The sequence below is a fragment of the Achromobacter animicus genome (assembly GCF_040775605.1).
GTDB lineage: Bacteria > Pseudomonadota > Gammaproteobacteria > Burkholderiales > Burkholderiaceae_B > Achromobacter > Achromobacter animicus.
Map to the genome: position 1 here is coordinate 4,247,021 of NZ_JAYGJK010000001.1, position 114,510 is coordinate 4,361,530.

The following is a 114,510-nucleotide window of genomic DNA, read 5'->3' on the forward strand; positions in this document are numbered from 1 at the left end:
GTTCTACCAGAACCAGATGCAGATCAACGGCGGCAAGAACGACAAGTTCGTCGCGTGGGCTGATTCCGGCGCGCTCGTCATGGGGCACTACAGCGATTCGGCGTACAACCTGCGGCTGTGGAAGCTGGCGCAGGAATTCGTGCTGTGCGACAACTTCTTCCAGGGCGCTTTTGGCGGTTCGTTCCTGAACCATCAGTACCTGGTCGCGGCGCGTCCGCCTTTCTATCCCGACGCCGCCACGTCGGTCGCCAAGACGCAGATCGCACAACTGCAAAGCGCGGACCCCACCGATCCGCGCCTGGAACCCAAGGCCACGTCACCCGCCAGCGCGCTGACCGGCATCCCGCAGTTCGGCGCCAGCGCGCTCACGCCCGACGGCTATGGCGTCAATACGATGGCCCCGCCATACTGGCCGTCGTTCAGCCGCGATGCCACCGATCCGACACTGGCGGATCCGGCCAGCCCGCAAACGATGGTTCCGCAAACGCACGCCAACATCGGTGATCTGATGAGCGCCAAAGGCCTGGACTGGGCCTGGTACGCCGGCGGTTGGAAAGCCGCCGTCGATTCGACGGCCAGCACGGGCTTTCCGTCGTCGCCGAACTTCCAGGCGCATCACCAGCCGTTCAACTATTTCAAGAGCACGGGGCCGGGCACGGCGGCCCGCACGGCGCACATCCGCGACGGCGGCCTGGGTGATCTCAATTCCACCAACAAATTCCTGGCCGACGCCGAAGCGGGCACGCTACCGCCGCTGACCTTTTACAAGCCGCAGGGCAACCTGAACATGCACGCGGGATACGCGGACGTGGACTCGGGTGATCGCCACATCGCGCACATCGTGGACAGCCTGAGGAAGAGCAAGCAGTGGGAGAACATGGTGGTGGTGATCACCGTGGACGAGAACGGCGGCTGGTGGGATCACGTTGCGCCGCCGCAAGGCGACCGTTGGGGCCCGGGCACGCGTATCCCGGCGGTGATCGTGTCACCCTTTGCCAAGAAGGGCACGGTGGACCACACGATCTACGACACGGGCTCCATCCTGCGTCTTGCCACGCGGCTCTTCGACCTGCCGATGCTTGATGGCTTGAAGGCGCGCGATGACGCCATGACGGCGCGAGGACAAGCGGCGATGGGCGATCTGACGAATGCGCTGACGTTCGGCGCCTGACACGGGCTGGCGGGGCGGCGATCCGTCGGGCGGCGATCCGTCGGGCGAATCGCCCTCTCTACGCCGCGCCCGTCTGCCCGTGCACCAGCAGCGCATAGATCTCCGCAACGCGGCCGGTCGTGATCCCCTCGCGCTGATCCACCGCCAACGGATGGCTCGTCGGCTCCAGTTCGATGTACGGCCGGATGCCGTCGTCCCGAAGATGCACGTGCGTCTTCAGTCCGATCGTGTCGGGATACGGATCGAGCCGCGTCGTAAGCCAGCCAAACAACGGCGGCGTGTGCGAACGCTTTGCCTCGTCCGACATCCGCACCCACGTCTCGTAGCTTTGCAGACTGAGCGAGACCCACACGCCCCACACGAAGGGTTCTGGATGGCCCGCGATCGGCAGCTCGATGCAGCCGCGCACATAGAAGTGCTGCTCGTCGATTACGCAATCGTCACTGCCCAGATCGCAACGATGGTCGCGTTCTTCGGGCGGTACGGCGTAGTACGTCGCGGGAGCATCGGCGCCGAAGCTCGGCAGGCCGTGGTGGAACTCGTCGCAGGTGGTGCACTTGAAGGAAAAGTCCATTGCTACTTTTTCGGTGTGGGTTCTTGAGGCGTCCGGCACGGTGGCGTCCCGGGGTGCGCGGGGCCACGATTGCGGTCCGGAGCCTTCGCTCCGGACTTCCCCTTTGTCATCCTCGTCCTCGCCTTCGGCGACTCCTACGGATTCCCTCGGGCTTATCGACGCCCCGCGCACCCCGGGCCGCCACCGCACCGGACTCTAGCATTTGAAACCTGTCGGGCGCTGGGGCGGTCTGTGTGCTTGGCGTTTTTGCGCAGAGGTTCTTGGGCCAGAAGCATCTTGCGTTGCCCGTCCCCGTTCGGCCGCGCGGGCGGCCTGCGGTGACTTACGCAGTGTCTTGCGTTGGGGTGATGACGCTTCGCGATTAGGTGGCCTCGGTGTCTGGCATCCGCATCGATGGACTACATGCTTGTAGCGACTTACGCAGTGCCTTGCGTTAAGGTGATGACGCTTCGCGAATAGGTGGGACCTCGGTGTGTGACACCCGCATCGATGGACTACATGCATGAAACTGCGCCCTTCCAGGGTGTCAGACACCCATCCTGGCGAGGGCTGCCATTCTATCCATCCTCAATAGGATCCAGCTCGACACCGCAGCGCAGCGTGCGAGAATTGCAGATCGACTTACCGAGGGGCGGTCCGCGTGAAACACCTGCTTGTCAGTCTGGACAGACTGGATGATTTCGATGAAATCATCGACGTGCGCACCCCGCTGGAATACGCCGACGATCACATTCCGGGCGCCCGCAACGCGCCAGTGCTCGACAACGAAGAACGCGCCCTGATCGGCACGATGTACAAGCAGGTATCTCCCTTCGAAGCATCCCGCGCGGGTGCGGCCATCGTCGCTCGCAACATCGCCCGCCATCTGGAAACCACCTTCGCCGACCGCCCGCAAGGCTGGCGTCCGCTGATCTACTGCTGGCGAGGCGGCAAGCGGTCGGGCTCGATGACGTTGATGTTCAACATGATCGGCTGGCGCGCCCGGCAACTCGACGGCGGCTACAAGACTTACCGGCGCGCCACCCTCGACGGCCTGCAAACGCTCCCACAACCGCTGCGCTTCGTCGTACTGACCGGCCCCACCGGCAGCGGCAAGACGCGCTTGCTGCACGCGCTGCGGGACGCAGGCGCGCAGCCGCTGGACCTGGAAGACCTTGCCTCCCATCGGGGTTCGCTGCTGGGCGCATTGCCCGGCGCGGAACAGCCCACGCAGAAGCGCTTCGACACGTTGCTCGCGGTCAGGCTGCGCGAACTCGACGCCAGCCAACCGGTGTTCGTCGAAGCAGAAAGCCGCAAGATCGGCGCGGTGGAACTGCCCGCATCCTTGCTGCATGCCATGCATCAGGGTGACTGTGTCGAAGTCCGCGCCAGCCGCGACGACCGCACGCGCTTCCTGCAGCAGGATTACGCGCGGCTGTTCGACACGCCGGATTGGCTCAAGGCGCAGTTGCAGCGCATGGTGGGACTGCACAGCCGAGAAACCATCAAGGGCTGGATAACGCTGGTGGACGAAGGCCGCCGTGAAGACCTGGCGCGCGAACTGATCGACAGGCACTACGACCCGGCGTACGCGCGCAGTTCGCAATCGCACTTCGTGCGCCTTGCGCAAGCCGTGCAGGTGGATTTCCGGCCGAACGACGCCGATGTGGTTGAACAGGCACGGGCGTTGATCGGCAGAAAGACGTAGATCACTCCCGCAACGCGACTAGGACTCCGACTACGACTACGACTACGACTACGACTACGCGTGGTCAAACGCGCACCATCACCGCGCAGAAAACAAAAAACCCGCAGAGCAATAAGCTATGCGGGTCTTGAGGCAACCTTGGTTCACTGGTGCAAGTGTCTTTGGCGGAGACGGTGGGATTCGAACCCACGATGCAGTTTTTAGCCACATACTCCCTTAGCAGGGGAGCCCCTTCAGCCTCTCGGGCACGTCTCCGAAAAGAGAACGAGATTCTAGCACGATTTTTTTGGCTCTTGCCTGCGATCGGGGCGTTCACGCAAAAAAATCGTGCCGGACCTGATTCATCAGACCTTGGTGGCCGGCGCCTGGTCCAGACCGAAGGCCTTGTGCAGTGCGCGCACGCCCAGTTCCATGTACTTGTCGTCGATGATGACCGAGGTCTTGATTTCGCTGGTGCTGATCATCTGGATGTTGATGCCCTCTTGCGAGAGCGTCTGGAACATCAGGCTGGCGACGCCGACGTGCGAGCGCATGCCGATGCCGACGATGGAGACCTTGGCGACCTTTTCGTCGGTGGACAGTTCACGGGCACCGACGGCGGGGATGACTTCGCGCTTGAGCAGGTCGACGGCGCGCGTGAATTCGTTGCGGTTCACGGTGAACGAGAAGTCGGTCGTGCCGGCCACGGACTGGTTCTGCACGATCATGTCGACGTCGATGTTGGCGGCGGCGACGGGACCCAGGATGGAGAATGCGATGCCGGGTTTGTCGGGAACGCCCAGCAGGGTGATTTTGGCTTCGTCGCGGCTGAAGGCGATGCCGGAGACAACGGCGGCTTCCATTTTTTCGTCTTCCTCAAAAGTAATCAGCGTGCCCGAGACCATTTCTTCGTCGAGCGGGATAAGGGGGTCGGTCAGCGAGGACAGGACCCGGACCGGAACACGATATTTGCCGGCGAATTCGACCGAGCGGATCTGCAGGACCTTGGAGCCCAGCGAGGCCATTTCCAGCATTTCCTCGAAGGAAACGACGGACATGCGGCGCGCTTCGGGCACGACGCGCGGATCGGTCGTGTAGACGCCGTCCACGTCGGTGTAGATCAGGCATTCGTCGGCCTTGATGGCGGCCGCCACGGCTACAGCCGAGGTGTCGGAGCCGCCGCGGCCCAGCGTGGTGATGTGGCCGTCAGGGTCGATGCCCTGGAAGCCCGTCACGATGACCACGCGGCCGGCGTCCAGATCAGCGCGCACGCGGGCGTCGTCGATGGACGTGATGCGGGCTTTCGTGAACGACGAATCGGTGCGCACGGGCACTTGCCAACCGGCATAGCTGCGTGCGGACACGCCTTCGGCCTGCAAGGCAATGGCCAGAAGGCCGCTGCTGGCTTGCTCGCCGGTGGCGGCGATCATGTCGAGTTCGCGGCCGTCGGGCTGGGGCGAGAGCTCGCGCGCCAAGCCCAGCAGACGATTCGTCTCGCCCGCCATGGCGGACGGAACAACAACAACCTGGTGGCCGGCGGCGTGCCACTTTGCGACGCGACGCGCCACGTTTCTGATGCGCTCGACCGAGCCCATCGAAGTACCGCCATATTTGTGAACGATCAGGGACATCTCGTACTCTGGCTGGACACCCGCCGCAAGTGTTGACGGGCAAAACCATATATTCTAGCGCGACGGTAAAAATTTGCGCAGTTTGCGCAGATTTATGTCCATTTTCGGGGTGAATACGGTGTTGGGCTTGTCGATACCGCCCCAAATCGGAGTAGCTGACTTCCTACCGCAAACCGGCGTCGGAACCCGCTTCCGATCCGGCTTACGTACCGGCCTGCATACCGCCTTACATCCTGATCTACAAACCGGCCTGGCCCCGGCGCTCCACCCACACGCGGCCGCGGTGACATCGAATCACGTGGCCCGCCTGCTCCACTCGCAATTGCCGGTCATGGCCCAGGCTGTGCAGGCCACGCAACTGCCTCAGCAGGTCCGCCATGCGCGCGTCGGTGGGCATCCGCGCCCCATTTCGCTCCAGCCAATACCGCAACACCTGCGACTGACGGGCGGGCGATAGTCCGCGCCACGCCTGCAACGAAAAACTGGCGTCATCGGCACCGGGATCCAGCCGCGCAAAATCTTCACGGGCGACTTCGTCCAGAATCTCTGCCGCCTCTGCCATGTGCCGCGCATGGCGCGCGACGATGCCGCGCCAGCCGGGCCAGCGTGCATCCAGCACGGGCGCCAGCAATTCACGCAGTGCGGCACGGGTGTAGCGCGGATCGGCATTGGTGGGGTCCTGCACGGCGCGCCAGCCGATGGCTGCCTCTACGTCATCGGCCGCCTGAAGAATCGCGCTGCGATCCTGCTCAAGCCACGGGCGCACGTACGACACGCTATCGCGCTGCATTACCGGCGCCATGGCCGCCATGCCCGCCAGCCCGGTCCCGCGCAGCAGGCGCAGCAACACGGTTTCCGCCTGATCGTTGCGATGGTGGGCGAGCAGGATGTGGTGGACGGCGTGCTCCTGCGCCAACCGGGCGAGCGCGGCATACCGCGCATCGCGCGCAGCGGCTTCGATGCCCTTGCCGCTGGCCGGCTCGACCTGCACGCGCGCCTCGATAAGCGGGACCGACAGTCTTGCGGCCAGGGCTTGGCCGTGTCGCGCCCACTCGTCGGCCTGCGCCTGCAAACCGTGGTGCACATGGAAAAGCATCACCTCGATGCCCAGCAGCGGCGCAACGGCGGCCGCATGTACAGCCAGCATGGCCGAGTCCGCGCCGCCGCTGAACGCCACGGCAATGCGGCGCGGACGCTCGGGCAGTGCCTGGAGCATCTGGCGCAACGCCGCGGCAAGCGCGGTGGAGATTGGCAGGGAGGGAATGGCGCCCGCGTCGGCCCGGGGATGGCTGCCGGGCGGCGGGACGTCAGTCATGAGCGTGCAAGGGCGCGGGGGCCGCGGCGCCGGCAAAGGGCCGGCGCCCTGCCCGCTTTACGCGCGCACTTCCTGGAAGGCGCCGTACGAGCGCACGCGCTCAAGGCGCTGCTCGACGAGCTGTTCGGGGGTCATGCCCTGAAGCTGGCGCAGGGCGTCGCCGAGCGCGCGGCGCAAGAGGCGGGCCATGACGCGGGGGTCGCGATGAGCGCCGCCCACGGGTTCGTTGACCACGCGGTCCACCAGACCCAGATCCTTGAGGCGGGGCGCGATGATGGCCAGCGCGTCGGCGGCCTCGGGGGCCTTGTCGGCGCTGCGCCAGAGGATCGAGGCGCAGCCTTCCGGCGAAATCACGGCGTAGGTGGCGTATTGCAGCATCAGCACGGCGTTGCCGACGGCAATGGCCAGCGCGCCGCCCGAACCGCCTTCGCCGATGATCGTGCAGATCAACGGGACTTTCAGTTCGGCCATGGCGTAAAGATTGTGGCCGATGGCTTCGGACTGGCCGCGCTCTTCGGCGCCAATGCCGGGATAAGCGCCCGGGGTGTCCACGAAGGTGAAGACGGGAATGCCGAATTTTTCAGCCAGGCGCATCAGGCGCAGGGCCTTGCGATAACCCTCGGGGCGCGGCATGCCGAAGTTGCGCGCGGCGCGCTCCTTGGTGTCACGGCCCTTCTGGTGGCCGATGACCATGCACGGCGTGCCGTTGAAGCGCGCCAGGCCGCCCACGATGGACTGGTCGTCGGCGTACATGCGGTCGCCGTGCAGTTCATGGAAGTCGGTGAACATTTCGCGCACGTAGTCCAGCGTGTAGGGACGCTGGGGGTGACGCGCGACAAGCGCCGTTTGCCAGGGCGTGAGCTTGGCGTAGATCTCCTTGGCGAGCGTCTGGCTCTTCTGCTGCAGACGTCCGATTTCATCGGAGATGTCTACCGCCGAATCGGCCTGCACATAGCGCAGCTGCTCGATCTTGTTCTCAAGCTCGGCGAGCGGCTGTTCAAATTCCAGAAATGTATTGCGCATGTAGTGTGGTTCCGTAGATGGGCTGCCTGGTTTGCGTCAGTATTGGACCGGCGTCGGTTCCAGACTGCGCCACAGATACCAGGTCGCCACGGTACGCCAGGGCTGCCACGCCAACGAGACTTCGCGAGCCTCGAAGCGAGAGACAGGCTCGCCGCTGAAATAGTGTAGCGAGATTGCCTTGAGCAACCCGGGATCATCCAGCGGCAGGACATCAGGCCGCTGTAGATTGAAAATCAAAAACATCTCCGCCGTCCAGCGTCCGATGCCGCGGATGGCGACCAGTTCCGAAATGACGGCCTCGTCGTCCATGGCCGCCCATTTCTCGGGATGGACCCGGCGCTCGCCGAAATGCACGGCCAGGTCGAGCACATATTCGGCCTTGCGTTGCGACAGTCCGGCCTTGCGCAGGCCGTCCAGGCCAACGCGCAGCACGGCGACGGGCGTGGGGCGTTTGCCCACGGCGTCGATGAACTTGGTCCAGACGGCATCGGCCGCCTTCGGGGAAATCTGTTGCCCGATGATCGCCCGCGCCAGCGTGATGAACGGCGTGCCGCGCGAGGTCAGCCAGACCTCCGGGTGCTGGGGGATGATCTTTTTCAGAATGCGGTCGCGGCGCATCAGGTGCGCCACGGCGGCCTCCCAGTATTCAGGCTTGGGAATCTCGAGATCTGCGGTGGACATGTCCGGCGTATCCTGCGGGGTCACGCGCGGCGCCATTGCGTCAGGCCGCCCGGTTTGTCGTCCAGCTCGATGCCGGATTCGCGCAGCTCGGCGCGGATGCGGTCGGCTTCGACAAAGTTGCGGGCAGCCTTGGCGGCCGCGCGCGCGTCGATCAGGGACTGGATGGCGTCGGCATCCAGCGTGCTGCGCGCGCCTTGCTCGATAGCGGCCGCGGAATAGCGGGTGGCGGATTGGAAGTACGTGGCGGGCGCCTGCTGCAGCAGGCCCAGCAGCGAAGCCAGGGCCTTCATCTGACCGGCGCTGCGCGCGCTTTTGGTGCGGTTGGCCTCGGAGGCCAGTTCGAACAACGCGGCCACGGCGCCCGAGCTGTTGAAGTCGTCGTCCATCGCGGCCTTGAAGGCCTGTGCCTGCGGCTCGTTCCAGTCAATGCCCTGATCGTCGGCCGGCACGTTTTGCAGGGCCTGGTACAGGCGATCCAGCGCGTTCTGCGCGTCGATCAGGTTGTCCGGCGTGTAGTTCTGCGGGCTGCGGTAATGGTTGCGCACAATGAAGAAGCGCACCATTTCCGCTTCGCGCGGGTTCACCTGGTACTCGGACTGGTCAGCCGCCGGGTCATTCTGCGCGACGGTCTGGCGGATGGTGCGGAAGTTGCCCAGGGACTTGGACATCTTGTCCGAATCGACCATGAGCGGGCCGCAGTGCATCCAGATGTTGGCCAGCGTGCCGCCGAACGCGCCCTCGGTCTGGGCGATCTCGTTTTCATGGTGCGGGAATTTCAGGTCCGGACCGCCACCGTGGATGTCCAGCGGCAGACCCAGCAGCGACTTGCTCATGGCCGAGCACTCGATGTGCCAGCCCGGGCGGCCCAGGCCGTACGGCGATTCCCACTTGGTGTCGGCGGGTTCCTCGGCCTTGGCGGACTTCCAGAGGACGAAATCGAGCGGATCGCGCTTGCTGGATCCCACCGCCACGCGCTCGCCGGCGCGCAGGTCATCGAGCGTCTTGCCGGACAGCTTGCCGTAGCCGGGGAAACCGCGCACGGCGTAATTCACGTCGCCGTCTTCGGCCTGGTAGGCCAGCCCGTTGGTTTCGAGCTTGCCGATGATGTCGAGCATCTCGCCCACGTACTGCGTGGCGCGGGGTTCGCGATCAGGCGATTCGACGCCCAGCGCGCGCTCGTCGGCATGCATGGCGTCGATGTAGAACTCGGTGACTTCGCCGATGCGGCGGCCCGTTTCCACGGCGCGGCGGATGATCTTGTCGTCGATGTCCGTGATGTTGCGCACGTAGTCCACCGACAAGCCGCTGGCGCGCAGCCAGCGCTGCACGACGTCGAACGACACCAGCATGCGGGCGTGGCCCAGATGGCAGAAGTCGTACACGGTCATGCCACACACGTACATGCGCACCTGGCCGGCCTGGGCCGGTTTGAACGGTTCTTTGGTACGCGATAACGTGTTGTAGATTTGCAGCATGGCGCGATAGGTTTCGTTTAATGTTCCGTGGCGGTTTCGGAAAGTTGCTGTCGACGGAACATACCGTCAACGCGTGCCGCCCAATTCGCCGCCCCATTTACATTGCCGCCCCGATGGCAGTGCAGTTCCATTGGCAGCGCTGTCCATTGGCAGTGCAGTCCTGGCAGTCTGTCCCGGCAGTGCTGTCCCGGCAGTGCTGTCCCGGCAGTGCTGTCGGTGCAGTGCTGTCGGTGCGGGATCGATGGCCCGTATTCTTCCGGTGGCCCCTATTCCCTACTGCCTTGAACGCGATGGTCGAGCCAAAAACGCAACCGGGGCTAAAATGGCGGTCGTCAAGTATAGCAAGCGGCCCGGTCGCGCGCGTAAGCGCCAGCCGGCCAAGACTTTTAACGGAAAGCCCACGTGACTATCAAGCCGCGTTTTTGCGTTGCCCTGCTCGCCCTGGCCTTGGCCGGCGCGCCGGCGGGCGTCGCCCTCGCCCAGTCGATGAGCGGCGGCGCGGGAGAAAACCCCAACGCCACCCGCACCACCCTGGACCCGATTCCGCCTGAGGGCGGCTGGGACGCTCTGGCCAATCTGCTGGAAGCCGCCAAGCCCAGCGTGGACACCCGGCTGATCCCCTCCGCGTCGCAGATCACGACGCACATCGAGCGCATGCTGAACCGTGGCGAAAACGCGGAAGCGCTGGCGATGATCGAAAAGCGCCAGGCCGAGATCAAGGACCAGCGCGGCACCGACGTGCAGCTCATGTTCCAGCATGCGCGCGCCCTCGCCGCCCTGGACCGCACGAACGAAGCCATCGACATCTACAACGATATGACCACGCGGTTCCCGGAATTGCCGGAACCCTGGAACAATCTGGCAGCTCTATATGCTGGACGCGGCGAACTCGACCGTGCGCAGGATGCCCTCCAGATGGCATTGCGCGCAGACCCGAACTACGCTGCCGCCCGCGCCAACCTCGGCGACCTGCAATTGCTGCAGGCCTTGCGGACCTACAAGGAGGCCGCCGGCGACGGCGTGCCTGGCATGCGGGAAAAGGTCCGCGAAGTTGAAACAATGTTGAAGGATAAACAAGGCAAATGATGTCCCGTTACTCCCCTCTTCACCTGCTGCGCCTGACGGCGTGCTCGTTCGCACTGGCTGCATTCGCTCCGGCGTTCGTCAGCGCCGCGCCCGCAGCCTCTTCTTCTCCCTCCACCTCCGAAGGCACCAAAACCATGAGCACCAATCCCCGCGTCAAGCTTCAAACGAACCAAGGCGACATGGTCATCACCCTGGACGCCGCCAAGGCGCCCAAGTCCGTTGAAAACTTCCTGACTTACGTCAAGGAAGGCTTCTACAACGGCACCGTGTTCCATCGCGTGATCGACGGCTTCATGGTCCAGGGCGGCGGCTTCGAACCCGGCATGAAGCAGAAGCAGACCCACGCCCCGATCGAAAACGAGGCCAACAACGGCCTGAAGAACGACAAGTACACCCTGGCCATGGCCCGCACCAGCGATCCGCACTCGGCCACCGCCCAGTTCTTCATCAACGTGTCCAATAACGACTTCCTGAACTTCACGTCGCCCACGCCGAACGGCTGGGGCTACGCCGTGTTCGGCGCCGTCACCGAAGGCCAGGACGTGGTCGACAAGATCAAGGGCGTGAAGACCGGCAACAAGGGCTTCCACCAGAACGTGCCGAACGAAGACGTCATCATCGAGAAGGCCGAAGTTCTTGAATAAGATCTCCCTGCCCGGCCCGGTCTGGCTGGCATCCGACCTGCACCTGGGGCCGGCCACGCCGGCCACCTCGGAGGCCTTCCTGGCCTTTCTGCAGGCGGCAGAGGAAGAGGCGGCAGCCCTGCTGCTGCCCGGCGACATCTTCGACGCCTGGATTGGCGACGACGTGATCCGCGCCGCCCCGCCGTGGCTTGCCACGGTGCTGGTGGCGCTGCGCAATACGGCCGCCCGCATCCCGGTCTGGCTGGGGCGCGGCAACCGCGATTTCCTCATCGGCGAGGAACTGGCAAAGGCCGTGGGCGCCAGCCTGCTGCCCGAGCCGGCACTGCTGGAAACCGATTTCGGCCAGGTCCTGCTGACGCACGGCGACGAGTTCTGTACGGACGACGCCGCCTACCAGCAGTTCCGCAAGATGGTCCGCAACCCGCAATGGCAGGCCGAATTCCTGGCCAAGACCATTCCCGAGCGGCTGGCCATGGCGCAGCAGGCACGGGGCGAGAGCCAGGCGGCCAACCAGACGAAGTCCATGGAAATCATGGACGTCAACGCGGACGCCATCGAATCGATCTTCCGCGAGACGGGCGTTCGCGTGCTGGTGCATGGCCACACGCATCGCCCCAACCGCCACGTGCTCGATGTCGACGGCCAAAAGCGCGAGCGCTGGGTGCTGCCCGACTGGGACTGCGATCACGTGTCGCCGCCGCGCGGCGGCTGGCTGGTCATTGACCGCGACGGGCTGCAGTTCTACGACCTGGAAACGGAAGCGTAGACGCCACCCGTCCCATGCCGGACAAAACAAGGGCCGCTTGAGAAAGCGGCCCTTTTTCTTTCTGCGATCGCCGTGTGGCGGGAGGAATCAGCGCGTGAAGATCCAGGCCGCCACGATGCCGCCGAAGATGATCCGGTACCACGCGAACACGCGGTACGTGTGGTTGGCCACGAAGCGCAGCACGGCCCGCACCACCACCATGGCGCTCAGGAACGCCGCGATGAAGCCCACGGCGATGCCCGACAGGTCGTGCTGGGTCAGCAGGCCGAAGTTCTTGTACATGTCGTAGGCCGCTGCGCCCAGCATGGTCGGCATGGCCAGGAAGAACGAGAATTCGGTGGCCGTCTTGCGCTGGATGCCGGCGATCATGCCGCCGATGATGGTGGCGCCCGACCGCGAGGTGCCGGGAATCATCGCAAAGCACTGCGCCACGCCCACGCCCAGCGCCTGCTTCCAGGTGATCTGTTCCAGCGTGTGCGCCGACGCGCGCTCGTCCGAGGCGGTGTCGTCAGCGGCGCCCGGCGCATCACCCGGCGTGTGGCGCGTGCGGCGTTCGACGTACAGCATGATCAGCCCGCCCAGCACCAGCGTCACCACGACCACCGCCGGGTGGTAGAACACCGATTTGATGGTCTTGATGAAGATCGCGCCGATCACCGCCGCCGGCAGGAAAGCCAGGATCAGGTTGCGGGTGAAGGCCACCTCGCTGGGCACTCCCGTCAGCGTGCCGCGGATCAGCTTGAGCAGCCGGGCTCGGAAGACCCACATCACGGCAAGGATGGATCCAAGTTGGATGACCACCTCGAACACCTTGCCGTCGCCCGAATCGAAATTGAGCCAGTCGCCGACCAGGATGAGGTGGCCCGTGCTGGACACGGGGATGAATTCCGTCAGGCCTTCCAGGATGCCCAGGATGAATGCTTTGATCAGATAGAGCGAGTTCTCGGTCACGGGCTGGGGTCTCTCTCTGTTAGTCGTTGGCTAGGGTTGCTTCGTCAGGAAAATGCTCTTCGGGGCGCTTCTCGACCCGCACCAGCGCGATGCGGCGGCCATCCATTTCCAGGACTTCGAAGCGGAAATGCTGGTGATGGATCTGGTATTCGCACACGTCGCCCGGCTTGGGCAGGTGTCCGAAGCGCGAGAGCAGATAGCCCGCAAGCGTGGAAAAGTCCTGGGCGTCGTCGACCAGCCCTTCGGTTTCAAGCACCTGCTCGACGTGGTGCAGGTCGGCCGCCCCGTCGATCTTCCAGGTGTTGTCGCCGTCCGCCACGATGTCGGGCAGCTCGTCTTCGTCGGGGAATTCGCCGGCGATGGCCTCGAAAACGTCGATCGGCGTCACCAGCCCCTCGATGGCGCCGAACTCGTCAGCCACCAGCACGAGCTGGCCGCGCGAGCGCTTGAGGGTGTCCATGAGGCGCAGGATGCCGATCGACTCGTGCACGATGATGGGATCGCGCAGGCGGTTGCGGCGCACACGGCCCTCGGTGATCAGGTCCGCGATCAGATCCTTGGCGCGGCCGATGCCGAGCACCTCGTCCAGCGAGCCGCGGCACACCGGGAAGAAGCTGTGCGGCGCCTCGGTGAGCTGGCGGCGGATGTTGTCGGGATCGTCGTCGATATTGATCCAGGAAACGTCCGTGCGCGGCGTCATGATGGAACGGATGGAGCGCTCGGCCAGCGTCAGCACCCCGCTGACCATGTTGCGTTCTTCGACTCCGAAGGCCTGTACTGCCGGGCTGCCGGCATTGGGCAGGTCGGGTTCGTCGCTGGCCGGCGGCCGCTTGCCCAGCATGCGCAGCACGGCCGAGGCGGTGCGTTCGCGCATGGGAAAACGGGCGTCGAGCTTGAGCAGGTTGCGGCGCGCCACCTGGTTGAGCGCCTCGATGGCCACCGAGAACCCGATGGCGGCGTACAGATAGCCCTTGGGCACCTTGAAGCCGAAGGCTTCGGCCAGGAGCGAAAAGCCGATCATCAGCAAGAAGCCCAGGCACAGCACCACCACCGTCGGGTGGGCGTTGACGAAGCGCGTCAGCGGCTTGGACGCAATCAGCATGATGCCGATGGCAATGATGACCGCGATCATCATGATGGCCAGGTGATCCACCATGCCGACGGCGGTAATGACCGAGTCCAGCGAGAACACCGCATCCAGCACCACGATCTGCGTGACGATCACCCAGAAGCTGGCATAGACGCGCGGGCCGGACGAGCCGGTGTGCATGCTGCCTTCCAGGCGCTCGTGCAGTTCCATGGTGCCTTTGAACAGCAGAAACAGGCCGCCCACCATCAGGATCAGGTCGCGCCCCGACGGCGATAGCGGACCGATATTGAACAGGGGGGTAGTCAGCGTGACCAGCCATGACATGACGGACAACAGGCCCAGGCGCATGATCAGCGCGAGGCTCAGGCCCATGATGCGCGCGCGATCGCGCTGCGCGGGCGGCAGCTTGTCCGCCAGGATGGCGATGAAAATCAGGTTATCAATGCCCAGGACGATCTCAAGGACGACCAGGGTAAGCAAGCCGACCCACGCAGCGGGGTCCAGCAGCCACTCCATCAGGAGCTCCAGAAGTTACACGACCGGTAATCGTACATGGAAAATCCATGACATGCCGGTGACGCATCCCCTCCGTAAGCCTGATGGACAGAGGCTTTGGGCCGTATGGACTAAGGCTTGCAAGCGCCTGAAACGGGCCGTGTGTCCCGGTTTACACGCGCCGCGCGTCAAACGTTGCGGGCATGAAAAAGCCGGCCCCCCGGCCGGCTCTTGCTTGTCTCAACAGACCCGTCGGGACATCAGCCGCCGACTTTGAGCGTGCCCTTCATCATGGCCCAGTGGCCGGGGAAGGAGCAGAAGAATGCGTAGTTTTCGCCAGCGGCGAGCTTGGAGACGTCGATCTTGACGGAGTCGGATTCGCCGCCGCCGATGACCTTGGTGTGGGCGATGACGCGGGTGTCGCCCGCCTTGACGTAGTCTTGTGCCAGCCCGGCGCCCATGCCGTCCGTGGCGACGGCCTGCTTGTCGGCTTCCTTGGTGAGGACCCAGTTGTGGCCCATTGCGACCTTGGCCATTTTGCCGACGTGCTTGAGGTTGACCGTGAATTCCTTGCAGCTCTTGTCGACCACGATTTCCTTGACGTTGAACTGCATGGCGTCGTTGCTTTCGACGGTGGCTTCACATTGCGCGGCCAGCACGGGCAGGCTGGAGGCGGAAAGAAGGATGGCGAGGGTGGCTTTTGCCAGCATGAAATTCTCCGATGACACAGCGGTCGATGCACGTACGCCAGCCAGATGCAGACGCCGTTGCCGCCGCGGATCAGTGTAGGACTGCCTTCCCCTCGCTCTCTTGACATCCATCAACACCCCCTGCGGATACCCCTCAAAACTCAGGAACTTCCCCTACATTTCGTAGGGCTATTAGGCCTTCGACTCTGGCAGATTGACAAACCGCAATCCGGTCCTGGGTGCATGTTCGTAGGATGCCCGTAAGCAAACACGACGAACAGAGTTCAGCATGCGCGGCAGTACCGAAGTACCCCACCGGTTCACCAAACACATTCAGGCCGCGTTCTTTGTTTTATGGCTTCCCTGTCTGTTCCTGGCGCAAACCGCGCAGGCGCAGCGCCTGCCTGACTTTCTTGCCAGCACACCCATCACAGACGTGTTCCCCGGCGCCGACCGCACCGGTCCCGTCGAAGGCAAGCCCGCAATTGCCCGCGTGTTTGCAGGCAACAAGCCACTGGGCCTTGTCTACCTGACCACCGACGTCGTCAACACCCGCGGCTACTCCAGCAAACCCATCGACGTGCTGGTGGGGCTTTCCGACAGCGGCCGCATCATGGGCGCAAAGCTGGTCGAACACCACGAGCCCATCGTGCTGATCGGCATCCCGCAAGCCAAGGTCGATCACTTCATCCAGGGCTACGTCGGCCTGAACTTCGTCGACTCCCCGCCCCGGCACGGCGCGCCGCCGCCCGTCGATATCGTCAGCGGCGCCACGGTCACACTGATGGTGATCGGCGACACGATCACCCGGTCCGCCATCGCGGTGGCGCGCGCCCACGGCATCGACAAGTCGGGCGCGCCGCGCCAGGCCGCGCAACCAGTGGCAACCCGCGTCATCGACGAAAGCAAAGACACCGTGCAGACCTGGCAGGAAATGCTTGACGCCGGCGCCGTGAAGAACCTGCGCCTGACGCCCGACGACGTCAATCAGGCGTTTCTGCGCTCCGGCCGCAAGGACGCCGCCGAACACGGCGAAGGCGGCCCCGACGACACCTTCATCGACCTGTACGCCGCGCTGGTCAGCGCCCCGTCCATCGGCCGCAGCCTGCTGGGCGACATCGGCTGGCAGCGCCTGAAAGAACGCCTCAAGCCCGGCCAGCAGGCCGTGCTGGTCGCCGGCAACGGTCTCTATTCGTTCAAGGGTTCGGGCTACGTGCGCGGCGGCATCTTCGACCGCATCGAGGTCATCCAGGACGAAAGCGCCTTCCGGTTCCGCGACCGCAACCACCAGCGGCTGGCCGACGTCAACGCCAAGGGCGCGCCGGCGCTGCGCGAAGTCGCCCTCTTTGTCGTGCCCGAGGATGCCTCGCTCGACCCGGTCAAACCCTGGCGCCTGCAACTGATGGTGCAGCGCGTGCTCAGCGTGTCGGACAAGGCGTTCGTCACGTTCGACCTGCCGTATGACCTGCCCACTGCCTACACCCGCGCCGTCGCGCCGCCGACCGCATCCGCACCAGCAGGCCAACCCGCCACTGCACCCGCGCTTTCGCCCGACGTCGAAACCGCCCCGCCCGCGTTGTGGAAGCAAATCTGGCAAGGCAAGGCCGGCCAGATCGCCATCCTGACCGTCGCCCTGACGGTGCTGGTCGGCATCTTCTTCTTCCAGGATCAACTGACGTCGCGCCCGTTGCTGCACGACCGCCTGCGCCTCGCGTTCCTGGCCTTCGCGCTGTTCTGGATCGGCTGGTACGGGCAGGCGCAGTTGTCCATCGTGAACGTACTGACGTTCTTCTCGGCCCTGCGCACCGACTTCCGCTGGGAATACTTCCTGATGGACCCGCTGGTGTTCATCCTGTGGTGCGCCACCGCCATCTCCATGGTGTTCTGGAACCGCGGCGCGTTCTGCGGCTGGCTGTGCCCGTTCGGCGCGCTGCAGGAACTGACCAACCGCATCGCCCGGCGGCTTGGCGTGCGCCAGCTCAAGATCCGCCACGGCGTGGCGCAGCGCCTGTCCACGTTCAAGTACGTGATCTTCCTGCTGCTCTTCGGCTTCTCGCTGTACGACCTGGCGGTCGCCGAACAACTGGCCGAAGTCGAACCCTTCAAGACCGCGATCATCCTGCACTTCGTGCGCCACTGGCCCTTCGTGCTGTTCGCCGTGGCGCTGCTGGCCGCGGGCCTCTTCATCGAACGCTTCTTCTGCCGCTACCTCTGCCCGCTGGGCGCCGCGCTGGCCATCCCCGCCCGCCTGCGCATCTTCAATTGGCTCAAGCGCTACCGCGACTGCGGCAACCCCTGTCAGCGCTGCAACATCGAATGCCCCGTTCAGGCGATCGACCCCTCCGGCGAAATCAACCCGAACGAGTGCATCCAGTGCCTGCACTGCCAAATGCTTTACCACCACAAACAGAAGTGCCCTCACCTGATCCAGAAGCAGGCTAAGCGTGAGCGGCGCCCGGCTCCGCCCCCTGAGCCGTCGGTGCAGGAAGTCGTTCTGCACCGCATGCCGACGCCCAACTCGGCAAATCGCCCCAACCGGGAATCGTGAAACACGGTTTTCGTACCGCGGCGCACTGCGCCGTCCCTACCTAGGAGTTATCCATGTCCGACAAGACCCCCGAAAAAGCCGGCCTCACACGCCGAAGCTTCCTGGGCACCGCAGCCATCACCGGCGCGGCCGGCCTCGTAGCCGGGGCGCAGATGTCCACCGCGCACGGCAAAGAGGGCAAATCAGGCAACGGCGCCGTGCTCGGGCATGTCGCGCCGGGCGAGCTCGACGAATACTACGCGTTCAACTCCAGCGGCCAGTCCGGCGAAGTCCGCGTGCTGGGCCTGCCGTCCATGCGCGAACTCGTGCGCATCCCCGTGTTCAACCATTGCAGCGCCACCGGCTGGGGCCGCACCAACGAAAGCCGCAAGGTGCTGACCGAAGGCCTCACGCCTGAAACCCGCGAGTACCTGAAGGACAAGGGCGGCGTATTCCCCAACGGCGACGCCCACCACCCCCACCTGTCGTTCACCGACCAGACCTACGACGGCCGCTACCTCTTCATCAACGACAAGGCCAACAACCGCGTGGCCCGCATCCGTCTGGACGTGATGAAGACGGACAAGATCGTTGAACTGCCCAACGTGTCGGGCGTGCACGGCCTGCGTCCGCAGCGCTATCCGCGCACCGGCTACGTGTTTGCCAACGGCGAGCACATCATCCCGCTGCCCAACGACGGCAAGGTGCTGGACGATCCCAAGAAGAACTTCTTCTCGGTGTACTCGGCCATTGATGGCGACACCATGAAGGTGGCGTGGCAAGTGCTGGTCGACGGCAACCTGGACAACGGCGACGCCGACTACCAGGGCAAGTATTCGTTCGCCACCTGCTACAACTCCGAGAAAGGCGTCACGGTCGAGGAAATGTCCGCCAACGAGCAGGACTGGGTCGTGGTCTTCGACCTCAAGCGCATCGAGAAGGCGGTCAAGGACGGCGACTTCAAGACGATGGGCGGCGTGCCGGTGGTCGACGGCCGCCACGGGTCCAAGTACACGCGCTACATCCCGGTGCCGAATTCGCCGCACGGCTGCAATGCCGCGCCCGACGGCATCCACCTCATGCTGAACGGCAAGCTCTCGCCCACGGTCACCGTGATCGACGTGCGCAAGCTGGACGACCTGTTCGCCGACAAGATCAAGCCGCGCGACTGCGTCGTGGCCGAACCGCAACTGGGCCTGGGCCCGCTGCACACCGCGTTCGACGGCCGCGGCAACGCCTACACCACGCTGTTCATCGACAGCCAGATGGTCAAGTGGAACATCGACAAGGCCAAGCGCGCGTACAAGGGCGAAAAGGTTGATCCCATCCTGCAGAAGCTGGACGTGCACTACCAGCCGGGCCACAACCACTCGACCATGGGCGAAACCAAGGAAGCCGACGGCAAGTGGCTGGTGTCGCTGAACAAGTTCTCGAAAGACCGCTTCCTGAACGTGGGTCCGCTCAAACCCGAAAACGACCAGCTCATCGACATCTCCGGCGACGAGATGAAGCTCGTGCATGACGGCCCCAGCTTTGCCGAGCCGCACGACATGTGCCTGGTGCACCGTTCCAAGATCAACCCGATCAGCGTCTGGAAGCGCGACGACCCCATGTGGGAAGACGCCCGCCAGATCGCCAAGAAGGACGGCGTGTCGCTGGAAGACGCGGCCAAGGTCGTGCGCGACGGCAACAAGGTCCGCGTGTACATGATGGCCGTCGCGCCGATGTTCAGCTTGAAGCAGTTCGAGGTGAACCAGGGCGACGAGGTCACCGTGTTCGTGACCAACATGGAAGTGATCGAAGACCTGACGCACGGCTTCACGCTCGAAGGCCACGGCATCGCCATGGAAATCGGACCGCAGGCCACGTCGTCCATCACGTTCAAGGCGGATCGCCCCGGCATCTACTGGTACTACTGCCAGTGGTTCTGCCACGCGCTGCACATGGAAATGTCCGGCCAGATGATCGTGCACCCCAAGAAGTCTGCGTAACGATCCATGGCTGCCATCGCAACCTTGCGAAACGCGGCGTGGGCCGCGGCCGGCTTCGTGCTGGCCGGCTTCGGCCCGGCCCTGCACGGGGCGGCCGCGGCCGCCACCCTGGAGGTCGCCGCAGGCGCCGACCTGGCGCAGGCCGTGGCCGCGGCGCAGCCCGGCGACACGCTGCGGCTGGCGCCCGGCACCTACCCCGGCGCCATCGTCATCGACAAACCCCTCGTCATCGAAGGACCGCAGGACCGCTCCGCCATCATCGCCGGCACCCGCGAAGGACGCACGCTGTGGGTCAAGGCCGCGGACGTGTCGCTGCGCAACCTGACCGTCACGCGCTCCGGGCTGGACCTGCCCGCCATGGACGCGGGCATCTTTCTGGACCGCACCGCGCACCGCGCGGTGGTCGAACACAACGACATCCTGGATAACCTGTTCGGCGTTTATGTATGGGGCCCGCAGGACGCGATGGTGCGCGGCAACCGCATCGTCGGCAACCAGGAACTGCGCGTGGCCGAGCGCGGCAACGGCGTGTCGCTATGGAACACGCCGGGCAGCGCGGTGGTGGACAACGACATCTCCGCCGGCCGCGACGGCGTTTTCGTGAACACCAGCAAGCAGAACCGGTTCACCGGCAACCGTTTCCATGACCTGCGCTATGGCGTGCACTACATGTACACGAACGACAGCGAGATCAGCGGCAACGTGTCCACCGGCAACGACATAGGCTACGCCATCATGTACTCGCACCGCCTGGTCGTTACCGGCAACGTGGCGGTGAACAACGTGGAGCAGGGGCTGATGATGAACTACGCCAACAACTCCGACATCTCCGGCAACACCGTCGATGGCGCGGGCAAGTGCGTGTTCATCTACAACGCCAACAAAAACCGCTTTGCGGACAACCATTTCTCCAACTGCGACATCGGCATCCACTTCACCGCCGGCTCCGAGGGCAACCGGATCTCAGGCAACGCCTTCATCAACAACCGCAACCAGGTCAAGTACGTGGGCACGCGGGTGATGGAATGGTCGGACAACGGCCGCGGCAACTACTGGAGCGACAACACGGCCTTCGACCTGGACGGCGACGGCATCGCCGACACGGCCTACCGCCCGAACGACGTGGTGGACCAGTTGCTGTGGCGCGCGCCCGCCGCGCGGATTCTGCTCAATAGCCCCGCCATCTCGGTGGTGCGCTGGGCGCAATCGCAGTTCCCCGCGATCCTGCCAGGCGGCGTGATCGACAGTAAGCCGCTGATGAAGCCTGTGCGGGAACGGATCGATTATGGCGGTGCGGTGGCCAACGGGAAGCCCGGTGCATCGCCTGATGCAAAAAGCGCCGCCAACCCCGTCGCAATAAACGGCGCGAAGCGCGCCGAGGACAATCAATGAGCAACCCACTGGTGACGCTTGCGGGCGTCAGCAAACACTATGGCGGCCACAGGGCGATCAGCGTCCTGGACCTGGACCTGCGCGAAGGCGAATGCGTGGCGCTGGCCGGGCACAACGGCGCGGGCAAAAGCACCCTCATCAAGCTGATCCTCGGACTCATCCGACCCACGCACGGGCGCGTCACGCTCTTCGGCCAGGACGCGCACAGTCCGGCCGCCGCGCGCCTGCGTGACCGGATCGGCTACCTGCCCGAAACCGTGGCGCTGCATCCCGCGATGACGGGCGCCGAGACCCTGGCCTTTTACGCGCGCCTGAAGCGCCAACCCGTGTCGCGCAACGCGGATCTGCTCGAGAAAGTGGGGATCTCCGGCGCGGCGCACCGCCGCGTGGGCGGTTATTCAAAAGGCATGCGCCAACGGCTGGCGCTGGCGCAGGCGCTGCTGGGCGCCCCCCGCATCCTGCTGTTCGACGAGCCCACCACCGGCCTTGATCCGGCGTCGCGTCTCAAGTTCTACGAGATCGTGCACGAACTGCGCGCAAGCGGCGCCACCATTCTCCTCAGCACGCACGCCTTGTCGGAGCTGGCCGGCCACGCCGACCGCATCGTCGTCATGAAGGCGGGCGTGAAGATCGCCGACGGCGGCATGTCGGCGCTGCGCCGCGACACCGGGCTGCCCATCCGCATCAGCGTCACGCTCGGGCCGGACAACGCATCCGCCCCGCCCTCCTCGGCCTGGCGCCAGGTCGACGCCAACCGCTACGAACGCCTGTGCCACGAATCGGACAAGGTCGAGGCCATCCGTAGCATCGGCGCCATCGGGGCGCCCATCAGCGACCTGGACATCCAGGTCCCGGGGCTGGACGACATCTACGCCCATCTGCTTGAACGGGAAGACGCATGAACGCCGTAAGCACAATCATCGGCAAGGAAATCCGCGACGGCCTGCGCAATCGCTGGGTCCTTGCCACATCGCTCCTGTTGGCCGCTCTGGCGCTCGCGCTCGGCCTCTTGGGCAGCGCCCCCACCGGAGCAGTCAAGGTCGATCCGCTGACCGTCACGGTGGTCAGCCTGTCCAGCCTCTCCATCTTCCTGGTGCCACTCATTGCGATGCTGCTGGCGTATGACGCCATCGTCGGCGAGGTCGACCGCGGCACCATGGCCTTGCTGCTCAGTTATCCGGTGTCGCGCTGGCAGGTCATCATGGGCAAGTTCATCGGGCACCTGGCCATCCTGGCCATTGCGACCGGTGCGGGGTATGGGTCGGCAGGGCTGGCTTTGCAATGGGTCTACGGGGGCATGGACGCAGGCGCCTGGCGGCCCTTCGCCATGCTGATCGGGGCCAGCGTCCTGCTGGGCGCCAGCTTTCTGGCAATGGGCTACCTCATCAGCACGCTGGTGCGAGAACGCGCCACGGCGGCGGGCATCGCGCTGGGCGTCTGGCTGTTCTTTGTCGTCATCTACGACATGGGCCTCCTGGGCGTGCTGGCGGCGGACCAGGGTCGCCACGTCACGCCGGGCATGCTCAATGCCCTGCTGCTGGCCAATCCGTCCGACGTGTACCGCCTGCTGAACCTGACCGGGTTCGAGAACATTTCCATGTATGCGGGCATGGCCGGCGTCAGCGATCAGGCCCACATGCCCGTGCCGCTGCTGGTGGCGGCGCAATTGCTGTGGATCGCGGTGCCGTTTCTGCTGGCCGCCTTCTGCTTCCGGAGGAAACAGCTATGACGCTGAAACGTTGGGCCGCAATGGCGGCCTTCTCGGCCATCGTGCTGGCGGTCTCGGCCTGCGGCGGCGACGAACCCGCCGCGCCGCCACCCGCGCCGCAGGCCGTCTCCGCCGACGCCGTCGGCCACTACTGCGGCATGATGCTGCTGGACCATGCAGGGCCGAAGGGCCAGATATTCGTAAAGGGCCGCGCCGCGCCGGTGTGGTTCTCGTCCATCAAGCAGGTCTTCGCCTACACGCTGCTGCCCGAAGAACCCAAAGGCCTGGCCGCTATCTACGTCAACGACATGGCAGCCGCCGGCCCCGATGGCGCGGCGGACCTGAAAGCATGGGTCGACGCACGGCAAGCCTTCTACGTCATCAACTCCAGCTTCATCGGCGGCATGGGCGCCGAAGACGCCATTCCGTTCTCGGATCAGACGCGCGCGCTGGCCTTCGCTCAGACCCACGGCGGGCGTGTCGTGCGTTTTGCCGACGTGCCCGAGGACTATGTGTTTGCTCAATAGAGCCAAGCCCTCCGACCTGCCTCATGAGCCCGCGCCAATCGCGCCTTAATCAGTCGATATCGCCATGAACCCTCCCGCCCGCCGCCGCTTCCTCGGCATCATCGCCGCGTCTTCCGCGCTGGCCCTCGCTCCCAGCTTCCTGCGCCGCGCGCACGCGGCCATCTCGCCGACGCGTTGGCAAGGCGTGGCGCTGGGCGCGGACGCGGAATTGCGGCTGTACCATCCCGACCGCCAGGCCGCCGAACAGCTCATCGAGCGGGCGTTGCAGGAACTGCGTCGCCTCGAGGGCGTGTTCAGCCTGTACCGCGACGACAGTGCGCTGTCGATCCTGAACCGCCAGGGATTTCTGGTCGATCCCCCCTCCGACCTCGTCCGCCTGCTTAGCGAAAGCCGGCACTACGCGGACCTGACGGGAGGTCTCTTTGATCCGTCCGTGCAGCCGCTGTGGCGCGTGTACGCAGATCACTTCGCGCGGCCTGACGCGTCCCAGGATGGTCCGGCCCAGGCGGACATCGCCCGGGCGCTGCGATGCGTGTCGTACCAGGACATCAAGATCGACCCGCAGCGCATCGACCTGCAGCCGGGCATGGCGCTGACGCTCAACGGCATCGCGCAGGGCTACATCACCGACCGCGTGACGGACCTGTTTCGCAACGCCGGGCTGGAACGCGCACTGGTCGACATGGGCGAGATACGCGGACTGGATGCGACGGCCAATGCAACGGGCTGGCGCGTCGGGCTGGCCGACCCCATGTCGCCGGACCAGATCCTGGCGCAGGTGCCGATCAGCAACCAGGCGCTTGCCACTTCCGGCGGCTACGGCACGCCGCTGGATGCCGCGGGACAGTATTCGCACCTGTTCGATCCGCACTCCGGTCGGGCGCGGCCGCTCTATCGCAGCGTGTCGGTCATGGCATCCACCGCCACAACTGCCGATGCCCTGTCCACGGCGTTCTCGAACATGCCGTTGGAACGCACCGCCGCGCTGGTGCACAGCCTGGGCGTGCAGGCGTGGATGGTGTTGCCAGATGGACAACTGGTAGCGCAGACCGGCGTAGCCTGATTGCGCGCCGCATGAAAAAACCGGCCGCCAGGGCCGGTTTGCTTTGACCATGAAAAACCGGCCTTCACGGCCGGTTTGCATTGACCACGAAAAACCGGCCTTCATGGCCGGTTTTTATTGCCCGCCGCGCCGATCAGGCCGCCGAGGGCGGGTTCAGCGTCGAGAGCATCTGCGTGAAGATCTTGGGGCTGGCAGCCAGGACGTTGCCGCTGTCCATCCAGCCTTGTTCGCCGTCGAAGTCAGCGACCAGACCGCCCGCTTCCAGCACCATCAGGCTGCCCGCCGCCACATCCCAGGGCTTCAGGCCCACGCCGCAGAACCCATCCAGGCGACCGGTGGCCACGTAGGCGAGATCCAGCACGGTCGAGCCCAGGCGGCGCACGCCGGTGGCGCCTTCGGCCATCTGGCGGAACCGCTGCGAGCCCTGTTCGGGATCGCCGGCGTTGGGCCAGTGCGCGCCCAGCAGCGCGTCGTGGTAGCGGGTGCGGCCCGAGACGCGCACGCGGCGGTCGTTCAGGAACGTGCCGCTGCCACGGCTGGCGGTGAAGAGTTCGTTGCGCGAGGGATCATAGATGACCGCTTGCGTGACCTGGCCGCGCTGCGTCAGCGCGATCGACACGGCATAGTTGGGCAGGCCGTGGATGAAGTTCGTGGTGCCGTCCAGCGGGTCGATGATCCACTGGAATTCCGCCTGGTCCGGACCCTGCAGACCGAACTCCTCGCCCAGGACGGCGTGGTCCGGGTAGGCAGCGCGCAGCGTTTCGACGATGGACTCTTCGGCGGCCCGATCGACTTCCGTGACATAATCGCGCGGCCCCTTGCGAGCCACGCTGAGTCGTTCCAAATCCATGCTGGCACGGTTGATAATGGTGCCGGCACGCCGGGCCGCCTTGATGGCGATGTTGAGCATCGGGTGCATAAAATTCCGTACGTATGCGATGAGTTGGCTTGATGATAGGCCGCTTGCCGCCCCCCGGCACGCCGTCGCCCCCGCGGGGAAATCGACTCAAAAAACCAGGAAGGCACGAAGCCAAACGTGCCATTTTAAATGACTCAAGCATTTTCACGTGTTCGCTTCGTAATGGTGAACCCCAGCCACCCCGGAAACGTCGGTTCCGCGGCCCGTGCGATCAAGACGATGGGCTTCTCGGAACTGGTCCTGGTGGACCCCAAATTCCCGGATGTAACAAGCCAGCCGGAGGCCGTGGCGCTGGCCAGCGGCGCGCTGGACGTGCTTGAGAACGCCCGCATCTATCCGTCGCTGGAAGAAGCCCTGGCGCCCGTCACGCTGGCATTCGCGTTAACCGCGCGGGTTCGCGACCTGGGTCCCCCGCCCTGCGACATCCGGCAGGCAGCCGACCTGGCCTGCGCCCACCTGGCGGACACGGCCGAGGGCGTGACCGCCGTTGTGCTGGGCACTGAGCGCGCCGGTCTGACGAACGCGCAGATCGCGCTGTGCCACCGCATCTGCCACATCCCTGCCAATCCCGAGTACAGCTCGCTGAACGTCGCCCAGGCGCTGCAATTGGCCGCCTGGGAGTTGCGTTATGCGCTGCTGGTGGACCAGGGCGCCGAACTCCTGCCGCGTTCCACCGCGCAGGAGCCTTCGCGGGGCGCGGAGCCGGCTTCCAGCGAGGCGGTCCAGGCGTTTCTGGCGCACTGGGAGGAAGCGCTGGTCGGCGTGCAGTTCCTCGACCCGGCCCATCCCAAAAAACTGATGCCGCGCATGCGCCATCTGTACTCCCGCCTGGCGCTGACCCGCGACGAGGTCGACATGATGCGCGGGGTCTGCACGGCGATGCTGAACGCGGCCAAGAAGAAATAGCGGGTCCGAAGCACCGGCTGGATGCCCTTCTCGGGCAACGCATGAAAAAGGGACGGTCAATGACCGTCCCTTTTTACTGTGCCAACTGCCGGCTTGTGACCGGCACAGTCGCCGATCAGTCCACCGTGGCGCCCGAGGCCTTGATCACGGGTGCCCAGCCTTCGACTTCCGACTTGATGAATTGGCCGAATTCGGCCGGCGTGGTCTTCACGCCCACGGCGCCCAGCTTTTCAAAGCTGGTCTGCACGGAGGGCTTGTCCAGCGCCTGCTGCATGGCGGCGTTGAGCTTGTTGATGACTTCCGGCGGCGTGCCGGCCGGGGCCAGCAGGCCGAACCACGACGACACGTCGAAGTCCGTGAAGCCCGATTCCTTCATGGTCGGCAGATCCGGCGCGCTCTTGGAGCGGTCGGCGGTGGTCACGGCCAGCGCCTTCAGCTTGCCCGATTGCGCGTGCGGCCAGGCCGACGGCATGTTGTCGAACATGAACTGCACCTGGCCGCCGATCAGGTCGGTCATGGCCGGGGCGCTGCCCTTGTACGGCACGTGCAGGACGTCGATGCCCGCCTTCATCTTGAAGAGCTCACCCGCCATATGGATGGAGGTGCCGCTGCCGGACGAGGCGAAAGCCAGCTTGCCCGGGTTCTTCTTGGCGTAGTCGACCAGCTCTTGCACGGACTTGACCGGCACCTGGGGATTGACCACCAGGATGTTCGGGACCTTGGCGCCCAGGGCGACCGGAGCAAAGTCCTTCGTCAGGTCGAACGAAACGTTCTTGTACAGGGTCTGGTTGATCGCGCTGGTGACTGCGACGAACAGCAGCGTGTAGCCGTCCGGCGTGGCGCGCTGGACCTGGTCGGTCGCGATGTTGCTGCCGGCGCCCGGCTTGTTTTCAACCACGAAGGACTGGCCGAGCGACTCGGTCAGTTCCTTGGCCATGATGCGGGCGATCACGTCGGTGGTGCCGCCGGCCGAGAAACCGACCACGATGCGGACGGGCTTGTCCGGATAGGCGGCGTGGGCGGAACCCATTGCAAATGCGCTTGCGGCGGTGGCCAGAAGGGTGGCGGCCAAACGCCGCATGCCAGGCTTGTGACCTGTAGTCATAGTGTCTCCGTGCAGGTACTGTCCATTAGATGGACGATTTGAATTATTGGATGAACGCATTCTGCGCTATACATGCGCTGGCCATCAAGGTAGAGTCCACCCTACGGACGATGGTTTTCCCTCGTCCATACGTTGATAACCCTTAGTTTTCAGAGATCTGCATGCAAGACAGCGATGCCGCGGCCGCCGGCCCACGTACTCTGCGACGCGGCCTCGCCGTTCTGGCCGCCCTGCGCGACCAGGGACCGGACGGCCTGAGCGTCACCGATATCGCCCGGTTGACCGGCATACAGCGGCCCACCATCTACCGACTGCTGGCCGCCCTGCTCGACGCGGGTCTCGTGCTGCCGGTCGCGGGCACCAAGAAGTACCGTGCCCAGCTTGCCGTCGATCCGGACACGCGTTCCCGCGATCCGCGGGTGCGCCAACTGCTCCCCGTGCTGCGCCGCCTGGCCGACCGCACCGGCGACGCCGTGTTCCTGGTGGTGCGCGAGGAAGACGATTCGATCAGCCTGCATCGCGAAATCGGCAGTTATCCCGTGCAGATCCTTGCCACCTATGCGGGCAAGCGCCAGCCGCTGGGTGTGGGTTCGGGCGGGATGGCGCTGCTGGCTGCCCTGCCCGACGACATCGCGCGCGGCATCGTCGAACGTAATTCGGGCAGGCTGGACGAGTACGGCGGCATGACGCCCCAGGAAATGTTCCGCCTCATCGAAAACACGCGCGCGCGCGGTTATTCGGTGGTGGGCAACCACGCGGTGCGTGGCGCGCTGGGCGTGGGTTGCGCGCTGCTGGACGCGCAGGGCGCGCCTCTGCTGGCCGTCAGCGTCACCGCCATCATCGACCGCATGCCCGCGCAGCGACAGCGCGAGATCGCGGGCTGGATCAAGACGGAACTGGCGCGGCTTGCGATGCCGGCCTGATTGGCAAGGTGCCGGGGCGCGGCTGAGTCGTGGTCACGCATCCAGGCCGTTAAGCCGGGAAGCCGAAGGATCGAGAAGCGGTCATGCCGTCACGCTTTGCTGGTTCACGCCATCTCGCCGTCGAATAAAAATGGGCGCCTCCAACGAGGCGCCCATTTTCATGGCTGACAAAACAAGGCCCGCACTCAGGTAGCGGCTGCGCCCGTCTTGGGGTTCTGGATCTCGCGCAGCGGGATCGGGGCCTGGAAACCGGCCTCTTCGAGCGAGCGGCGGATCTCCTGGTACAGGCTCCAGCGCAGCTCCCAATACTTGCTCGACTCGGCCCACACGCGCACGTTCACCGTGACGCCGTTTTCCTTGTAGTCGAACACCTTCACCTGCGGGGCCGGGTCCTTCAACGCATCGGGACGCGCGTCCACGATCTGTTGCAGTTTGGCGACCACCGCATCCAGGTCATCGCCATAGCGAACCGGCACCGGGATGTCCAGGCGGCGCGTCTTGTTGCGGCTGTAGTTGGTGATCGTGGCGTTCCAGACCGTGCTGTTGGGCAGCGTCATGTGGATGCCGTCACCCTGCACGAGGCGCGTCAGAAACAGGCCCACTTCCTCGACCGTGCCGTCCGCGCCAGAGCTGAGCGCGATGTACTCGCCGGCGCGGATCGGACGCAGGATCAGCAGCATGATGCCGGCCGCAATGTTCTGCAGCGTGCCCTGCAAGGCCAGACCGACGGCAAGACCCGCGGCGCCCAGCACTGCGATCAGACTGGCCGTCTGCACGCCAAAGCGCGCCAGCACCGCGATCACCGTAAAGATGCGCACCGCCCACATCACGGTCGTGGAGAACATGGGCACGATCGTGGGATCGATCTTCGGCGACCGCGTAGCGGCCCGGCGAACCCAGTTGCCCAGCAACGACGACACCCACCAGCCAATACCGAGAATGAGCAAGGCGACGAGCAGATTGATGCCCATATCCATCAGCCTCGGGGCCCAGATATAGAACTCTTTTACGGCCTCATCCATGGAACCTCCTGCGAAAAAAATCGACGGCAGAATGTATCAGAAGCGGCTGGCACAAAGCGGCGCAGCGCCCGACGGGAGTGTCAGGCTTTGTAAAGCGGAGCAGCGCGTGCCGCCGTAGCGTACGGCGTAAGACTGATTCCGGTGTCTGACACCCGAATCGGTCAGACATGCAGCATAGGTCTTGCCGCGCCGCCAGGCAAAGCGGCGTTACGCCGGCACGATGCGGAAATGGTTGTCCCAGGACATGTCACGCGATGGCGGCAGGACCGGCCTTTCCTTGCCTTGCGCGTCAACGCGGATCATCGCGCCCAGTCCGCTACTGACCAGAAAGCCCCCTTGCACGGCAGGCGCGACGCCGCAGCCGTCGGCGAGTGCAGTGACGCCCAGGCATTTGCCGCTGGCGGCGTCCCAGTAGATGACCTGTCCGCCAACCGGGCTGGACGTGGCCACAATGCCACCGGCGGCGTCGACCGTGACGGAGCCGACGTAGTTGCGCATGTTGCGCAGCGTCTCGGCCGGGCCGTCGAACAGTTCCAGCGCCGCGCCGCGTCGATGGCGGCCGACCAGCGCGGGACGATCGGCGGCCGGGCCCATGTATTGGCAGCCGAACCACACCGCGCCATCGGCCGCCAGGGCCAGGTGCCGGATCGACAGCCGGTGCAGCGCCGGCGCAAGCTCCACCTTCTCCAGCAGTTGTCCCGAGGCCGCGTCGATATAGGCGAGCGACGGCCGCATGGTGTCCAGGTTCAGTTCCAGCTTGCCGTAGTCAGGGTGCGTCAGGATGCCGCCGTTGGCCACGCACAGCGTCTTGCCATCGGGCATCAGCACGACCTCGTGCGGTCCGATGCCGCCCGAATCGAACTCGCCCACGCGCCGGTAGCCGCCGCCAGGCGTGGCGTCGTACAGACCCAGCACGCCGCGTCCGCCTTCGAAGTCGTTTTCCGTGGCGGCCAGCAGGCGGCCGCCTTGCACGAAGGCGCCGTGACCGAAAAAATGCCGGTCATCGGGCAGCGGCAAGGCCGCGGGTTCGCCGCCTTCCAGCGAAAAGCCCAGCGCAAAAAAGCCGGGTTGGCGGCCGAACACCACGGCGCGCTGCGCGCTGGCGTCGATCGCAAAGCTGTGGCCGCGCGCGGGCATGGGGATCGTGAGGCGATCGCGGCCCGTCCCGTCCAGCACCACGGCTTCGTCGCGGCCGCCGCGCTTGCGCGCGGTCAGGTACAGCGGCCCGCCATCAGCCGGCAGCGCGGCGCGCGCCGCAGAAGGCGACAGGCCCAGCGCCGCGGCCAGCGCCAGGAAGCGGCGCCGGTCAATCTCCATCGAGCGCGTTGAAGCCGATGGTGACGCCCAGGGCAGGCGCCAGGTTCTCGTCAACGATGGCCTTGGCGTTCTTGAGCGTCAGCGACGCCAGGACCAGCAGGCGGCGCCCTTCCTCGCCCGCCAGCGCCTCGTCCAGCGGCGCAGGCACCGCACGCAGCGTCTCTGCGGCACTGGACAATTCGCCGCGCACCGACGCATCCATCCATTCCTCGCCCGCGGGCAAGGGATAGCCGCCCGCCACATAGAACGCCTTCAGCGCATCCAGGTTGGCCGCCAGCAGGCTCATCGACAGGCCGCTGCGCCAGAACGCCGCGCGCTTCGGACGGGCGGCCTGCGGCGAATCGCCCAGCACCGGCTCGATCTTCACGTCGCGCGCGAACTGCAGGCCGGTGGACAGGGCCTTCATGGCCTCGGCCGCGACTTCCTGCGAACTGCGATAGAGGTCATTGCCCGGTTGGGGCTTGGCAAACTGCCGCCCGAATTCGCCCTGCGCATCCCAGGCCTCGCCCAGGTCGCGCGAGATCGTGGCGACATTGGCGGATACGGCCGTGGCGTAGCCGCAGGCATACGCAAAGCTGGGCTCGCCGGTCTGCTTGAGCAGGTCGGGCTCGCCGTACAGCACGTACTCAAGCGCGGGCAGGCCCTGCACCGCGACGCTGCGGCCAGCCAGCGCGCCGGGCTTGAGCAGCGCGTCATCCTTGGCCGCGATCAGCGCCTGCACCTGGCGGGGCATCACGCCGCGCGTGTCGGGCCAGAAGGCCAAACGTTCAAAGCGGTTGGCCTGCACCAGCGGGCCGAAGCGCAGGATCTCGACGCCCGACCATGCGTGCGCCAGCGTCTTGAACGCATCGCCGACGCGCCCGGCGCCGGCCGCATCTGGCTTGGCGCACCAGCCGCCCAGCGCGCTTTCCAGCGCGGCAGCGGCGTCCGTCATCTTCGCGACCGCCGGCCGGGCGTAGTCGCGCGCCAGGCGTTCGCCCAGGTCGGCGGGCAGCGCGGCCTGTGCCGCAACCACGGCAATCGGCGCCGTCAGCATCAATGCCGCAGCCGCAGCGCGCATGAACAAATGGCGGGCCATCACAGGGACTCCAGGAAGCGGATCAGGTCCGCGCGTTCTTCGGGCGTCATGTCGACGACGCGGTCGCGCGCGGGCTTGGCCGCGCCGCCATGCCACAGCACGGCTTCCAGCAGCGTGCGGGCGCGCCCGTCGTGCAGCCAGGTCGCATTGGGATTGACGGTCTTGGTCAGGCCAATGCCCCACAACGGCGGGGTGCGCCATTCGCGGCCGGTGGCCATGCCGTCGCTCACGCCGTCGGCCAGGTCGTCGCCCATGTCGTGCACCAGCATGTCGGTGTACGGCCAGATCAGCTGGAAACGGTGTTCCGGCTGCTTGGCGTTGCGGCTGGTCACGTACTTGGGCACGTGGCAGGCCACGCAATTGGCTTCGTAGAACAGCTTCTTGCCCGCCAGCACGCGCGCGTCATCTGCATCGCGCCGCATGGGCACGGCGAGGTTGGTCGAATAGATGGTGACGAAGTCCATCAGCTTGCCCGGCACTTCCTCTGGCCCAAAGCGCGGCTGCGCGCCGTGCGGCATGTCCAGGCATTGCGTCTGCGCGGGCGTGCATTCGCCGGAATGCTTGGGGAACAGCGGCGTGGACAGGCCCATGTCGTTGGAGAACGCGGCAGCGCTCTGCTGCTCGACCGTCGGCTGTCCCGCCTTCAGGTTGAAGCGGCCCAGCACGCGCGCGCCGGTGCGCGCATCGGTGACCCAGTTGGCCTTGCCGACGATGCCGTCGCGCTTGTCCGCGCCAACGTTCGCCAGGATGTCGGACTCGTGAATCGATTCCAGCAGGCCCAGCCCGATCATCGGCGGCGCCAGCCGCGGCGAGATCTGCGTGTCCGCGCGCATCGGCCCGTAACCCAGGTTCTCGATGCGATACGTGGGCTTCATCAGCGTGGCGGTCTCGCCGCCGCGCAGCGCCACGGGCACGGCTTCGTATTCGATTTCCATGCGGCCTTCGGCCGGCAGGCCCGCGACCGCGAAATTCTGCAACTGCACGCCGTAGACGGGTTCCGGCAAGGCCGCGATCTCGTCGGCGCCCAGCTTGGGATGCCCGCGATCGGCGCCTTCCGGCACGGCCAGGCGCAGCAGCAGCGCGACCGCATCCGTGCGTTCCAGCGGATCGAAGCCCGGCACCGTGCCGCGGCCGTCCTTGGTGTGACAGGCCTGACAGGAGCGCGCGTTGAACAGCGGGCCCAGGCCGTCGGACGCCTGCGTGGACGAAGGCGCGGACACCCAATCCTTGCGGAACAGGCCGTTGCCGACGATGAACTCCTGGCGGCCTTCAAAGCTCATGTTGGCCGACGGCTGCGAAAAGATGTCGGCGTTGATGAGCTTGTTGGTCGTCGTGGCGCCGGCCTGCATGGTCTCGAAGGATTCGACCTTCGAGAAATCGCTGGTGGGCGCCGTGATGGCGGTGACGCGTTTCTGGTCTTCGGGCGTCAGATCGTCACGCCCGCCGGGAGCGGCGGGCGCGGCGGCGGCGACGGCATGAACCGACGCCGCCAGTACGGCGGCTAATGCGAGTTTCACTTGAATACGGCGTCAGGTTTATCCAGGCTGTCGGACCCTTCGATGGCGACCTTGCCCAGGTCCAGCAGCGCGATCACGCGTTCCAGGCTGCGCGTCTGCGCGACGAGGCTGTCGATGGCAGCCTGCACCACCGCGTTGCCCTCCTTGTTGCCTTCCGCGATCATCTGGTCATAGGTCTCGACCGTTTCGGCGCGCGTCTTCATGGCCTGCATGGCGGCGACGGTGGCGTCCAGCTTGGCGCGCACTTCGGCGTCCAGCTTGGAATCCTTGGCCTTGACCAGTTCGGACAGGCTGGCGCCAGTCACCTTCTTGCCGTCGATGCGCGTGTACGAACCCAGATAGACGTTGCGGATGCCGATCTGGTCGTAATAGTGCGAATTGTGCGTGTTGTCCGAGAAGCAATCGTGCTCTTCCTCGGGATCGTGCAGCATCAGGCCCAGCTTCATGCGTTCGCCCGCCAGTTCGCCGTACGACAGGCTGCCCAGCCCGGTCAGCATGGCGATGAGGCCGGCCTTCGGATCCTCTTCGACCGCCTTGCGCGCCGCGCCGTCCTTCTTCCAGTTGCCCACCATTTCTTCGAGATCAGTCACCAGCAAATCCGTTACCGCCTTCAAAAACTCAATACGGCGTTCGCAATTGCCGCCGGTGCACTGTTTCGGATCGAAATCCGTATGCGGGCGATTGCCGGAGTGACGCTCCTGCGGCGTGCCCTTGCGGTCCGCGGGCGCGGCGCCGGTGCCGTTCAGGTCCTGGCCCCACAGCAGGAACTCGATCGCGTGATAGCCCGTGGCCACGTTGGCCTCGTTGCCGTCGGCCTCGTGCAGCACGTCGGACAGCAGCTCGGGCGTGATCTTGCTGACGTCGACCGTCTTGCCGCCCACCGAGATCTTGGAATTGGCGATGACGTTCACGGCGTAGAACGCGTTCTGGTCGTTTTCCGTGCCGTAGGAGGCGTCGACATAGTCGATCAGGCCTTCATCCAGCGGCCACGCGTTCACGCGGCCTTCCCAGTCGTCGACGATGGGGTTGCCGAAGCGGTAGGCCTCGGTCTGCTGATACGGCACGCGCGCCACGATCCATGCCTCGCGCGCGGCCTTCAGGGTTTCCGCGCTGGGCTTGGCGACCAGCGCGTCGATGGCGTCGCGCAGCTTCTTGGCGGCCGTCAGCGAATCCTCGTAGCCGGCCAGCGCCAGGTCGGAGTACGTGGCGACCACGGCCTTGGGTTCGACGGCGGCCTGCGCCACTCCGCCATACACCGCGGCGGCCAGCACCGCACCCAAAAGCAACTTGCGCATCGTCTTTCTCCCGTAATTCGGACGGCCCGCCCCCGCGGCGGCCCGTTCCGGCTTGAATTTTGTGGATGCGAGTGTAAACAATTTTCGTTTGATATTCAGGCGTTGTTCAGATAGCTGACATATTTTTGAACGAAAAAAGTATGCTCCGGCAGGTCACCCGGGGCCCCGCCGGCCCCGTTTTCTTCAGCCTGGAAACCGCCTCATGGAACTGCGCCAACTCCGTTACTTCGTCCGCGTCGCCGAGCTGGGCAGCATCGGCCGCGCCGCGCGCGACCTCGGGGTGGTCGCGTCGGCGCTCAGCCAGCAGATCAGCCGGTTGGAGAGCGAGCTGGCGACGCGGCTGCTGACGCGCAGCCCCACCGGCGTGACCACCACGCCGGCCGGCGCCGCTTTCCTGCGCCAGGCCCAACTGACCCTGCGCCACGCGGAAAGCGCCGTGGCGGCCGCGCGCGAGGCGCGATTGGCCGGCACCGTCAGCATCGGCTTTGCGCCCACCACTGCGTCGCTACTGGCCCGCCCGTTCTACGCCGCCATGACCGAGCGCTATCCCAACGTGCGCCTGCATCTGGTCGAGGGGCTTTCGGGCAATCTGGGCGACCTGCTCAACGCCCGGCGGCTGGACCTGGCCGTGCTGTTCCAGAACGACACCGCGCAGGGCCGCAGCGTGGTGCCCGTGCTGGACGAGCGTCTGTTCCTGCTGGCGCCGCGCGGCATGGTGGAGCGCCCCGATGGCGAGCCAGTCCGTATGACCGATCTGGCCGGGTTGCCGCTCGCCGTCACCAGCAAGGCGCATGGGCTGCGCGCCTGGGTCGAAGCGGCCTTCGAGCGGGCCGGCATCGAACCCTGGATCGGCGTCGAGGTCGACGGCCTGACGACGCTGATGGACCTGGTGCAGGCCCATCCGATCGCGACCATCCAGCCCGGCGCGGCCGTGGCCCGCGTCGAGACCGGCCTGCTCAGCATGCATCCCATCGACGATCCCTATCTGTTCCGCCGCAACCACATCTACTGCATCAGTGACGACGAGCTGTCGCCCGCCGCGCTGGCCGCGCGGGTGGTGCTGCTGGACGCCATGCGCGGACTGGTCCGGCACGGCGGCTGGCCGGGGGCAACCCTTCTGGATTCGTGATGCCCCCATAGCCTCGGGATGCCTAGGCGGTCGGATTTTCTGAAGATAAATTGATCCACATCAAGTCGCAGCGCGGTGCATGCGACGATCAACCTTCACGAAATCCGATGACCACTTCCCCTTCTCGTCCCGGCCGGCTGGGCATTTCCTCCATGCGGGCGCACTGCTCCGAAGCGGAATGGCAGGCCCGGGTGGACCTTGCCGCCTGTTATCGCCTGGTCGAGCTCTACGGCATGGCCGACATGATGGCCAACCATATCTCGTCCCGCGTGCCCGGCGAGGACAACGCCTTCCTCATCAACCCCTACGGGATGATGTACGAGGAGATCACCGCGTCCAGCCTCATCAAGGTCGACGTGGACGGCACCATTCTGTCCAAGCCCGATTTCGGCGATCTGGACTACGGCATCAACAAGGCCGGCTACGTGATCCACAGCGCGGTCCACGCCCACCGGCACGAGGTGGACTGCGTCATCCACACGCACAGCTGGGCGTCGATGGCCGTGTCGTCGCTGGAGTGCGGCCTGCTGCCGCTGACGCAAACGGCCATGCGCTTCCTGAAGATCGGTTATCACGACTACCAGGGCGTGGTGCTGGGCACCGAGGAACAGGCGTCGCTGCTCGAGGACCTGGGCCAGGGCGAGGCGCTGATCCTGCGCAATCACGGCGCGCTGACCGTGGGACGCACCGTGGGCGAGGCCTTCAACTGGATGCACCGTCTGGAACTGGCCTGCCGCTCGCAGTTGGCGGCGATGGCGACGGGCGCCCCGCTGCAAGCCGTGCCGCCACCCGTCCTGGAGGCCACCTGGAACAACTACCAGCCCGGCACGCGCCGCCCCTATGGCGTCATGGAGTGGCCCGCGCTGCTGCGCAAGCTGGACCGCATCGACCCCGGCTACCGGGACTGAGGCCGCGCCCGGAATCCCCTGAACATTTCCAGCGCCGGCCGGCGTGGCGGCACGGCGCGATATCCCACACGACAACGACCACGCGAGGAGACATTCATGAACACTGCCCAAGCCCTGCTGGCTTGCGCGGCGCTGGCGGGCGCCTGTATCGCGCCCGCCGCCAGCGCCGCCGGCTACCCCGACAAGCCGGTCAAGGTCATCGTGGCGTTCTCGCCCGGCGGCACCACCGACACGCTTACGCGCAGCGTCACGAACACGCTGACGCAGAAGCTGGGCCAGCCCTTCGTCGTGGAAAACAAGCCCGGCGCGGGCGGCAACATCGGCACCGAATACGTGGTGCGCGCCGCGCCCGACGGGCACACGCTGATCGTGAACTCGGTCGGCCCCATCGCCGTCAATCCCACGCTGAACAAGCTGAACTACGACCCGCTGACCGACCTGGTCCCGATGGTGCAGATCGCCACAGTGCCCAACGTGCTGGTTGTGCCGCCCTCCTCGCCCGCCAAGGACATCCAGGGCTTCCTGAAATACGTCAAGGGCGCGCGCGAACTGAACTACAGCTCGACCGGCGTGGGCACGTCTTCGCACCTGTCCAGCTACATGCTGATGGACGAACTGAAGGTGAACGCCACGCACGTGCCCTACAAGGGCGCGGACGCGGTCAACGATCTGCTGGCCGGCCGCATCGACTTCATGTTCGCCACCATTCCGTCCGTGATCGGCCACATCCGTTCGGGCAAGCTGCGCGCGCTGGCGGTCAGCACGCTGCAGCGGTCCGCCACCCTGCCCGAACTGCCGACCATCGCCGAGTCGGGGTATCCAGGCTTTGACGCGGGCTCGTGGTTTGGTTTCTTTGCGCCCAAGGGCACGCCGCAGCAGGTGGTGGAATTGGTCAACCGCGAAGTCAACGCGTCGTTGCCCGCATTGAACGAGCAGATGATTCGCGAAGGCGCCGAGCCTGTCGGCGGCACGCCAGCGCAATTCGCCACGTTCATCAAGGGCGAGCACGACAAGTGGGCCGTGCTGGTACGCAAGTTCGACCCGCAGGCGCATTGACGCTCGGTTAATGGGCTGATCCCATACCCGGGGCCACGACGGCGGCCGTGAACTGATCCGAGGCGCGGCACGCCAGTTCCGCCACCAGCCGGATTGCGTCCGAGCCGCCGCTTTCCAGATAGCTCACCACCAGTAGCTGCGGCGGCACCGGCAGATCGGTGCGGATGACCTGGATCTCGCCGCGCGCAACGTACTCGTACATGGGCGGCAAAGGCACAAGCGCACGGCCGAAGCCGCTGCGCACCAGCCGCGCCAGCGCCGAGATCGAACTGACGAAATGCACCTTGCCCTGCGGCATGCCGACCTCGCGGTACAGGGCCTTCAGCGCCTCGTGCGGCTGCGATCCCGGGCTCATCGTCAGCACCGGCTCGCCGAGCAGGTCGTGCGCCGTCATTGTGTCCTCGCTGCCTGGCGGCCCGACCCAGCCCATCTCCATCGGCAAACAGGGCATGCTGATGATGCCCGTGTCGTTCAGCACGTCGGTCTGGAACGCGATATCCAGCGTGCCTTCGCGCAACCCGCGATGCAGGGCGCGCACCGTCTCGGACGTCAGCTGGACCTCGATGCCGGGATACGTGGACCGCAGGTTCGTCAGAAAGCCGATCAGCCACGTATGCACCACGGTCTCGATGGCGCCGATCCGCACCAGACCGGCGACCTCGTCGCCGCGCTTGCCCAGCGACAGGATCTGCTGGCGGATCTCGAGCAGGCGCTCGCCATAATCCAGCAGCCGCGCACCGACCGCCGTGAGCTTCAGTTCCTTGGCATCACGTTCGAACAGGCGCGCGCCGATGTCCTCTTCCAGCGATGCGATGCGGTTGGCCACGGCCGCCTGCGTGATATGCAGGCGGTCGCTCGCGGCGCGAAAACTTCCCAACCGCGCGGACCACAGAAAGGCTTCGACAAAACGCGTGTTCATGCGCCGATGCTACTGCCAACGCAGCCGGGGCGGGACGCGTCGTTGCCGGCGAGCGGACACGGCAAGAGGACACGTTATGTCCCCTTATGTGGTGCGCCCTGCACCAACTTGGTTCATGCCGGGCACCAGCCTGAGGCGGCGTGACCCGGCGTCATGGGAGAAGCCGCCCCGTGCAAAACCTGGCACGGCTATTGCTTGATGACTGGTATGCAAGCTTGTCTACAAGCGCCCCCAATCAAGCAGCCCAGGAGCCTTACATGATCCATCGCAATGCACCCTACGCCTTCAACGCCACCCGCCGCCGCCTGATCCAGGGCGCCGCCATGGGCGCGGCGGCGCTCGCCGCCCCGGCGCTGGTGCGCGCGCAATCGGGTCCGGTCATCCGCATCGGCTTCTGGCCCGTGGCCGCTGGCCTGCCGTTCTATGCCGCGATCGAGAAAGGCTATTTCAAGGAAGCCGGCCTGAACGTCGAGGCGCTGAAGTTCGCGGGCGCGCAGCAGGTCATGGAAGCCATGCTTGCGGGCCGCGCCGATGGCAGCGCCAACGGCACGGGCTCGGCCAACCTGGCCATCGGCGAGATCGCTTCGCCTGGCCTGTTCAAGATTTTTGCGTCCAATCCCAGCAACGCCAAGAACGTGCTGGATGAGTTCATCGTCGCAAAAGACAGTCCCATCAAATCCATCGCAGACCTCAAGGGGAAAAAGGTCGGTTCTGGTCCCGGCATCCAGAATTCCACGCTGGCCAAAGCAGTCCTGGAGCGCGCCGGCGCAACGGGGGCAACCGTGGTCGAGTTGGCGATCAGCCAGCACGTCGCCGCGGTTGCCGCCGGCCAGTTGGACGCGTGCTACACGCTGGAACCCACGGGCACGGTGGGCCGCCTGAACGGCACGACCCGCGTCCTGGAAACCGGCGTCATCGCCAAATACGTCCTGGGCGATCCGATGGCGCCGTGGTTCGGCGGCTCGGCTTCGCTGACCACCGCCTTCCTGAAGAAGCATCCCGAGGAAAGCAAGAAATTCATCGCCGCGTATGCGCGCGGCATCGAACTGATCCGCACCAAGCCTGAAGAGGCGCGCCCCTTCCTGAAGGGCTACACCGCCATCGAAGGCCCGATGACCGAGGAAGTGCCGCTGGCCGCCTACACGCTGCACAACGAGTTCACGCCCAGCGACGTGCAGTACTTCCAGAAGTTCTTCGACCTGTTCACCGACAAGGGCGTCTTCGCGCAGAAGGTCGACGTCTCGACCATGCTTTACAAGGGTTGATCCATGACCGCAACCACGGCTACGGGCGCCACGCCCGCCCCCTCCCAGGCCTCTGCCACCGCGCCGGCGAAGACGCAGCCCGCCAAGGCGCAACCGGCCATGTCCAAGCCGCCGCGCAAGTTCGACACCTCGCGCCTGCTGCCGCTGATCGGCCCGCTCGCGCTCTTTGTGGTGTGGGACCTGGTGGTCCGCCTGCAGCTTGTCAGTCCGGTGTTGCTGCCCACGCCCAGCGCGACCATCGTGGCGCTGGTCAAGGGCATGGCGGGCGGCCCGCTGCTGGCTGACTTTCTGTCGTCGCTGAACCGCACCGTCCAGGCCTTCCTGATGGCCGGCGTGATCGGCGTGCCGCTGGGCGTGCTGCTCGGCAGCAATGAAAAGGCCTACCGCAGCGTCGAGTTCCTGGTGGACTTCTTCCGGTCCACGCCGTCCTCCGCCCTGATCCCGCTGTTCCTGATGATCTTCGGCGTGACCGACATGAACAAGATCGCCATCGCTGCCTTCGCGGCCGTGCTGGTGATCCTGTTCAACAGCGCGTACGGCGTCATCAACGCCCGCAAGCAGCGCGTGATGGCGGCGCGCGTGATGGGCGCGTCGCGCTGGCAGATCTTCAAGGACGTGCTGATCTGGGAAAGCCTGCAGCCCACGTTTGTCGGCCTGCGCAGCGGCGTGTCGATGGCGCTGGTCATCGTGATCGTGGCCGAGATGTTCATCGGTTCGGACAGCGGCCTGGGCAATCGCATCATCAATGCGCAGCAAGTGCTGAACGTGCGCGAAATGTACGCCGCAATCCTGGCGGCCGGCGCGCTCGGCTATGTGCTCAACATTCTCTTTCTCGTGCTGGAAAAGCGCGTGGTTCATTGGAGCGGCCGATAAATGTCCACCGTCATCAACCCCGTCATCGCCCCCGCGCCGCCCGCCGCGCCCTTCCAGCCCGGCCCGCTGGGCACGCACATCACCATCCGCGGCCTGACCAAGTATTTCGCCGGCTGGCCGCTCTATGAAGACTTCAACCTCGACATCCCCAAGGGCAAGATCGTCTCGGTCTTCGGCCCCAACGGCTGCGGCAAGTCCACGCTGATCAACATGATCGCCGGCCTGATCCCCATCGATTCGGGCGAGATCCTGTTTGACGGCAAGTCGCTGGCGCAGACCAAGATCGGCTACGTGTTCCAGAACTACCGCGAAGCCATGTTCCCGTGGCTGCGCACCATCGACAACATCGCCTACCCGCTGCGCCTGGAAGGCCGCAGCAAGGCCCAGGTCGATGCGCGGGTCGAGGAACTGGTGGCGTCGTTCGACGTGAAGTTCGACCTGAACCGCTATCCGTACGAGCTGTCGGGCGGACAGCAGCAGACCGCGTCCATCATGCGCGCGCTGGCCCCCGGACCCGAGGTGCTGTTCCTGGACGAGCCGTTTTCCGCGCTGGATTTCGAGATGACGCTGTTCATTCGCGAAAAGCTCCAGGAAGTCTTCCTGCAGACCGGCACGACCATGCTGCTTGTCTCGCATGACCTGGAGGAAGCGGTGTACCTGGCGGATCAGGTACTGCTCTTGACCAAGCGCCCCACGCGCGTCGCGGAGATCCTGGACTACACGGACGCGCGCCCTCGCACGGTCGAGACGCTGTCCGAGCCAAGCTTCATCCAGATGAAGAAACTGAGCCTGGAAATCTTCCAGCGCGAAGTGCGCAAGTGATTCCACGCTATTAATCCCAAGCCAATACCGGGAGCATTCGCCATGACACAGGAAACCATCGACCAATACGTGCGCAGCGCGCTGGCGCTGTCGGGATATGCGTTGCGTGAGTCCGCCACCGAGCAGGTCGTGCAGCAGTTCTCGCGCATCCACGACATCGCGTCGACCTTCGCCGACGAGCCGCTGCCCGTGGAACTGGAATCCGCTTCGGTGTTCCGTCCGTGACCGGCCCCGCTCACGACATCGCCCGCCAGGTCCGCAGCGGCGAACGCAGCGCCGCCGCCGTGCTGGACGCCACGCTTGCCCGCGTGCGCGAGCGCGATCCCCGCTACAACTGCTTCACGGCCGTCACGGAAAGCCGCGCGCGGCAGGAAGCCCTGGCCATCGACGCGCGCCGCGCACGCGGCGAAACGCTGCCGCCCCTGGCGGGCGTGCCGTACGCCGTGAAGAATCTCTTCGATATCGCCGACGAGGTCACGCTGGCCGGCGGGCGCGTCAACGCCTCCAACCCGCCCGCTCGGCGCGACGCGCTGCTGGTCGAACGCATGCGTGAGGCGGGCGCCGTGCTGATCGGCGCGCTCAACATGGACGAGCACGCCTACGGCTTCACCACGGAAAACACCCATTACGGCGCCTGCCGCAATCCGCACGACACCTCGCGCATCGCGGGCGGCTCGTCCGGCGGCAGCGCCGCCGCCGTCGCCGGCGGTTTGGTGCCGCTGACCCTGGGATCGGACACCAACGGTTCGATCCGCGTGCCTGCCTCGCTGTGCGGCGTCTTTGGCTTGAAGCCCACCTTTGGCCGCCTGCCGCGCACGGGTTCCTTCCCGTTCGTGGGCAGCCTGGATCATCTAGGTCCGTTTGCGAACAGCGCCAGCGACCTGGCCGCCGCCTACGACGCACTGCAAGGCCCCGATGCCGCGGACGTCGCCTGCGCGCAGCGCCCGGCGGCGCCCACGTTGCCGGCCATCGCAGAAGGCAATGGACGGCTGCGCGTCGCGGTGCTGGGCGGCTACTTTTCGGAATGGGCGGGTCCGCAGGCGCGCCGCGCCGTGGAAATCGCCGCGCGCGCCCTGGGCGCGACCGACGTGGTCGACATGCCGGCCGCCGTGCAGGCGCGCTCCGCCGCCTTCATCATCACTGCGGCGGAAGGCGGCGCGCTGCACCGCCGCCGGCTCGTCACGCATTACGACTACTACGAACCGCACTCGCGCGACCGCCTGGTCGCCGGCAGCCTCGTCCCAGCAGCCTGGGTGCAGCAGGCGCAGCGCGTGCGCCATCGCGCCTACCTCGAGGCGCTGGCCCTTTTCGACCAATACGATGTGCTGATCGCGCCCGCCACGCCCGTCAGCGCCACGCCCATCGGCGCGGACTGGCTGACACTCGCGGGCAAGCAACTGCCCGCTCGCGCCAGCATGGGGCTATTGACGCAACCCATTTCCGCCATCGGGCTGCCGGTCTGCACGGCGCCCACGTGGCCGGAACTGGACGAAGACGGCCACCTGCCGCTGGGCGTGCAACTGATCGCCGCGCCCTGGCGCGAAGCCGATTGCCTGCGTGCGGCCCACACGCTGGAGCAGGCTGGCGCGGCACGCACACGGCCGGTTTGACGTTTCCTACACCGCAACGCCTGGAGCTTCGACATGGAATCCGCATTCGCCGCCATCGACATGCCGCGCACGCTGGCCGACTCCGCTTACACCACGCTCAAGCGTGACATCCTGGAGTTCCGGCTGGCGCCGGGCGACCGCTTCACCGAAACGGAGATCGCGGACCGGCTTCAGGTCAGCCGGACGCCGGTCCGTGAGGCGCTGTTCCGGCTAGAGCGCGAAGGCTATCTGGAGGTGCGGCAACGCAATGGATGGCTGGTCAAGCCGCTGGATTTTGAAACGCTGGATCATTTCTATGAGCTGCGCAGCGTGCTGGAAGCGGCAGCGGTTCATGCGCTGTGCACGCCCGGGCAATCGCCCGATCCGCTGCTGGCGCTGCGCGCGCTCGTGGAGACGTGGCTGGTCGATGAGAGCGAGCGGTCCAGCGATTGCGAATGGCTGGCCGACCTGGACGAGCGCTTTCACATCGAATTGGTGGCGGCCGCCGGCAACCCAGAGATCGCACGGGTGCATCGGGCGGCAACCGAGCGGATCCGCATCGTGCGCCGGCTCGACTTCACCCAGCCCGATCGAATCGGCACCACGTACCGGGAACACGCCGCGATCCTGTCCGCCGTACTGGCGCGCGACGGCGCGAGCGCCGCGGCGCTGCTGCGCGCGCATATCAAGGACAGTCAGGAGGCCGTGCGCAAGATTACGTTGCACCGGCTGTACGCGACACGCCGCGCGAAGGCGGCGTGAAGGCGGGCGGGCGGGGGGCCTGCGGGGGTTGCCAAAATTCGGGCTTGGGGGCGCGCGGGCTTTCGAGCTTTGGGGGCCTTAACGCTTTTGGGCTTTGGGGCTCTCGGGCTCTCGAGCTTTTGGGCTTTCGGGCTTTTGGGCTTTCGGGCTTTCAGGCCGCTCCTCGGGCGGCCGCCATGCCGGCCCGGTTCAGCTGGCGCGCAACCAGCGGTGCAGCACGCGCGTGATGACGGGAATGCAGACAAACACCATGATGGGCGTCAATATCACGCTCGTGATCAACACACGCCAGAACACCGGCAGGATGCTCAAGTGCTCGCTCACCAACACCGAGAACACCAGCAGCACCGGAAAGTAGGCCAGCCAAATGCTGACCGCCTGCTTCCAGCGCGGCGGCGTGCTGGCCTTCGGCGCAAACCACCCAGCCGTGCCGCTCACCCGATGCTCGTGACTCGCGCGCACCAGCGTTGCACCGCGCTCCAGCCACATGCGGCGTGGCAAGGACTTTTCCCACCGGTTCAGGCTGGCCTCGTCGGTGAAGCGCAGCACGATCTGATACTCATCGCCGCCTTCCGGCGGCTGCAGCACGCCAGATCCGAGAAACCCCGGAAAACCCGCCGCCAGGATTTCGCCCTGACGCATCCAGGACAGGAAATCGCTATAGCGCTCGGGCGCGATGTGGCGCGTCACCAGCATGGTGACCGGACCGGGAACGGCAGAATGAGACATGGCGGAACTCCTGGGCAGCGTGCAGCGTGTTATGCACGTTAACCCTAGCAATCCGTGTGCCAGCCTTGCGGCGCAGCATTTGCCCCTTGGCGGTGTCATTCAGCCAGAAGGCCCGAGTAATTGCGCACCGCAACACACCCCATATTGGTGATAACCCCTACACGACGCACCAGTTCGGTGCATATCGGAGATAAGCAGCAATGGACATCAATCTGCCCGACGTCTTGGCCGAAGTCACGGCCGCCGTTGAACGCTACGAAGCCGCACTGGTTTCCAACGACGTGCAAGTGCTCGACACCCTGTTCTGGAACAGCCCGCACACGCTGCGCTACGGCGCAGGCGAAAACCTCTACGGTTACGACGAGATCCGCGCCTTCCGCGCACAGCGTTCCCCGCAAGGCCTTGCAAGAGAGGTCCTGCGCACCGCCATCACCACCTATGGCCAGGACTTCGCCACCGCGAACCTGGAATTCCAACGCGAAGGCAGCACGCGCATCGGACGCCAAAGCCAGACCTGGATGCGGACGCCGCAAGGCTGGCGCGTGGTGGCGGCGCATGTCAGTTTGATGACCTGACGCGGCCATCGGCCTTGGCATGACTCGCGGCTGACGACGCCATATGAATATGCGCAATCGGCATTGAGCCCGGCCCCGTGCAGGTCTACACTGGCTGTTCCTTTTTCCCTCGTTGGAGCACACGCTCATGAGCACATACAAGATTGCAGTCTTCGTCGGAAGCCTTCGCGCCGCCTCGATCAATCTGCGCCTGGCGCGTGCGCTGGAAAAGCTGGTTCCGGCCGACTTCAAGTTCGAGTATGTGAGCCTGGGCGACATCCCGCTCTACAACCAGGACAACGAAAACAATCTGCCCGCGCCCGCCGCCAAGCTCAAGCAGCAGATCGCCGACGCGCAAGGCATCCTCTTCGTCTCGCCCGAGCACAACCGCTCGGTCCCGGCCGCCATCAAGAACGGCATCGACTGGGGCTCGCGCCCGTGGGGCCAGAACTCGTGGCCCGGCAAGGCCGTAGGCATCGTGGGCGCATCGCCCAGCGCCGCTGGCACCGCCATGATGCAGCAACACCTGCGCAACATCCTCGCCGCCGAAGGCGCCAACGCCCTCACCACGCCAGAAGTCTTCCTGCAGTATTCCGAAGGCCTGGTCGACGACCAGTTCAACATCACCAACGAAGGCACCCGCAAATTCCTGCAGGGCTGGGTGGACCGCTACGTCGACTGGGTCAAGAAATTCAACACCTGATCTGCCGCCGACGCCGGCCACGCGCAGCGTGCCGGCGCCGATCGCCCGACCTACCTCCGGGCGATCAAGCCCCTCGATTCGTCGAGGGGTTTTTTTTATCCGCGCCGCTTCGTTGTTAGACCAACTTGGGTGTCAGACACCCAGAGAGAAACTTATCCCCTTCAACTGTGGAGAAAGGTGAGGACAGCCTTGGGGCAGGTGCAAAATTCCCTGACGCGCCAAGCACTTGCAGGACGCGGTCAATAAATGCGCAATCATCCTTATGGGCGATTTCTGATGGAGTTATCCCCGGTTTTTGGCACTAGCGTCCGAGAAAGCCAGGTGTCGCGCACTCCAATGTGAATTTGTCCCCGCCTTCTGTGGAAAAGCATGAGGACAGTGTGCGCACAGGTTGAAAATCCTGTTGCATATCAACGCCCTGCGGGGCGTGGTCACGAAAGGCCCAAACGCAGTTTGTTTGGGCCTGTGTTGTCCCCGCCAAATGTGGATAAGCCTGAGGACAGCCTAGGGGGAGTCTGCAAAAAGCCTTGCAGGTCAGGGACTTGCAGCTCGCGGGCAAGAAACGCTCACTAGGCAACCGAGATGCGGGCCGCATCGAGAATGGCAGGCCTCTTGCAAAAAGCAGACGGGCTTGTCCCCATGGAATGTGGACAAGCCTCTGAACAGTCGCACAACAAGTACAGAAACCCGTTATGTGACAGTCACTTGCGAGGTGCGGTCAAGGAATGACCAGCACCGGGATCAGGAATCGCCTTCGAGGCGCATGCCGATCTTCAATCCCACCTGCCAGTGCGCCACCTTGCCGTCCTTGATGTGACCGCGCACTTCGGTCACTTCAAACCAATCCAGGTTGCGCAAGGTTTCGGACGCGCGCTCAATGGCTTTCGCGATCGCATCGTCGGAGGATTTGGTGGAAGAGCCCACCAACTCGATCTGCTTATAGACATGATTCGACATAGCTCGTCTCCGCTGTGAGGTGAGTCGTGAATCGTCGGTGCTTGGCCGTGTTCCGGCGCTTACGACCGGCAATCCATTCGAACACACAGGATACCTGCGCAGCGATAGAGTGGTGTTACGAGTTCCGTCGCGCGGTCTCGACCGGCGACGGAATCGCTTTTGCAACGCGAAGCAAAGGAGATCACCATGCCTGAACGAAAGACCATCGAACGCGCCAAGCGCGACAAGCGGGAGGGAAAGTCCGCGTCGACGCAGGCCGGCGAATTTGTGCGCGAAGAAATCGACAACGTGCGCGAAGGCAAGCATGGCGTGCGGTCCAGCAAGCAGGCCATCGCGATCGGCCTGTCCAAGGCGCGCCGCGCTGGTGTGAAGCTTGGCACGCCCAAGAAGGCCAGCGCCGAAACCAAACGCAAGGCCGAGCAGGACACGCGCGCGGCACACGACGGCCATGCCAAGTCGAGCACGCGCTCCAAGGCCGCAACCAAGGCCCTGAAGAAGGAAAGCACCAAGCCCGCATCGAAGTCGGCGCTGTCACGCAACGCGACCAAGACGGCGAGCAAGCGCACGGCTGCGGACCGCTCGGCTGCGGCGCGCAAGGCCGCGGCGACCAAGGGTGCGGCTGGCCGCTCGGCCGCTGCCAAGAAGGCGGCGCGCACGCGTGCGGCGAACAAGCAGGCAGCGGGCGGGCATCACGCGGCGCATTGATTTGGCGAATGGCTGCGGCGTATCCCTGCCGCGGCCCCCCCATCAACGCGCCGCTAACCGGCCTCGAACGCCTTGAAGCGTTCCTGCAAGAACTCCCGCAGCCGCCGCACTGCGGGGGATAGGAGCATGCGGTGCACGCACAGCAGGTACAGCGGTGACGGTTCGCTGACGTAGCCGGTCAGCAGTTCGACAAGCCGGCCCGCACGCAGATCCGTCAGCACGTCGTAGCGTGATTTGTACGCCACGCCGTGCCCAGCCAGCGCCCAGCGACGCACCAGGTCGCCGTCATCGCCGACGCGATCGCCCTTGACCGGAATGGTGAGGCTGGTGCCGTCATGCTCGAATGTCCAGCGGTCATGCAGGGTTTCGCCGAGCACGAACGACAAGCAGTTGTGCCGCCGCAGATCCGCCGGCGTTTGCGGCACGCCATGTCGCGCCAGATAGGCGGGCGCGGCGCACACCACGCGCCGGTTGTGTTCGGCAAGCGGCAGCGCGACAAGGCTTGAGTCGTTCGGCGTGCCGTAACGCACGGCGATGTCGACCGGCTGCCGGTACAGGTCCGCCAGCCGGTCGCTGATGCGCAACTGGAAATTGACGCGGGGATGCTGACGCTGAAACTCGTCCAGCCACGGCAGCAGCACGTGGCGGCCCAGGTCGGAAGGGATCGACACCGACAAGGTGCCGGCGATGTCCGTCTTGTCGCGCGCCATGGCGTTCTTGCCAGCCTCGAGCGTGGAGATCGCTGACCGCGCGTACTCCAGATAGCGCTCGCCGTCGCTGGTCAGGCGCAGGCTGCGCGTGGACCGCACAAACAGTCGCGTCTCCAGTTCCTGTTCCAGCCGCTTGAGCGCGGCACTGGCCACTGCCGGCGTCAGGTCGAGCTCGCGCGCGGCGGCGGAAAAGCTGCCCAGATCCGTCGCAGCAACAAAGATTCTCAAATCCTCGAATCGGACCAATTCCGGCCTCATTTTCAAAAAATTATTGAAACTGCCTGCGATGCTAGCCGGTTTTTCATCGCCGCGGTGTGGGTAATCATGCACTCATTCCCCGACACGCAAGGAGTCACCGCATGAACATCGAACTGAAGGGCAAGAAGGCGTTGGTCACCGGATCGTCCGGTGGCATCGGCCTGGCTATCGCCACCGGACTGGCGCAGGCCGGCGCGCAGGTCGTCCTGCATGGTCGCAATGCAAGCAAGCTGGCGCAGGCCGCGCAGACCATTTCGCAGCAGGTGGCAGGCGCGCAGGTCACCACCGTGCAGGCGGACCTGGCCACCGCGGACGGCGCGGCGTCGGTCAGCGCCGCGCATCCCGATGTAGACATCCTGGTCAACAACGCCGGCACGTTCACGCCCAAGTCCTTCACCGAAATCACCGACGACGACTGGCAGGCCATGATGGACACCAACGTCATGAGCGGCATCCGCCTGTCGCGCTATTACCTGCCGCGGATGCTGGCGGCCAACTGGGGCCGAATCGTGTTCATCTCCAGCGAATCCGCCGTGCAGATTCCCGCCGAGATGATCCATTACGGCGTCAGCAAGACGGCCCAGCTGGCCGTGTCGCGCGGCCTGGCCGAGCTGACTGCGGGCACCAATGTCACCGTCAACGCCGTGCTGCCGGGCCCGACGCGTTCCGAAGGCGTCTCCGACTTCTTTGCGGAAATGGCCAAGGAGCAAGGCGTTTCGCAGGAACAGATGGAGCAGGATTTCATCGCCCAGCATCGCCCGACCTCGCTGCTGCGCCGCCTTGCGACGGTGGAAGAAGTGGCGAACATGGTCGTCTACACCTGCTCGACGCAGGCGTCAGCCACCAACGGCGCGGCCCTGCGCGTGGACGGCGGCGTGGTCCGCTCCATCATCTGATCCCTTGAATCACCAGAACCCCATCATGAAAGCCATTGCCTACTTCAAGAACCTGCCCGCCGACCACGCCGACGCGCTGCGGGACATCACCGCCCCCGAACCCGTGCCGGGCGACTACGACCTGCTGGTGGACGTGCACGCCATCTCGGTCAACCCTGTCGACGTGAAGATCCGCGCCAACCGCAAGCCGCAGGAAGGAAAGCCCGAAATCATCGGCTGGGACGCCGCGGGCGTGGTGCGGGCGGTCGGCGCCCGCACCAGCCTCTTCAAGCCCGGCGACCGCGTCTGGTATGCCGGCGCGTTGACCCGACCGGGCGCCAACAGCGAACGCCACATCGTGGACGAGCGCATCGTTGGCCACATGCCCAAGAGCCTGGACTTTGCACAGGCCGCCGCCCTGCCCCTGACCACCATCACCGCATGGGAATTGCTGTTCGACCGCCTGCGCGTGCTGGACAACGCCGCGCCCAGCCAGCGCAGCCTGCTCGTCATTGGCGCGGCCGGTGGAGTTGGCTCGATCCTCGTGCAGTTGGCGCGTCAGCTCACCGGCCTGACGGTGATCGGCACGGCCTCGCGTCCCGAAACACAGGCTTGGGTGCGCGAACTGGGCGCGCATCACGTCATCGATCACACGCGGCCGCTGACCGAGGAGCTCAAGCGCATCGGCTTTGAGAACGTCAGCTATATCGCCGGCCTGACGCACACGGACAAGCACTTTGCGCAGATGGCCGAGGCGATTGCGCCGCAGGGCAAGATCGCGCTGATCGACGACCCGGCCGCCGTGGACGTCCGGCTCCTCAAGGGCAAATCGGCGTCGCTGCATTGGGAATTCATGTTTGCGCGGCCGCTGCACAACACGCCCGACCTCATCGCCCAGCACGAGCTGCTGAACCAGGCCGCCCGTCTCATCGACAACGGCACGCTGCGCACGACACTGGGCGAGCACTACGGCAAGATCAACGCCGAAAACCTGCGGCGCGCGCATGCCTTCATCGAAAGCGGCAAGGCGCGCGGCAAGATCGTGCTGGAGGGGTTCTAGAAACGCGGCGATCCCGTGCGGGATCGCGTGCGCCGGCGCGGCGCGCCGGGCGTGAACAGGCCTGTCAGCCTCGGCCTTCGCGCTTGGCGCGTGCGTGCGGGTCGTTGATTTCGGCTTCCAGCTCGGCAATCAGCCACTGGAACCAGCCGTTTTCCGTGCGGGCATAGACGGCGGCCGCCGGCGTCTTGCCTTCGCGCCAACCCGTCTGATGCGCGTCCATCCAGGCGGACAGGCTCTTGTGCGGCGCCAGCAGGCCGGACAGCCAGGACCACACGTAATCGGGCACGTTGCGGCGAAAGCCCTTGGCGCTGGCATAGATGGTCGGCTCCAGCGGCAAGTTGCCCGCACGAGCCAGCTTGGCCTGCGTCCGGCGCAGCGTCTCGACAGCGGCCTCCAATTGTTCGGTGCTGAGCTTTTTCACGTACGACTCCTGATTCTTGATTTGTGCGGATTATCGCCGCAGGGTGCGGCGGTTACCAAGCTGCCATTTACCTTTTGCGAGCCGGCGCAAGACCTAATAGCAGCGTGGCCGCTAAGCGCTCGCCCGGTTCCAGCACCTGCATGCCGGTGCGGGTCTCGCCAGCCGCCGCGAGGTTGAACGCGTCGGCCACGTTGGTGACCGGTTCTACACAAAGAAAATCCGCGCCCGGGGCCGTGTACACCACCAGATGCGCAAACGCCGGGTCGGCATGCAGCGCCAGTTCGTGCCCATCGGGCCAATGCAGCGTCGCGCGGCCCTGCCACTGCGACATGTACGTGTCGCAGCCCTCGGCGGACTGGCGCAATTCACGCACTGTCGTCGTTTTGCTTCCCGTGGGGAGGCCATTCTCATCCGACGGCCAAATGCGTCGGGCGTGCAGCGACACGCGCTGGGCCGTGAAATACGGATGGATGCCCATACCGCAGGGCATCGGGGTGTCGCCTTGGTTGGTGATGGACAGCTTCAGGCTCAGCCCGCGGCTGTCCAGGCGCCAGCGCTGCACGCACTCGAACGGCCAGGGCCAGCCCAGTACGCCGGCCGGTTGATCGAGCACCAGGTCGACGCTGTCGGGAGTCAGATTGCGGACTTGCCAGGATTGGAAGAGCCCGGCGCCGTGGATCGCTTGTGGCCGGTTCGGCACGGACTGGAGTGCATAGCGGGCGCCATTGAAGGTGAAGACGCCGTCGCGGATGCGGTTGGAATATGGCGCGAGCGGATAGGATCCGGCGCGAGGCCATTTGCCGGCGGGCCATTCTGTGGCGGTCAGGGGCACGATCCATTCGTGAGCGCCGGTGGAAAGACGCGTCAGCCGCCCGCCCCCGCCTGGTGCGAATTCGGCTTGGTGGTCGCCACTGGAAATGGAAACGCGCTCGGTGGCGTCCAGGACGGCGGGAACGGCAATGTCGGGCATGGGGGTGAAACTCCTGCGGCGTCCACGTGCGCCACGAGGGGGGATTGTGCCCGGCGGGGCAATAAGGCTGCAAGTTGGCGGGATCGTGACGCCGGCGGCTAGTCTCTGGCGGACCACCACAGCCATGCCGCCGCGGCAAAGGCTGCCCAGGCCGCAACAATCAATAGCGCGCCGAGGACGCTCCGGGGCTTTTCACCCTTTTCTCGCATCCATTCATCAGCGTGCTGGCGGCAATCCGAGATGACATCCGAAGGAAGGAGTTTGATGGTCAGCCAGATCAGGACCGGGAGCAGCAGGACGTCGTCAACGTATCCCAGCACCGGGATGAAATCCGGAATAAGGTCGATCGGGCTCAAGGCGTAAGCCACGACCAGCACGCCGAGCGCCTTCGCGTACCAGGGCGTTCGCGGGTCCTTGCCGGCAAACCATAGCGTGACGCCGTCACGCTTGATTCGTTTGGCCCAGGTCTTCAACTTTTCGCTTGTGGTCACGGATGGGCAGACCGTCTGGATAACGCGCCAATTGTATTAGTCGGCATGCGGATCGGCGGGGCTTGCCAACGGTAAGGGGCGCTGCAGATCACGGCGCGGCCGCTGGCTCGTCTAACGCTTGAATGTGTCTGACACTGGACGGAAATGTTTAAAAAGTCGCTTGTCAGATGCTGAGCCAAGTCGCCAGCGGCGACAACGACAGCAGCACACCAGCCCACGCTACCTTGCTGCCATCTCGGTGTATGGCATAGACGCCGGAAGCCACGCCGGGAAGCCCGGGGATCAATTCGAAGATGATGTACGGCCAGAGTCCCTCGTGCATCACCACCCACCAGTGCAACCAGGCAGTAGCAATACCGCAAATCAGCGCAAGGATGCTGTAGAAGGACCAACCCAAATCGCGCAGCATGCTGATTCCCTTCTGCTGGTTAATGCTGTTGCCTCGCTTGGTTAGCGAGCAATCGTACCCGAACAGCGCAAACGCATCCGCGAAGGTGATCGTATCTGCAAGCGTATCGGCTAGATCGCCGGGCATGGTTGTGAACGTACGCTCGATCTCAATCTGGCCCTTCATTGCCCGATGGAGTTCGACGGTGTCAAAAATCGAGGGATTTCTGTTCCAGCCACCGTGCACACGAACCGCCCGCCCATCCGAAAAATCGCAACCCGCCGCCAAATCGTCCCGCCCCAGCTCAGCAACCCCTTCCCCGCCCCGATACAATCACGGGCATGAATTCTGCACTGCAAAACACCGCCGCCGACGCCCACGCGGGCCATACTCCCATGATGCAGCAGTACCTGCGCCTTAAAGCCGAGGCCGGGCCGTTGCTGTTGTTCTATCGCATGGGCGACTTCTATGAAATGTTCTACGAAGACGCCGAGCGCGGCGCGCGGTTGCTTAACCTCACGTTGACCAAGCGGGGCTCGTCCAACGGCGTGCCCATTCCCATGGCCGGGCTGCCCGTGCATGCCATGGAGCAATACCTGGCGCGGCTCGTCGCGATGGGCGAGTCCATCGCCATCTGCGAACAGATCGGCGATCCCGCTGCCTCCAAGGGCCCGGTCGAGCGCCGCATCGTGCGCATCGTGACGCCCGGCACGTTGACCGATGACGCCCTGCTGCCCGCCAAGGCGGACCGCGCGCTGGCGGCCATTTTCGTCAGCGGCAGCGCGCGCGCGCCGCGTGCCGGGCTGGCCTGGCTGAATCTGGCCAGTGGCGAGTTCCGGGTGACCGAATGCGCGCCGGCTCAACTGGAATCCGAGTTGCATCGCATCGCGCCGGCGGAGATCGTTTGCGCGGACAGCGCGGAGTTCGATTTTCCGTTCGAGGGCGCGCGCTCCCGCGTGCCGGACTGGCACTTCGAAAGCGACGGCGCCCGTGCGCATCTGCTGGCGCATTTCAAGACCGACACGTTGGCGGGCTTTGACATTGAGGATATGCCGGCCGGCATTTGCGCAGCGGGCGCCCTGCTGCGTTATGCCGCGCGCACGCAGTCGCAGGCGCTGGCGCACGTGCAGAGCCTGTCCGCCGAGCGGCCCGGGCAGTTCGTGTTGCTGGACCCGGTCACGCGCCGCAACCTGGAGCTGACCCAGACGCTGTCGGGCGAAGACTCGCCCACGCTGTTCTCGCTGCTGGACGGTTGCCGCACGCCGATGGGTAGCCGTCTCCTGCGCCGCTGGCTGCATCACCCCTTGCGCGAGAATGAGCAGGCGCTGGCGCGGCAGCAGGCCATTTCTGCGCTGCTGGCCGGCCGTATGGACGTCGAGCAGACGTTCGGTTCGGCGGGACTGCTGGAAGCCCTGCGCGCCTCCTTGAACGCCTTTCCCGATATCGAGCGCATCGCGGCGCGACTGGCGCTGCGGTCCGTGCGCCCGCGCGAACTGGCCAGCCTGCGCGATGCGCTGCAGGCCCTGCCGGCGCTGGCCGATCTGGTCGAGCCCATGTCGGCCTCGCCGCGCATCGGCGAACTGATCTCCCACCTGTCGGTGGATCCCGCGCTGGCCGCGCTGCTGGTGCGGGCGATTGCCCCCGAGCCGGCCGTGGCGATCCGCGATGGCGGCGTACTGGCAGCCGGCTTTGATGCGGAACTGGACGAATTGCGTGGACTGGCCGCCGATGGCGGCGACTTCCTGGTCCAGCTCGAAGCCCGCGAGCGCGAGCGCACCGGCATCAGCAATCTGCGCGTGGAGTTCAACCGCGTGCATGGCTTCTATATCGAGGTCACCAAGGGCCAGACGGCCAAGGTGCCAGAAGACTACCGCCGCCGCCAGACGCTCAAGAACGCCGAACGCTATATCACGCCCGAACTCAAGACCTGGGAAGACAAGGTGCTGTCCGCGCAGGACCGCTCGCTGGCCCGCGAAAAATGGCTGTTCGAGCAATTGCTCGACGTGCTGGCCGAACACGTGCGCCCGTTGTCAGACTGCGCCGCAGCGCTGGCCGAACTGGACACGCTGGCCGCCCTGGCCGAGCACGCGCAGCGCCATGACTGGGTCGCGCCCGAACTGTCCGAGCAGGCCGACATCGACATCGACGCCGGCCGCCACCCGGTGGTGGAGCGCGCCATCGAACGCTTTACGCCGAACGGCTGCCGCCTGGATCCGGCGCGGCGCATGCTGTTGATCACTGGCCCGAACATGGGCGGTAAGTCGACGTACATGCGGCAGGTAGCGCTGATTGTGCTGCTGGCGCGCATCGGCAGCTTCGTGCCTGCGTCGCGCGCCCGGATCGGCAAGATCGATCGCATCTTCACGCGCATCGGCGCGGCCGATGATCTGGCGGGCGGACGCTCGACCTTCATGATGGAAATGACGGAGGCCGCGGCCATCCTGTCGGCCAGCACGCCCAACAGTCTGGTCTTGATGGACGAGATCGGGCGCGGCACGTCTACCTATGACGGCCTGGCGCTTGCGTGGGCTATCGCCTGCCGCCTCTTGTCGCACAACCGCGCGCTGACGCTGTTTGCCACGCACTACTTTGAATTGACGCGTCTGCCCGCCGAGCAGGCCACGGCCGCCAACGTGCACCTGGCCGCCGCGGAATCGGCAAGCGGCATCGTGTTCCTGCACGAAGTGCGCGAAGGTCCGGCCAGCCGCAGCTATGGGATTCAGGTGGCGCAGCGCGCGGGCGTGCCCGCCGCGGTCATCCGCCAGGCGACACGCGAACTTGAACGCCTGGAAGCGCAAGGCGCCCCGACGCCGCAGCTGGGCCTGTTCTCGGCCGCCGCCGAGGCCGACGCGCAGGCGTACGCCGAAGCCGAACGTTCGGACGCCATCGAAGCGCTGGACTCGCTGCGCGAGGAGCTTTCCGCCATTGACCCCGACAGCCTCACCCCGCGCGAAGCGCTGGATGCCCTTTACCGCTTGAAGAAGCACCTCCAATGAACCTCGACCAACCGCTGCCGCTCCTGGGCAATCAAAGCCCCAACGACTTCATGCGCCGTTACTGGCAGAAGAAGCCGTTGCTGATCCGCCAGGCCATTCCGGCTTTCAAGCCGCCCGTCACCATCGCGGCCATCAAGAAGCTCGCGCGCCGCGACGACGTGGAATCGCGTCTGATCTGGCGCGAGAACGGTGAATGGCAGATGGAAAACGGCCCCTTCGCGCGCCTGCCCAAGGATAACGAGGGTGACTGGACGCTGCTGGTGCAGAGCGTGGACCTGCATAGCGATGCGGCGGCCGAACTGATGGCCTTGTTCCGCTTCATTCCGGACGCGCGCCTGGACGATGTGATGATCAGCGTCGCCAGCCACGGCGGCGGCGTCGGTCCGCATTTCGACAGCTACGACGTGTTCCTGCTGCAGGCTGCGGGCGAGCGCGAATGGAGCTACGGCCGCCAGAAGGACCTGTCGCTGGAACCGGGCCTGCCGCTCAAGATCCTGAGCAACTTCCAGCCCGAGGAAAAGGCAGTGCTGGCGCCGGGCGACATGCTGTACCTGCCGCCGCAGGCCGCGCATGACGGCATTGCCATGGGCGACGGCTGCATGACGATCTCCATCGGTTTCCGGGCGCCGACGCAGGCGACACTGGCGCGCGGCCTCCTGGAAGCCGCTGCGGACCAGGTGATGGCCCGCGTGGGCCTTCTGGGCGGTCCCTATGGCGAACCTGCCCTGCCCGGCCCCAAGCTGTCGGCGGTCTACCGCGACCCGGCCCAGCCGGCGGTGGACACGCCCGCGGCGCTGCCCGACGGACTGGTGGCCGCCACGCTGGAAACGGTCGAAAAGCTGCGTTTTGACGATGCCCTGGCATCGCGCTTCCTGGGCTGCTGGCTGACCGAGCCCAGCAACCTCAGCGTGTTCGATGCGCCCGAGGGGTTGGATGTCGATCTGGAAGAAGATTGGCCCGCGTCCGGCCGCCTGGTGTTGGATCGCCGCAGCCGCATGCTGTATCGCGGCAAGCAGCTTTTCATCAACGGGGAAACGGCCATGACGCCCGCCGACGTGGCGTTGCGCCTCTTGGCCGATGCGCGTAGCCTGGATTGTGCGCATCCCGCTTGCGCCCGTCTGTCAGAGGATGCGCGCGCCTGCCTGGCGGATTGGCTGGACTCGGGTTGGATTCATTACCGCCCCGAGTAGTATCTGGAAACCTAAAAGTATCCGTGTCGCACAGAAAGAAATCAGGTCTGTAAGCCGGGTCACATCAAGAAAGACATAACACCAAGCTGAAAGGTTTGTTGCTTTTGGGATGCCACCGCTTTAACTTTCACACGCGATCGGCATGAACCTTCCTGTAGCCTGAATTCTGGTTTCCCCTAACGGGGTTTCAAGAGTCGTCATCTACAGGAGTTCAAATAATGATGAGCAAAACCTTGATTATTGCCTCGGTGCTGGCCGTCGCGCTCAGCGCTTGCAACAAGAAGGAAGATGCCCCGGCACCGGCGGCCAACCCCACTCCCGGCGCGACCACGCCCGCTCCTGGTGGCACGCCGCCGGCATCGCCCGCACCGACCCCTGGCACGACCCCCGGCACCGGTTCCACCACCCCGGGCGGCTCGACCACCCCCGCGTCGTAAATCTTCAGGCACGAACCCCCGCACTGAAAGACGCAAAAAAAACCCTGGCATGTCATGCCAGGGTTTTTTTGTGCCTTGCCGCGGCACGCTGAGCGTGCGCGGCGAGGTGGTTTCAATTACATCTTGTCCTTCAGGACGCTCAGCAGGCGCTGCGCCGTCGGGCTGTTGTCAGGCGAACCGTTGGCGTCCAGTACCGAGACGGTGGTCTGTTCGCCGTTGCCCACCAGGTGGATGCGGTATTGGGGCGCCTGTGCCTTCTTGTCACCGGAGAACATGCGGCTGAAGAAGCCGGGCTGTTCCATCTTTTCGCCGGTGTCCGTGTCGACATAGCGAACGAAGTAGTCACCAGCCGAACGGTCGCGGTCTTCGACGGCGAAGCCGCCGCCATCGAGCGCCACGCCGACACGGCGCCAGGCGCGGTCGAAGGATTCGCTGACGATGAGCGACGCGCCCTGTGCGCGGACGTCCTGCTGAACAGCCGGACGCTGCGGCGAGGCTTCGGCCTGCTGCACCAGCCTGCGGGCGTTGTCGACGTCGGTGCCCAGGTAGACCATCATGCGCGCCAGCATGGCGGCGTTCAGGCCCGGGTCTTCCTTGCCGTTCTGCCACTGCACCTGAGCGCCGTCGGAGCCGACGCGCTTTTCAAGCATCTGGCGGTGGCTGACATAGATTTCGGTGTGGCCGTTGACGCGTTCGACGCGGGTGCGGAATTTTTCGCGCTCGCCGCTATCCCAGGCCGTTTCCAGCACGGCGCCCAGGGCTTGGCGCAGCCAGCTTTCCGGGATCTTGGCGCGGTTCTCGGCCCAGTCCGTTTCGATCAGGCCGGCGCCGGGGTTGTTGGTGGCGACAGTAAAGCCGCTTTCGGTCCAGAAGTCGATCAGGCGGGGGAACACCTGCTCGGGCGGACGGTCCACCACGAGCCAGCGCAGGTCGCCGTCGCGTTCGACACGCATGTCGGAGCGGCTGGGAAGCACGTTGCTGGTCTTCGGGGCGCTGGCCTGGGCCACGCCTTGCTGCTGGAACTCAGAGAAGGTGGTGGAGCCGGATGCCGGCGCGCGGTAGCGGGGGTCGCTGTTGGCTTGCGTCAGGTCGGGCGGAATGCTCAGGGGCTCTCCGCGTTGGTTCACTGCGCTCTTGTAGTCGACCGATTCTTCATTGCCCAGGAATTGGTTGACCTCGGAGCACCCGGCCAGCAACACCAGAGACATCAATGCCGACAAACCGGCATGACGCTTGTTCATACGTTTCCTCACGATATTTAGAGCAGTCCCGTTTCCTGGAGCGCGTTGCGCACCGTTGCGTGATGCGGCGCGCTCAGTTCGACCAGTGGCAGTCGGTAGCCAAGCGCGCTGCGGCCCATTTCGGCCAACGCCCACTTGACGGGGATGGGGTTGGCTTCAACGAACAAAGCCTTGTTCAGACGCGCCAGGAACGCGTTAAGTTCACGGACCTTCGGCACGTCGCCCGCCAGGGCGGCGGCACAGAGGTCGCGCATGAGCTTGGGCGCCACGTTGGCCGTGACGGAAATGTTGCCGCGCGCCCCCAGCAGGATCAGGGCGGCCGCGGTGGGATCGTCGCCGCTGAAGACCTGGAAGCTGGCAGGCGCCTCGCGGAGGAGCAGGCCGCCGCGGGCGATGTCGCCAGTGGCGTCCTTGATGCCGATGATGCCCGGCACCTGCGCCAGACGCAGGATCGTGTCGTTGCTCATGTCGGCAACGGTACGGCCCGGCACGTTGTACAGGATGGTGGGCAGGTCGACGGCTTCCGCGATGGTGCGGAAGTGGCGGTACAGGCCTTCTTGCGACGGCTTGTTGTAGTAAGGCACGACCGACAAGCCCGCGTGAGCGCCGACCGCCTTGGCGTGGCGCGTCAGGTGGATGGCTTCGTCGGTGGAGTTGGCGCCCACGCCAGCAATGACCGGAATGCGGCCGGCGGCGTGTTCGACGGCAACGCGGATCAGTTCCGCGTGTTCTTCCATGGAGACCGTGGGCGACTCCCCGGTGGTGCCCACCACCACCAGCGCGTCGGTGCCTTCCTGGACGTGCCAGTCGATCAACGACCGGTAGGCAGCGTAGTCCAGGCTGCCGTCGGGTTGCATTGGGGTGACCAGGGCCACCATGCTGCCCTGGAAATTAACGCCTGCGGCGGTAGCAGGGGATGCCATAGATTCGGGCTCCAAAACCCCGCGGCGGGATTGCCCCAGGGCCTGATTCAGTGAAACCGCTGAGTTTAACGGATATTGGGGGGAATCTTACAGAAACCACTGAACGATTGTCGTTCCCAGCCCGAGCACCGGTTGCATCAATAACCAGAGCACATCGGTGACCAAAAGCACAATGACGATGATCAAGCCATACGGCTCGATTTTCGAGTATTGCCAGGCCAGACGATTGGGCAGCAGGCTGAACAGGATGCGTCCGCCGTCCAGCGGCAGGATGGGCAGCAAGTTCAGCGCCATCAGCACGAGGTTGACGTTGACGCCCGCCACCGCCATTTCGAACCAGAAGCTTTCGTGCAGGCCGCTTTCCATGAACAGGCGCAGCGACAGCGCCCACAGGATGGCCATGAACATATTGGCAGCCGGACCGGCCAGCGCCACCCAGGCCATGTCCTTTTTGGGACGGCGCAGGCGGCCGAAGTCGACGGGAACCGGCTTGGCCCAGCCGAAGAGCAGCATGGATCCGCCGATGAGCTTGGAGGCCAGCAGGATGGCGACCGGCACCAGCAGCGTGCCGACGGGGTCGATGTGCCGCGCCGGATTCAGGCTGACCCGTCCGGCCTGGTAGGCGGTCGGATCGCCCAACATGCGCGCCACGTAGCCGTGCGCGGCCTCGTGCAGGGTGATGGCGAAGATAACCGGTATCGCGTAGACCGCAATGGTTTGGATGATGTCATTCATGGCGAACCGGATTGTAGATGAGCCACGCCCGCGCGCGGCACGTCTCGTGCATCGAGGCGAGGGGTGAAATCAGACAAGTCCGAGCGTGGCGGGATCGCCGCGGCCCAGGCGCACGACAACCGGCTCGTCGGCCGTGAGGTCGATCACCGTGGTGGGCGCCTGCGGGCAGGCGCCTGCATCGATGATGGCGGCCAGATCGTGGTCGTAGCGCTCGCGGATTTCTTCTGCGTCGTTCAACGCCTCGGTTTCATCCTTGGGAATGAGCGTCGTGGACAGGAGCGGCGAGCCCGCCTGTTCCAGCAAGCCCAGGAGGACGGCGTGATCCGGCACGCGGATGCCGATGGTCTTGCGCGATGGGTGCGATACGCGCCGCGGGACTTCCTTGGTGGCCTCGAGGATGAAGGTCCAGGGGCCAGGGGTCGCGGCTTTCAGCAGGCGGTACTGCTTGTTGTCGACGCGGGCGAAGTGGCCAATTTCAGCCAGGTCGCGGCATAGAAGCGTGAGGTGGTGCCGTTCGTCGAGTCCGCGCAGGCGGCGCAGTCCGTCGGCGGCGCTTTTGTCGTCCAGGCGGGCGACGACGGCATAACTGGAGTCGGTGGGCACAGCCACCAGGCCCCCGTCATTAAGCCATTGCGCGGCTTGCTTGAGCAGCCGCGGCTGGGGATTTGCTGGGTGGACGGAGAAGTACAAAGCCATGGGTTTATCCTAACATCCTTGAAGGCCGCTCAATTGCGCGGCGATGCAAAATGGCGGTATCGCCGATCCGCCCCGGAGAACGAATATGCGCCTTGGAAATTCGCGCCAGAGCAACAATGTGGAAGACCGCCGGTCGGGCGGCCCGCGAATCGGGGGCCGCGGCACCATCGGCATAGGCACGATAGTACTTGCCCTTGTCGCAATGTACTTCGGCGTGGATCCCCGCGTGGTCCTGGACATGGCCGAGGGGCCGGCGGTGCAGGAGCAGGCGCCCGCCACCGCCCCGCCGGCCAACGATCCGCAAGCCGTCTTCGTGTCCAAGGTGCTGGGCGAAACCGAGGACGTGTGGAACGCGATCTTCCAGAAGGAACTGAACCGCCAGTACGTCGAACCCAAGCTGGTGCTCTTTCGCGGCGCCACGCCGACGGCCTGCGGCACCGGCCAATCGGCCATGGGGCCCTTCTACTGCCCGGGCGACAGCAAGGTCTATATAGACCTGTCGTTCTTTGACGAGCTGCAGAACCGGTTCAAGGCGCCGGGCGATTTCGCGCAGGCGTATGTGATCGCGCACGAAGTCGGCCATCATGTGCAGCACCTGCTGGGCATTTCGGACCAGGTTGACCAACTGCGCCGTCGCAACCCCTCGCAGGCCAATGCGCTGTCGGTGCGGCTGGAGCTGCAGGCGGATTGCTTTGCCGGCCTGTGGGCGCAGCGCGCCGATGCGGCGCGCAACATTCTTGAAGGCGGCGACGTCGAGGAAGCGCTGGCAGCGGCCACCGCCATCGGCGACGACCGGCTGCAGAAGCAGAGCCAGGGCTACGTGGTGCCCGATGCCTTCACGCACGGCAGTTCCGCGCAGCGCGTGCGGTGGTTCAAGCGCGGCCTGGAAAGCGGCAGCATCAAGCAATGCGACACGTTTGGTGCGACATCGCTGTGACGGCAGATTCGCGCTGGGCATCAGCACCGGCACCGGCATGTCATCATTCCAGGCCGGGCGCCCGCTTGACTGTATATCCATACAGCCAACCAACCCCTACCGTCTTCATCTTGTAAGATTACGCCCCCTCGCAATGCTGCGCGCGCGTGTTTATCTCCGCGGCGCGGTGGGCGCAGCGCACGCCACTCGCAGGTTTGCCCACGCGCCCTCCAAGACCCTTTATCTGTTTCCATGGCCAACAAGTTCGAACCGCTAATCACCGTTGATGAGGTGCAAGAGATTCTTGCCGAACCCAAGGAAACCGCGAAGCCCATCGTCTGGATCCCGAAGCCGGCGGCGGGCAGTGCGCAGTGGATGGAGTTCAGCAGCCCTTGCAAGATCAAGGGCGACGTGCGCGAGGACGTGATCTTTCGCGTCATGTACCGGGGCGCCCGCACCGCCGTGCACGGCCAGGCCACCATCTTTCTGACGGAAGCGTTCTGTGCCAGCCTGTTCGTCGGGCCGCACCGGGTGTACGGGGTGGACACCGACGACTCGTTTCACACCAGCCTGGTGGGCGCGGACCGGCCGCAGTACCGCAAGCCGCTGGCCGACCGCAGCCATGAGCATATCTGGGTCGAGGAAGGCGAAGGCTATGCCGAGCCCGTCGTGCCCGCGCTGGACACCATCGCGGCGCTGATGCAGTATTTCCTGCCGCGAGCGAATCTGACGCTGGCCGGCGGCTTTGCGCATCCCCTCAAAGGCCGCCAAATCGAACTGATCCTATGAGCAATTTTCTGGAAGCCTCCGGCTGGACCGTCCTGCCGGCGGGCGAACACGCCATCCGCGCCGTGTCTCCCATGACGCTGGGCCTTGACGGCCAGCACGCGGCCTTTTTCATCGCGCATCCGGACGAGTCATCGTTCTACCTGACCGACGCCTGTGAGACCGCGATGCACGCGTCGAGCTTCGGCATCGAGGTAGCGGCCAAGCGCATCGACATCCTGAACGAGACGCCGGGCGTCACCCTCGCCCACTTCGACCGGTCGGGCGCCATCGTGGCGTCGGGCCCGAACGAACAGTTGCAGGAAGCGCTATGGGACGCGGTAAAGCTGGCGATGGCCCTGTCGTTTCAGTGCGCGAAGTGGATGCCGCGTTTCAGCCAGCTGCGCTTCCGCGCCCAGGTGGGACGCGCGCTGGCCGAAGGCGTGGGCGTGAACCGCATGGTCAAGGGTGCGCGCGCCAAGGGCAGCAGCGGTCACACGGCGGACTTCGCGTACGCGGTGCGTGCGGCGGGCAGCACCGCCCTCACCTACATCGAGCCCATCGCCCTGAAGGCGGGCAAGAAGATGGACTGGACGCAGGTCTATCAGACCCACGGCAAGATGTCGGACGTGAAGATGGCCGATGCGCGCAACTCGCGCATGGTGATTCTGGAAGACGGCGCGTCGGCCGAGGAATTCAAGAAGGCCGTGACGATCCTGGAGCAGTCCGCCACCGTGCAGACGCTGGCCAAGACGCGCGACTGGCGCGAAGTGTTTTCGACGTAGCCGCCAAAAGGCAGGCGGGTCAGGACGGCAGATTGGTCAGGCCGTCCACGATTTCGCGGCCATGCAGAATGGCCGCATGGACGGCCTCGCGCGGGCTGTAGACAAAGCCGCCGCCGGCAAATTGCGGTACGGGGTATTCGTCGCCGCCTTCAAGGATGGCGCCTGCCTGCACGACCATCACCGATGCGATGAAGACAGGGCCGCTGGATTGCGCCGGAACTTCGATAGCGCCGCTGCCCCGGGAAACCTTGGCCGTGAGGCGGTATCCCTTGTAGATCAAGTTGTTCTGATGCACTTCGGTAGTCCTCTATCTGCCGTCGAGCATACTCCGTGATTCGATGACAATCCGGATAAGTTTTGTAACCCAAGCAGAAAATAGAAACACTGTTGCGCTGCCGCAAGCGCGTCCCCGTTTCTCAACCGCTGGGAAACAAAATGGCCATTTTGCCAAGAGTCAGCGTAGACGCGGCTTGCGGGGCTGCACCGCCATTTAGCGGTGCAGCATCAATAGCGGTTTCCGGGGATTTACCCTAGGCCCTGTTGCGAAAGTGCATCCTGGGACACTTTCATCCCTGTCACGCGCATGTAATCGTCCAGCCGCCAGCCTTTACCGAGCAGGATCATGCGGGTATGCAGGTCGTCCCGCACGGCCGGACTGACCTCACTTCCCAGATACGTAAGCTGCTTGCTGCGCAGGTCCACGAAGCCCAGCACATAATCGCGCGCCAGCCCCATCCACAAACGATGCGCTCCCACCGACTGGCGGGCGCCGCTCAGGATGCACAAACCCGCATCCAGCGCCCAGCGGTACACCGCGGTGGCCAGTCCCATGCCCTGGTAAGGGGCGGCGTACTTGGAATGCGGGGCGCGCACGTAGGGATCGGCGCGGCGCCCCACTTCGATCAGGCGGTTGAAGACGGTATAACCCGCCAGCCGGCCGCGCCGCACGTCCACCACATACACGTAATACTCGCCGTCGGCCTCGCGGTAGCGAAGCACGATGCCAGGGATATCGGTCTTGACCTCCGGCAATCCATGCAGGCGGTCCATCGGACGATTCATGCGGTTGTGGATGGCATCGAGTTCCTTGTCCACTTCTTCGGGACTATGGTTAACGTCGATGCGCAATTCCGTCACGATCGACATGACGTGACGGAACGCGTGCAGGGCCAGCGTAGGCAAGGCCACCTCCTGTACAGGGTTGAGAAGCTGTCCGCGAGGGACGGGACGTAAAAAAAGCCGCATCCGCGGCTTGAAAGGTTGTGTGCGGGTGCACCGCCGTATGGGGCGGTATGGATGAGGCGAGGCGCGGAGGAAGCGATCAGGCTGCTGCATGCGCGTCCCGTTGGGCGGCGGGTTGGTCGCCGGCAAGACCGAAGAAGGCCGGAAACTGGCGTTCGCCCTTGGCCGTGATGCGCAGCGCGCGTGAGTCCAGATCCTTGTTGATCCAGCCGCGCGCCAAGAGCGCATCGAGCAGCGCGGCGCCCAGCGCGCCTCCCAGATGCGAGCGCCGCTCGCTCCAATCCAGGCACGCGCAGGCAAAGCGGCGGCGGCGCTGGCGCGCTTGCGCGGCATCAACGCCCACCTGCGCGAGCGACGCCTCGCCCAGCGGCGTCAGCAGATAGTCGCGGCCGTCCGGCGTCAACCAGTGCCGGGCCAGCATCGCATCGTGAATTTGCACCGCCAGCGTGCCGGCCATGTGGTCGTAGCAGGTGCGGCTGTCGCGCAGCGCGGAAGGCGTGGTCGGCTTGAACGGGGCGCGGTCGGCGCCCGCCACTACCAACAGCGCCTCCAGCGCGTGGCCGACGTCGCCGCTCGCCAGCCGGTAGTAGCGGTGCTTGCCCTGCACGGCCATTTCGACCAGACCCTGATCGCGCAGACGCTGGAAATGGCTGCTGGCTGTGGACGCGCCGATGTCGGCGGTGGCGGCCAATTCCGTGGCGGTGCGCGCGCGGCCGTCCAGCAGCACGCACAGCATGCGCGCCCGCGCGGGATCGGCAATAGCGCCCGCCACGGCGGACAGGTTGATGTCGGCGAACTCGGAATCCATGATTCGGTATGGACCAAAGTGTTGTGTGCAGGACGTAAGCATACTTCGACTCAACGAAAACAACATCCACGCCATCCCATGCCTGCTTCCCCTTCCTTTTTCGGCTGGAAAGTCCTCTACGCCACCTTCATGCTCGCCATCTTCGGCTGGGGCGTCGGCTTTTACGGGCCGCCGGTCTTCCTGCATGCCGTCGTCCAGCGCACCGGCTGGAGCGTCGGGCTGGTGTCGGGCGCGGTCACCCTGCATTTTCTGGCGGGCACGGTGGTGGTGGCCAATCTGCCGCGTCTGTACCGGCGCATCGGCGTCGCCCGCACGACCGCAGGCGGCGCGGCGCTGTTGGCGCTGGGCGTGGCGGGATGGGCGGTGGCGCAGGCGCCGTGGCAGCTTTATGCCGCCGCGGTGGTCAGCGGAATGGGCTGGGTCACGCTGGGTGCGGCAGCCGTCAACGCGCTGATTGCCCCGTGGTTCGTGCGGCGGCGACCCGCCGCGCTGGGCATGGCGTACAACGGCGCCAGCGTCGGCGGCATCGTCTTTTCGCCGCTATGGGTGTTCCTGATTGCGCAGGCCGGCTTCGCGCAGGCAGCCCTGTGGGTTGGCATTGCGATGGTCGCCGTCATTGCCGTGCTGTCGCACAAGGTGTTCAAGGTGACCCCACAGCAAATCGGCCAGGCGCCGGACGGAGATTTGTCGGGCGGCGTGCCGTCGGGCGGCGTGCCGTCGGGCGGCGTCCCGTCGGGCGGCTCATCGTCGGCCGGCTCATCGTCGGGCGGCATCCAATCTAGCGGCACGCCCCCGGCCACCGCCCCATCGCGCGCCGCGCAAGAAAGCGCCGCACCGCCCACGCCAACACTTGCGATCAAGCTGCGCCAAGACCGGGCGTTCGTGACGCTGGCCGCCGGCATGGCATTGGGGCTGTTCGCCCAGATCGGTTTGATCGCGCACCTGCTGTCACTGCTGGCGCCGATCTTGGGCGCGCAGACGGCAGGCCTGGCGATGGGACTGGCGACGGCCAGCGCCATCGCCGGCCGCTCGCTCGTCGGCTGGCTGATGCCGCCAGGGGCCGACCGCCGCAAGATAGCCTGCGCGGCATACGCCATGCAGATTGCGGGATCGCTGGTGCTGATGCTGGCCGCCGACCATGCGTGGGCGCTGTGGACGGGCGTCGTACTGTTTGGGTCGGGCATCGGCAACGCCACGTCGCTGCCGCCGCTGATCGCGCAGACGGAATTTTCCCGCGAGCAGGCGGCACGCGTGGTGCCGCTGATCGTCGCGCTGTCGCAAGGCGCGTATGCCTTTGCGCCCGCGACATTCGGCGCGCTGCGCACGTGGCTGCAGCCTTCGGGATTGACGCTTCCCGGCTTCCTGGCTGCGGCCGCCCTGCTGCAAGCCGGGGCCATCGCATGCTTTGCGGCCGGCCGGGGCGCGCACGCCAAGCGCGGCGCTCCCTGATGCCTTAGGCGCCTTTGCCGCGCCGGGCCACCAGGCCGGCCATGACCGCGTCGCCGCGTTCGCTGACCAGGCCTTCGGCGACGCCCTCGCGATCCGCCGCGTTGCGGTTCTGGCTGACCTTCCACTTGCCTTCGATACGGGCAATGGGGATCTCGACGCCGATAATGGCGCGCATCTGCGCGGCAATGAAATCGGCGGGCGCCTCGTCCACGCGCCACGGCTGGACGCGCGCCTTTTCCTGGCTGTCGGTCAGCGCCTCAAGCTGGGCGCGCAGCCAGGCCGGATCGTCCTGGATCACCGGCGTGCCCCACACGTGCACGGCCACGAAGTTCCAGGTCGGCACGACCTTGTGCGTTTCCGCCTTGGTCGCGTACCAGGACGGCGTGATGTACGCCTGCGCGCCATGAAAAGCCACCAGACATTCGCGTCCCGCGGCCAGCTCGGCCAACTGCGGATTGGCGCGCGCCACGTGCAGGCGCAGGACGCCATGCTCGCCTTCGGGATACAGCAGACAGGGGATGTGATTCGCCATCAATCCGCCCTCTCCGCTGGTGAAGACAACCCCCAGCGGGTGGGCGCGGATGAACTCGTGCTGGATTTCCAGCGAATCTTCGCGAAAAGCGGACGGCAGGTACATGGCAGCGGCGCGATCAGTAGGGAGGAAAACGAAAACATACCGCGCGCGTGGCACCACTGAAAGAGCCACACAACCTGCCTTTCATGGAGCCATGCGCGGCGCACACCCGGAACACCGCCCGTGCCCGTCCGGCCGCTATTGCCGGGATCGACCGTACGCCGCGTTCATGCGCTCGCGAGCCTGCGTTTCATGCGCGAAAGCGCGGTCGTAGTTTTCCAGGCACCCTGCCGTGGGATTGGGCCACTGGATTGCAGCGATTGCGTCGGTCAGTTCGTCACGTGCCCGCTGCCATTCCTTGACGGCGGCATACCATTCGTTGGCGGTGTCCATAGATACTCTCCCCCTTCTATGTGCACAGGCCAATCGTAGCGCTGGCCAATACCAGCGAGACAGCGTTTTCGCATGGCCAGATGGATGATGTGGCGGCGACGCAGCGATGCATTGCGCGAGCGAAAAAATTGCCGCGCCGCGCCGCGGTTCAGGCAGATAATTTCCAGCAAGGATCGTGCCGGTTTTGCGCCTGCCTGCCGTGGGCGCCGTTTTTCTGACAAGGGAAAAAGCCATGAAGCCCAACCTCGCACTGCGCGCGGCCTGCTGCGCGCTCATCGGACTGGCCGGCTGCACCAATTTGCCCAAGGCCAAGGACTATTCCACCGCGCTCGGCGAACCGCAAAGCCAGCTTCAGCAGGATCCCAATTGGAGCGGCGGCCGCATCTGGGTCAGGCCGGGTCCGCCGATCGGCAGCCAGTTCGACAAGAAGCTGCTCATGGAAGACGTCACCTACATTCCGGGCGACCGGCCGGACGAGCTGGACTTCCGTGACGACGCCGAGATGCGCCAGCGCGTGCTGGCCTACATGAACGCGGCCCTGCGCCGGGAGTTCACGCAGGCGGGCTATCAGCTGATCTCCGCGCCAGCCCCGCGCTCGGTGCGGCTGCGCGCCGCCATCACCGGCACCTTCCGCAACGACCGCGATCCGCGGCCCGGCGAGTATGTGCCCATTGGTTATGTGCTGGGCCAGACTGCCAAGGCTGCAGGCCTGCGCGACCAGTCGGCGCGGCTGCTGATCGAAGCCTCGGCGCGCGATGCCACCACCAACCAATTGCTGATCGCGTCGTTGGGCGCAGTCACAGGCAGCAATTTGCCGGAAAACCGCAAGCCCACCGCCGCCGACGTGCAAAGCGCCATCGACGACTGGGCGCGCCGGGTCCGCGAGCAGTTCGACCGCATCTGGGTCGGCGAAATACCCAAGACCAAATGACGCGCGGCGGACATTTTCCGCCTTCATATCACGATGTGATGAATATTGACGTCAACCCTCACTTACCCAGGGCCGCCGGCTAATGCTACTGTTCCGCCTGTGCAAGGAGTACATGCAATGGATCAGAAAACGAAGCCCTGGGCATTTCCCAAACCCCACCCCGAAAACACGCCACGCGGCGAACGCAACAAACAAGAGTTCGACACGCCGCCCAAGGAAGAAAAACCCGCGGCCAAACCGCGCGCCAAAAAGCAGACGCCTGCGACCGGGCGGGCGCGCCCGTGAGGCTGGCGGCAAAGGTCTGTACGGCAGCGCTGGCGGCGCTGTCCGCGCTGTCCATGGCGGCCGCCGCCGCGCCCGACATCCAGACGGGCGACATGGTGTTCCAGCAGTCCCGGTCAGCGCAAAGCCTGGCCATCCAGCAAGCCACGCACTCGCCCTACAGCCACATGGGCATGATCGTGACGCGCCAAGGCCAGCCCTACGTGCTTGAGGCCGCGGCGCGCGTCAGCTACACCCCCCTCTCTCAATGGACCGCGCAAGGCGAGCGCGGCCATTACGTCGTCAAGCGGCTGCGCGACACTTCCCTGCTGACGCCCGACGCGCGCGATCGGCTGGCGAAGGCGGGCGCCGCCTACGTCGGCAAGCCCTACGATCTGGTATTCGCCTGGTCCGACGACCAGATCTACTGCTCCGAGCTGGTGTGGAAAATCTATCAGCGCGTACTGGGCGTGAAGGTCGGCGCGCTGGCGCCGCTGAAAAGCTTCGATCTCGCCTCGCCTGCCGTGCAGGCCAAGATGCGGGAACGCTACGGCAAGAACATCCCGTGGGAAGAACCCATCATCTCCCCGGCCGCCATGTTCGAGTCCGACCAGCTGGTCACGGTAGGCACCTTCTGATTGCAGTGCGCGGCGCAACCGCCGTCCAAGGAGCGCAATGACGGTTTCCATCCTGCTGGGCATCGCCATTGCGCTGGAAACGGGCTGGGGTGCGCTGGCATTGTGGATCCGCGCGCCGCTTTCAGCGGCATGGAAATTGGTCGTAGTGCTGGCGTGGGTGACGTTGGCATTGGCGGCCATCGCCGGACTGGTATGGCCGCGTTGGTGGCCGGGCCTCGTTCTGCATGGCGCGGCGCTAGCCGTTGTGCTCGTGTGGTGGCTGCGCATCCGCCCGTCCAACGACCGCCCCTGGCTTGCCGAAGTCGCCCGCCAAACCCACGGCGTCATCAATAGCAACACCGTCACGCTGCACAACGTGCGCAACTTCGACTGGCGTTCGCGCACCGACTACACGCCCCGCTGGGAAACCCGGCGTTATGCGCTGGACACGCTGCAATCGGTGGACGTCGCCCTGTCGTACTGGGGCCGTCCCGCCATTGCCCACGCGCTGGTGTCGTTCGGATTTGGCGACGACGATCACGTGGTGTTCTCGGTTGAAATCCGACGCAAGCAGGGCGACCGGTTTTCCGAGATCGGCGGCTTTTTCAAGCAGTACGAACTGAGCGTGATCGCCTCGACCGAAGCGGACAGTCTGCGGGTGCGCACCAACGTGCGCGGCGAAGACGGCTACCTGTACCGTATCCACATGCCCGAGGGCGCTGGGCGCGAACTCTTCGTGGCCTACGTCGACGCCGCCAACCGCCTACAGACAACACCCCGCTTCTATCACACGCTCACGGCAAACTGCACCACCATCGTCTTCCAGATGGCCCGGCGCATCGTGCCCGGATTGCCGATGGACTACCGCCAGCTTCTGTCAGGCTACCTGCCGGAATACCTGTACAAACTGGACGCCCTGCGGGGGGCCGGCAGCGCCGCAGAGTACCGGCGCCGCGGCCGCTACACGGACCGCGCCCGCGCCACGGCCGACCCTGCCGAATTCTCCCGCAACATCCGGCAGGGCGTGCCCGGCATCGCGCCTGAATGATCCGGGTCCACGGCGCCGCCTAGGGAACGCCGGCCTCGGCCTCGGCCTCGGCCACGCGTCACGCGCCGGAAGTCCGCCAGCGCCACGAGCGGACGCCTCGCTCAACGGACGGGCACTGCGTCCTTGTAGATGACGCCATCCTTCATGATGACCAGGAAGTTCTTGTCCGGATCGCCGATCAGCTTGATGTCCTGGATCGGGTCGCCATCGACCAGCAGCAGGTCGGCAAGCGCGCCTTCGCGCACGACACCCAGATCGCCGCGGTAGGGGTTGCGCTTGCCCGACAGTTTCAGCAGCTCCGCGTTCGTGCCGGTTGCCATGATGAGCGTCTGCGCCGGCGTGTACCACCGCGTCAGGCTTGCCAGGATGCGGCCCTGCTGCTCGGCCAACTGGCTTGAAAACAGGATGTCCGTGCCGAACGCGGTCTTGAGCTTGTGCTTGATCGCCAGCTGGTAGGTCCGGTCGGTCCCGGCAAAGACCTCCTGCGCCTTTTGCCATTGATCCGATCCTCGCGGAAAGGCGTCGGCCAGTTCGTCCGGAAAGGGCTGCGTGCTCAGCCACACGCCCGCGCGCGCCATCAGCTCGGCCGTTTCCTCGTCCATCATGCTGCCGTGCTCGATGCTCTGCACGCCCGCCTTGATGGCGCGCTGGATGGCGGTGGGCGTGTAGGCGTGCACCGCCACATACGTACCCCAGTCCGTCGCGGCATCCACCGCCGCGCGCAACTCCGGTTCGGTGAACGTCACCACGTCCAGCGGGCTGTGCGGTGACGACACCCCTCCACCGCCGGTCAGCTTGATCTGCGTCGCGCCCTGCATGAGCTGTTCGCGCGTGCGAAGGCGCACTTCGTCGGGGCTGTCGGCGATCGTGCTATCGCCGGACAGATCGTGCCGCGAGCCCGGCGCGCCCAGGGTGCGCGGCAGGTCCGCCATCGAGCGGAAGTCACCATGCCCGCTGGTCACGCTGATCATCGCGCCGGACGGATAGATGCGCGGACCGGGGATCACGCCCTGGTCCACCGCCAGCTTCAGGCTGAAGGCCGAGCCGCCCAGGTCACGCACCGTGGTGAAGCCGCGCATCAGCGTCTTCTTCGCCTCGACGCCCGCGACGATGTTCAGGTAAGTGGGATCCTGCGTCATCGCCACCGCCAGCGGCACGCCCACGAACATGCTGTGCCAATGCATATCGATCAGCCCCGGCATCAGTGTGCGGCCGCCGCCATCGATGATGCGAGCGCCGTCTGCCGCGATCTTGTCCCGCGACACTTTTTCGATGACGTTGCCGTGAACCAGAACGCTGCTCGCCGGGCTCAGGTCGCCGGACACGCCGTCGAAGATGCGCACGTTTTCAAACAGGATCCGCGAATCCGCCGCGGCCTGCGCGGTCGGCGGCGGCGCCGTGGCAGCCGGCGCCGCAGGCAAGCTATGGGAATGCGCCAGCGAAGCGCCAAGCATCAGCGATGCCGCCGTGAATGCAATGCCAGTCCTGACAAACATGATCGAACCTCCGGATGGGGTCATCCGCCCTCAGGACGGAAACAGGATCGGAATCAGCAGCACGCTGACCACCAGCGAAAACACAGCAAGTGGTGTCCCGATCTTCAGATAGTCGGCAAACCCGAAACCGCCCGCCACGCTGACCAGCGCATTAGAGGGCGTAGACACCGGCGACATGAACGCCGCCGACGACGCAATGGCCACCGTCATCGCAAATGCATAGGGAGACGCGTGCAGGCTTTCGGCGATGCTGATGGCGACCGGGCCCATCAGCACGGCCGTCGCGGTGCCGGAGACCACCACGCCCAGCGTCACCGTCGCCACGAACACCAGCGCCAACTGGCCGTAGATGCCCCAATCGCCCGAATAGTGCAGCAGGAACTGCGCGGCCAGGTCCACGCCGCCGCTGCGCTTGAGCGCCAGCGCAAACGGCAGCATGCCCACGATCAGGATCAGCGCCCGCCAGTTGATCGACCGGTACGCCACGTCCAGCGTCACGCAGCCGAACAGGCCCATCATCAGGGCGCCGATCAGCCCCGCCATCACGTTGGGCACCCAGTCGGTCAGCATCAGGAACACCACCGTCGCCAGCGAGAGCAGCGCGTGGATGGCGCGGTTGGGCACCGGCACCAGCGAATCGGCTTCGACCGGCATCGCCAGGCTGACCAGATCGTGCTCTTCGGCCTGCAGGGAAAAAATGCCCGCCCACGGCCCGACCACCAGCAACGTATCGCCCACGCGCATCTTCACGTCGGGCAGGTCGCGCTTGGCCTCCTTGCCGCGCCACAGGCCCACGACGAAAAGTCCATGCCGCCCCAGCACCACGGAATCGCGCGCATTCGCGCCGTCCAGCCGAGATTCCGACGGGATAATGACCTCCACCATGCCCACATCACGGGCCTGATCCGTGAAGTACACGCCGGACATCTCCAGCCGCCGCAGGTGATGCCGGCTGCAAAAGCCGTCGATATCGAACCCCTCTGCATCCCTGTCCAGGAGCAGGATGTCGCCCGCCTCCAGCACGTCGTCCGCCGTCGCGCGCATGACGGCCCGCGCGAACCGCGTGTTGCGCTCGATGGCGATGACGAATGCTGCCTTGCCGAGTTCGCCCGCCCACAGTCCGAGCTGGCGTCCCACCAGGTCCGAGTCGGTCTGCACCAGCAGGCGGCATGCCCGGTTCTGCAGCGAATATTTGGTCGCCCAGTCGCCCAGGCTGGGCCGGTTCAGCGCGCGCGGCCCCTGGCCCGCGTCGATGAGCTTGCGCGCGAACAGCATGTAGGCGACGCCGCCCGCCAGGACGACGATCCCGATCGGCGTGAAGTCGAAAAAGCCGAAACCCTCGTAGCCCGCATAACCGAGCGCGCTATTGAGCACCAGATTCGGCGTGGTCGCCACCAGCGTCAGCATGCCGCTGATCGCCGCCGCCGCGCCCATCGGCATCAGGATCCGCCGGGCCGCCATGCCGGATTTGCGCGCGATCCGCAGCACGATGGGGATGAAAATGGCCACGACGGCCGTGGAGCTCATCACGGCGCCCATCGCGCCGACCGCCCCCATCACCAGCAACACCAGCCAGCCCTCGCTCTTGCCGCCGTGCCGCAGCAGCAGGTCGCCGACGGCCTGCGCCACCCCGGTCCGCACCAGCCCCTCGCCGACCACGAAGAGGCACGCGATCAGGATGATGGCGGGATTCGAGAACCCGTCCAGCGCCTCGCGGTAGGTCACGGTGCCGCTCAGCGGCAGCAGCAGCATGACCAGCAGCGCGACGGCATCCGACCGCGGCCGCCCGATGACGAACAGCACGACGGCCGCACAAAGAATGGTGAGGACAATCGCCAGTTCGCTGCTCATTGCCGTGCTGCCCCCTGCCCCTTTCGGCTAAAACGCCGTATTGCCCGTGCTGATCGCCCACACGCCGATGCCGCAGGACACCAGCACGAGCAGCAGGATCGGCCACTCGTACGGCGCGAAGATGTTGCCGCGCTGCTCGCGGCGCGATATCAGGAAAAGAATGGTGCCCGGCGCGTAGATGACGCAAGACAGGACGAAATACCGGAAACCGCCCGCATACACCAGCCCGGCCGCATAGACCGTGGCCGCCACCGCCAGCCCCAGCTCGATCTTGCGCCGCCGGCTCCAGCCGTCATAAGTTTCACCCCGCACCGCCAGCATCAGCCCGAACGCCGCCACGAAGAAGTACGGAATCAGGCTCATCGAACTGGCCATGTTCTTCAGCAGCACGAAGGTGTCCTCGGTGAAGAGCGTGACGATCAGAAAGAGCTGCACGATGCCGTTGCTGAGCCACAGTGCCGCCGCCGGCACGCCGTGGCGGTTTTCCCGGCCCAGAAACGACGGCATGATGCCCGCGCCCGCCGCGGCGCGCAGCACTTCGGCGGCCAGCAGGATCCACGCCAGGTAGGCGCCCGCCACCGACACCATCAGCCCCACGCTGACCAGCATGCTGCCCCACGGTCCGACCGCGGCCCGCAGCACGCCCGCCATGGACGGGTTGCGCAGCGAGGCCAGTTCCGCGCGCGGCAGCACGCCATACGACAGCATCGTCACCAGCACCAGCAGCGCCAGCACCAGCAAGAACCCGACGATTGTCGCCACCGCCACGTCCTCTCGGCGCTTGGCGTAGCGGGAATAGACGCTGGCGCCCTCCACGCCCAGGAACACGAACACCGTGACCAGCATCGTGTTGCGCACCTGTTCGAAAAGACTGCCCTTGCCCCCGCCGCTGAGCCCTTCGGCAATGTTGGCGCGCAGCACGTCCAGGTCCACGGCAAACGCGGCGAAGACAATGAAGATGGCGATGGGCACGACTTTGGCGATGGTCACGACCGTGTTCATGCCCGCCGCCTGCCGGATGCCCCGCAGGATCAGGAAATGGGTGGACCACAGCAGCACCGACGACACCAGCACGGCAGACACGGTATCGCCGTCGCCGAAGAACGGCAGGACGGCGCCCAGCGTTCCCTTGAAGATGACGAAATAACTGACGTTGCCCAGGCAGGCGGCCGTCCAGTAGCCCAGCGCCGCCAGAAAGCCCAGATACAGCCCGAATCCGGCCTTGGCATACGCGAAGATGCCGGCGTCCAGATCGGGGCGCCGGCGCGACAGGAACTGGAACACCATCGCCAGCGTCAACATGCCCGTGCCGGCAATGGCCCAGGCCACCAGACCGCCCACCGGCCCGGTATTGCGCGCAAAGACGCTGGGCAGCGAAAAGATTCCCGCGCCCACCATCGATCCCACCACCATGGCGGCCAGCGCCATGCGAGAAAGTTTGGCAGTTTCCCCGCTCACGTTCTTCTCCTGAAAGCGATCCGGTGGTTGCGCGCCCGCGCGGCCGCCCTTTTAAGGGATGGCCGCGCGCGGCAGTGCGCCGCTAGGCGGGATCCCGCGAAATCGGGCACGTCATGCAGTGCCCGCCGCCCCGGCCCCGGCCCAGTTCGGCGCCGACAAAGGTGACGACCTCGATCCCCGCCTTGCGCAAGAGCGTGTTGGTGTAGACATTGCGGTCATACGCCAGCACGACCCCGGGCGAGATGCAAACCAGGTTGGCGCCGCTGTCCCACTGCGTGCGCTCGCGCAGATAGGCGTTGCCGCCGGTCTCGACGACGCGCATCTTCTTGATGCCCAACGCCTCGCCGATCACGTCCACGAGGGACCCCTTGTCCTTGTGCAGCTCCAGCGACCCCGGCGCGCTGCCCGGCCGATAGGAGAACGCCTGGATGTTGTTGACGATGTCGGGATACATCAGCACGCAATCGCGGTCGGCAAAGGTCAGCACGGTGTCCAGGTGCATGGCCGCCCGCAGCTTGGGCATGGCCGCCACGATCACCCGGTCTGCCGCATTCTTGGCGAACAGGCTGGCCGCCAGCTGGCTGATGGCCTGGCGCGACGTGCGTTCACTCATGCCGATCATCACCGTCCGGTTGCCGATGGGCATGACGTCGCCACCCTCCAGCGTGGCCAGTCCATGGTCGGCGGTGGGGTCGCCCCACCAGACGTTCACCTTGCCGGCAAAGCGCGGATGGAACTTGTAGATGGACGACGTCAGGATCGTCTCTTCGTGCCGCGCGGGCCAATAAAGCGGATTGAGCGTGACGCCGCCGTAGATCCAGCAGGTCGTATCACGCGTGTACAGCGTGTTGGGCAGCGGCGGCAGCAGGTATTCCGTGACGCCGGCGGCTTCCTTGATGAGCGTGAGCTGTTCGCCGCCGATCGACTCGGGGAACTCCTCGGTCGACAGCCCGCCGATCAGGGTCTCGGCCAGCTTGCGCGCCGGCAAGCCGTCCAGGTAACTGCGGATCTCGTCGAGCAGGCCCAGGCCAACCTGGTTCGCCACGACCTGGTTGTCCAGGATCCACTTCTTCGCTTCAGGTATCGCGACCGTTTCGGCCAGCAGGTTGTGCATTTCCACGACGTCCACGCCGCGGTCCCGCATCTTCGTCATGAAGTCGAAATGGTCGCGTTTCGCGTTGTCGACCCACATGACGTCGTCAAACAGCAGCGCATCACAATTGGAGGGCGTCAATCTTTCGTGGGCGCGTCCTGGCGCGCAGACCATCACCGTGCGCAATTGCCCGACTTCTGAATGGACTCCAAATTCCTCGGTATCAGCCATGACTAGCTCCCAGACGTTAGATGGCAATCCAGCCGTAGATCAGGCCCACGATGGCGGCCAGGGCTCCGACGCATGCCACGATGAAAACGACCAACTCCCAGCCGGTGAAGAATTTCCGGCCCTGCTCGCGCCGGGCCCAGAAGTACAGGACCGACCCGGGTGCATACAACAGCGCCGACAGCAGCAGGAACTTCAAGCCGCCGGCGAAGATCATGAAAAGCGTGTAGACGGCCGCGATGCTGGCAAGTGTGAGATCGCGCTTCTGGTCCTTGCCGCCGACGTAGGTTTCGCCGCGCTTGGCGAGCTGCCAGCCGAACCCCGCGACCAGCAGGTACGGAATCAGCGACATCGCGCTGGTCAGGCTGAGCATCAGCGAAAACGCATCGCGTGACCAGTACGTGCTGATGACGAAAAGCTGCACGATGATGTTGGTCACCCACAGCGCGACGACCGGCACGCCGTTCTTGTTCTCGCGGGCGAACGCGCGCGGCATGTCTTCCGTCTTTGCTGCCGCGTGCATCACTTCGGCGCAGATCAGCGACCAGGCCAGATACGCGCCCAGCACCGAGATCAGCAGACCGACGCTGACGAACACGGCGCCCCACGGCCCAACCACCGACTCCAGTACGCCGGCCATGGACGGCTGGCGCAGCGCCGCGATGTCGGTCTGTTGCATGGCGGCATAGGGCAGCAGAGACACCAGCACCATCAGCAGCAGCGCGGTCACAAACCCGATCAGCGTGGCCACCCCCACGTGCGAACGCTTCGACGCGAAGCGGGAATAAACGCTGGCGCCCTCGATGCCCAGAAAGACGAAGACCGTCACCAGCATGGTTCGCCTCACCTGCTCAAACAGGCTGTAGCCGCTCATGTCGCCCCAGAAATTGATGCGGAAGAGGTCAACCTTGAAGGCCACGAACAGCACGATGATGAACACCACGATCGGGATGATCTTGGCCACGGTCACCACGGCATTGATGAACGCCGCCTGCTGCACCCCGCGCAGGATCATGAAGTGGAACATCCAGATGCCCACGGACGCCACAGCGATTGCGATGACCGTGTTGCCGTCGCCAAAGACGGGAAAGAAGGCGCCCAGCGTCGATTTGATCAGCACCCAATACGACACGTTGCCGATGCAGCTGCCGATCCAGTATCCAAACGCGGACAGAAAGCCCAGGTAATTGCCAAACCCGGCCTTGGCATACGCAAAGACGCCCGCGTCCAGGTCGGGCTTGCGCTCGGCCAGCGCCTGGAACACGCGCGCCAGCGTGTACATGCCCGCGCCCGCAATGATCCAGGCGATCACCGCCCCAACCACGCCCGTTGCCCCGCCAAAGGTCCGGGGCAGCGAAAAGATCCCGGCGCCGATCATCGACCCCACCACCATGCCCGTCAGGGCAAGCAATCCAAGCTTCTTGGGAGTACCGCTTTCCATCATGCACCTCCAGTATTGAGCAAAGACGTGAGCAGGTCGGCCGCCGTCCCGGATGCTGCCCGGGACGGCCGGCTCAGCCGCGGGTAACGCGCAAACTGCGGCTGGCGCCGTACACCGTGGTCATCGTGATAAGAAGCGGCACGCCGATGAACGTGCCCGGTATGCCCCACACCAACCCCCAGAAAAACACCGCAAACATCACCATCAGCGGCGACAGCGAAAACGCGCTGCCGGCCAGCCGGGGTTCCAGATAGCAGCCGTAGACGATCTGGATGCAGTTCAAGACGACCAGCACCAGAATGCTCGTCTGCAACGATCCGTATTGCACGAACGCGAAGAACGCCGGAAACACCGTCGCCACCAGCGGCCCCAGGAACGGGATGTAGTTCAGCAGGAACGCCAGCCCGCCCCAGGCGGTCGCCAGCTCCAGCCCGGCGTAGATCGCAAACAGCCAGACGGTCACGCCCGTCAGCACGCTGGCGATGGTGCGGATCACCATGTACCAGCGCAGCTTGCTTGCCACCTCGCGGGCGACCGCCATCCAGCGCTGCGCCCTTGCCTCGCCCAGCAGGCGGGTCAGCCGCTCCGGCGCCTCGTCCAGTTCGAACAGCCCGAGCGCAATGAAGACGAAGGCGATGAAGATCATGCCCAGCATGCTATTGATCCGCAGCGCCACTTCCTGGATCGCCCGCACCAGCCATGACACGTTGAAGCTGTCCTGGAACATCTGGATCGCCATCGCGCCGTGCGGGTGCAGCATTTCGGTCTCTAGCGTGAACAGGCGCTGGAAGCGCGCGGCGTTGGCCATGACCCACTGCGCGACCAGGCTGAAGCCCCAGGCCGCCAGCGACAGGAACACCACCGACACGACCAGCGTCACCACCAACGCCAGGATCGCGGCGAGCGGCGCGGGCATCTTGCGGCCCAGGTACTGACGCAGCGGCGCGACCAGGCAGATCACGAACAGCGCGAACGTCAACGGCACGAACACCGGGCTGGCCAGGTACAAAAGCCCCAGCAGCAGGATGGCGAAAATGCCGGACAGTGCGAAAGACATCATCTTGGTATCACCCCATCAACGCGCTTGACCAGATAGGCATAGAACGGATTGGAGGTCAGCCGGGTCAGCGTATCCATGCCGATCACGAAAGCCCCGACCTCGCCGCGCATGGACATGGCGCCCAGGCTGATGCCGAATTCCTCGATGTTGTCCGGGTGCGTGCCGTACAGCGCGTCGTCGGTCGGAAACGGCAGCGCCACGTGCGACAGCGAATAGACCTCGCGCGGGTAGTCCATGCCGATGGCGCGTTCCACGACCGCGGTCGCGTTCGGCTCGATGACGCGCTCGATCATGGCGCTAGACGTGGGGCTGGCGTTGGTGACGAGCGTCAGCCGGTAATTGCGCTTTTCGCCTGGCAGCGTGCCCGCCAGCTGCCAGGCCACGCCGCGGCGGAACTGCGGCCCGAGCTTGGTGGCGCGGTTCAGGTCGAACAGCACCAGGTCGCTGCCGTTGGCGGGCAGGCGCGCATACAGGGCGTTGATCAGCGCGCGCGTGCTGACCGTGAAGTCCAGCACCGAATGGAACGTGATGATGGGCGGCAGACGCTCCAGGCCGCCGGATCGCTGCTGCGCAACCAGCCTGTCCTGCAGCGTCTGCGTCAGTTCGAACGACTGGCGCGCCGCGTGGACCGGGAACGAGTTGTACTTGAACGGGTTGAACTCCGGCACGATGCTCAGCCACGCGGCCTTGGCGAACGCGGGCAGGATGGCGGGCAGCCCGGCCACGCCCGCAAAGCGCGCGAACGACGTGATGCCGACCATCGGCGACAGCAGCACCAGGCGGTCGGGCTTGTCGAGCTTGGGATTGTCCAGCGCTTCCAGCGTGTGCATCAGCGCCAGCGCCCCGCCGTTGGAAAAGCCCACCATATGCAGCGGCTTGGGTGCGGGCACCCGGCGCCGCGCTTCGCGCACCGCCAGACGCGTCGCGGCCGCCCAATCCTCCCAGTGCGCGTCCGTCAGCCCGCCCGGCACCGTGCCGTGGCCCGGCATCCGGATGGCGATCGCCACGTAGCCGACGGATTGGTAATGCGCGGCGACGTGGCGCAGGCTGTAGGGCGAATCCGTCAGGCCATGCAACAGCACGGCCACGCCCTGCGGCTCTCCCGCCGGCGTCAGGACGAATGACCGGTTCCAGTCGTGCGCGAAGTGTTCGGGGTAGACCTTGGCGTCCGCGAAATAGCGGTTGCTGTCCACCTTGTCCTCCGGCAGCAGCTTGTCGCCTACGTTCTGCCGGACCAGCGCGAAAAGCGCGTCCTCGTGCGCGAGGTAATCGTCCCAGGTGCTGTGGTCCAGGCGTTCGGCGTCCAGTTCCCGCGGGACATAGGTGTGCCAGGCGGCCAGCGGCGGGCCCTGCTGGATGTCGTACAGGCGAACGCCCATCAGCGTGACGACGACCAGCACGGCAAGGCCGGCAAGGATGAACACGGCTTTGCGCAGCCTGCGCCACCCCGGGCGCGGGCTGGCGCTGACGGGCTTGCCGGCGTTCACTGGGGGGCTCCCACGCCGGGCGGCGGAACGGGGGTAGACATGGCGGGCGGACCGTTGGCCGCAGGACCGCCTGCCGCAGGGTCGCCTGCCGACCCTCCCGCGCCCGGCGGCGATCCCGCCATCACCACCTGCGGCTGCTCATCCCCGCCCCCCAGCGCGACATACAGCGACACGCCGTTCTGAAGCTGCGACGCGCGCAGCGTCAGCATCTGTTGCTCTGCATTGAACAATCCGCGCCGGGCGTCCACGACTTCCAGGTAGATCGAGATGCCGTTCATGTAGCGCAGCTCGGCAGTCTCGGCCAGGCGGCGCTGCGCCTGGATCGCCGTTTCCTGCGCGGTCACCTGCTCCTGGAAGCGCTTGCGGTTCTCCAACGCGGTGGCCACTTCGCTGAACGCCGTCTGTACCGTCTTGCGGTAGTTGGCGACCAGTTCGTCGCGCTGCGCCGTGGCAAGATCCACCGCCGCGCGCCGCTGCCCGTAATCGAAGATCGGCCACCCGATTCCAGCGCCGATGTTCCAGATCTGGCTGGGCGACGAAAAGAGGTCCGACAGCTCGGTGGAGGCATAGCCGAACGAACCGGTCAGCGCAATGCGCGGAAACAGGGCTGCGCGCGCCGCGCCGATGTTGGCGTTGGCGCTGCGCAAGCGGTTCTCGGCCTGGCGGATGTCGGGTCTTACGACAAGCAGTGACGACGGCAGGCCGGGACTGAGCGCATCGAACTGGCCCGCGGCCTCAATCGGCGGCCCAACGGTCATCTCCCGCTGCAGGTCTTCGCCCACCAGCACCCACAGACGGTTCCAGTGCGCCGCCGTGGCGCGCTGCCACTCGGCGAGCTGGGTCTGCGCCTGCGTCAGCAGGATGGCCGACTGCTCGAAGTCGACCAGCGAGGTCACGCCGGCGTCCAGCCGGTCCTTGGCGACGCGCAGCGCATAGCTGCGGGTTTCGACCGTGCGCTGCGCCAGCGCGATGCCCTCCTCGCCCGCCCGGGCGTCGTAATAGGTCGAGGCGACGTTTGCAATCAGCGACAGACGGAATGCCCGCCGCCCTTCCACGGTCGCCAGGTATTGCTGCAACGCGGAGGCGGTCAGGTTCCGGATCCGCCCCCAGAAATCCAGCTCGAAGGACGAGACCATCACCTGGGCGCTGAACTGGTTGAACTGCACGGTCTGCCGCGACCCCGCCAGCGCCGGATCCAGCACGGTCAGCGGCTGCTGGTTGCGCGACGCGGCCGCGCCGGCATCCAGTTGCGGCAGCTGGTTGGCGCGTTCGATGCGGTAGAAGGCGCGCGCCTGCTCGATCCGCGCCGTGGCTGCGGCCAGATCCTGGTTCAGTTCCAGCGACCGGGCGATCAGGCGCTTGAGTTGCGGATCGCCGAAGAACTGCTCCCACGTAACGTCCTGCGCCGCCACCGCATCCGGCGGGACCTCGCCCGGAAATACCGCAGGCGTCGCGACTTCCGGCTGGCGGTGCTCCGGCGCGAAATTGCAGCCGGCCAGCCCCCAGCCCATCAGCGCCAAGATGGCAATGCGCGCCGGCCTCATGGGGTCTCTCCCCGCTCTTCGGCCTTGGCCGGAACGCTGGCAGCAGGCGTGGACCCGGGCTTGGCCGCATTCTTGCGCGGCCCCGACCAGCGCCGCGCAACCATGTAGAACAGCGGCGTGAAGAAAACGCCGAACAGCGTGGCGGTCAGCATGCTGCCCATCACGCTCGTGCCCACCGCCTGACGGCTGGCCGCGCCGGCGCCGGTGGCCAGCACCAGCGGCAGCATGCCCAGCACGAAGGTGATGCTGGTCATGATGATGGGACGCAGACGCTGCCGGGCGGCATCGACCACCGCCTCTTTGCGGTCGCGCCCTTCCAGCTCCTCTTTCAAGGCGAACTCCACGATCAGGATGCCGTTCTTGGCGGCCAGGCCAATGATCGTGACCAGCCCGATATTGAAATAGATGTCCGCCGACATGCCCCGCCCGAGCGTGAACGCCGCCGCGCCCAGAATGCCGAACGGCAGGATCAGCAGCACGGACACCGGCACGGACCAGCTTTCGTAGAGCGCCGACAGCAGCAGGAACACCACGATCAGCGACAGGCCCAGCAGCAGCGCCACCTGATTGCCCGCCTGGCGTTCTTCGTACGCCGTGCCCGTCCATTCATAGGTGATGCCTTGCGGCAGGACGCGTCCGGCAATCGCCTCCATCTCGGCCAGCGCCACGCCGCTGGAGCGCCCGGCGGCGGCCTCGCCCGAGATGGTGATGGACGGAAAGCCGTTGTAGCGCTCCAGTTGCTGCGGGCCGTCGATCCAGCGCATCCGCGAGAACGCCGAGAACGGCACCATCTCGCCCCGGTTGTTCGGCAACTGCAAGGCGGCAATGTCCTGCGGCTGCATGCGCTGGTCGGCCTCGGCCTGGATGAACACCCGCTGCACCGAACCGTCGAGCAGGAAGTCATTGACGTAGTTCGACCCGAACGCCAGCGTCAGCGCCTGGTTGACCTGCGCGACCTGCAGCCCCAATGCGCGTGCGTGCACCCGGTCGATCTCGACATACAGGCGCGGTCCCGGCGGCATGCCGTCCAGCCGCACGCCGGTCAGCACCGGGCTGGCCGCGGCGGCCGCGATCATTGCTGCGCCGGTGGCGGCCAGACCCGCGCCGCCCTGCGCGGTGCGGTCCTGCACCTTCATGGAAAAGCCCGACGCGTTGCCCATCGACGGGATGGGCGGCGGATTCAGCGCGAAGATCATCGCCTGCGGAATCGACCGGAACGCCAGGTTGCTGCGCCCGACCAGCGCGTCGACGGCCTCGGCCCGATCGGTGCGCTCGCTCCACGGGTGCAAGTCCACGAACGACAGCGCCGCCGTCTGCCCCTGGCCGAAGAAGTTGAACCCGACCACCGACGCCACGTTGCGCACGGCCGGCAACTGGCGCAGCTGGCTTTCGGCCTGCTGCACGGCGGCCTCGGTCTGGTCGGCCGTGGTGCCGGGCGCGCCGGTGTACGACACGAAGAAGTAGCCTTGGTCTTCCAGCGGCAGATAGCCGCCCGGCAGGCGCGAGAACAGAAACACCGTCAGGCCGCAGACGCCCAGGAATATCAGCATCCAGCGCAGCGGCCGCACCAGCATGTGTTCGACCGCGCGCACGTACTGGCGTGTCATCGCGTCAAAGCCGCTGTTGAACTTGTCGAAAACCCACTGCTTGCCCTTCGAGATCCGGCCCTTGGGCGGCTTGCCGTCCGGCAGCTTGAGCAGCGTGGCGCACAACGCGGCGCCCAGCGACAGCGCCAGCACGGTCGACACGACGATCGCCACGGACAGCGTGATGGAGAACTGGCGGTAGATGGCGCCGCTGGAACCGGGAAACATCGCCATCGGCACGAACACCGCTACCAGCACCAGCGTGCTGGCGATGATCGGCCCCCACACCTGGCCGACCGCCTTGCGCGTCGCTTCCGGCGCGGAAATCTTCTCGTCCTGCATGATCCGCGCGACGTTTTCCGACACCACGATGGCGTCATCGTTCAGCACCCCGATCGCCACCACCATGCCAAAGAGCGACAGCAGGTTGATGGACGCCCCAAACAGGAACAGGCCCGCGCAGGTGCCGATCAGCGCGATCGGCACGATCAGCGTGGGGATCAGCGTGCTGCGCCAGCTTTGCAGGAACAGGAACACCATTGCCGTGACCAGCAACAGCGCTTCGACCATGGTGACCAGCACCGAGCTGATGGACGTGGTGATGAAGGGCGTGGTGTCGAACGGCACCGTCCAGCCGACGCCCGCCGGAAACACGGGCTCCAGCTCGGCCATGCGCTGCCGCACCTGCCGTGCCACGTCCAGCGCGTTGGCGTCGTTGGCCAGCTGGATGGCGATGCCGGCGGCCTCCTTGCCGTTGACGCTGAGCCGGAAGTTGTAGCTTTCGTTGCCCAGCTCAACCCGCGCCACGTCGCCCAGGCGCACCAGCGAGCCGTCGTTGTTGACGCGCAGGATGACCTGCCGGAACTGCTCCGGTGTGGAAAAGCGGCTCTGCGCCACGATCTGTGCGTTGAAGTCCGCGCCGCGCGCCAGCGGCAGATCGCCCAGCGACCCGCCGATCGTCTGTGCATTCTGTTCCTGCACCGCACGCATCGCGTCGCTGGCCGACATCTGGAAGCTGGCCAGCTTGCGTTCGTCGAGCCAGATCCGCATCGCGTAAGACGAGCCGAACAGCTGCACGTCGCCCACCCCGCGGATACGGCGCAGCTCGTTGAGGATGTTGTTGGACGCGAAATTGCCCATCTCGACGGCGCTGACGTTGCCGCTTTCCGATTGCAGCGCCAGCAGCATCAGGAAGCCGGACGACGCCTTGGTCACCGCCACGCCTAGCTGGCGGACTTCCTGCGGCAGCCGGGGTTCGACCCGGCTCAGGCGGTCCTGCACCTGGCTGCGAGCGACGTCCAGATCCGTGCCCGGCTGCAGCGTCACCGTGATCTGCGACGTGCCGTTGGCGCGGCTGACCGACGCCATGTACAGGAAGTTGTCGACCCCGTTCATCTCCTCTTCGATGATGGAGGTGACCGTGCGGTCGATGGTGGTGGTGTCGGCGCCCCGGAAGGTCGCCTGGATGGTGATCGAAGGCGGCGCGATGTTCGGGTATTGCTCCACCGGCAGCAGCACCACCGCGATCAGCCCGAACAGCAACAGGAACAACGCCACCACCCAGGCGAATACCGGCCGCAAGACGAAGAATGAGCCCATGACCGACTCCGCTAGGGTTTCGCGGCTTGCTGTTCGACCGGGTCAACCTGTTGGCCTGGCCTTATCTTGTGCCAGCCATCCACGACCACTTTCTCCCCTGGTTCAAGGCCGCGCCGCACCAGCCAGCTTCCTGAGATCTGCTCACCCACCTCGATCTGCCTGGGCACCGCCGTGTTGTCGGGCCCGATGACGAACACGGTGGCCGTATCGCCGTTCAGCCGCGCCGCCCGCGCGGGAATCAGAACGCCCTCCTGGCGCACGCCGACGAGTATCTGACCGTTGACGAACTGGCCGGGCAGCAACTCACGCTTGGCGTTGTCGAAGCGGGCGCGGATGGTCTGCGCGCCAGTGGTCCGGTCGACGCTCAGGTCCGCAAAATCCACGACGCCGGTCTCGCCAAACTCCCGGCCATTGGCCAACGTAAGCCGCACCGGAAACGTATTGCCAGCCGTCGCCAGCGCGCCGGAGCGCGCGTAGTCGGTCAGGTCCATGATGGCCGTGTTGGACTTGGTGAACGTAGCGCTGATCGGCGACAACTGGTTGACCTGCGCCAGCAGCGTGGCCGCCGATGCGCTGACCAACGCCCCTTCTGTGACCAGCGCGCGGCCCACGCGACCGGCGATGGGCGCCCTGACCGTGCAGCGGTCCAGCCGCAACTGCGCCAACGTGACCGCGGCCTGCGCATCGGCCACATTGGCCTGCGCCTGCCCCAGCGCCGCCAGCGCGGCTTCGTATTCCTGCGCGCTGACCGCCTGACGCTGCACCAGCGGGCGGAACCGGTCCGTGACCGAGCGCGCATTCTTCTGCACGGCCTGCGCGCGCTGCAGCATGGCGTTGGCCTGCGCCAGCTGCGCCTTGTAGTCGCTGGGGTCTATCTGGAACAGCGGATCGCCGGCCTGTACGTCGCTGCCTTCGGTGTACAGCAGTTTCTCGACGATGCCGTCAACGCGCGCCCGCACTTCAGCGGTGCGAATCGGTTCGATCCGCCCGGGCAGGTCCACGTTCAGGTCGACCGGCTGGCGGCCGACGGTCATCACGAACACCTTCATCGGCGCAATGGTGACGGCCGCCGCGTCGTTCCGGTCACCACATCCCGCCAATGCAAGCGTCCAGGCGCCCAAGGCATACAACATGACACGACGGACATTGCTGCTTACTTGCGTCATCCACTACTCCCAGGCGGTCGAACTCGGGGTCTCGCGCTGCCCTCACCTCATGGCGGAGGCAAGAGCCTTACTTGGACAGCTTGTATGCGGAACAGCTTATGGGTGGACACCTTGCGGGCGCGCCTGGGCGCGCCGGACTGACGGACGTTCAGCTTATGAAGCGAGGGCGCAGCAAGGCGCCATGGGGTTATCGCGTTGAAGTAGGAGAATGCCGCCGATCGGAAAAAGGCCGACCCAGGCGGAACCTGCCCAATTGACGCCAGGCTGGCTCTGGCCCGGCGTACGCCGGGCGCCATGCAAAACGAACAAGACCATCGACTTTCGCACAAGCATCCTTTATGTCGTTGACGAGGAAGACTGGCTGAAATAGGGCTGCATGGTCGAGCGGCGGATAGGGAATCCGCTTGCGGGCGCTGGCACGGCACGTGCTGAGCGCGACGCGAAAGCACAGCTTAAGTAGCGATGGCACTTAGTGCAAGCTTTTCTCGTTTGCGCCGTTGGCGAACGGGAACGAAAGCGAGGCGCTGGGAATCGGTGTCGCAGGATAGGGAGATTGGGAAAAAGTCCCGGGTCGGTCGCCCCCCCTGCGCAGTTGTTGCCAGACTAAACAAATAGAATCAAAAAGATGATTACGTGGGGAGACGAGGCGGGAAGTGGCGACAAGCGAACGTGCCGGCCACTTCCCACAACGCGCGCATCAACCGCGCAACCGCAGCTTGCGAACCACTTCGAGCAGATCGTCCAGCGACACCGGCTTGCTGATGTGGGCGGAAAAGCCTGCGCTGACGGCTTCGCGCATGTCTTCCTTGGCGCCAAACCCGGTGAGCGCGATGGAAGGCAGGTCAGCGCCGCCGTCTTTCTCGCGAATGGCGCGCATCAGCGTATAGCCATCCATCTCCGGCATGCCGATGTCCGACAGCATCAGGTCAAAGCGCGCGGTCTCCAGGATTTCCAACGCCTGCCGCCCGTTGGAGGCGGCCGTGACTACCGCCCCTTCCATGTCCAGCAGCTCGTGCATGATGTGCAGGACGTCCTCGGAATCGTCGACCAAAAGCACCTTCAACCCTTCCAAAGGCATGTCGGCGTTGGCTTGCGGCGCGTCCTCGGCTTCAAGGGAACCGGCCAGATCCAGCCATACCGTGAAGCGCGCGCCGAGTCCGAGGCCATCGGAATGGACCTGGATCGTGCCGCCATGCGCACCCACCAGTTCGCTGACAACCGCCAGGCCGATGCCCAGTCCGGGGCTGGCGCCCGTCTTCTGGCGGACGTCGCCCTGGCTGAACATGTCGAACACGCGGCCGATGAACAGCGGGTCGATGCCCTGGCCCGTGTCGGCGACCTCCAGTTTCAAGCGCTTGTCCTCGACGGCCAGCTTGAGCGCGACGGAACCGCCCTCGGGCGTGAACTTGATCCCGTTGTTCAGCAGGTTCCAGATCACCTGTTCGATGCGCACGGGATCCGCATCCAGGTAGATCGCCAGCGCAGGATCAAAGTCGCTGCGCAGATCGATGCCGGCCGACGCCGCCACGGGCTTGAGCACCTCGAGGATGCTCTTCGCGATGGCCACGACGTCGATGATCGATTTATTGAGCGCCAGCTTGCCCGTCCGGACGCGCGAGAGATCCAGCAGATCGTCGATGATGCGGGCCTGGCCTTTGACCGAACGCTGAATCAGGTCCGTGGCACGCGCGGCAGGGCCGAAATTGCGCACGGCCGGCGTGCGGGCCAGCAACTCGGCATTGAGCTGGATCAGGTTGAGCGGGTGCTTCAGTTCGTGCGACACGACCGCGAAGAACTCGTCTTTCAGCACACTGTCCGCGTGCGCGCGGTCCAGGCGCGACTCCTGCTCGGCGTCGCGCAGTTTCAGGTCTGTCACGTCGCGCACGATCTTGGCGAACCCCTGATAGACCGGGTCATCCATCCGGTTCACGCCGCCCGTGCAGAACACCAGGCTGCCGTTCTTGCGCTTGTGCCAGCGTTCGTCAGGGGCGTAGCCGATCTTCCTGGCGCGATTCAGTTCATGCTCGGGCCTGCCGGCCGCGATGTCCTCGTCAGTGAAGATGATCGCAATGGGCTTGCCTTCTGCCTCGGCGCTGGTGTAGCCGAACATCAGCTCGGCGCCGATGTTCCAGTTGGTGATGATGCCTTCGTTATCCAGCGTCATGATGCCGAAATCGCGCGCGCTCTCGGTCATGAGCTTCAAGTGGGCCTCGCCCAGTCGCACACTTTCTTCCGCCTTGCGCCGGTCCGTGATGTCGATGAACGTAAGGACCGCGCCTTCGATGCGGTGGTCACCGCTCCGGTACGGCAGCAGCCGCGCCAGATACCAACGGCCAGTCGTGCTGTGCACCTCGCGCTCCAAGGGGCGAAGTAGCTCGAACACGCCGGCTGCATCCTTGGCCAGGTCCGGATACTCCAGACGATGCGTGATGTCGAGCACCGAACGTCCGGCGTCGCTCGGAATCACATTGAAGATGTCGGCCGCGCGGGGCGTGAACCACTGGATGCGCATCATGCGATCCACGAACACCGTGGCAATGTCGGTGGACGCGATCAGGTTTTGCAGGTCGTCATTGATCTTCGCGGTTTCATCGACCTTGGCCTTCAGTTCCGCATTGACCGTGATCAGCTCCTCGTTGACGGACTGCAGCTCTTCCTTGCCGGTCTCCAATTCTTCCGTGGTGGAGCGCAACTCTTCATTGATGGCCTGAAGCTCTTCGTTGGAGGCCTTCAGTTCTTCCGTGGAAGTTTCCGCCTGCTCAATGGTCGCCTGCAACTGGCCCTTGGTGCGCTGGAGTTCGGCCTCCAGTTGCGTCAATACCATTGCGGAGCCGGTCGCGGGGCTGACAGCGCCCTCTGCGCTCATGATGTCCTCGACTTCCTCGAACAGCACAAGCAGGTAATCACTGGCCGACTCATCGTGCCGGAATGGCCGCACCACCATGTTGACGTAGGTCTGGCGCTCGCCAAGCGTCATTCTCACGCGCCGCGCCTCGACACTCTTTCGCGAATGCAGGGCCTGAAACATCGCGGTGCGCAATTCCGTGCGCAATTCCGGATGCACCGACAAGGGCAGATTGCGGGAAGGCTCGCCGCCCGGATGGCGCAGGAAGCGGCCTGCCCGCTCCGAAATGTGCACGATGTCGCTGTGAGCGTCGACGATGACACTGGGCGGCGCGAACATTTCGAGCGCACGCTGGTGCACGGCGGCATACGAGACCTTGGGCTGGCGAGCCGGCGCCGCCGAGGCGTGCACCGGCCGAACGTGATTAATCCTCCCGTCGGTCAGTTCGGGCATGCCGCTCAGTTGCGACGGCGTTTCCCGAGCGATATAGATGCGGTGGCGCTTGTCCACCACCTGAAAAAGCTGCGGGCACGCATCGGCCGATTCGGAACTGCCGAGGAAAAGATAACCGCCCGGCTTCAATGCGAAGTGAAACATGCGCAACACGTCGCGCTGCACTTCGCGGTCCAGGTAGATCAAGAGGTTGCGGCAACTGACCAAATCCAGCTTCGAGAACGGTGGGTCGCGCAGGATGTTGTGCACGGCAAACAGCACCCGCTCGCGGATTTCCTTCTTGACGCAGTACTCGTTGTCCTGCTCGCTGAAGAAGCTTTGCAGCATGGCTTCAGGCACGTCGCCCTTGATCGCCATCGGATAAGCCGCCGCCCGGCCCACGGCCAGCGCCGTTTCGTCGATGTCGGTGGCAAACAACTGGATCTTGGGCGGGTGGGGCAACGCATCGGCCTGCGCGCTCATCAGCATGGCCAGCGAATACGCCTCTTCACCTGTAGAACATCCGGCCACCCAGGCGCGCAACGCCACGTCCGGCGTGGTGCTCAGCGACTTCAGCAGCTTGGGCAACACGAATTCATCCAGATTGGCGAAAGCTTCCTTGTCCCGGAAAAACTGCGTGACGCCGATGAGCATATCGGACAGCAGTTTAGGGGTCTCGTCGATGCGTTCCTGAAGCAGCTTTCCGTATTCGGGCAAGGTTGACACGCCCGTAACCTGCATGCGGCGCTCGATCCGGCGAAGCACCGTGGCTTTCTTGTAGTGACGGAAATCGTGCGCCGTGCGGGCGCGCAAGAGGGCGAGAATGTCCCGCAACGCATTGCGTTCCTGTTGCGCCCCGTCCGTCACCTGCTCGGCATCCGCGGCGCCGGAGGCCTCGGCCTCGGTCAGCGGCGGCAGATGGATGCTGTCCATGTTTTCCGCGATCTGCTTGAGGCGCTGCGGCATGGTGGACACGGGCAGCACGATGTCCACCATGCCGGTGGCAATCGCATTGCGCGGCATGGTGCCGTGCTCGGCTTCCTCGGGCAACTGCGCGAACGTCACGCCGCCCTGTTCCTTGATGCGGGAAAGGCCCACCGATCCGTCGGACCCGCCACCCGACAGCACGATGCCCACGGCACGGTTCGTGTGCACATCAGCCAGCGTGCGGAAAAATTCGTCGATGGCAATCTGGCGGCCTTCCGGCCGGTTGGCGCCCGCCGAGATACGCAGATAGCCATCATTCATCGACAGCGAGGCTGCCGGGGGAATCACGTAGACGTGATCGCGCAGGATCGGCACGGGCTTGGTGACCTGCCTGACCGGTAACTCCGTGCTTGCCTGCAGAATCTTGTCGAGAATGCTTTCGTGGTCGGGAGACAGATGCACCACGACAACGAACGCCATGCCGGGCTTGGGCGGCATGTTGGAGAAGAAAGTCTTGAGCGCGTCGATCCCCCCGGCCGAAGCCCCCAGCCCGACCACCGGGAAGCTCAGGTCGCTGCGGGCAACTCCCGGTTTGTTGTTGGGAACGGACGGCGAATCGGACATTTTTAGCCTGTGGTTGCGTGCGTGGGAGTATCCGCCATGATACAGCCGCCAGTTTGCGTCAGGTGCCGTGAAAGCCGTCTCGAAGACAGATGTTCGCCGTCGTTGCGCAGCGTCTTCAACTCATTCGATGGGCCCGGGCGGCAGCATCCGCTTGTGCGCCGTGGCGCGGTACTGGCGCTCGATCACCGCGACCGCGTCTTCGGCAACCTCCTCGCCTTCCAGATAGCCATCGATCTGCGCGTATGTCACCCCGTACGCGTCCTCATCAGGACGCAGTGGCCGCAACGACTCGAGGTCGGCGGTCGGCACCTTGAGCACCAGCCGGTCCGGCGCGCCCAGCAGCGACCCCAGCGCCCGCACGCGCCGCTTGGTCAGACCGCGCAGGGGCAGCACGTCCGCCGCGCCGTCGCCATGCTTGGTGAAAAACCCCATCAAGGCCTCGGCGGCCTGGTCCGTGCCGATCACCAGGCAGTCAAGCGCGCCTGCAATCGCATACTGGGCAATCATGCGCTGCCGCGCCTTGATGTTGCCGGCGCCGAAATCCTCGGCCGCCTCGTCCGCGTATTCAAGGCCGGCGGCGCGCAGCGCCTCGCGTTGCGCATCCACGGCGGGCTTGATGTCGATGCGCATACGGCGGTCAGGCGCGATGAAATCCAGCGCCTGCGCCGCGTCTTCCTCGTCGCGCTGCTCGCCGTAGGGCAAGCGCACGGCAACGAACGTGGCCGGTTGCCCTTGGCCGCGGACGCGCTCGACGGCAAGCTGCGCGATCCGCGCCGCGACCGTGGAATCCACCCCGCCGCTGATTCCCAGGACATAACCTGCGCGGCCTGACTGCATCAGGTAGTCGGCGAGGAAGGCAATGCGCCTTTCCAGCTCTTCGGTCGCGTCGAAGTCCGGGGTTACTCCCAATTCTCCGGCGATGGCATCCCGCAAGCGCAAGGGGGTGTTACCTGAGTTCATTTTCACTTCTCCACGTTGGCGCATCTGAGCAGCAATCAGCGTTCCTGCATTCAACGCGAGCCCTGCGCCGCGCCAGGCTTGTACGGGCACGGCACTTGCTCGCCGTTTGATGTTTCATTGTCGGAGGCGCCACGATGGACCCGGACTGGTCGACGATGTTTTCGTTTTCGCTCTCTCCGCTAGAGATTTTCATCCGCGGGACGATCGTCTATTGGTTCATCTTCTTACTGCTGCGGCTTGCAGGCCGGCGCGACGTCGGCTCGCTGGGTGTGGCCGACATGCTGGTGCTGGTCCTGATCGCCGATGCTGCGCAGAACGCGATGGCGGGCGAGTACAAATCCATTCTGGACGGCATGGTCCTGATCTCCACGATCATCGGTTGGACCGTGCTGGTCGACCGGGTAGGCTACTTTTTCAAGCCGCTTGGCCGCCTGCTCGAATCGGACCGGGTATGCCTCGTGCGCGACGGCGTGATCGCCAAGCGCGCGCTGCGCCGCGAATACCTGACGGAAGACGAGCTGATGAGCCAGCTTCGGCTGAAAGGCGTCCTCGAGGTTTCAGAGGTGCGCCGCGCCTACATGGAGCCGGATGGAGATATCAGCGTCATCAAGCGCCGGGCGCACAACCGCTTTCGCCGGACCTAGCAACGCGATGCGCGATGCCGGGTCGGCGGGATGTCGGCCCCCGCTCCAGCAGCGCCGTGTCCCGGCCCTTATGGCAGCGTGTGCGCATCCTCGGTCAGTACCTGCATCAGCGCCTCGACGGAGTATGGCTTCTGCATGACCGGGAATCCCAACGCCCGCGGCCCGGCCATCGCATCGCTGTAGCCGCTGGCCAGCACGATTCGGATGCCGGGCCAGCGTTCGCGGATGCGGCGGGCGAGGTCCATGCCGTTCATGCCGGGCAGCACCAGATCCAGAATCGCCAGGTCAAAGCCCCCGTCGCGCTGTTCCAGTTCATGCAGCGCTTTCTCGGCATCCACCGTCCAGGTGAGATCCTGACCCAGTTCCGCCAGCCACGCCGACACCACCTCCCCGACCATGCGGTTGTCTTCGACCAGCAGCACCTGGCGGCGCACCGGCACGTTGAGGATGACGCCGGCGGCAGGCGTCTCGACCACCTCGCCGGGGGACGTGACGGCCGGCAGGTACAGCGTGAACGTGGTTCCCTTGCCAACCGTGCTGTCCACGGTCACGTCGCCGCCGGACTGCTGCACGAAGCCCTGCACCTGGCTCAGCCCCAGGCCGGAGTTCTCATGCTGGCCTTTGGTGGTGAAAAAAGGCTCGAACACGTGCGCCAGCACACCGGGCGCGATACCCGCGCCGGTGTCCTGCACGGACAGGGCCACGTGCGGGCCATTGAGTTTGGTATGGCCTTCCAGTTCCGACGCGTCCGGCACAACCTTAGCCAATATCTTGAGTTGGCCGCCGGCCGGCATGGCGTCGCGCGCATTGATGATCAGATTGAGCAACGCGGATTCAAGTTGCCCCGGGTCCGCGAAGATCGTGCAGTCGCCCGGCCCGAACTCGTAGCTGATCGCGACGTGCGATCCAACCGACGTCTCGAAGAGCTCGCGCATCGACGCCAGGCTGTCACGCACGTCAAACGCGTGCGGCTGCAGCGGCTGCCGCTTGGCGTAGGCCAGCAACTGCCGGGTCAGCTGGGCGGCCTTTTCGGTGGTGTCGATGATGATGCCCACGTAGCGCATCAGCGAGGGGGGCAGCTCGGGATAGCGCTTGATGAATTCGGCGGAGAAGCGGATCGCGGTCAGGAAATTGTTGAAGTCGTGCGCAACGCCGCCGGTGAGGCGGCCGATGGCTTCCATGCGCTGGGCGTGATGCATGGAATCGCGGGCTTCCTGCAGTTGCTCATGCCGCTCCTTCTGCTCGGTGATGTCGCGCGTGATCTTGGCGTAGCCGACGAGGACGCCCCGGTCGTCATGGACCGGATCGATGACCACGCTGCACCAGAAGGTGCTGCCGTCCTTGCGGACGCGCCAGCCTTCGGCCTCAAAGCGCCCTTCACGCCGCGCCGTCTCCAGCGCACGCTCCGGCACGCCGGCATTTCGGTCTTCAGGTGTGTAAAAAACGGAGAAATGCTGCCCGATGATCTCGTCCGCGCCATAGCCCTTGAATCGTTCCGCGCCGGGATTCCAGCTGCTTACGCGGCCGTTGGCGTCCAGAAGGTAGATAGCGTAATCCCGCACTGCGCCTACCAGAAGGCGATAGCGGTCCTCGGACGGAAAATCCGGTAAAGAAGTCATGCAATGTCCCCACCTGCGTATCTATTCATGCTCAGCCCCGTCAGCAAACGGCGTGCCGTCCTCCGGATTCTGCTACAGCGATCGCCCGATGGGCACGGATTTTGCTGTAACAGGAGTCAGTAGGCGGCCCATCCCTGGCGCCGTCCGGGCATAGAGGGCCTCAGCAATGCAAACCATTCGTAAAGCAGTATTCCCCGTCGCGGGCCTCGGCACCCGCTTTCTACCCGCCACCAAGGCCATGCCCAAGGAAATGCTACCCATCGTCGACCGGCCGCTGATCCAGTATGCCGTTGAGGAGGCGGTCGCCGCAGGCATCACTGAACTGATCTTCGTCACCGGCCGCAACAAACGGGCGATCGAAGATCATTTCGACCGTGTACCCGAACTGGAGTACGACCTGGAGGCGAAAAACAAGAACGCCCTGCTGGAGACCGTCCGTAACGTCATCCCGGACAGCGTCAAGTGCGTGTACACCCGCCAGCCGGCAGCCCTGGGGCTGGGCCATGCGGTGCTCTGCGCGGCGCCCATTGTAGGCAACGAACCGTTCGCCGTGCTGCTGGCGGACGACATGATAGACGCGGACGCCCCCGTGATCGGCGAAATGATGAAGGTTGCCCGGGAATTCGAGGGCAGCGTCCTGGCGATCCAGCAAGTGCCAAAAACCAACACGCATCAGTACGGGATCGTGTCCGGCAGCCGCAAGGCGCACAGCGTCATGAGCCTGACCGGCATCGTGGAAAAGCCCAAGCCCGAGGACGCGCCGACCGACTTGGCGGTGGTCGGACGCTACATCCTGGAACCCCAGATCTTCGCGCTGCTGGAAGCCACCCAGGCGGGCGTCGGGGGTGAAATCCAGCTGACGGACGGTATTGCAGCCCTCCTCAAATCGCGCAAGGTCTTCGGCTTCGAATACGAAGGCGTCCGCTATGACTGCGGCAGCAAGGAAGGCTTTTACCGCGCCACGATGGAAATCGGGCGCAAGTACCACAACCTGGCCTGAGAAAGGAGTCTTTCAATGACCGATTCGAAACCCGCCCCCCCGCCAAATCCGCCGCCCTCCCCGCATGTCGATCGCGCCGAGACCGGCTTCACCGGCCAGCCGACCGAGGACGGACCGCCGACGGGGGAGGTGAATAAAAACCCCGACTCCAATTCGGGATACCCCGCCGGCGGCTCGCAAGCGCCGGCCGGCAAGGATCCGTACGGACGTCCCAAGCAGTCCGATTCCTGAGCCTGCCCGCCGCATTCACCTTGCGCCTTCAGCGACCGCACGGGGCCTTCCGCGTGCGGTCGCTGCCATCTGGCGCCCGTATTTTCCGTGACCGCGGGCGATGCCGACGCCCCCGCGCCATGCTGTAGATGAATCAGTTGCCGATGAGCCCCCTCTTTTCCCATTTATTGAAACGCGCTGCCGCCTACCGTGCCGCCATCGCCGAGGACAGCGTCCGCCTGCCGCTGCAAACGGTGGCGGCGGTACTGCTTGCCTTTGGCTGCATGACGTGGTGGCAGATGCCGGACGTCGCGTGGGGCGCCTTTTCCGCCCTTTTCGTCGTGCGCGCCACGGTCGAGGGCACGGTCGGCGAGGCCGCTGCCCGCATCCTGGGCGCACTGATCGGGGTGGCGCTGGGCATCACGATCGTCCCGTTGGCCCACGCCGCCGACATTCCGGCGCCATGGAGCATCGTGGCCGGCGTCGGTGCCGCCGCCTGCCTGTCGATACGCTGGCCGACGCTGAACTACAGCCTGGTCACGGCAACCATCCTGACCGTCACGCCGGACGCCGACATCGTCGCGGGCGCGGTGAACAAGACGCTCGCCATCGTCGTGGGATCCATTGCCGGGATTCTGGCCGCTTTTGCGGTGCTGCCCCTGTCGGCCCGGTACAGCATGCGCTACAACCTGGCCGCGTCGCTGCAGCTCTATGGCGAACTGCTGGTTGAATGGGCCGCTGCAGTGAACGAAGGCCGTGCCCGGCCGCGGCCCCGCGACAAGCCCGCGCTGGAGCGCACGCACTGGCGCGCACGCGACATGGCAAGCCAGTCTCGATCAGTGCCCATTCGTATCCTGGGCGCGGACACGCAGGCCCATCGGCTGCAGGAACGGATCGAGGAACTGTGGTTGACCGTTCCGCTGATGGAACGCATCGGCGGCATGGAGCTGACCGACAACGTCTGCCGCCGTCTGGGCCCCGCGCTGCACGACGTCGCGATGGCGGCACGGCAGCAGATCGACGGCTTGGCCCGCGTCATTCGTGACAAGGGCGCCGAAGCGCCCATGTGCAGCACCGGTGAGCCATTTGCCAAACTGGATGCCGCGGTTGAGGAAGCCGCGAGCGGCGGCGGCTTCACGGCCCGCGAGCGCGTGGCCGTGGATCTCATTCGCTGGTCGTGGCAGGAGGTCACGCGGGAACTGGACGCCCTGTGCGACACCGTCCAGCCGGAATCCTGACAACCGCGAGGCCGGATGCAGGATTTCCGGCCTCGGTGGTCAAAGCCCAACGATTAAATCGGTCAACGCGTCAAGACTTCAAGGCGTCAGCACGACCTTGATGCAGCGGTCTTCCTTGTCACGGAACGTCTTGTACAAATCCGGCCCGGCCTCCAGCTTGGCGCGATGCGTGATGACGAATGACGGATCGATCCTGCCCTGCACGATGAGGTCCAGCAGCTCGTCCGTCCAGCGCCGCACGTGGGTCTGGCCCATGCGCCACGTCAGCCCCTTGTTCATCGACGCGCCAAACGGAATCTTGTCGATCATCCCGCCATACACGCCGGGCACCGACAGGATGCCCGCCGGCCGGCACACGTACATCATTTCGCGCAGCACGTGCGGCCGGTCGGTCTCGGCGCCCACGGCCTGCTTCATGCGGTCGTACATATGCTCCATCGTGCTGCTGGCGTGCGACTCCATGCCGACCGCGTCGATGCATTTCTCCGGTCCCTTGCCGTTGGTCAGTTCCTTCAACCGTTCCACGACGTCCTCGTCCTGAAAGTTGATCGTGACCGCGCCGCAATCGCGCGCCATCTGCAGGCGTTCCGGCACGGATTCGATGCAGATCACCTGGCGCGCGCCCAGCAGGATCGCGCTCTTGATCGCCATCTGGCCGACGGGGCCACCGCCCCACACCGCGACCGTGTCGGTCGATTCGATGTCGCATTGCTTGGCGGCCTGCCAACCGGTGGGCAGAATATCTCCCAGAAACAGCACTTGTTCATCCGACAGTTCGTCGGGCACCTGCACGTGCGTTGAATCCGCAAACGGCACACGCACGTATTCCGCCTGGCCGCCGGCATAGCCGCCCGTCAGATGGGTGTAGCCGAACAGCCCTGCGGTCGTGTGGCCGAACATCTTGGCCGCCTGCGACGCATTGCGATTCGTGCGCTCGCAGACCGAGAAGTTGCCGCGCCTGCATTGGTCGCATTCCCCGCAGGTAATGGTGAATGGGATCACCACGCGGTCGCCGATCTTCAGGTTCTGCGCCTGTGCCCCGACTTCCACGACTTCGCCCATGAACTCATGGCCCATGACGTCGCCCGACTTCATGCCAGGCATAAAGCCATCAAACAGATGCAGATCGGATCCGCAAATGGCGCACGCGCTCACCTTGATGATCGCGTCGCGCGGGTGCTCGATGACGGGATCGGGAACGGTGTCGTAGCGGATGTCGTGTTTGCCGTGCCAGCAAAGTGCTTTCATCAGAATCTCCTTTGACGTGACCGCAACACGCGATCAGGCGTAGCGCAGCAAATGCCATGCCGCGAGGAATGATTCATCTGAAATGGTCGCAAAGACGCTGGGTCGAACGCAGAACTTGCAACGCAGGTCGAAAAATATCCACGACGCGTCAACACCTTGGGCCGCAATCGCCATTGATCCAGGCGATTTATCGCAGCCCCGCGTCCCGCGCGCGTTCGGCACGATGCTTGCGAAGCGCTTTCACACGCTTTCGGTGTGATACCCCGGCTCAAGCCGCCCCGCCATCACCGGACCCATCCCCATCTCCTGGAGTTTCCATGCGTACCGTCGATTCCTCAATTGGCGGCGCACCCCACGCCCGCCCTCCCACCGCACCGGAAGCACCTGCGGCGAACGGATGGCTGACGCGCGAGCGCCCTGCGATATTGTGCTTTTCCCATCTCCGTTGGAATTTCGTGCACCAGCGGCCCCAGCATCTGATGACGCGTTTCGCGCGGGCCCACGCTGTCTACTACGTTGAAGAACCCGTCTGGGAAGACGCCGCCCGCCACGGCTGGCTCGAGTCCAGCCGCGTCGATCGCGTCACCGTCATCACGCCGCATGTGGCGCGGGAAGCGGCGGAACAAGACCAGCGCCGCCTGCTTGCTGAGCTTGTCCGCGAGCACGGCCTTGCCACACCGGTCCTTTGGTACTACACGCCGATGAGCCTGCCGGTTACCGAAGATCTGGACGCCGGGCTAGTGGTGTACGACTGCATGGACGAACTGTCCGCGTTTCGCGGCGCGCCGCCGGAACTGGTGGCGCTGGAACGTCAGCTGCTCTCGCGCGCCGACGTGGTCTTCACGGGCGGGCATAGCCTTTACGAATCCAAGCGGCGGCTGCACCCAAATGTGCATGCGTTCCCCAGCAGCGTGGACCGGCAGCATTTCGCGCGCGGCCGAACGTCGGCCAGCATCCCTGCCGACCTGCTTGCAATCCCGTCGCCGCGCATGGGCTTTTATGGCGTCCTGGACGAGCGCTTCGACACGGCACTGCTGGCGCAGGCGGCCTGCATGCGGCCGGAATGGCACTTCGTGATGATCGGCCCGGTCGTCAAGATCGACCCGGCCACACTGCCGCAGGCGCCCAACATTCATTACCTCGGCTCGCGCACGTACGACCAGCTTCCCGATTATCTGGCGGGCTGGGACGTCGCCTTGATGCCGTTCGCGATGAACGAGTCCACGCGCTACATCAGCCCGACCAAGACGCCGGAATACCTGGCCGCGGGTAAGCCCGTCGTCTCCACGCCGATTGCAGACGTTGTGCGTGCCTATGGCGGGTGCCCCGTCGTGCACATCGCTGCCGACGCGACGGCCTTCGTCGACGCGATAGCGCTTGCGCTGGACGCGGCGGCCGAGCCGGACACGGTGGCCCAGCACGCCGACCGCGCGCTGGACGGCATGTCCTGGGATCGAAGCTGGGAAGGCATCTGCGACGCGATGAACCGCGCCTGGACCAGCTCCCCGCGCGGGGCCCGTCAGGCGTGGGCGGCGCCAACCGCGCTGCGCCGGCCGCAAAGTCTGACGCCCACACACTACGACTGCCTGATCGTCGGTGCAGGCTACGCCGGCAGCGTGCTGGCCGAACGCCTGGCGCGCGGCAGCGGCAAGCGCGTCATGGTGGTGGACCGCCGTCCGCATATCGCAGGCAATGCGTACGACTTCTACAACGAAGCCGGACTGCTCGTGCACCGTTACGGTCCCCACATCTTCCACACCAACTCGGACAAGGTGCTGCAATACCTGTCCCGGTTTACGGAATGGCGGCCCTATGAACACCGGGTCCTCGCCCGCACCGACGGCATGCTGGTGCCGATGCCGATCAACCTTACGACGCTCGAGCGGCTGAACGGCCGGTGCTTCACCGCCGCCGAGGCCGAACAATTTCTGCAGACGGTGGCCGAGCCGGTGTCCGTCGTGTCTAGCGCCGAGGACTACGTCGTCTCGCAGGTCGGCCGCAACCTGTACGAAAAGTTCTTCCGCGGCTACACGCGCAAGCAATGGGGCCTGGACCCCTCGCAACTGGACCGCTCCGTCGCGGCGCGCGTACCCACGCGGCTCTCGCGCGACGACCGCTACTTCACTGACCGCCATCAATGCATGCCGCTCAAAGGCTACACGCACATGTTCGAGCGCATGCTGGACCATCCCAACATATCCCTTGCGCTCGGGATGGACTTCGAGGAAGCCAAGTCGGCGTTCAGCTATGACGAGCTGATCTATACCGGCCCCATCGACGAATACTTCGGCTATTGCTTCGGCCCGCTGCCGTACCGGTCCCTCAAGTTTCGGCACGAAACGCTGAACGAGGAATGGCACCAGCCCGTCGGCGTCGTCAACTACCCGGCCGAAGACGTCCCTTACACCCGCATCACGGAATACAAGCACCTGACTGGCCAGCGCCACGCCAAGACCGCGTTGACCTACGAGTATCCCAGCGCGCAGGGAGACCCGTACTACCCCGTCCCGCGCCCCGAAAACGCTGCGCTGTTCCGGCGGTACCAGGCGCTGGCGGACGCTTGCGAAGGCGTGCATTTCGTCGGCCGCCTGGCGACTTACCGCTACTACAACATGGACCAGGTCGTGGCGCAGGCCCTGTCCACGTACGAGGAGATGGCAAGCCGGCAGGCCGAACCGCGCGGTGCGGTCGTGGCCGAATGAATAGGGGCATGGCGTTTCAGAGCTTCCTGCAGGCGGGGTTCGAATGCTCCTGTCACCGCTTCCCCGATGGCCGGCAGCTTGACCTGATCGAGTCCACGGGCCATGCGAAGTGGGCGGCCCAGGACTACGCCGCCATCGCCACGCTGGGAATGCGGACGGCAAGAGACGGGGTGCGCTGGCACCTCGTCTGCCCCGCCGCCAACCTATACGACTGGTCTTCGCTGCTGCCGGTGCTACGTGCCGCCCGCGACAGCAACGTCGAAGTGATCTGGGACCTGTGCCACTACGGCTGGCCGGCGTGGCTGGACATCTGGTCTCCCGCCTTTCCCGAGGCGTTCGCCCGATATGCCGCCGCAACGGCGCGCCTGATTGCCGGAGAAACCGATATGCCAACCTGGTATTGCCCGATGAACGAAATCTCGTACTGGAGCTGGGCGGGCGGCGACATGGCGCACTTCGGACCATGCACGCTCGGCCGCGGCCTGGAATTGAAACGGCAACTCGCGCGCGCCGCGATCCAGGCCAGCGACGCGATCCAGGAAGCCGACCCGGACGCGCGTCTGGTCTGCGCCGAGCCGCTGATTGCCATTCAGCCCGCGCAACCCGGCGACGCCCTGGAAGCCGCGGCGGCCAGCGAGGCCCAGTTCGAAGCACTCGACATGCTGTGCGGACGCGGGCACGCGGACCTGGGTGGCGACGAGCGCTACGTCGACGTCATCGGGTTGAACTACTACCCCCACAACCAATGGCTCCACCGCGGCGCGCCCCTGCCGTGGGACGACGCGCGCTACACGCCCCTGGCCCACCTTCTGCAAGGTTGCGCGCACCGCTACGGCAAACCCCTGTTCATTGCGGAAACCGGGGCCGAAGGTCTCGCCCGCCCCCGCTGGATGCGCTACGTCGCCGACCAGGTCGCGCTGGCGCAGGCGCGCGGCGTCGACGTCGCGGGCATCTGCCTGTATCCGGTGACGGACTACCCCGGCTGGGAAGACGACCGCCACTGCCCGACCGGCCTCCTGAGCGCGCCCGCGTCCGACGGCCGGCGCAGCGTGTACGCCCCGCTCGAAATCGAACTGCGCGCGCAGGCGGTACGCGCGGGCCGCGGTCCCGCCGGCCTGCTCCCCGCGCCCACATGCAGCGCCGACGGAGATTGAGTCATGCCCGACCTGCCCGCCCTCCCCACCCAACCCACGGCCTTTCTCTGGCGATACGTCCGCCAGCGGCCCTGGGCGTTCGGCCTGCTGGGGTTGATCGTCGTCCTGGCCGGCGTGTGCTCCGTGACGGTTCAGTACGCCATGAAGCTCATCGTCGACGCCATGGCGCTGGGCGCGGACGCATCCGTGCAGGTGTGGTGGGCGCTCGGCCTTTTCCTCGCCGTCATCGCCATCGAAGCGGCACTGTGGCGCTGCGGCGGATGGCTGGGTTGCCGCAACATCGTGGCCGCCTGCGCCGCGCTGCGTGTCGAAGTCTTCGAGCACCTGAGCCACCATTCCACCCGCTACTTCCGCCAGCACCACTCCGGCGCCCTCGCCAACCGCATCTCGTCCACCGCAAGCGCCGCCGGCGCCATCTACGGCGCCATGGTCTGGAGCATCGTGCCGCCCTGCGTCGACTTCCTGGGCGCCGTGGTCGTTCTCAGCACCGTCGACTGGCGCATGGCCGCCGCCCTGCTCGGCTTCGTCCTCGTGCTGGCCGCCATCATCATCTCCTTCGGCGCGCGCGGGCGCAGCCTGCACCAGCAGTACGGCGAGCAGGCCGCCCACGTCGGCGGCGAAATCGTCGACGCCATCTCCAACATCTGGGCCGTCCAGGCCTTCTCCGCCCAGGCGCGCGAGCGTGCACGCCTTGAAAAGGCGCTCGGCGAAGAAGCCCGCGCCCAGCGCCGAAGCTGGATGTACGTCGAAAAGGCACGCGTCATCCATGACGCCTGCCTGTGGCTCGTGGCCGGCGGCATGCTGCTCTGGGTGCTGCGCGCCTGGGAACAGGGCCAAGCCAGCCCCGGCGACGTCGTCGTCGTCAGCGCGCTCACCTTCCGCATCCTGCATGGCTCGCGCGACCTCGCGCTCGCGCTCGTCGGCACCGCGCAGCAGTTCGGCGTCATTGCCGAGATGCTGCGCCTGGTCGGACGGCCACACTCCGTGCCCGACGTACCCCACGCCCAACCGCTGCGCGATCCCGCCGGCGCCATCGCCTTCGAAGGCGTCCAATACACCTACCCCGACGGCTGCCATGCGCTGCGCGGCATCACCCTATCCATCCGCCCCGGCATGAAAGTAGGCCTGGTCGGCGCCTCCGGCGCCGGCAAGTCGACCCTGCTCTCGCTATTGCAGCGCGCCGACGAACCACAACAGGGCCGCATCCTGATCGGCGGCCAGGACATCCGCAAGGTCACGCTAGCAAGCCTGAAAGACGCCATCTCCGTCGTGCCGCAAGACGTCAGCCTGTTTCGCCGGACCATCATGGAAAACATCCGCTACGGCCGGCCCGACGCCACCGAAGAAGACGTCATCACCGCCGCACGCCAGGCACATTGCGACACCTTCATCCAGCGCCTGCCCGACGGCTACGCCACCATCGTCGGCGAACGCGGCGCCCTGCTGTCGGGCGGAGAACGGCAACGCATCGGCATCGCCCGCGCCTTCCTCAAAGACGCACCCATCCTGCTGCTCGACGAAGCCACCTCCGCGCTGGACAGCTACTCCGAACAGCTCATCAAGGACGCCCTGGCCGAACTCATGCGCAGCCGCACCGTCGTCGCCGTCGCGCACCGGCTGTCATCCCTCACGCGTTACGACCGCATCGTCGTCATCGACGCCGGCCGCATCGTGGAAGACGGCTCGCTCGACGAACTGCTGGCCGCGCGGGGGCCACTCCGTGCGATGTGGGACATGCAGGCCGGTCACGACCGCCGCAGCAGCCAGGACGGCATCCACCCGATTCCCGCCACCGCCTGACCGCCTTTACCGACTATTCCAGGAGCCCTGATGGAACTCGTCCGCCCTACCGATGATCCGACCGTCCCCCGCCGCCTGCGCCGCGCCAGCTTCCTGCTGGGCTTCGCCATGGGCGGTTTCTTCGACGGCATCCTGCTGCACCAGATCCTGCAATGGCATCACCTGCTCTCCAACATACAGGTCGGCCCCCTGGGCAGCCTGACCGCCCAGGTCGCCGCCGACGGCATCTTCCACGCCATCATGTACGTCATCGCAGCCGCGGGCTTGATCGAGCTATACCGCGCCCGCTCCGCCGCCACGACCGGCCCCGCGCTCCGTCCGCGATGGGGCCACTTCTGGATCGGCTTCGGCGCCTGGCACATCATCGACGCGCTGCTCTCGCACTGGATCACCGGCATCCATCGCATCAAGATGGACGCAGAAAACCCGCTGGTGTGGGACTTGGCCTGGTTCGTCGTATTCGGCGTGTTGCCGCTGCTGTACGGCTGGCGCACACGCAACCATCGCCGTCCACCGCCCAACGCGCGTACTGGCAAGACGTTTGCCAGCTTGTTGGTGGCAGCCGTGCTTGCAGGTGGGCTGGTGAATCTCTTTCCGTTGCGCGCGGATGCAGACACAACTGTCATCGCGCTGCGGCCAGGCGCATCGCCCGGGGCGATGTTTCAGGCGTTGGCGGATACCGACGCGCGAGTCGTGTGGTCAGATTCGCAGGGATCAGTGTGGGTGATGACGGCGATCCCGATGGGAGAGAAGCTGCGGTTATTTGCGGCCGGCGCAATGTACGTCAGCGGCTCGGTGGCACCGGCCGGTTGTTCGGCGTGGCTGAAGGCAGGCACCACGTAGCTGACAACCGATTTTCATCCGCAAGCGCGAAGCGTCATCGTCAGACGCAAGACACCGCGTAAGTCCCTCCAGGCCGCCCGCGCGGCCGTCGTGGGACGGGCCCCGCAAGATGCTCCACACCCAGAAATCGCCAGCAAGAACCTCAAGAACTCCACCCGCCCCAGCGCCCGGCAAGCTCAAGCCACTCGAGCCCGGCGTGGCGTCGGCCTGGGGCGCGCGGGGCGTGTAGATGCGCCCGAGGGAATCGGAAGGCAGTCGCCGCAGGCGACAACGACGATGACGAAGGGGCAGTCCGGAGCGAAGGCTCCGGACCGCAATCGTAGCCCCGCGCGCCCCAGGCCGACGACGCGCCGGGCGTCAAAAGAACCCTGCCCGCCACCAAACCCAACCAGCCAACCACCTCACCGCCGCGACCGCAGCAACCAGCAAGCCGCCCCACCAATCACGACGGCAGCGGCAACGAGCGAAGTACTAGGCTGATTAACCGCCATCTTGGTATACATGCTCCGACGACCAACCTGCTGCTCGGCGGAATGCGACCCGCCACCTTCATACAGCGAATCAGATCCCCCGTCAGCCACCGCGCCACCGCGCTGCTGCCGAAACAGCCATCCAGCCATACGGTCCGCCAGCCCCGGCATATTCTGACCCAGCGTAGAAATAGCCCGCGACGCGCTCCCCACGTACAAATCCCGCGTCGGATGCTCCGCCGCGTGCAGAATCGCATCAGCCACCGCCTCCGGCGCGTAAACCGGCGCTGGGAGACTAGGCTGAACGTCCATATAGTTGCGCGCGTGCGAAGTAAACCCTGTAGCAATCGAAGCCGGCTTGATCAACGTCACCGACACCGGCGCCCCTTCTTCACGAAGCTCCATCCGCAACGCATCCGTAAACCCCTTCACCGCATGCTTAGCCGCCGAATACGCCCCCTGCAGCGGCACAGCCCGATCCGACACCTCGCTGCCCACATTGATCAACGCACCGCCACTTGCCTTCATGTGCCGCACCGCCACCATAGACCCGTACACCACGCCCCAGTAATCCGTATCGAACAGCTTGCGCTGGTCCTCAACCGGCACCGACTCCAGCGTTCCAAAGATCGAAACGCCCGCGTTGTTCACCCACGTATCAACCCGCCCATAACTATCAATCGCGCGTTCCAGAATACGATCGTGATCGTCCTGCACACCCACATCCGCAACCACGCTGATCGCCGATCCGCCGCCCCGCACGATATCGTTCAGCACGCTGTTCAGCCCGTTTTCCTGGCGTCCCACCAACACCACCTTCGCCCCGCGTTCAGCCGCCATCTTCGCTGTCGCCGCGCCGATGCCGCTGCTCGCGCCCGTAATCACCATCACCTGCTCACGTAGCGGTTTCAGTTTCAATTTCATTGAGTGCTCCCGGTTGCCAACGCGAAAACCGCGCTGCGGATCGGGCCAGCAATCCCCATTCCTGAAGCGTGCCCCAAACGCCACCCCGTCCGCGTCCGCTCCCTCCGCGCCACGCCGCTCCCGCGCCCGCCACGCCAGCGATCCCAACGCCATCCCAAGTCCGAACGCCCCGTACACCAACACCAGCGCCAACGTGCTCAGCCGATGCTCGAACCCCGGGGTCAGGCGCTGCGGCGTCGCGCGATAGTCAACCAGGCACGCGATCGCCGCCGCCGTCAGCCCCGCCGCCACTGCCGGCCCCGTACGATAAGTCGCCGGCATCCCCTGCGTGCCCCGCGCATGCAGCACCCCCCAGAACACCGCCGCCGAATGGTGAATCGCATAGCCGGTTGCCGTATGCCGCCACGTCGGCGCATCGGCGTGCAACGCCGGTCGTCCCCATATCCAGTGGCTGGTCGAATTGGTGGGCGCCGTCCAACTGTCGGCCTCCTTGCGGCCCGCAACCGCCAACACCAGCGTCGACAGCACACTGGCGGCGGATCCACTGATTGCGCCCTCGCGCAACGCCGTGAGCCATGGCTTCATGAGCATTCCTTGTGAAAGTCGACGGGCACGGAGCTTGCGGCGCCCGACATCGCAACGGCGGCGCGGCATTCCCGCAACCGCCAGGGAGAATCGGCTTGAGAATCTTGTTGACGGGGGCAAGCGGTTTTATCGGCGGCAGTCTTGCGCGCGCCTTGCTGGCCGACGGACACACCCTTGTGTGCCCCGTGCGCCGCATGCCAACCGGCAACGCCATGCCCGACGCAACTTTCGTACCCATGGAGTTCGGCAATGCCCAGTCCGAGGACGACTGGATGCCGCTGCTTGAAAATATCGACGCCGTCATCAACACCGTCGGCATCTTTCGCGAGCGACAGGCCGGGGACTTTGCCGCCGTGCATGTGCGCGCGCCACAGGCCCTGTTCCGCGCCGCCCAGCGGCAGAACGTCCGATGCGTGATCCAGTTCTCGGCGCTGGGTTCCGATGACAACGCCGCCAGTGACTTTCACCTCAGCAAGCGAGCAGCCGACGACGCCCTGCGCCTGACCAACCTGCCGGCAGCGATCATCCAGCCGTCCCTGGTTTACGGACCCGGCGGCGCCAGCGCCTCGCTCTTTAACCGGCTTGCCGTACTGCCTGCGGTGCCGCTGCCCGGCGGCGGGCGGCAGGCCGTGCAACCCGTGCATCTGGACGACGTCATCGACGGCGTGCTCGCTCTGTTGCGCTCGCCGCCACAAGCGCCCGTCACCATTGCGTTCTGCGGGCCTGCGCCCATCACCGTGCGCGATTACCTTGCCGCGCTGCGCCGCGCATTGGGCGTTGACTCGCGTCAACGCGTCATCGCCATCCCCTCGCGCCTGGCCACGGGCCTCGCCACCGGCGCGGCGATGCTGCCCGGCAGCCTGATCGACCCCACGGCCTTGTCGATGCTCGAACGCGGCAACACCGCCGACCCCGCCCCTTTTTCCGCGTTGCTCAACCGTCCCCCGCGCGCGCCCGGCCGCTTCATCGCGCCGCCCACCCGCGACGGCCTGCGCGCAAGCGCGCTACTGGACATCACGCTGCCGCTCTTGCGGTTCAGCATCGCACTGGTGTGGCTGTGGACCGCCGCCGTCTCCTTCGGTCTGTATCCGGTCGCCGCCAGTCTCGACCTGCTGCATCGAACCGGCGTGCCCGCAGTCCTTGCGCCCGTGGCGCTTTACGGCGCGGCAACGCTCGACCTGAGCTTCGGCGTATTGACCCTGCTATTACGCGGCCGCGCCCGGCAATGGTTGTGGGTTGCACAGGCCGTGCTTATCGCGGGCTACACCGCGATCATCACCGTTCGCCTGCCCGAGTTCTGGATGCACCCATTCGGACCGTTGTCGAAAAATTTACCGATGCTGGCAGCGTTGGGGCTCCTGTATTTGCATGAACCCGTCACGCCCAGGAAACGCGAATGGAATACCTGATCTTCAAGCTGATCCACGTGCTCTCGTCGACGCTGCTTTTCGGCACCGGCATAGGCTCCGCGTTCTACCTGCTGTGCGTCGTGCTGCGCAGGGACGTCCACGTAATCGCCGTCGTAGGACGCCTGGTGGTCGTGGCCGACTGGCTCTTCACCGCGACAACCGCCGTGCTGCAGCCGCTCACCGGCCTGTATCTGGTTCACCTCATGCAGATGCCGCTATCCACGCCGTGGATCGCGTGGTCGCTGGGGCTGTATGCCGTCGCCATCGCGTGCTGGTTGCCCGTGGTGCGTTTGCAGATGCTGATGCGTGATGCCGCGGCGGCGGCGGACCATGCAGGAACTCCGTTGCCCGCAGCGTTCTGGCGCTGGTTTGGCTGGTGGGTCGCGCTGGGCGCAATCGCCTTCGTGGCATTCCTGGCGATCTTTTATCTGATGGTCTTCAAGCAAGCGTGATCGTGAAAGAACCAGGCCGTCAGGAACATTTGTTGCGGCATCGGTTCGCTGTCCGCCGCACACGGGGCGACACATTCAGGAGAACGCTATGGAAAGTGATACCAGTAAAGCGGCCGAGCATCTGTTGGATTGGCTGCGTGACGCCCACGCCATGGAAGAGCAAGCCGAAACCATGCTGACGAGCCTGGCAGGCCGCATCGAGACCTATCCCGAGGTCAAGCAGCGGATCGAGCGTCACATTGTCGAAACGCGCGAACAGCAGCGCCTGGTGCGCGGCTGCATCGAGCGGCTGGGCGGGGACACGTCGATGTTCAAGGACCTGACCGGCAAGATGATGGCGACGTTCCAGGGATTTTCCGGCGTCTTTGCCAGCGACGAGATCATGAAGGGCGCGATGTTCAGCTACGCCTTCGAGAATCTTGAGATCGCCGCGTACAGCCAGTTGGTCGAAGCCGCCAAGTTCGTCGGCGATGCGGAAACGGCCGCGGTCTGCGAACGCATCCTGCAGGAAGAGCGCGCCATGGCGCAGTGGATCGAACACAACACACCGGGCCTCATGCGCCAGTTCCTCATGCGGGCAGATGACCCGGACAGCCAGGCGAAGCGCTGAATCTACAACCCGCGCGCAATGCTTTCACGGCTGCCGCGCAACACGCATCCCGGTGGAGTGCCGGGTATCAGGAGAACGTTATGTTTGCACACAACAAGCGACTGCAATACACGGTACGTGTCAGCGAGACCAACCCTGGTCTTGCCAACCTGCTGCTGGAACAGTTTGGCGGCCCGCAGGGCGAACTGGCCGCGGCCTGTCGCTATTTCACGCAGGCGCTGGCCGAAGACGACCCGGGCCGCAAGGACATGCTGCTCGACATCGCCACGGAAGAACTGAGCCATCTGGAAGTCATCGGCACGCTCGTCGCCATGCTGAACAAGGGCGCCAAGGGCGTGCTGGCCGAAGCCACGGAATCCGAAGCCGAGATCTACCGGCGTCTGAACGGCCCCGGCAATGACTCGCACGTCACGCAGGTGCTGTATGGCGGCGGTCCCGCCCTGGTCAATTCCGGCGGCCAGCTCTGGACGGCCGGCTACATCGACACCATCGGCGATCCGTCCGCCGACCTGCGGTCGAACATCGCCGCGGAGGCGCGCGCCAAGATCATCTACGAGCGCCTCATCAATGCCACCGATGATCCCGGCGTCAAGGATGCCCTGGGCTTCCTGATGACCCGCGAAGTGTCGCACCAGCGCTCCTTCGAAAAGGCGTTGTATTCGATGGAGCCGAATTTCCCGCCCGGAAAGCTGCCCGGCGACCCGCGCTTTGCCTCGGTGTACTTCAACATGTCGCAGGGCGAAGGCGACACGCGCGGCCCGTGGAACAGCGACGCCAACTTCGAGTACATCTCGGACCGCGAAGAACAGGGCGCCATCGACGGCGACGGCATGCCCAATGTGAACCTGACCCAAGACGAAGTGCTGGCGCTGCAGGCCATGGCGGCCCGCACGGCGTCCGACCCGAGCAGCGACCCGGTGACGGGTACGGAGCTCGGTCAGGTGAATGCGGCCGACGAACTAAAGCAGCCGTGACGCGACGCGCCGCAGCCCGGCGCATCCCTTGCCCGCCCCGCCCTTTCGGCCGGGCGGGTTTTCATTTCTTGCGGTCGGGCGGCTGACCTTCTCCGGACCGGTTGTCCACGGGCGGCGCATCCGGCGTGGCGCGGCCCGGGTCCCATACATCCGCGGGGTCCATTCCCGGCGGAAACTGGCGCCCCGCGCCAGTGCGGTTCGGATCGGCCGGGCGGTCCGACAGCGTGCGCTCGCCGGGCGGCACCGGCTTGCGGTCCGCGTCGGCGGGGTCGTCCTGGGGGGAATGGGGCTTGGTGCTCATGGCGCATCTCCTTGATGTGGAAATGTCCGGGCCAGCAAGCCTTGTGCCGCGGCCCTGGCGGCCAGGCTTCAGGGAAGCTGCTGCGCCACCGCTTGGGCTTGCAAGGCGGGCATCCGCCCCTCTCGCCGCGCCCGGTCCCGGTCAGCGCAGAAGTACGCCACCGTGCGCGCGATGCCATCGACCGGATGCACGCGGGGCGACCATCCCAGGCTGCGCTGCGCCAGCGAGATGTCCGGGCAGCGGTGGGTCGGATCATCCACCGGCAACGCGCGATGCACGACAGGCACGCGCGATCCGGTCAGCTCTCGCACCATGTCGGCCATTTCCAGCATCGTCAGTTCCACCGGGTTACCCAGATTCACGGGTGTGGCGACGTTGTCGGCGCTTTCCATCAGGCGCACCAGCCCATCGATCAGGTCGTCCACGTAACAGAACGAGCGCGTCTGCGTCCCGTCCCCGTACACGGTGAGCGGCTGTCCGGCCAGCGCCTGCACGATGAAGTTGGACACGACCCGGCCGTCGTCCGGCGACATATGCGGACCATAGGTGTTGAAGATGCGCGCGATCTTGACGACCACGCCTTCGTGATGGGCGTATTCCATGAATATCGTCTCGGCGCAGCGCTTGCCTTCGTCATAACAGGAGCGCGGGCCGACGGGATTGACGTGACCCCAGTATCCCTCGCACTGCGGATGCTCGAGCGGATCGCCGTAGACCTCGCTGGTGGATGCCTGCAACACGCGCGCACCGGTGCGCCGCGCCAATTCCAGCAGCTGCATCGCGCCCAGGACGCAGGTGCGCAGCGTCTTCAGCGGATCGGCCTGGTAATGCACGGGCGACGCGGGGCACGCCAGGTTGTAGATCCGGTCCACCACCATGTCGCCCAGCGGGTCCACCACGTCATGCCGGATGACCGTGAAGCGCGGATGCGACGCAAGCGCCGCAACGTTGCAGGCCCTGCCGGTCTGGAAGTTGTCCACGCAGACCACCTGCCAACCGTCGTTCAGCAGCCGCGCGCAGAGATTCGATCCCAGGAAGCCGGCGCCGCCGGCCACCAGCGCGCGGCCAGTACGGGGAATTGCATCCATCATGCCGTCTCCATCAACGTCTCGAATACGTCCACCCAATCCGACACGAACCGATCCATGCCGAATCGCTGCAGCGCCATTTCACGTCCGGCCGCGCCCCACGCGCGGGCAAGCTCCGGCTCGGCCAGCAGTTGGCGGCCCACCTCCACCAGCCGGTCCAGCCGGTTGTCGACGTAGCCGTTCTCGCCGTTGCGGATCAGCACAGGCAGCTCCGTGCCGCCAAACCCCACGACGGGAACGCCGCAGAGCATGGCCTCGATCAGCGACAAACCCAGGCTCGCGTAGCGGATGGGGCTGAAAAAGTATCGGTAGCGCGCTATGAACGCCGCCACCTCCATGTTGGGCACCTCGCCCAGCCCGCCCAGCTTCTCGGACTCCATGCCGATCAGATCCAGCGGTGTGCGCGTGCGCACATGCTCGAACACGTCGACCCCGATGCGGCGACCGCGGCGGCCCAGATGGTTCACCACGGCAATGCCCTTCTCGAAGCTGCCGTCATAGGACACCGATGGCACGGGCACGCCATGCTCCACCACGCGGCTGGGCATGTCCCCGCAATCCCACATCACGGCGTTGTACGGCGTGACGTGCACGATCATGCCCTTGTCGTGGCGGAACACATGGCGTGTTTCCGTGGGATGCGGCATGGGGGGATCGTGCTCCAGGTACGCGGACGGCAAGGCGCGCTGCGCGTCGCTGAGCAGCAGCCGCGCGTCCTCCAGATTCTGGCGGGACTGGTACAGCACGCAATCGAACTGCATGTCACGCAGCGCATAGGCGGACACCTGCGTCAGACCCGGTCCCCAGGGGATGCGGCTGCCCAGCGCCCCGTAATGCGGCACGCGGCCCGGCAATCCGGGCACGATGAAATCATGCGGCGCCTGGCTCAGCGCATACAGATAATTGCCATGGACGTGCCACGTCAGGATGCGCAGGCGGCGCTGCGGGCGGGCGGCGGGCGTCATTGTCTTCCCCTTGCTAGCTGGCGGTTCACTTCGCGGAGCACCTGGGGCACCGTCACGGCCAGCGCGCACGGGTGGCCAATGGGACAGTGCTCATGCGCGCAGGGCCGGCACGGCGCATCGCCGGCAAGCACGACATGCAGATCGCGGTTGGTCGGCGCCCAGCGCCGCGCGTCGCTGCCGCTGGCGATGACGACGCTGGGCGCGCGTACGGCCGCCGCAATGTGCGAGATGCCGGTGTCGTTGCAGAGTAGCAGCCGGCTCGCCTGCACCAGCGAGGCCAGGCTGCCCAGCGTGGTCTTGCCGCACAGGTCGGGCAGGTTGCGCCCCGACAGGCGCCGCACGTCGGCCGTAAGCGGCCGTTCCGCGGCGGTGCCGGTCAGCGCCACCTGCCAGCCCTGCAGCAAGAGCGCGGTGGCCATCCGCGCATAGCGCTCCAGTGGCCATCGCCGCGACGGCAGGCGCGCCCCGACATGCATCAGCACCAGGCGCGTTGGATCAAGCGAGTGCTCGCGCAGCAGGTCGGCGGCGGCTTGCTGGTCGTCTTCCGAACACGGGAACTCCAGCGCGTCGTCCTCCGCAGGCAGCCCCAGATGCCGCAGCAACGCCAGGTAGCGATGCGGCTCAGGAAGCTCGTCCGGCCAGGGCAGCCACTGTCCGGGAACGCCCTGATCGGCCTGCGCGACGAAGCCGCCGGACCGGTTGGCGCCCAGTTGTCCCACGATGGGATTGCTCTGCCCGCCGCTGCCGTGCATCTGCAGCGCCACATCAAACTGCGCGCCGCGCACGCGGGTGTAAAACCCAGGCAGTTCGTCTTCGCGGGCAGCCTGCTCGGGAAACGCTTCCACGCCCGGAAACTCGATCAGCTCGTCCACGTAGGCGCGAAAGCGGCTGACGAACTCCCGTGCGTTCGGCAGGCCGATCAGCGCAATGTGCGCATCCGGAAACGCGTGGCGCAGCGCACGCAGCGCGGGCACTGCGCAGAGCATGTCACCCAGTTGCAACGCCCGGAAGACCGCGATGCTCGCGGGTGCGGGCGACGATGCAAGCAGCGGGGCGTTCATGCGGCGCTCCTGCCAAAGCGCAGCAGACCCACCGTGCGCCAGAAGATGGACAAGAGCGGGATGCCCACCGACGTGATCGCCAGATCGATCACATTGCGCACCGTCCGGCTGGTTCCGCGCAGCCGCCGCATGAAAAAGTGCGCCGTCAACGCAGCCCAGACGCCCGCAGCCAGTATCGCTGCCGTCGAATGACCCGTGGCGAAGAGGCCCACAGCCAGCACGAACGCGCCGGTCACGCTCAGGTAGAAGCGCGGGCCGTGGCGGCGGATGCGCTCGTGATACAGCGCGGGATACTTGCGCCGCAGCAGCATGTCGAACATGACCTTCTTCTGCATGCCCAGCCCCGCCGCGAAGCGCACGGGCCGCACCGGGTGCACCACCCGCGCGCGCTCGCACCGCGCAATACGAAACCCCGAGTCCAGCAACGCAAACTGCAAGTCGGAATCCTCGCGCCACGCCATCGTGTAGCGCGTGTCGAATCCGCCGACCGCCAGCAACGCCGAGCGCCGCACGAAGCAGTTCGCGGTAATGAACTCGGCGCGCGTCAGCCCCGACGCGTCGCGCTCGTAGTCGCTGGGCGGGTCGGGGATGGGCATTTCCGTGACCCCGGTCACCGCGGCCACATCCGGCGCGAACCCGCGCAATCCCTGCGCCAGCCAGTCCGGACGGGGAATGGTGTCGTCGTCCGTAAAGGCGATGATCTCGGCCTTGGCGCTGC

Annotated in this window: 104 protein-coding genes and 1 tRNA gene (2 of these 105 only partly in view); 51 read left to right on the forward strand and 54 right to left on the reverse strand. The window is 65.6% G+C overall.

Going from position 1 to position 114,510, the window contains the following annotated elements; all coding sequences use genetic code 11:
• A protein-coding gene (gene acpA / locus AB3147_RS19330; protein WP_367352737.1) for an acid phosphatase crosses the window boundary here: on the forward strand, nt 1-1,171 show its 3' portion. It extends 569 nt beyond the left edge of the window; 1,171 of the gene's 1,740 nt are visible here — the last part of the coding sequence; the start codon falls outside the window, past its left edge; it ends in the stop codon at nt 1,169-1,171.
• 58 nt (nt 1,172-1,229) lie between these two features.
• Here the strand turns inward: acpA and AB3147_RS19335 are convergent, their stop codons facing one another.
• Nucleotides 1,230-1,745, reverse strand: coding sequence for a DUF2199 domain-containing protein (locus tag AB3147_RS19335; RefSeq protein WP_367352738.1), 516 nt, complete (start codon nt 1,743-1,745; stop codon nt 1,230-1,232).
• 640 nt (nt 1,746-2,385) lie between these two features.
• On the opposite strand from AB3147_RS19335, the gene mnmH reads away from it, so the two are divergent.
• Nucleotides 2,386-3,432: a tRNA 2-selenouridine(34) synthase MnmH gene (gene mnmH / locus AB3147_RS19340; protein WP_367352739.1), complete on the forward strand. Its 1,047-nt coding sequence runs from the start codon at nt 2,386-2,388 to the stop codon at nt 3,430-3,432.
• 162 nt (nt 3,433-3,594) lie between these two features.
• Here mnmH and AB3147_RS19345 read toward each other — a convergent pair.
• The 6 genes from AB3147_RS19345 to cysS form a co-directional block, all read right to left on the reverse strand.
• A tRNA-Ser gene (locus AB3147_RS19345) sits at nt 3,595-3,687 on the reverse strand.
• Between the two features lie 89 nt (nt 3,688-3,776).
• Nucleotides 3,777-5,042: an aspartate kinase gene (locus AB3147_RS19350; protein WP_175124234.1), complete on the reverse strand. Its 1,266-nt coding sequence runs from the start codon at nt 5,040-5,042 to the stop codon at nt 3,777-3,779.
• A 238-nt stretch (nt 5,043-5,280) separates the two neighbouring features.
• Nucleotides 5,281-6,258: a tRNA lysidine(34) synthetase TilS gene (gene tilS, locus AB3147_RS19355; RefSeq protein ID WP_367353561.1), complete on the reverse strand. Its 978-nt coding sequence runs from the start codon at nt 6,256-6,258 to the stop codon at nt 5,281-5,283.
• Nucleotides 6,259-6,414: 156 nt separating this feature from the next.
• Nucleotides 6,415-7,380, reverse strand: coding sequence for an acetyl-CoA carboxylase carboxyltransferase subunit alpha (locus tag AB3147_RS19360; RefSeq protein ID WP_175186447.1), 966 nt, complete (start codon nt 7,378-7,380; stop codon nt 6,415-6,417).
• A gap of 36 nt (nt 7,381-7,416) precedes the next feature.
• Nucleotides 7,417-8,061 (reverse strand): DNA-3-methyladenine glycosylase family protein, encoded by a 645-nt coding sequence (locus AB3147_RS19365; protein WP_175124237.1) that lies wholly within the window; start codon nt 8,059-8,061, stop codon nt 7,417-7,419.
• 20 nt (nt 8,062-8,081) lie between these two features.
• Nucleotides 8,082-9,536 (reverse strand): cysteine--tRNA ligase, encoded by a 1,455-nt coding sequence (cysS, locus tag AB3147_RS19370; protein ID WP_367352740.1) that lies wholly within the window; start codon nt 9,534-9,536, stop codon nt 8,082-8,084.
• Nucleotides 9,537-9,938: 402 nt separating this feature from the next.
• Here cysS and AB3147_RS19375 point away from each other — a divergent pair, with 402 nt between their 5' ends.
• The 3 genes from AB3147_RS19375 to AB3147_RS19385 all read left to right on the forward strand — a co-directional run bounded on the left by AB3147_RS19375 (nt 9,939) and on the right by AB3147_RS19385 (nt 12,032).
• A complete protein-coding gene (locus AB3147_RS19375; RefSeq protein WP_175124239.1) occupies nt 9,939-10,622 on the forward strand; it encodes a tetratricopeptide repeat protein in 684 nt (227 codons plus the stop codon).
• Between the two features lie 134 nt (nt 10,623-10,756).
• On the forward strand, nt 10,757-11,266 hold the full coding sequence (locus tag AB3147_RS19380) for a peptidylprolyl isomerase (protein ID WP_175124240.1): 510 nt from the start codon (nt 10,757-10,759) through the stop codon (nt 11,264-11,266).
• Nucleotides 11,259-12,032 carry a UDP-2,3-diacylglucosamine diphosphatase gene (locus tag AB3147_RS19385; protein ID WP_175138602.1) on the forward strand — a complete coding sequence of 258 codons (774 nt, stop codon included), beginning with the start codon at nt 11,259-11,261 and terminating at the stop codon, nt 12,030-12,032. Before AB3147_RS19380 ends, AB3147_RS19385 begins: the two co-directional genes overlap by 8 nt.
• A gap of 87 nt (nt 12,033-12,119) precedes the next feature.
• On the opposite strand, the gene AB3147_RS19390 is transcribed toward AB3147_RS19385, so the two are convergent.
• The 3 genes from AB3147_RS19390 to azu all read right to left on the reverse strand — a co-directional run bounded on the left by AB3147_RS19390 (nt 12,120) and on the right by azu (nt 15,278).
• Entirely contained in the window at nt 12,120-12,983 is an 864-nt protein-coding gene (locus AB3147_RS19390) for an undecaprenyl-diphosphate phosphatase (protein WP_175124242.1), read from the reverse strand.
• 19 nt (nt 12,984-13,002) lie between these two features.
• Complete coding sequence (locus AB3147_RS19395; RefSeq protein ID WP_175124243.1) at nt 13,003-14,589, reverse strand: TerC family protein; 1,587 nt, start codon at nt 14,587-14,589, stop codon at nt 13,003-13,005.
• A gap of 239 nt (nt 14,590-14,828) precedes the next feature.
• The gene (gene azu / locus AB3147_RS19400) at nt 14,829-15,278 is read right to left on the reverse strand and encodes an azurin (RefSeq protein WP_175124244.1); all 450 of its coding nucleotides are present in this window, start codon (nt 15,276-15,278) and stop codon (nt 14,829-14,831) included.
• A 268-nt stretch (nt 15,279-15,546) separates the two neighbouring features.
• Between azu and AB3147_RS19405 the strand changes: the two genes are divergently transcribed.
• From AB3147_RS19405 to AB3147_RS19435, 7 genes are all read left to right on the forward strand, one after another.
• Nucleotides 15,547-17,805, forward strand: coding sequence for a 4Fe-4S binding protein (locus AB3147_RS19405; protein ID WP_367352741.1), 2,259 nt, complete (start codon nt 15,547-15,549; stop codon nt 17,803-17,805).
• A 53-nt stretch (nt 17,806-17,858) separates the two neighbouring features.
• Entirely contained in the window at nt 17,859-19,775 is a 1,917-nt protein-coding gene (gene nosZ / locus AB3147_RS19410) for a TAT-dependent nitrous-oxide reductase (RefSeq protein WP_175138605.1), read from the forward strand.
• Between the two features lie 6 nt (nt 19,776-19,781).
• Nucleotides 19,782-21,167 (forward strand): nitrous oxide reductase family maturation protein NosD, encoded by a 1,386-nt coding sequence (locus AB3147_RS19415; protein ID WP_367352742.1) that lies wholly within the window; start codon nt 19,782-19,784, stop codon nt 21,165-21,167.
• The gene (locus AB3147_RS19420) at nt 21,164-22,069 is read left to right on the forward strand and encodes an ABC transporter ATP-binding protein (RefSeq protein ID WP_239215714.1); all 906 of its coding nucleotides are present in this window, start codon (nt 21,164-21,166) and stop codon (nt 22,067-22,069) included. The genes AB3147_RS19415 and AB3147_RS19420 overlap by 4 nt, the downstream gene beginning before the upstream one ends.
• Nucleotides 22,066-22,896, forward strand: coding sequence for an ABC transporter permease (locus AB3147_RS19425; RefSeq protein WP_175124248.1), 831 nt, complete (start codon nt 22,066-22,068; stop codon nt 22,894-22,896). Before AB3147_RS19420 ends, AB3147_RS19425 begins: the two co-directional genes overlap by 4 nt.
• Nucleotides 22,893-23,402 (forward strand): nitrous oxide reductase accessory protein NosL, encoded by a 510-nt coding sequence (locus AB3147_RS19430; RefSeq protein WP_175124249.1) that lies wholly within the window; start codon nt 22,893-22,895, stop codon nt 23,400-23,402. The genes AB3147_RS19425 and AB3147_RS19430 overlap by 4 nt, the downstream gene beginning before the upstream one ends.
• A gap of 64 nt (nt 23,403-23,466) precedes the next feature.
• Entirely contained in the window at nt 23,467-24,465 is a 999-nt protein-coding gene (locus AB3147_RS19435) for an FAD:protein FMN transferase (RefSeq protein WP_367352743.1), read from the forward strand.
• Between the two features lie 133 nt (nt 24,466-24,598).
• Here the strand turns inward: AB3147_RS19435 and AB3147_RS19440 are convergent, their stop codons facing one another.
• On the reverse strand, nt 24,599-25,384 hold the full coding sequence (locus AB3147_RS19440; protein ID WP_105239790.1) for an inositol monophosphatase family protein: 786 nt from the start codon (nt 25,382-25,384) through the stop codon (nt 24,599-24,601).
• Nucleotides 25,385-25,513: 129 nt separating this feature from the next.
• On the opposite strand from AB3147_RS19440, the gene AB3147_RS19445 reads away from it, so the two are divergent.
• Nucleotides 25,514-26,290 carry an RNA methyltransferase gene (locus AB3147_RS19445; protein WP_279976018.1) on the forward strand — a complete coding sequence of 259 codons (777 nt, stop codon included), beginning with the start codon at nt 25,514-25,516 and terminating at the stop codon, nt 26,288-26,290.
• A gap of 115 nt (nt 26,291-26,405) precedes the next feature.
• Here the strand turns inward: AB3147_RS19445 and AB3147_RS19450 are convergent, their stop codons facing one another.
• On the reverse strand, nt 26,406-27,395 hold the full coding sequence (locus AB3147_RS19450) for a Bug family tripartite tricarboxylate transporter substrate binding protein (protein WP_105239792.1): 990 nt from the start codon (nt 27,393-27,395) through the stop codon (nt 26,406-26,408).
• A 161-nt stretch (nt 27,396-27,556) separates the two neighbouring features.
• On the opposite strand from AB3147_RS19450, the gene AB3147_RS19455 reads away from it, so the two are divergent.
• Nucleotides 27,557-28,318 (forward strand): IclR family transcriptional regulator, encoded by a 762-nt coding sequence (locus tag AB3147_RS19455; protein WP_105239793.1) that lies wholly within the window; start codon nt 27,557-27,559, stop codon nt 28,316-28,318.
• Between the two features lie 185 nt (nt 28,319-28,503).
• On the opposite strand, the gene AB3147_RS19460 is transcribed toward AB3147_RS19455, so the two are convergent.
• From AB3147_RS19460 to AB3147_RS19480, 5 genes are all read right to left on the reverse strand, one after another.
• Complete coding sequence (locus AB3147_RS19460) at nt 28,504-29,340, reverse strand: mechanosensitive ion channel family protein (protein ID WP_175124253.1); 837 nt, start codon at nt 29,338-29,340, stop codon at nt 28,504-28,506.
• A gap of 207 nt (nt 29,341-29,547) precedes the next feature.
• The gene (locus AB3147_RS19465; RefSeq protein WP_367352744.1) at nt 29,548-30,657 is read right to left on the reverse strand and encodes a DUF1513 domain-containing protein; all 1,110 of its coding nucleotides are present in this window, start codon (nt 30,655-30,657) and stop codon (nt 29,548-29,550) included.
• A complete protein-coding gene (locus AB3147_RS19470; RefSeq protein WP_218344549.1) occupies nt 30,647-31,735 on the reverse strand; it encodes an imelysin family protein in 1,089 nt (362 codons plus the stop codon). The genes AB3147_RS19465 and AB3147_RS19470 overlap by 11 nt, the downstream gene beginning before the upstream one ends.
• Nucleotides 31,735-33,252 carry a di-heme oxidoreductase family protein gene (locus AB3147_RS19475; protein ID WP_175138613.1) on the reverse strand — a complete coding sequence of 506 codons (1,518 nt, stop codon included), beginning with the start codon at nt 33,250-33,252 and terminating at the stop codon, nt 31,735-31,737. The genes AB3147_RS19470 and AB3147_RS19475 overlap by 1 nt, the downstream gene beginning before the upstream one ends.
• The gene (locus AB3147_RS19480) at nt 33,249-34,547 is read right to left on the reverse strand and encodes an imelysin family protein (RefSeq protein WP_175124257.1); all 1,299 of its coding nucleotides are present in this window, start codon (nt 34,545-34,547) and stop codon (nt 33,249-33,251) included. The genes AB3147_RS19475 and AB3147_RS19480 overlap by 4 nt, the downstream gene beginning before the upstream one ends.
• A gap of 202 nt (nt 34,548-34,749) precedes the next feature.
• Here AB3147_RS19480 and AB3147_RS19485 point away from each other — a divergent pair, with 202 nt between their 5' ends.
• The 3 genes from AB3147_RS19485 to AB3147_RS19495 all read left to right on the forward strand — a co-directional run bounded on the left by AB3147_RS19485 (nt 34,750) and on the right by AB3147_RS19495 (nt 37,640).
• Nucleotides 34,750-35,676 (forward strand): LysR family transcriptional regulator, encoded by a 927-nt coding sequence (locus AB3147_RS19485; protein WP_218344548.1) that lies wholly within the window; start codon nt 34,750-34,752, stop codon nt 35,674-35,676.
• Nucleotides 35,677-35,783: 107 nt separating this feature from the next.
• Nucleotides 35,784-36,584 carry a class II aldolase/adducin family protein gene (locus tag AB3147_RS19490; protein ID WP_175138615.1) on the forward strand — a complete coding sequence of 267 codons (801 nt, stop codon included), beginning with the start codon at nt 35,784-35,786 and terminating at the stop codon, nt 36,582-36,584.
• A gap of 96 nt (nt 36,585-36,680) precedes the next feature.
• Nucleotides 36,681-37,640, forward strand: a complete 960-nt coding sequence (locus AB3147_RS19495) for a Bug family tripartite tricarboxylate transporter substrate binding protein (protein ID WP_175186458.1) — start codon at nt 36,681-36,683, stop codon at nt 37,638-37,640.
• Nucleotides 37,641-37,647: 7 nt separating this feature from the next.
• Here AB3147_RS19495 and AB3147_RS19500 read toward each other — a convergent pair whose 3' ends face one another.
• Complete coding sequence (locus AB3147_RS19500; protein WP_367352745.1) at nt 37,648-38,559, reverse strand: LysR family transcriptional regulator; 912 nt, start codon at nt 38,557-38,559, stop codon at nt 37,648-37,650.
• Between the two features lie 257 nt (nt 38,560-38,816).
• Between AB3147_RS19500 and AB3147_RS19505 the strand changes: the two genes are divergently transcribed.
• Genes AB3147_RS19505 through AB3147_RS19530 form a run of 6 tightly spaced genes read left to right on the forward strand, consistent with a single transcriptional unit; the run spans nt 38,817 to nt 43,870 of the window.
• The gene (locus AB3147_RS19505) at nt 38,817-39,824 is read left to right on the forward strand and encodes an ABC transporter substrate-binding protein (RefSeq protein ID WP_105239799.1); all 1,008 of its coding nucleotides are present in this window, start codon (nt 38,817-38,819) and stop codon (nt 39,822-39,824) included.
• Between the two features lie 3 nt (nt 39,825-39,827).
• On the forward strand, nt 39,828-40,697 hold the full coding sequence (locus tag AB3147_RS19510; protein WP_370633053.1) for an ABC transporter permease: 870 nt from the start codon (nt 39,828-39,830) through the stop codon (nt 40,695-40,697).
• Entirely contained in the window at nt 40,698-41,519 is an 822-nt protein-coding gene (locus AB3147_RS19515) for an ABC transporter ATP-binding protein (protein WP_218344546.1), read from the forward strand.
• A gap of 42 nt (nt 41,520-41,561) precedes the next feature.
• On the forward strand, nt 41,562-41,744 hold the full coding sequence (locus AB3147_RS19520; RefSeq protein WP_343737022.1) for a DUF4089 domain-containing protein: 183 nt from the start codon (nt 41,562-41,564) through the stop codon (nt 41,742-41,744).
• Complete coding sequence (locus AB3147_RS19525) at nt 41,741-43,129, forward strand: AtzE family amidohydrolase (protein WP_175138619.1); 1,389 nt, start codon at nt 41,741-41,743, stop codon at nt 43,127-43,129. The genes AB3147_RS19520 and AB3147_RS19525 overlap by 4 nt, the downstream gene beginning before the upstream one ends.
• Nucleotides 43,130-43,162: 33 nt before the next feature.
• Nucleotides 43,163-43,870, forward strand: a complete 708-nt coding sequence (locus AB3147_RS19530) for a GntR family transcriptional regulator (RefSeq protein WP_218344543.1) — start codon at nt 43,163-43,165, stop codon at nt 43,868-43,870.
• Between the two features lie 189 nt (nt 43,871-44,059).
• Here the strand turns inward: AB3147_RS19530 and AB3147_RS19535 are convergent, their stop codons facing one another.
• On the reverse strand, nt 44,060-44,599 hold the full coding sequence (locus AB3147_RS19535) for an antibiotic biosynthesis monooxygenase (RefSeq protein WP_175138620.1): 540 nt from the start codon (nt 44,597-44,599) through the stop codon (nt 44,060-44,062).
• Between the two features lie 200 nt (nt 44,600-44,799).
• Here AB3147_RS19535 and hpxZ point away from each other — a divergent pair, with 200 nt between their 5' ends.
• Both hpxZ and AB3147_RS19545 read left to right on the forward strand, forming a co-directional pair.
• Nucleotides 44,800-45,174 carry an oxalurate catabolism protein HpxZ gene (hpxZ, locus tag AB3147_RS19540; protein WP_105239804.1) on the forward strand — a complete coding sequence of 125 codons (375 nt, stop codon included), beginning with the start codon at nt 44,800-44,802 and terminating at the stop codon, nt 45,172-45,174.
• Between the two features lie 127 nt (nt 45,175-45,301).
• Nucleotides 45,302-45,856 (forward strand): NADPH-dependent FMN reductase, encoded by a 555-nt coding sequence (locus AB3147_RS19545; protein WP_218344542.1) that lies wholly within the window; start codon nt 45,302-45,304, stop codon nt 45,854-45,856.
• 741 nt (nt 45,857-46,597) lie between these two features.
• Here AB3147_RS19545 and AB3147_RS19550 read toward each other — a convergent pair.
• A complete protein-coding gene (locus tag AB3147_RS19550; protein WP_056563617.1) occupies nt 46,598-46,813 on the reverse strand; it encodes a dodecin in 216 nt (71 codons plus the stop codon).
• 186 nt (nt 46,814-46,999) lie between these two features.
• On the opposite strand from AB3147_RS19550, the gene AB3147_RS19555 reads away from it, so the two are divergent.
• The gene (locus tag AB3147_RS19555; protein ID WP_175138624.1) at nt 47,000-47,518 is read left to right on the forward strand and encodes a DUF6496 domain-containing protein; all 519 of its coding nucleotides are present in this window, start codon (nt 47,000-47,002) and stop codon (nt 47,516-47,518) included.
• Nucleotides 47,519-47,571: 53 nt separating this feature from the next.
• Here the strand turns inward: AB3147_RS19555 and AB3147_RS19560 are convergent, their stop codons facing one another.
• On the reverse strand, nt 47,572-48,474 hold the full coding sequence (locus AB3147_RS19560) for a LysR family transcriptional regulator (protein WP_218344540.1): 903 nt from the start codon (nt 48,472-48,474) through the stop codon (nt 47,572-47,574).
• Between the two features lie 113 nt (nt 48,475-48,587).
• On the opposite strand from AB3147_RS19560, the gene AB3147_RS19565 reads away from it, so the two are divergent.
• Together AB3147_RS19565 and AB3147_RS19570 are read left to right on the forward strand one after the other, a co-directional pair.
• The gene (locus tag AB3147_RS19565) at nt 48,588-49,382 is read left to right on the forward strand and encodes an SDR family NAD(P)-dependent oxidoreductase (protein ID WP_218344539.1); all 795 of its coding nucleotides are present in this window, start codon (nt 48,588-48,590) and stop codon (nt 49,380-49,382) included.
• Nucleotides 49,383-49,407: 25 nt separating this feature from the next.
• Nucleotides 49,408-50,421: a zinc-binding alcohol dehydrogenase family protein gene (locus tag AB3147_RS19570; protein ID WP_367352746.1), complete on the forward strand. Its 1,014-nt coding sequence runs from the start codon at nt 49,408-49,410 to the stop codon at nt 50,419-50,421.
• 64 nt (nt 50,422-50,485) lie between these two features.
• On the opposite strand, the gene AB3147_RS19575 is transcribed toward AB3147_RS19570, so the two are convergent.
• The 4 genes from AB3147_RS19575 to AB3147_RS19590 all read right to left on the reverse strand — a co-directional run bounded on the left by AB3147_RS19575 (nt 50,486) and on the right by AB3147_RS19590 (nt 52,877).
• Nucleotides 50,486-50,842: a hypothetical protein gene (locus AB3147_RS19575; protein ID WP_239215688.1), complete on the reverse strand. Its 357-nt coding sequence runs from the start codon at nt 50,840-50,842 to the stop codon at nt 50,486-50,488.
• Nucleotides 50,843-50,909: 67 nt separating this feature from the next.
• Entirely contained in the window at nt 50,910-51,812 is a 903-nt protein-coding gene (locus AB3147_RS19580) for an aldose epimerase family protein (protein ID WP_367352747.1), read from the reverse strand.
• 98 nt (nt 51,813-51,910) lie between these two features.
• Nucleotides 51,911-52,303, reverse strand: coding sequence for a YkvA family protein (locus tag AB3147_RS19585; protein WP_367352748.1), 393 nt, complete (start codon nt 52,301-52,303; stop codon nt 51,911-51,913).
• 163 nt (nt 52,304-52,466) lie between these two features.
• Nucleotides 52,467-52,877, reverse strand: coding sequence for a hypothetical protein (locus tag AB3147_RS19590; protein WP_255595997.1), 411 nt, complete (start codon nt 52,875-52,877; stop codon nt 52,467-52,469).
• Between the two features lie 155 nt (nt 52,878-53,032).
• Between AB3147_RS19590 and mutS the strand changes: the two genes are divergently transcribed.
• The 3 genes from mutS (at nt 53,033) to AB3147_RS19605 (ending at nt 57,314) form a co-directional block, all read left to right on the forward strand.
• Nucleotides 53,033-55,687, forward strand: a complete 2,655-nt coding sequence (gene mutS / locus AB3147_RS19595) for a DNA mismatch repair protein MutS (protein ID WP_279975536.1) — start codon at nt 53,033-53,035, stop codon at nt 55,685-55,687.
• Entirely contained in the window at nt 55,684-56,877 is a 1,194-nt protein-coding gene (locus AB3147_RS19600; RefSeq protein ID WP_218344467.1) for a ribosomal protein uL16 3-hydroxylase, read from the forward strand. Before mutS ends, AB3147_RS19600 begins: the two co-directional genes overlap by 4 nt.
• 218 nt (nt 56,878-57,095) lie before the next feature.
• Complete coding sequence (locus tag AB3147_RS19605; RefSeq protein WP_218344466.1) at nt 57,096-57,314, forward strand: endopeptidase; 219 nt, start codon at nt 57,096-57,098, stop codon at nt 57,312-57,314.
• A 116-nt stretch (nt 57,315-57,430) separates the two neighbouring features.
• Here the strand turns inward: AB3147_RS19605 and bamC are convergent, their stop codons facing one another.
• From bamC to AB3147_RS19625, 4 genes are all read right to left on the reverse strand, one after another.
• Nucleotides 57,431-58,555, reverse strand: coding sequence for an outer membrane protein assembly factor BamC (gene bamC, locus AB3147_RS19610; RefSeq protein WP_175124280.1), 1,125 nt, complete (start codon nt 58,553-58,555; stop codon nt 57,431-57,433).
• A gap of 17 nt (nt 58,556-58,572) precedes the next feature.
• Complete coding sequence (gene dapA / locus AB3147_RS19615) at nt 58,573-59,478, reverse strand: 4-hydroxy-tetrahydrodipicolinate synthase (protein WP_175124281.1); 906 nt, start codon at nt 59,476-59,478, stop codon at nt 58,573-58,575.
• 87 nt (nt 59,479-59,565) lie between these two features.
• A complete protein-coding gene (locus AB3147_RS19620) occupies nt 59,566-60,213 on the reverse strand; it encodes a site-2 protease family protein (protein ID WP_175124282.1) in 648 nt (215 codons plus the stop codon).
• 69 nt (nt 60,214-60,282) lie between these two features.
• Nucleotides 60,283-60,909 carry an L-threonylcarbamoyladenylate synthase gene (locus AB3147_RS19625; protein ID WP_175124283.1) on the reverse strand — a complete coding sequence of 209 codons (627 nt, stop codon included), beginning with the start codon at nt 60,907-60,909 and terminating at the stop codon, nt 60,283-60,285.
• A gap of 85 nt (nt 60,910-60,994) precedes the next feature.
• Here AB3147_RS19625 and ypfJ point away from each other — a divergent pair, with 85 nt between their 5' ends.
• The 3 genes from ypfJ (at nt 60,995) to AB3147_RS19640 (ending at nt 63,375) form a co-directional block, all read left to right on the forward strand.
• Nucleotides 60,995-61,846 carry a KPN_02809 family neutral zinc metallopeptidase gene (gene ypfJ / locus AB3147_RS19630; RefSeq protein ID WP_175124284.1) on the forward strand — a complete coding sequence of 284 codons (852 nt, stop codon included), beginning with the start codon at nt 60,995-60,997 and terminating at the stop codon, nt 61,844-61,846.
• 231 nt (nt 61,847-62,077) lie between these two features.
• Nucleotides 62,078-62,614 (forward strand): hypothetical protein, encoded by a 537-nt coding sequence (locus AB3147_RS19635; RefSeq protein WP_367352749.1) that lies wholly within the window; start codon nt 62,078-62,080, stop codon nt 62,612-62,614.
• A complete protein-coding gene (locus tag AB3147_RS19640; protein WP_175124286.1) occupies nt 62,611-63,375 on the forward strand; it encodes a DUF1828 domain-containing protein in 765 nt (254 codons plus the stop codon). Before AB3147_RS19635 ends, AB3147_RS19640 begins: the two co-directional genes overlap by 4 nt.
• Before the next feature lie 19 nt (nt 63,376-63,394).
• Here AB3147_RS19640 and AB3147_RS19645 read toward each other — a convergent pair whose 3' ends face one another.
• The 3 genes from AB3147_RS19645 to AB3147_RS19655 form a co-directional block, all read right to left on the reverse strand.
• On the reverse strand, nt 63,395-63,670 hold the full coding sequence (locus AB3147_RS19645; protein WP_175124287.1) for a hypothetical protein: 276 nt from the start codon (nt 63,668-63,670) through the stop codon (nt 63,395-63,397).
• Nucleotides 63,671-63,900: 230 nt separating this feature from the next.
• Nucleotides 63,901-64,557: an N-acetyltransferase gene (locus AB3147_RS19650; protein WP_218344463.1), complete on the reverse strand. Its 657-nt coding sequence runs from the start codon at nt 64,555-64,557 to the stop codon at nt 63,901-63,903.
• Between the two features lie 139 nt (nt 64,558-64,696).
• Nucleotides 64,697-65,425, reverse strand: coding sequence for an ArsR/SmtB family transcription factor (locus tag AB3147_RS19655; RefSeq protein ID WP_367352750.1), 729 nt, complete (start codon nt 65,423-65,425; stop codon nt 64,697-64,699).
• 78 nt (nt 65,426-65,503) lie between these two features.
• Between AB3147_RS19655 and AB3147_RS19660 the strand changes: the two genes are divergently transcribed.
• On the forward strand, nt 65,504-66,874 hold the full coding sequence (locus AB3147_RS19660; RefSeq protein ID WP_367352751.1) for an MFS transporter: 1,371 nt from the start codon (nt 65,504-65,506) through the stop codon (nt 66,872-66,874).
• Nucleotides 66,875-66,878: 4 nt separating this feature from the next.
• Here the strand turns inward: AB3147_RS19660 and AB3147_RS19665 are convergent, their stop codons facing one another.
• Both AB3147_RS19665 and AB3147_RS19670 read right to left on the reverse strand, forming a co-directional pair.
• Nucleotides 66,879-67,511: an FMN-binding negative transcriptional regulator gene (locus AB3147_RS19665; protein WP_175124290.1), complete on the reverse strand. Its 633-nt coding sequence runs from the start codon at nt 67,509-67,511 to the stop codon at nt 66,879-66,881.
• 135 nt (nt 67,512-67,646) lie between these two features.
• Nucleotides 67,647-67,841, reverse strand: a complete 195-nt coding sequence (locus AB3147_RS19670; protein ID WP_175124291.1) for a hypothetical protein — start codon at nt 67,839-67,841, stop codon at nt 67,647-67,649.
• Between the two features lie 232 nt (nt 67,842-68,073).
• On the opposite strand from AB3147_RS19670, the gene AB3147_RS19675 reads away from it, so the two are divergent.
• The 4 genes from AB3147_RS19675 to AB3147_RS19690 all read left to right on the forward strand — a co-directional run bounded on the left by AB3147_RS19675 (nt 68,074) and on the right by AB3147_RS19690 (nt 70,698).
• Complete coding sequence (locus tag AB3147_RS19675) at nt 68,074-68,772, forward strand: DUF3313 domain-containing protein (protein ID WP_175138635.1); 699 nt, start codon at nt 68,074-68,076, stop codon at nt 68,770-68,772.
• 117 nt (nt 68,773-68,889) lie between these two features.
• Nucleotides 68,890-69,057 (forward strand): hypothetical protein, encoded by a 168-nt coding sequence (locus AB3147_RS19680; protein WP_174245436.1) that lies wholly within the window; start codon nt 68,890-68,892, stop codon nt 69,055-69,057.
• Nucleotides 69,054-69,671: a YiiX family permuted papain-like enzyme gene (locus AB3147_RS19685; protein ID WP_367352752.1), complete on the forward strand. Its 618-nt coding sequence runs from the start codon at nt 69,054-69,056 to the stop codon at nt 69,669-69,671. The genes AB3147_RS19680 and AB3147_RS19685 overlap by 4 nt, the downstream gene beginning before the upstream one ends.
• Nucleotides 69,672-69,708: 37 nt before the next feature.
• Nucleotides 69,709-70,698 (forward strand): DUF4105 domain-containing protein, encoded by a 990-nt coding sequence (locus tag AB3147_RS19690; protein ID WP_367352753.1) that lies wholly within the window; start codon nt 69,709-69,711, stop codon nt 70,696-70,698.
• A 101-nt stretch (nt 70,699-70,799) separates the two neighbouring features.
• Here AB3147_RS19690 and AB3147_RS19695 read toward each other — a convergent pair whose 3' ends face one another.
• The 12 genes from AB3147_RS19695 to nadE form a co-directional block, all read right to left on the reverse strand.
• Entirely contained in the window at nt 70,800-72,194 is a 1,395-nt protein-coding gene (locus tag AB3147_RS19695) for a metal-dependent hydrolase family protein (protein WP_367352754.1), read from the reverse strand.
• A gap of 30 nt (nt 72,195-72,224) precedes the next feature.
• On the reverse strand, nt 72,225-74,045 hold the full coding sequence (locus tag AB3147_RS19700; protein WP_191579198.1) for an SLC13 family permease: 1,821 nt from the start codon (nt 74,043-74,045) through the stop codon (nt 72,225-72,227).
• Between the two features lie 27 nt (nt 74,046-74,072).
• Nucleotides 74,073-75,503, reverse strand: a complete 1,431-nt coding sequence (locus tag AB3147_RS19705; protein ID WP_367352755.1) for a basic amino acid/polyamine antiporter — start codon at nt 75,501-75,503, stop codon at nt 74,073-74,075.
• An 82-nt stretch (nt 75,504-75,585) separates the two neighbouring features.
• Nucleotides 75,586-76,827 carry an arginine deiminase gene (arcA, locus tag AB3147_RS19710; RefSeq protein WP_175124296.1) on the reverse strand — a complete coding sequence of 414 codons (1,242 nt, stop codon included), beginning with the start codon at nt 76,825-76,827 and terminating at the stop codon, nt 75,586-75,588.
• Between the two features lie 16 nt (nt 76,828-76,843).
• Nucleotides 76,844-78,265, reverse strand: coding sequence for a basic amino acid/polyamine antiporter (locus AB3147_RS19715; RefSeq protein WP_239215527.1), 1,422 nt, complete (start codon nt 78,263-78,265; stop codon nt 76,844-76,846).
• A gap of 73 nt (nt 78,266-78,338) precedes the next feature.
• Nucleotides 78,339-79,325, reverse strand: coding sequence for an AI-2E family transporter (locus tag AB3147_RS19720; protein ID WP_175185702.1), 987 nt, complete (start codon nt 79,323-79,325; stop codon nt 78,339-78,341).
• A complete protein-coding gene (locus tag AB3147_RS19725; protein ID WP_367352756.1) occupies nt 79,322-80,812 on the reverse strand; it encodes an alpha/beta hydrolase in 1,491 nt (496 codons plus the stop codon). The genes AB3147_RS19720 and AB3147_RS19725 overlap by 4 nt, the downstream gene beginning before the upstream one ends.
• Entirely contained in the window at nt 80,809-82,356 is a 1,548-nt protein-coding gene (locus AB3147_RS19730) for an efflux transporter outer membrane subunit (protein ID WP_367352757.1), read from the reverse strand. Before AB3147_RS19730 ends, AB3147_RS19725 begins: the two co-directional genes overlap by 4 nt.
• A complete protein-coding gene (locus AB3147_RS19735) occupies nt 82,353-85,541 on the reverse strand; it encodes a multidrug efflux RND transporter permease subunit (protein WP_367352758.1) in 3,189 nt (1,062 codons plus the stop codon). Before AB3147_RS19735 ends, AB3147_RS19730 begins: the two co-directional genes overlap by 4 nt.
• Before the next feature lie 11 nt (nt 85,542-85,552).
• Nucleotides 85,553-86,707 carry an efflux RND transporter periplasmic adaptor subunit gene (locus AB3147_RS19740; protein WP_175124301.1) on the reverse strand — a complete coding sequence of 385 codons (1,155 nt, stop codon included), beginning with the start codon at nt 86,705-86,707 and terminating at the stop codon, nt 85,553-85,555.
• A gap of 697 nt (nt 86,708-87,404) precedes the next feature.
• Nucleotides 87,405-91,535, reverse strand: coding sequence for a CheR family methyltransferase (locus AB3147_RS19745; RefSeq protein WP_367352759.1), 4,131 nt, complete (start codon nt 91,533-91,535; stop codon nt 87,405-87,407).
• Between the two features lie 120 nt (nt 91,536-91,655).
• A complete protein-coding gene (gene nadE / locus AB3147_RS19750) occupies nt 91,656-92,495 on the reverse strand; it encodes an ammonia-dependent NAD(+) synthetase (RefSeq protein ID WP_367352760.1) in 840 nt (279 codons plus the stop codon).
• Nucleotides 92,496-92,629: 134 nt separating this feature from the next.
• On the opposite strand from nadE, the gene AB3147_RS19755 reads away from it, so the two are divergent.
• Complete coding sequence (locus tag AB3147_RS19755; RefSeq protein WP_175185705.1) at nt 92,630-93,139, forward strand: DUF421 domain-containing protein; 510 nt, start codon at nt 92,630-92,632, stop codon at nt 93,137-93,139.
• 68 nt (nt 93,140-93,207) lie between these two features.
• Here the strand turns inward: AB3147_RS19755 and AB3147_RS19760 are convergent, their stop codons facing one another.
• Nucleotides 93,208-94,758, reverse strand: a complete 1,551-nt coding sequence (locus tag AB3147_RS19760) for a PAS domain-containing sensor histidine kinase (protein ID WP_367352761.1) — start codon at nt 94,756-94,758, stop codon at nt 93,208-93,210.
• A gap of 166 nt (nt 94,759-94,924) precedes the next feature.
• Here AB3147_RS19760 and galU point away from each other — a divergent pair, with 166 nt between their 5' ends.
• The 3 genes from galU (at nt 94,925) to AB3147_RS19775 (ending at nt 97,206) form a co-directional block, all read left to right on the forward strand.
• Complete coding sequence (galU, locus tag AB3147_RS19765) at nt 94,925-95,758, forward strand: UTP--glucose-1-phosphate uridylyltransferase GalU (protein ID WP_239215513.1); 834 nt, start codon at nt 94,925-94,927, stop codon at nt 95,756-95,758.
• 15 nt (nt 95,759-95,773) lie between these two features.
• Entirely contained in the window at nt 95,774-95,989 is a 216-nt protein-coding gene (locus AB3147_RS19770) for a hypothetical protein (RefSeq protein WP_218344454.1), read from the forward strand.
• Between the two features lie 143 nt (nt 95,990-96,132).
• Nucleotides 96,133-97,206 (forward strand): FUSC family protein, encoded by a 1,074-nt coding sequence (locus AB3147_RS19775; RefSeq protein WP_246282963.1) that lies wholly within the window; start codon nt 96,133-96,135, stop codon nt 97,204-97,206.
• A gap of 78 nt (nt 97,207-97,284) precedes the next feature.
• Here AB3147_RS19775 and AB3147_RS19780 read toward each other — a convergent pair whose 3' ends face one another.
• Nucleotides 97,285-98,454, reverse strand: coding sequence for a zinc-dependent alcohol dehydrogenase (locus tag AB3147_RS19780; protein ID WP_367352762.1), 1,170 nt, complete (start codon nt 98,452-98,454; stop codon nt 97,285-97,287).
• Between the two features lie 455 nt (nt 98,455-98,909).
• Here AB3147_RS19780 and glf point away from each other — a divergent pair, with 455 nt between their 5' ends.
• From glf to AB3147_RS19800, 4 genes are read left to right on the forward strand one after another with little or no spacing between them, the layout of a single operon-like run.
• A complete protein-coding gene (gene glf, locus AB3147_RS19785) occupies nt 98,910-101,156 on the forward strand; it encodes a UDP-galactopyranose mutase (protein ID WP_367352763.1) in 2,247 nt (748 codons plus the stop codon).
• An 8-nt stretch (nt 101,157-101,164) separates the two neighbouring features.
• Nucleotides 101,165-102,310 (forward strand): beta-glucosidase, encoded by a 1,146-nt coding sequence (locus tag AB3147_RS19790; protein WP_367352764.1) that lies wholly within the window; start codon nt 101,165-101,167, stop codon nt 102,308-102,310.
• Nucleotides 102,311-102,313: 3 nt separating this feature from the next.
• Nucleotides 102,314-104,110 (forward strand): ABC transporter ATP-binding protein, encoded by a 1,797-nt coding sequence (locus tag AB3147_RS19795; RefSeq protein ID WP_367352765.1) that lies wholly within the window; start codon nt 102,314-102,316, stop codon nt 104,108-104,110.
• A gap of 30 nt (nt 104,111-104,140) precedes the next feature.
• A complete protein-coding gene (locus tag AB3147_RS19800) occupies nt 104,141-104,953 on the forward strand; it encodes a DUF2243 domain-containing protein (protein ID WP_367352766.1) in 813 nt (270 codons plus the stop codon).
• A 401-nt stretch (nt 104,954-105,354) separates the two neighbouring features.
• Here AB3147_RS19800 and AB3147_RS19805 read toward each other — a convergent pair whose 3' ends face one another.
• A complete protein-coding gene (locus AB3147_RS19805; protein ID WP_367352767.1) occupies nt 105,355-106,932 on the reverse strand; it encodes an SDR family oxidoreductase in 1,578 nt (525 codons plus the stop codon).
• A gap of 11 nt (nt 106,933-106,943) precedes the next feature.
• On the opposite strand from AB3147_RS19805, the gene AB3147_RS19810 reads away from it, so the two are divergent.
• The 4 genes from AB3147_RS19810 (at nt 106,944) to AB3147_RS19825 (ending at nt 110,377) form a co-directional block, all read left to right on the forward strand.
• Complete coding sequence (locus tag AB3147_RS19810; protein WP_425484351.1) at nt 106,944-108,341, forward strand: SDR family oxidoreductase; 1,398 nt, start codon at nt 106,944-106,946, stop codon at nt 108,339-108,341.
• Entirely contained in the window at nt 108,329-108,793 is a 465-nt protein-coding gene (locus AB3147_RS19815) for a DUF2269 family protein (protein WP_175138651.1), read from the forward strand. Before AB3147_RS19810 ends, AB3147_RS19815 begins: the two co-directional genes overlap by 13 nt.
• Before the next feature lie 88 nt (nt 108,794-108,881).
• Nucleotides 108,882-109,403 carry a ferritin-like domain-containing protein gene (locus tag AB3147_RS19820; RefSeq protein WP_218344446.1) on the forward strand — a complete coding sequence of 174 codons (522 nt, stop codon included), beginning with the start codon at nt 108,882-108,884 and terminating at the stop codon, nt 109,401-109,403.
• Nucleotides 109,404-109,483: 80 nt separating this feature from the next.
• Nucleotides 109,484-110,377 (forward strand): manganese catalase family protein, encoded by an 894-nt coding sequence (locus tag AB3147_RS19825; protein ID WP_367352768.1) that lies wholly within the window; start codon nt 109,484-109,486, stop codon nt 110,375-110,377.
• Between the two features lie 61 nt (nt 110,378-110,438).
• Here AB3147_RS19825 and AB3147_RS19830 read toward each other — a convergent pair whose 3' ends face one another.
• The 5 genes from AB3147_RS19830 to AB3147_RS19850 form a co-directional block, all read right to left on the reverse strand.
• Nucleotides 110,439-110,678 carry a hypothetical protein gene (locus AB3147_RS19830; RefSeq protein ID WP_367352769.1) on the reverse strand — a complete coding sequence of 80 codons (240 nt, stop codon included), beginning with the start codon at nt 110,676-110,678 and terminating at the stop codon, nt 110,439-110,441.
• A 68-nt stretch (nt 110,679-110,746) separates the two neighbouring features.
• Entirely contained in the window at nt 110,747-111,769 is a 1,023-nt protein-coding gene (locus AB3147_RS19835) for an NAD-dependent epimerase/dehydratase family protein (protein ID WP_438860993.1), read from the reverse strand.
• Nucleotides 111,766-112,731: a glycosyltransferase gene (locus AB3147_RS19840; protein WP_367352770.1), complete on the reverse strand. Its 966-nt coding sequence runs from the start codon at nt 112,729-112,731 to the stop codon at nt 111,766-111,768. Before AB3147_RS19840 ends, AB3147_RS19835 begins: the two co-directional genes overlap by 4 nt.
• On the reverse strand, nt 112,728-113,792 hold the full coding sequence (locus tag AB3147_RS19845) for a glycosyltransferase family 9 protein (protein ID WP_367352771.1): 1,065 nt from the start codon (nt 113,790-113,792) through the stop codon (nt 112,728-112,730). Before AB3147_RS19845 ends, AB3147_RS19840 begins: the two co-directional genes overlap by 4 nt.
• Nucleotides 113,789-114,510, reverse strand: the 3' portion of a protein-coding gene (locus AB3147_RS19850) for a glycosyltransferase family 2 protein (RefSeq protein WP_367352772.1). It continues 265 nt past the right edge of the window; only the last 722 of its 987 coding nucleotides appear in the window; the start codon falls outside the window, past its right edge; the stop codon is at nt 113,789-113,791. Before AB3147_RS19850 ends, AB3147_RS19845 begins: the two co-directional genes overlap by 4 nt.

Bases quoted from the DNA above. Each gene is read 5' to 3' on its own strand.
- AB3147_RS19335 (WP_367352738.1), bottom strand. From the start codon at position 1,745: ATGGACTTTTCCTTCAAGTGCACCACCTGCGACGAGTTCCACCACGGC.
- AB3147_RS19350 (WP_175124234.1), bottom strand. From the start codon at position 5,042: ATGTCCCTGATCGTTCACAAATATGGCGGTACTTCGATGGGCTCGGTC.
- tilS (WP_367353561.1), bottom strand. From the start codon at position 6,258: ATGCTCCAGGCACTGCCCGAGCGTCCGCGCCGCATTGCCGTGGCGTTC.
- AB3147_RS19360 (WP_175186447.1), bottom strand. From the start codon at position 7,380: ATGCGCAATACATTTCTGGAATTTGAACAGCCGCTCGCCGAGCTTGAG.
- AB3147_RS19365 (WP_175124237.1), bottom strand. From the start codon at position 8,061: ATGTCCACCGCAGATCTCGAGATTCCCAAGCCTGAATACTGGGAGGCC.
- cysS (WP_367352740.1), bottom strand. From the start codon at position 9,536: ATGCTGCAAATCTACAACACGTTATCGCGTACCAAAGAACCGTTCAAA.
- AB3147_RS19380 (WP_175124240.1), top strand. From the start codon at position 10,757: ATGAGCACCAATCCCCGCGTCAAGCTTCAAACGAACCAAGGCGACATG.
- AB3147_RS19395 (WP_175124243.1), bottom strand. From the start codon at position 14,589: ATGGAGTGGCTGCTGGACCCCGCTGCGTGGGTCGGCTTGCTTACCCTG.
- azu (WP_175124244.1), bottom strand. From the start codon at position 15,278: ATGCTGGCAAAAGCCACCCTCGCCATCCTTCTTTCCGCCTCCAGCCTG.
- AB3147_RS19405 (WP_367352741.1), top strand. From the start codon at position 15,547: ATGCGCGGCAGTACCGAAGTACCCCACCGGTTCACCAAACACATTCAG.
- nosZ (WP_175138605.1), top strand. From the start codon at position 17,859: ATGTCCGACAAGACCCCCGAAAAAGCCGGCCTCACACGCCGAAGCTTC.
- AB3147_RS19415 (WP_367352742.1), top strand. From the start codon at position 19,782: ATGGCTGCCATCGCAACCTTGCGAAACGCGGCGTGGGCCGCGGCCGGC.
- AB3147_RS19420 (WP_239215714.1), top strand. From the start codon at position 21,164: ATGAGCAACCCACTGGTGACGCTTGCGGGCGTCAGCAAACACTATGGC.
- AB3147_RS19425 (WP_175124248.1), top strand. From the start codon at position 22,066: ATGAACGCCGTAAGCACAATCATCGGCAAGGAAATCCGCGACGGCCTG.
- AB3147_RS19430 (WP_175124249.1), top strand. From the start codon at position 22,893: ATGACGCTGAAACGTTGGGCCGCAATGGCGGCCTTCTCGGCCATCGTG.
- AB3147_RS19435 (WP_367352743.1), top strand. From the start codon at position 23,467: ATGAACCCTCCCGCCCGCCGCCGCTTCCTCGGCATCATCGCCGCGTCT.
- AB3147_RS19440 (WP_105239790.1), bottom strand. From the start codon at position 25,384: ATGCACCCGATGCTCAACATCGCCATCAAGGCGGCCCGGCGTGCCGGC.
- AB3147_RS19445 (WP_279976018.1), top strand. From the start codon at position 25,514: ATGACTCAAGCATTTTCACGTGTTCGCTTCGTAATGGTGAACCCCAGC.
- AB3147_RS19450 (WP_105239792.1), bottom strand. From the start codon at position 27,395: ATGACTACAGGTCACAAGCCTGGCATGCGGCGTTTGGCCGCCACCCTT.
- AB3147_RS19455 (WP_105239793.1), top strand. From the start codon at position 27,557: ATGCAAGACAGCGATGCCGCGGCCGCCGGCCCACGTACTCTGCGACGC.
- AB3147_RS19460 (WP_175124253.1), bottom strand. From the start codon at position 29,340: ATGGATGAGGCCGTAAAAGAGTTCTATATCTGGGCCCCGAGGCTGATG.
- AB3147_RS19465 (WP_367352744.1), bottom strand. From the start codon at position 30,657: ATGGAGATTGACCGGCGCCGCTTCCTGGCGCTGGCCGCGGCGCTGGGC.
- AB3147_RS19470 (WP_218344549.1), bottom strand. From the start codon at position 31,735: ATGGCCCGCCATTTGTTCATGCGCGCTGCGGCTGCGGCATTGATGCTG.
- AB3147_RS19480 (WP_175124257.1), bottom strand. From the start codon at position 34,547: ATGCGCAAGTTGCTTTTGGGTGCGGTGCTGGCCGCCGCGGTGTATGGC.
- AB3147_RS19485 (WP_218344548.1), top strand. From the start codon at position 34,750: ATGGAACTGCGCCAACTCCGTTACTTCGTCCGCGTCGCCGAGCTGGGC.
- AB3147_RS19490 (WP_175138615.1), top strand. From the start codon at position 35,784: ATGACCACTTCCCCTTCTCGTCCCGGCCGGCTGGGCATTTCCTCCATG.
- AB3147_RS19495 (WP_175186458.1), top strand. From the start codon at position 36,681: ATGAACACTGCCCAAGCCCTGCTGGCTTGCGCGGCGCTGGCGGGCGCC.
- AB3147_RS19500 (WP_367352745.1), bottom strand. From the start codon at position 38,559: ATGAACACGCGTTTTGTCGAAGCCTTTCTGTGGTCCGCGCGGTTGGGA.
- AB3147_RS19505 (WP_105239799.1), top strand. From the start codon at position 38,817: ATGATCCATCGCAATGCACCCTACGCCTTCAACGCCACCCGCCGCCGC.
- AB3147_RS19510 (WP_370633053.1), top strand. From the start codon at position 39,828: ATGACCGCAACCACGGCTACGGGCGCCACGCCCGCCCCCTCCCAGGCC.
- AB3147_RS19515 (WP_218344546.1), top strand. From the start codon at position 40,698: ATGTCCACCGTCATCAACCCCGTCATCGCCCCCGCGCCGCCCGCCGCG.
- AB3147_RS19520 (WP_343737022.1), top strand. From the start codon at position 41,562: ATGACACAGGAAACCATCGACCAATACGTGCGCAGCGCGCTGGCGCTG.
- AB3147_RS19530 (WP_218344543.1), top strand. From the start codon at position 43,163: ATGGAATCCGCATTCGCCGCCATCGACATGCCGCGCACGCTGGCCGAC.
- AB3147_RS19535 (WP_175138620.1), bottom strand. From the start codon at position 44,599: ATGTCTCATTCTGCCGTTCCCGGTCCGGTCACCATGCTGGTGACGCGC.
- hpxZ (WP_105239804.1), top strand. From the start codon at position 44,800: ATGGACATCAATCTGCCCGACGTCTTGGCCGAAGTCACGGCCGCCGTT.
- AB3147_RS19545 (WP_218344542.1), top strand. From the start codon at position 45,302: ATGAGCACATACAAGATTGCAGTCTTCGTCGGAAGCCTTCGCGCCGCC.
- AB3147_RS19550 (WP_056563617.1), bottom strand. From the start codon at position 46,813: ATGTCGAATCATGTCTATAAGCAGATCGAGTTGGTGGGCTCTTCCACC.
- AB3147_RS19555 (WP_175138624.1), top strand. From the start codon at position 47,000: ATGCCTGAACGAAAGACCATCGAACGCGCCAAGCGCGACAAGCGGGAG.
- AB3147_RS19565 (WP_218344539.1), top strand. From the start codon at position 48,588: ATGAACATCGAACTGAAGGGCAAGAAGGCGTTGGTCACCGGATCGTCC.
- AB3147_RS19570 (WP_367352746.1), top strand. From the start codon at position 49,408: ATGAAAGCCATTGCCTACTTCAAGAACCTGCCCGCCGACCACGCCGAC.
- AB3147_RS19580 (WP_367352747.1), bottom strand. From the start codon at position 51,812: ATGCCCGACATTGCCGTTCCCGCCGTCCTGGACGCCACCGAGCGCGTT.
- AB3147_RS19590 (WP_255595997.1), bottom strand. From the start codon at position 52,877: ATGAAGGGCCAGATTGAGATCGAGCGTACGTTCACAACCATGCCCGGC.
- mutS (WP_279975536.1), top strand. From the start codon at position 53,033: ATGAATTCTGCACTGCAAAACACCGCCGCCGACGCCCACGCGGGCCAT.
- AB3147_RS19600 (WP_218344467.1), top strand. From the start codon at position 55,684: ATGAACCTCGACCAACCGCTGCCGCTCCTGGGCAATCAAAGCCCCAAC.
- AB3147_RS19605 (WP_218344466.1), top strand. From the start codon at position 57,096: ATGATGAGCAAAACCTTGATTATTGCCTCGGTGCTGGCCGTCGCGCTC.
- bamC (WP_175124280.1), bottom strand. From the start codon at position 58,555: ATGAACAAGCGTCATGCCGGTTTGTCGGCATTGATGTCTCTGGTGTTG.
- dapA (WP_175124281.1), bottom strand. From the start codon at position 59,478: ATGGCATCCCCTGCTACCGCCGCAGGCGTTAATTTCCAGGGCAGCATG.
- AB3147_RS19620 (WP_175124282.1), bottom strand. From the start codon at position 60,213: ATGAATGACATCATCCAAACCATTGCGGTCTACGCGATACCGGTTATC.
- AB3147_RS19625 (WP_175124283.1), bottom strand. From the start codon at position 60,909: ATGGCTTTGTACTTCTCCGTCCACCCAGCAAATCCCCAGCCGCGGCTG.
- ypfJ (WP_175124284.1), top strand. From the start codon at position 60,995: ATGCGCCTTGGAAATTCGCGCCAGAGCAACAATGTGGAAGACCGCCGG.
- AB3147_RS19635 (WP_367352749.1), top strand. From the start codon at position 62,078: ATGGCCAACAAGTTCGAACCGCTAATCACCGTTGATGAGGTGCAAGAG.
- AB3147_RS19640 (WP_175124286.1), top strand. From the start codon at position 62,611: ATGAGCAATTTTCTGGAAGCCTCCGGCTGGACCGTCCTGCCGGCGGGC.
- AB3147_RS19655 (WP_367352750.1), bottom strand. From the start codon at position 65,425: ATGGATTCCGAGTTCGCCGACATCAACCTGTCCGCCGTGGCGGGCGCT.
- AB3147_RS19660 (WP_367352751.1), top strand. From the start codon at position 65,504: ATGCCTGCTTCCCCTTCCTTTTTCGGCTGGAAAGTCCTCTACGCCACC.
- AB3147_RS19665 (WP_175124290.1), bottom strand. From the start codon at position 67,511: ATGTACCTGCCGTCCGCTTTTCGCGAAGATTCGCTGGAAATCCAGCAC.
- AB3147_RS19670 (WP_175124291.1), bottom strand. From the start codon at position 67,841: ATGGACACCGCCAACGAATGGTATGCCGCCGTCAAGGAATGGCAGCGG.
- AB3147_RS19675 (WP_175138635.1), top strand. From the start codon at position 68,074: ATGAAGCCCAACCTCGCACTGCGCGCGGCCTGCTGCGCGCTCATCGGA.
- AB3147_RS19680 (WP_174245436.1), top strand. From the start codon at position 68,890: ATGGATCAGAAAACGAAGCCCTGGGCATTTCCCAAACCCCACCCCGAA.
- AB3147_RS19690 (WP_367352753.1), top strand. From the start codon at position 69,709: ATGACGGTTTCCATCCTGCTGGGCATCGCCATTGCGCTGGAAACGGGC.
- AB3147_RS19695 (WP_367352754.1), bottom strand. From the start codon at position 72,194: ATGTTTGTCAGGACTGGCATTGCATTCACGGCGGCATCGCTGATGCTT.
- AB3147_RS19700 (WP_191579198.1), bottom strand. From the start codon at position 74,045: ATGAGCAGCGAACTGGCGATTGTCCTCACCATTCTTTGTGCGGCCGTC.
- arcA (WP_175124296.1), bottom strand. From the start codon at position 76,827: ATGGCTGATACCGAGGAATTTGGAGTCCATTCAGAAGTCGGGCAATTG.
- AB3147_RS19715 (WP_239215527.1), bottom strand. From the start codon at position 78,265: ATGGAAAGCGGTACTCCCAAGAAGCTTGGATTGCTTGCCCTGACGGGC.
- AB3147_RS19720 (WP_175185702.1), bottom strand. From the start codon at position 79,325: ATGATGTCTTTCGCACTGTCCGGCATTTTCGCCATCCTGCTGCTGGGG.
- AB3147_RS19730 (WP_367352757.1), bottom strand. From the start codon at position 82,356: ATGAGGCCGGCGCGCATTGCCATCTTGGCGCTGATGGGCTGGGGGCTG.
- AB3147_RS19735 (WP_367352758.1), bottom strand. From the start codon at position 85,541: ATGGGCTCATTCTTCGTCTTGCGGCCGGTATTCGCCTGGGTGGTGGCG.
- AB3147_RS19740 (WP_175124301.1), bottom strand. From the start codon at position 86,707: ATGACGCAAGTAAGCAGCAATGTCCGTCGTGTCATGTTGTATGCCTTG.
- AB3147_RS19745 (WP_367352759.1), bottom strand. From the start codon at position 91,535: ATGTCCGATTCGCCGTCCGTTCCCAACAACAAACCGGGAGTTGCCCGC.
- nadE (WP_367352760.1), bottom strand. From the start codon at position 92,495: ATGAACTCAGGTAACACCCCCTTGCGCTTGCGGGATGCCATCGCCGGA.
- AB3147_RS19755 (WP_175185705.1), top strand. From the start codon at position 92,630: ATGGACCCGGACTGGTCGACGATGTTTTCGTTTTCGCTCTCTCCGCTA.
- AB3147_RS19760 (WP_367352761.1), bottom strand. From the start codon at position 94,758: ATGACTTCTTTACCGGATTTTCCGTCCGAGGACCGCTATCGCCTTCTG.
- galU (WP_239215513.1), top strand. From the start codon at position 94,925: ATGCAAACCATTCGTAAAGCAGTATTCCCCGTCGCGGGCCTCGGCACC.
- AB3147_RS19770 (WP_218344454.1), top strand. From the start codon at position 95,774: ATGACCGATTCGAAACCCGCCCCCCCGCCAAATCCGCCGCCCTCCCCG.
- AB3147_RS19775 (WP_246282963.1), top strand. From the start codon at position 96,133: ATGAGCCCCCTCTTTTCCCATTTATTGAAACGCGCTGCCGCCTACCGT.
- AB3147_RS19780 (WP_367352762.1), bottom strand. From the start codon at position 98,454: ATGAAAGCACTTTGCTGGCACGGCAAACACGACATCCGCTACGACACC.
- AB3147_RS19790 (WP_367352764.1), top strand. From the start codon at position 101,165: ATGGCGTTTCAGAGCTTCCTGCAGGCGGGGTTCGAATGCTCCTGTCAC.
- AB3147_RS19795 (WP_367352765.1), top strand. From the start codon at position 102,314: ATGCCCGACCTGCCCGCCCTCCCCACCCAACCCACGGCCTTTCTCTGG.
- AB3147_RS19800 (WP_367352766.1), top strand. From the start codon at position 104,141: ATGGAACTCGTCCGCCCTACCGATGATCCGACCGTCCCCCGCCGCCTG.
- AB3147_RS19805 (WP_367352767.1), bottom strand. From the start codon at position 106,932: ATGAAGCCATGGCTCACGGCGTTGCGCGAGGGCGCAATCAGTGGATCC.
- AB3147_RS19815 (WP_175138651.1), top strand. From the start codon at position 108,329: ATGGAATACCTGATCTTCAAGCTGATCCACGTGCTCTCGTCGACGCTG.
- AB3147_RS19820 (WP_218344446.1), top strand. From the start codon at position 108,882: ATGGAAAGTGATACCAGTAAAGCGGCCGAGCATCTGTTGGATTGGCTG.
- AB3147_RS19825 (WP_367352768.1), top strand. From the start codon at position 109,484: ATGTTTGCACACAACAAGCGACTGCAATACACGGTACGTGTCAGCGAG.
- AB3147_RS19830 (WP_367352769.1), bottom strand. From the start codon at position 110,678: ATGAGCACCAAGCCCCATTCCCCCCAGGACGACCCCGCCGACGCGGAC.
- AB3147_RS19835 (WP_438860993.1), bottom strand. From the start codon at position 111,769: ATGATGGATGCAATTCCCCGTACTGGCCGCGCGCTGGTGGCCGGCGGC.
- AB3147_RS19840 (WP_367352770.1), bottom strand. From the start codon at position 112,731: ATGACGCCCGCCGCCCGCCCGCAGCGCCGCCTGCGCATCCTGACGTGG.
- AB3147_RS19845 (WP_367352771.1), bottom strand. From the start codon at position 113,792: ATGAACGCCCCGCTGCTTGCATCGTCGCCCGCACCCGCGAGCATCGCG.